Consider the following 115343-nt stretch of genomic DNA (forward strand, 5'->3'; position numbering starts at 1 on the left):
GAAAAACGCTTGGCAGCACTGAAAACTGGCCCAGAAAAACAGATTAATGAAGCGAAAAGTCAAATAGTTGACAAAGAAAATCAGCTCACTCAACAAGAAAATCAATTAATCGCTCAAAAGAATCAAATTGGGGAAAATGCATCCGCTCAAGCGATTGAGCAAATCAATGCAGGGCAAAATCAAATTAATACTGGAAAAGAAAAGATTGCTAAAGCTAAAGCAGAGCTTGCTAAACAGGAAACAGACCTAAACCAGCTTGAAAAACCGACTTATCAAATTAATAATCGTAAAGAAGGAAATCCGGGCTACAAGACATTTTTAGATGACTCAACAAGAATTGACAGCCTTTCAAATATTTTTCCAGTGGTCCTTTTTGCGATTGCTTTATTAGTGAGTTTGACAACAATGACTCGTTTTGTGGAAGAAGAGCGAGGAAATCTTGGATTACTGAAGGCATTGGGATATTCAAACCGTGACATTCGTAAGAAATTTATGGTTTATGGATTAGTTTCTAGCGGTTTAGGAGCTTTAGTAGGAACAATTATTGGACATACCTTTTTGCCGATAGCGGTATTTAATGCTTACACAGCTTCATCTACCTTTAGCAATTTACGGTTAACATTCTCTCCTTTATGGACAATAGTTGCTTTTGCGATAGCTATTGCTTGTAGTCTTTTTCCAGCATATTGGGTTGTCCGAATGGAACTAAAAGAAGTACCAGCCAGTCTCTTTTTAGCAAAAGTACCAAAAGCAGGCTCACGGATTCTTTTAGAGAAAATTAATTTTATTTGGAAAAGAATGAGTTTTACTTATAAGGTGACGGCTCGAAATCTATTTCGCTATAAAAAGAGAATGTTAATGACTATCTTTGGTGTCGCTGGCTGTACCGCTTTACTTGTCATGGGATTTGGAATTCGTGATTCCATTTCTGGTTTATCAAATAAACAATTTGGTCAAATTTTGCACTATGACATGATTACTATTGAAAAAAATAAAGTAAATGACAAAGAAAAAGAAGAGATAGATAAAGAATTAGCCTCATCAGAAATTGAGAATTATTTGCCGATTGCCTTTGAAAATTTGACAAAAGAAGCCAGTGGCAAATTAGAGAAACAAGAGGTTAACTTAATTGCGACAAATCGTTCTGATGATTTATCAAAATACATTAGCTTAAAATCTCGTAAAAATAGTCAAAAAATTGAATTAAATAACTCTGGAGCAGTCCTTTCAGAAAAATTTGCTGAACTTTTAGACCTTAAAGTTGGTGATTCTCTGACACTAAAAGATAGTGAAAATCAGCCTCATAAGATAAAAGTAGCAGCAATTACTGAAATGTATATGGGCCATTATATTTTCATGAATCAATCGGTTTACCAAAAGGTTTTTAAAAAAGATTTTGTGGCAAATGCCCAATTGATTAAGTTGAAAAATGCGTCTACAAATAATATTCAAAAAATGTCAGCTCAATTTATGCAAGAAGACGGAATTCAAGCTGTTTCACAAAATAGTGACCTCAAAAAGGTGATTGAATCCTTTATGTATGGCATTAATAGTGTCATGATTGTTTTGATTACTTGTGCCATTTTACTTGCGATTGTTGTCATCTATAATTTAACAAATATCAATGTTTCCGAGAGAATTCGCGAATTAGCCACAATCAAAGTTTTAGGATTCTATGACCGTGAAGTCACACTTTATATTTATCGGGAAACGATTTTATTAAGCCTTTTAGGAATTCTGGTTGGTTTTGGTTTGGGGGATTATTTCCATCAGGTTATTATGAACCAATTGTCAGCTGACCAAATTATGTTTGCACCAGGGCTACTTTGGACAAATCTTTTATTGTCAGCAGCAATTACTTTTGCAACCACTCTTTTACTGGCTATTGTCGTTCATTTCAAACTAAAAGCCGTAGATATGCTCGGGGCTTTGAAATCAGTAGATTAATCATTAAAAATTTTACTGACAGCTTTTTAAGAAATAAAAAAATTACTGACAGAAATTTCATCAGTAATTTTTTTATTATTTTTCAACTTTACGTTTGAGGTCCCCAATTTGTTGGCCTTTATCTTCGTCAGCTAAAATCTCTTCAAAAGCAGGGAGTTGAATTTCTTCTCCATATTTTTGGTAAAGAGCAGTAGTCACCAAACGATAAGCTAGTCGTGCATTTCTTGAAAGAATTGGCCCATGGAAATAAGTTCCAAAAGTATTTTTGTAAATTAAACCTTCTGTTTGATCATCTGGATTATTTCCACCACCGTAAACGACGGTTCCTAGTGGCTTTTCGTCATCAGACAGATAGGTAATTCCTGAATGGTTTTCAAAACCATAATATGTTTCACCAAATTCTTCATTGTGAGTTTCAATATCACCAATAAAACGGTCAGTTCGTAAATTTTCAGTATAATGTCCAAGAATTCCCGTTCCTTGAATTTTTTTCCCTTCGGAATTAACATAGTACTGACCGAGCATTTGATAACCACCGCAAATTGCAAGAAGTGGTTTTTCAGATTCAATGTAATCTTTTAAAGGTGCTGACAAGTCAAGCAATGATTGGTCAGCAATAATTTCTTGCTCATAATCTTGACCACCACCCCAGAAAACAAGGTCATAATCTTCTTTTGCAAAAGTATCACCTAAAGAAACGATATTGAAGGTCATCTCTGCCCCTAATTTTTCTCCGACATACTTGAGCATGAGAATATTTCCATTATCACCATAAGTATTCATTAAATCACCATAAAGATGAGCTATATTGAGGGAATACTTTGGATTTTCAAGATTTGATTTTAAAGAGATATAAGCCATTTAACGCATTTCCTTTCCAAGATAATGGCCCTCAGCCAATAATTCACGCATTTGTAACATGGCAGTGTAAGTTGCCAAAATATAAACATGCTCTTTTGGACTCTCTTTAATTGCCTCTAAGACTTCTGAAAGTTCCTTGCGTTCAGAAATATTTTCGGCATTAAATCCTGTCACACGCATTCTTCTAGCCATTTCAGATGAACGAACACCACCTGTGATAATTTGGTCAATTTCCATATCATTAATTAATTCAAAATTAGCATCCCAAATCCAACTTGTGTCAATTCCGTCAGCATAATTGGCATTCAACAGGCTCACTAAAGTGAAAGGATAATTGGCTAATTTCATCATTTCAAGAGCTTGATTAGCACCTACTGGATTTTTAATCAAAACAATGGTTACTTTTTTTCCGTCAATTTCAAGAGTTTCTTGACGACCAAAAACTGCTTTGGAAAGTTCAAAACCAGCCACAATTGTTTCCTTTGGCACATTGAAATATTCAGCAACAGATACAGCAGCAAGAGCATTATAAATATTATAAAGTCCGCCCACATTAATTTTATAATCTGTTCCATCAATGACAAATTTAGAAGAAGTATTTGTAATCTCGGATAATTCTGTCAGTTGATAATCTAATTCTGGACGACTAAAGCCACAATTTTCACAGATATAATTTCCTAAGTTAGCATAGGTATTCATCTTGTAAGCTAAAATATGATGACAAACCGGACAAACGATCCCCTCAGTATTGTAATGAGCATGAGTAGGTTCGTGGCTTTCATGGTTGAAACCATAGTATTTTACAGGATTAACTAATTTCTTTGAGTTGAAAAGTGGACTATCCCCATTTAACAAAACCGTACCTTTAGGACTATTTGCCGCACCCTTGACAATAAAGTCATAAGTCGTGTAAATCTCACCATAGCGATCCATTTGGTCACGGAAAATATTTGTAAACACAAATAACGAAGGTTTGATGTATTCAGTGATTTTTGGCAAACTCGCTTCATCAATCTCAAGAACAGCAAATTTCTTTTCGCCAGTTTTCGCTTTGGGAGCTTTGAGAAAAGTTGATACAATCCCCGTAATCATATTTGCCCCAGTTGGATTTGTTACAACTGGTCCAAAAGCCTTTTCTAGAATTCCCACGGTCAGTGCTGTGGTCAATGTTTTTCCATTGGTGCCAGTCACAACAATGATTTCATAATTTTTTGTTAGTGACTTAAGAATTTCAGGATCAAATTTTAAAGCAATTTTCCCTGGTAAAGTTGAACCGCGCTTGAAAAATTTTTCCAAGACAAAGCGCGATGAATTACCAGCAAACTTTGCAAATGAAGTTTTTATTGTCATAAGCAATATTATACCAAATACAGGGATTTTTTGCTCTATAAAATTTGAAAAAAATTTATAAAACATATTTGATACTACTAACAAAAAAAAGTGATAAAATAATATCATTATGAATAGCAGAATATTCCAACACAATACTTTTACGACACTTTCTAGTGGTTTTTACAAGGGAACAATTACCCTCAAAGAAGCACTAAAACACGGCTCAGTCGGTATCGGCACACTTGATACTGCAAATGGAGAAGTGACCATTATCAATGGAATCGCTTATCACGGGGACTCAGAAAATCATGTTCGATTAGTTGAAGAAGATGAGACAATGCCTTATGTGGCAATGGTAGAACATCAGCCAATCGTTAAATTTACTGACAACTCTGTCAGTAATTCAGAAGATTTTCTGTCAGCACTGATCAAGCGATTTCCAACAGGCAACACTGCTTATACTATTGTTATGACTGGTCAATTCAAAGAAGTGACCATAAGTAGCAAACCAGCCAATAACACCCGTCCTTATGATGAAATTATGGCTGACCAACCCTATTTTACGAAAGAAAATATTTCTGGAACTATGGTTGGAGTTTGGGCGCCAAAACACTTGACTGACCTTTTTGGTAGTGGCTTTCACTTACATTTTGTCAGTGATGATAAAACTTTTACCGCTCATGTCCAAAATTTCATTACAGAAAATCTTGAGATTGAAATTGGTAAAATCACCAAAATTGACCAAGAATTTCCTGAAGATGATGAAAACTTTGACCAGCACTTATTTCAATAATTTTGTCTGATATAGAAGACAGGCTTCTCAAATTTTATTACTATTCAATTGAGAAGCCAGTAATTTGATTAAAATGTAATTTATAGAATATTTTGCTATAAAATAAAGTAATTATAGCTCTCACAGAACCGCTCTCTACATAATAAGAGCGGTTTTTTATTGCAAAATATGCTATAATTATTCTAACTGATTTTTAGTTATAAAAAAGCAAAATGGAAGTTCAGTGGCCAAAAAACAAATTTCAAACCAGTTTAGGTCTACAAGAACTCTTATAAAGGAATCAAAATGAATCTACAAGAAATGAACGCGCGTAAGGAAAAAATTCGTAATTTTTCGATTATCGCCCATATTGACCACGGGAAATCAACACTTGCTGACCGTATTCTCGAACAAACTGAAACTGTTTCAAAACGAGAAATGCAAGCCCAACTTCTTGACTCAATGGACCTTGAACGTGAACGCGGAATTACCATTAAATTAAATGCTATCGAGTTAAATTATAAAGCCAAAGATGGTGAAACTTATATTTTCCACCTCATTGACACGCCAGGTCACGTCGATTTTACTTATGAAGTTTCACGAAGCCTTGCTGCCTGTGAAGGAGCAATATTAGTTGTTGATGCAGCACAAGGAATCGAAGCCCAAACCCTTGCAAATGTTTATCTTGCTTTGGATAATGACCTTGAAATTTTACCAGTCATCAATAAAATTGACCTACCAGCTGCTGATCCTGAAATGGTTCGTCAAGAAATCGAAGATGTGATTGGTTTAGATGCCTCAGAAGCCGTTCTTGCTTCAGCCAAAGCTGGGATTGGGATTGAAGAAATTCTTGAACAAATCGTTGAGAAAGTTCCTGCTCCTCAAGGTGAAGTTGACGCTCCGCTCAAGGCTTTGATTTTTGATTCAGTTTATGACGCATATCGTGGCGTTATTCTTCAAATTCGGGTCATTGATGGCTCGCTTAAAGTTGGGGACCGTATTCAATTGATGAGTAACGGTAAAGAATTTGATGTCACAGAAGTTGGGATTTTCACCCCAAAAGCAGTTGCTCGTGATTTCCTAATGGCTGGAGATGTTGGTTATGTAGCAGCATCTATTAAAACCGTTGCTGACACACGTGTCGGAGACACAGTAACTCTCGCATCCAATCCAGCAACTGAGGCACTAGAGGGTTATAAAGAAATGAACCCAATGGTATTTGCGGGGATTTACCCAATTGAATCAAATAAATTCAATGACTTGCGTGAAGCCCTAGAAAAACTTCAATTAAACGATGCTAGTCTTCGTTTTGAACCTGAAACATCGCAAGCGCTTGGTTTCGGATTCCGTTGTGGTTTCCTCGGTCTCTTGCATATGGATGTCATTCAAGAGCGTTTAGAACGTGAATTTGGTATTGATTTGATCATGACCGCGCCATCCGTTGTTTATCATATCAATACAACGGACGGTGAAACCCTTGAAGTAGCCAACCCATCAGAATTCCCAGATCCTACACGCATTGAAAACATCGAAGAACCATTTGTTAAAGCTCAAATCATGGTACCAAATGATTTCGTTGGTCCGGTTATGGAATTAGCTCAACGGAAACGTGGAATTTTCCTAACAATGGATTATTTAGACGCAAATCGGGTCAATATCATATATAATATTCCATTGAGTGAAATTGTCTTTGATTTCTTTGATAAACTTAAATCATCAACTAAAGGTTATGCCAGCTTTGATTATGAGATTTCTGATTATCGTCCATCAAATCTTGTGAAAATGGATATTCTCTTAAATGCCGAAAAAGTCGATGCCTTAAGTTTCATTGTCCACAAAGACTTTGCCTTTGAACGCGGAAAAGTCATTGTTGAAAAACTTAAAAAACTTATTCCACGTCAACAATTTGAAGTGCCAATTCAAGCGACTATCGGAAATAAAATCGTTGCTCGTTCAGATATTAAAGCTCTTCGTAAAAACGTATTGGCCAAATGTTATGGTGGAGATATTTCCCGCAAACGAAAACTCCTTGAAAAACAAAAAGCCGGTAAAAAACGAATGAAAGCCATTGGTTCAGTAGAAGTACCTCAAGAAGCCTTCTTATCTGTACTCTCAATGGATGAAGAATAAAACATCTTAAAATCACCATCAAGGTGGTTTTTTGTTACAATAAAAGAAGTAGAAAAGAGGTAGAAAATGAAAATATTTATCGTTGGAAGTACCGGACGTGTAGGTAAAAGTTTGCTTAAATCTCTCTCAACAACGGACCATCAAATCTATGCTGGAGCAAGAAAAGTTGAGCAAGTTCCTCAATATAATAATGTAAAAGCAGTTCATTTTGATGTTGATTGGACAACAGAGGAAATGGCCAAGCAATTACATGGAATGGATGCTATTATAAATGTTTCAGGCTCAGGTGGAAAAAGTTTATTGAAAGTTGACTTATATGGGGCTGTAAAACTCATGCAAGCAGCTGAGAAAGCAGAAGTGAAACGATTTATCTTACTAAGCACGATTTTTTCTCTTCAACCAGAAAAATGGATTGGTTCCGACTTTGATGCATTAAAAGATTATTATATTGCCAAACATTTCGCTGATTTATATCTTACTAAAGAAACCAATTTAGATTATACAATCATTCAACCTGGAGCATTAACAGAGGAAGAGGCAACAGGATTGATTGATATTAATGACGGAGTTTCTGCAAGTAACACGATAGGAGATGTAGCAGATACTATCAAAGAATTAGTGATGACCAATCATTCAATTGGAAAAGTCATTTCAATGCACAATGGAAAAACGCCGATTAAAGAAGCGCTTGAAAGTCTTTAAACTTTTCTTAATATTTAAAAGATACTTAAAAATTTAAGTATCTTTTTTGATTACAGTAAAAAATTGACAGGAGAGTCTGTAATATTTTATAATTTTAATGACGCTTAAAAGAAAGCGCTAAACAATAAATTGTCAATGTCCGCGATTTATTCAAAAAAATTTAAGGAGTTTTATGGACACAAAAAAAATTAGATGGTTTACCGTCGCATTCATTGCCTTTAACATGGTTTGGGGGATGGGGAATGTTGTTAATAACTTTGCCCAACAAGGAATTACTGTAGTTACCTCATGGCTGTTAATTTTGGCTTTGTACTTTATTCCCTATGCACTTATTGTTGGTCAACTGGGTTCAACTTTTAAAGATAGTAAAGGTGGGGTCAGTTCATGGGTTGAAAATACCAGTACGAAACGCTTGGCTTATTATGCCGCATGGACTTATTGGGTAGTTCACATTCCTTATTTGGCTCAAAAACCACAAGCGATTTTGATTGCTTTTGGTTGGGTGGGTCAAGGAAACGGAAATCTGGTCAGTCAAATGTCGATGACCGCTGTTGCTCTTATTTCATTAGCGATTTTTTTAGCTTTCTTATGGTTGTCAACAAAAGGGTTAAATACTCTGAAAGTGATTGGTGGACTTGCGGGAACAGCAATGTTTGTTATGAGTTTACTTTTCATTGTCATGGCGATTGGAGCACCTTTTATCGCAAAAGATTTCCACATTGCAACGCCTGACATGGGAAATATTAAAACTTATATCCCTAAATTTGACTTCAGTTATTTCACAACTATCTCAATGCTGGTTTTTGCTGTCGGTGGTGCTGAAAAAATTTCTCCTTATGTTAATCAAACGAAAAACCCAGCAAAAGAATTTCCAAGAGGGATGTTTTTACTTGCTGGAATGGTTGGTATCTGTGCCGTCTTAGGTTCGATTGCCATGGGAATGATTTTCTCAAGCGGTAATTTACCAAATGACTTGATGGCTAATGGTGCTTATGCAGCATTCCAAATTTTAGGTCAACACTTTGGTGTCGGAAACTTTTTAATGATTGTTTATGCTTTAACTAACGGTGTAGGACAAATTGCTGCCTTAGCTTTCTCTATTGATGCGCCATTACGCATTTTACTTGCTGATGCTGATCCAGAATTCGTTCCAGCTTGGTTGCGTAAAAAAACAAACAAAGGTACCCTTAAAAACGGCTATACATTAACAGGGATTCTTGTTAGTATCATTATTCTTTTGCCATTACTTGGAATCGGAGATATGAATGAATTAGTCAAATGGTTGACTAATTTAAATTCAGTTGTGATGCCAATGCGTTATCTTTGGGTTTTCTTTGCCTTTATGATGTTGAATCGGGCAGTAAAACACTTCCAATCTGAATATAAATTTATCAAACAAAAACGTCTAGCCATGATTGCTGGTGCTTGGTGTTTCCTCTTTACACTCATCGCCTGCGTGTTAGGGATGGTTCCAAAATTGGACTATGCTGCTAATCCATCTGCATGGTGGTTCCAACTTGCGTCAAATGTTTTGACACCAATTGTCTTAATTTTACTTGGTATGCTTTTGCCTTTTATTGCTCGTCGTGAACAACGCAAAACAAGTAGCCTTGATTTGAATTCACTCAATGTAGAATAAAGCCAAAATATCCCTGATTTTTCAGGGATTTTTTGATGTATATTTTAGATTAAAATAAAAGGATGAGTATTCTAAAAAATATCTAAGGAATTATTGTAAAAACTACTCTATATCTATGAGAAAAGCTGACTTTTCGTGTGAAATTTGGTATAATATAGTTAATCTGTTTGTCAATTGGGGCAAACTCTTCCGAAAGCAAGAAAGGAAAGTAAAATTTCATTTTCATGAGATTTTACAAGGCAAACATGCAAGACAAAAATGTTATCAATGTCAATTTAGTTGAGGAGATGAAGACGTCATTTCGTGACTATGCAATGTCAGTTATCGTTGCACGGGCACTTCCTGATGTACGTGATGGTTTAAAACCCGTTCACCGTCGTATTCTCTACGGAATGAATGAACTTGGAAATACTCCAGATAAACCACATAAAAAATCGGCACGTATTGTCGGTGAAGTTATGGGTAAATATCACCCACACGGAGATAGTTCAATCTATGAAGCAATGGTACGTATGGCTCAATGGTGGTCTTATCGTCATATGCTTGCTGACGGACACGGTAACTTTGGTTCAATGGACGGAGACGGTGCCGCAGCGATGCGTTATACCGAAGCTCGTTTAAGTAAAATTGCCATGGAAATGTTGCGTGATATCAACAAAAATACCGTTGATTTCATGGACAATTTCGACGGTACTGAACGTGAACCACTCGTTTTACCTGCTCGTTTCCCAAACCTTTTAGTTAATGGAACCACAGGGATTGCCGTTGGGATGGCAACAAACATCCCACCACATAATCTCGGTGAAACAATTGATGCGGTAGATATGCTTATGGAAAATCCAGAAGCATCAGTTACTGATTTGATGTCTGTGATTCCTGGTCCTGACTTCCCAACAGGGGCTTTGGTTATGGGTAAATCCGGTATTCGTCGTGCTTATGAAACTGGTAAAGGTTCGATTACATTACGTGCAAAAACCCACATTGAAGAAATGGCTGGTGGAAAAGAACGTATTGTTGTGACTGAATTACCATACATGGTCAATAAAGCACGTTTGGTTGAGCATATTGTTCGTTTGAACCATGAAAAACGAATTGAAGGATTGACTGCGGTTCGTGATGAGTCCAATCGTGAAGGAATTCGCGTGGTTATCGAAGTTCGTCGTGACTTATCAGCTCATGTGATCTTAAATAATCTGTTCAAACTAACAAGTTTGCAAACTTCATTTGGTTTCAACATGTTGGCTATCGAAAAAGGAATTCCTAAAATTCTTTCTTTGAAAGAAATTTTAGTTGATTATATCGAACATCAAATAGAAGTTGTTGAACGCCGTACAGCCTTTGATAAAGCACGTGCAGAAGCGCGCGCACATATCTTGGAAGGTTTACGTATCGCTCTTGATAATATTGACCGTATCATCACAATTATCCGTGAGTCACAAACGGATGCCATTGCACAAAAAACAATGATGGATGAATTCCTCCTCTCTGAAAAACAATCGCAAGCTATTCTTGATATGCGTTTGCGTCGTTTGACCGGATTGGAACGTGATAAAATTGAGGCAGAATATCAAGATTTAGTCGCTTTGATTGCTGACTTAGCCGATATTTTGGCAAAACCTGAACGTGTTAAGAAAATTATTCGTGAAGAATTAGAAGAAGTTAAACGTAAATTTGCTGACAAACGTCGAACAGAATTGTTAGTTGGTGAAGTTCTTACTCTTGAAGATGAAGATTTGATTGAGGAAGAAGATGTATTGATTACTTTATCAAATAAAGGATATATCAAACGTCTAGCTAATGACGAATTCCGTGCCCAAAATCGTGGGGGACGTGGTGTTCAAGGAATGGGAATGTCTGATGATGACTTTGTTCAACATTTGGTATCTACATCAACACATGATCATTTACTCTTCTTTACAAATCTTGGACGTGTTTACCGAATGAAAGGATATGAAATTCCTGAATACGGTCGGACAGCGAAAGGATTGCCAATTGTCAATCTCCTCAAACTTGATGATGGTGAAAAAATTGCAACAATCATCAATGTTGACCGTGACCAAGCGGCGAAATATCTCTTCTTCACAACACGCAACGGGATTGTTAAACGAACTTCAACGAGTCAATTTAGCAATATTCGAACAAATGGTTTGAAGGCTTTGAAACTGCGTGATGGTGATGAGTTGATTAATGTGCTTAGAACTTCGGGTGAAGATGAGGTGATTATCGGAACTCATTTGGGATACTCAGTTCGCTTTAAAGGCGCAGTAGTTCGTGATATGGGACGTGCGGCAGCTGGTGTTAAAGGGGTTAACCTCCGAGAAGGTGACTATGTTGTCGGAACTTCACGAATTGATGACAGTCAAGAAGTCCTTGTTATCTCAGAAAATGGTCTTGGTAAACGAACTCAGGCTTCGGAATATCCAACAAAAGGCCGTGGTGGTAAAGGGATGAAAGTCATGAATGTCACAGAAAGAACTGGTAAATTAGCTGGTTTAACTGCTGTCAATGGTGATGAAGACTTGATGGTTATTACAGATACAGGGGTTATTATCCGTACAAATGTGGCTAACATTTCTCAAACTGGTCGAGCTGCCCAAGGGGTTAAAGTAATGCGACTTGATGATGAAGCACAAATTGTAACTTTTGCACTTGTTGATCCAGTCATTGAAGATGAAGAAGTTGATGCGCCAGAACTTACTGACGAAACAATTTCTACTGACAAAAACGAAGAATAATTGAAAAGAAAGTCTGCCAGTTACTGACAGACTTTCTGACTGAATAAGATGGTGCTGACAGCTCTGTCAGTAAAAATTAGAGAATGAAAAAAATAATAATTTGGGTTCTAGCAGCACTTAGTTTAATCAGCTTAAGTGCTTGTGCTAATGGAAAATCAGGTCAAAAAGATAATCGTAATTTATTAACGTCACCAATTAATAAAGATGTGACGACAATGGGAACTTACATTAAAGTCACTGTTTATGACAAAGGAAAAGAAGCTGCAGTTGAAAAGGCGCTAAAACTTCCTGTTGAATATAATAATTTAACAACCGTTAATCAATCAGGTTCACAAATTGATGAGATTAACCAAAATGCAGGAATTAAACCTATCAAGGTGAATTCAAATGTATATGAATTAGTTAAAGCTGGTTATAACTATTCAGCTAAAGATTTAGGTTATGATATTACAATTGGTTCACTGACAAGTCTTTGGAACATTGGAATGGATAACGCTAGAAAGCCTGCTCAATCAGAAATTGATCAAGTTTTGCCTTTAATTAATTATCATGAAATAAAATTTAATGATAAAAATGAAACAATTTATCTGACAAAAAAAGGTGCTCGTTTGGACTTGGGTTCCATTGTAAAAGGCTTTGTTGCCATGAAAATGGTTGATTCACTCAAAAAAGATGGTGTCACCACAGGGATTGTCAACTTGGGTTCTAGTTCAATTTATGTTATTGGTCATTCACCAAGAGGTGCTGAGAGTCCATGGACAATTGGAATTAAGAATCCAAATGATCCAACTGGGACTCAAATGGGGATTATCAAAGCTTCTAATGAACACGTCAATACTTCAGGAATTTACGAGCGATATTTAGAAGTTGATGGTCATAAATACAGTCATATTTTAAACCCTAAGACAGGATATCCTTTTGAGAATGATATTGCAAGCATTACCTTATTAATTTCAGGAAAAGATAAGACCAATGGTGATGGTTTGTCAACGATGATATATGCTATGGGAACCAAAAAAGGTTACGAATACGTTGAAAAATTGAAAAATGTTGAGGCTGTATTTGTTGATAAAAATAATAAGGTTTATGTTACTCCTGGACTGAAAGACAAATTTCAACTTTCAGATAAAAAAACATTTGAAATTGGGGATGTTACAGATTTAAAATAAATGTTTGGATCTTGCTATATGCAAGATTTTTTTGTAAAAAAACTAAAACTTTTGACTCGGAACTTAAAGCATGGTACAATAAATAAAAAGAGTACACAAAAAGACGAGGTGGGCAAAAATGGCAGAGCGTAAGAAAACTAAAAAAGGAAAATATAATTGGCTGTTAAATACATTTATTGTTCTTCTATTTATAGTAGGATTAGTCTTAATTTTTAATAAGCCAATTCGTAACATGTTGATTGCAACAAATAGTAATAAATATCAACTTCATAATGTTTCACAAGAAAAGATAGAAAAAAATAAAAAAGCTAATGTAAGTTTTGACTTTGCTGCTGTAAAATCAGTAGATTTTCAATCAGTTCTTACCAATCAATTTGAGAGCCAACCTTTACCTGTAATAGGGGGAATTGCAATACCCGAACTAAATATTAATCTTCCTATATTTAGAGGAGTTGGTAATACTTCACTCCTTTATGGAGCAGGTACAATGAAAGCCGACCAAGTCATGGGTGAAGGAAATTATAGTTTGGCGGGTCATAATATGACTGGATTTACTTCAAATTTATCAATATTATTTACTCCATTAGAAAAAGCGCAAACAGGAATGACAATTTATGTGACTGATAAGGAAAATATTTATCAGTATAAAATTGATAAGATTGACGTAGTGACACCAGACCATGTTGAAGTAATCAATGATAGTCCAGGTAAAAAAGAAATCACTCTAGTAACTTGTGCTGATGCAGAAGCGACTCATAGAATCATTGTGCATGGAACTTTTGTAGATAAGATATCTTATGATAAGGCAACTGATAGCATGAAAAATGCCTTTGAAACCAAATATAATCAAATTAAAAATTTTTGATTTAAGACTTCGTTATTATACGAAGTTTTTTTATTTAAGATAGCGATTGCAAAAGAAGAAAGATGATAGTATAATAACATTAGTAAATAAAGTAAACAAAAAGAAATTTATGAAATTTAATTGTGAATTAAAGATTACTTATTCATTGATAGGGTTATTATTTTTATGTTCGTTTATGCTTATAGCTCTGTTTTCTCAAGGGAGCAGTGTTAGTGTTGATAGCGTTCCAGCACTAGTTACTAAGATCATAGCTGTATATGCTGTTAGCGGTGACTTTTATAATCACGCTAAAGAGGCGGTTGTAACTGCCATAGACTCTAAGGGGAACCCAGTAGAGGGAGTAGATTATTATAATGGGCCGATAAAGTATAGTATATCAACTGATGCTTATGGTAATTGGGTTACAGATAAACCGGGTATATATTCTTTTGTTAATCCTTATACCAAAGCTAAAATTAGTCAGAAAGTTAACGTGCAAGCCAATGCAACAGTCATCATAAATTAAACAAAAAGGGAAAAACAAAATGAATGAAGAATTATATAATTTTTTACTAGGAAAAATATTTTATTTTTGTCAGTTGCCAAGCTATACAAAGTGGGGAATCTGGACTTTTGAACCTGACGGCAAGATAAAAGGAATGCATAGTGACTTTGAACAAACATGGAAAATTGAAAATGAGCAGCTTTTAATTTTAGATAGTCAAGGGCATGTCACTTGTATTTTTGAAGGTCAGATAGAAAAAATGCAAAAAAGTCATTTGCTTCGTCCAGGGATGGAAAATTTTCAAGTTGCTTTGATTGCCACAGATTTAATTAGTTATGATTATTTTGATACTTTTTGCCCGATTGAGAATGATTTAATTGCAGCATGTATGGAAACAGGGTCAGTGGCAAATGAAAAATTACGTCAGCTTATTTTTGAAGATAAAACCATTGATGGTTATTATGCCAGCCGGGCTTATGCTGTTAAGAGAAAAGATTTAGAAATTGGATTAAAGCAATATAAAGGAGTTTTTTATGATTTAGAAGTTCCGCAAAACCAGCCTGATTTTTTTACTAAAAAACTTTTGGTCTGGTTTCCAGGACTATTAAGTTACAATCACGGGAATGCTCGGGAGAACTTTTTTCCAAATCCTTTTGAAGGAATTACAGACTCTATTGCTAAAAATACAGTGGTATTAAGAATTGCCGATAGTAATTTAATTAATGGCTCTTATTATCTTAATACCCCAAATTTTGGAGATTATGAGCAGAATATCCAAGAACTCATTGAAAAAACAGCCAAAGAAGAAGGAATCCTTAGGGAGAATATACTATGTGCCGGTTCTTCCCGTGGTGGCATGGGTGCACTTTACCATGGATTGCTTGGAAATTATGCACTTGTATCAATGGACCCTGTCGTAGACCGTAGTCCCTGGTTGCAAACCGACGATGTTCAATTAATGTTTGACTGCATTCCCGTTTCTTTCGTAGATAAACTCAATCAATTATTGGAAAAAACAAAATTATCAGCTGAAAAGATACAAGTAATAACTAGCCCTCAAGTTCCGATTACTTACCCATTTATTATTCAATTAAAAACTTGGAAGTTAGTACTTAACACTTATCATATGAGGTTGTCAGATGAACAATTTGATTATCAGCCCTATGGTGGGAAAATGCATGGAGATTTTGTAAATCGTAATATCCCCCTGCTCTTGATGAAAATTAATGAATTTCTTTATGGATGTGACTTAATAGAAGATGTGATTGATTAAAACTTTGTTTATTTACAAAGTTTTTTATTTATACCTGAGTACTTTACTTATTAATCTCCAAATATAAGAAAGGATGAAAAATCATTGAAAAAATGATATGATAACGACATATATTAATTATTTTTGGATAAAAGTTATTTGATAGAAGGAAGTTATGAAAAATAAAAAATCAGCTAAAGTTAAGCAAGACAAGGTAAAACAAAGATTAAAACGAGTAAAACCATGGCAGGATAAGTCTGCAAAATTTCTTGGGCATTTATTACAATTTGCCTCAATTTACGCTCTAATAGTTGGGATTGTTGGCTGGTTGATGCCTCCTGTTCAAAAACTGTTATCTGGTTTTCTCTATCTTTTTGCCCTTCCTACAGATTTTAGTATTTTTAATGCAATTGTTCTATTTATTTTAGCAAGTTCAATTCGACACCGGAGAAGATTGGCCCTTTGGATAGAAATTATCTATTTCCAATTAGCTTTTGTTGCATTTGGTCTTATTTTCTTATTGGCCTATTTCTTTGGACTTGTGACCCAAGAAGCACTTGACACGTCACAATTTTCTATCTTCTCACTTTTATTTGTTATTCTCGGGGTAGTTGTTTCTCTTGCGACAGCTGTATTAATGATTTTATCTCGAAACGCCTTTCCAACAAAAATTGTGAATGGCACTTGGTGGAAAGGTATAATCATTGCGGCTGTAGGATTTGTCTGCTCTATCATTGGTGGAGTAATCGTTTCATTTTTGACTTTCCATGTTTCTGTATCCTTAGCTCAAAGAATTGCTTACGTTTTTAGAGAATCTGTCAGTGATTTCCGTTACCTTCTTCCTTTTGGTCAGGAAATTTTTCCATATAGTTCAGGGAATAATATTTGGGTAAGTAGTACAATTTCAGTCATTATGCTTCTTGGTTTTATTAGTGCATTTCTCAGTTTTACGCGTTCCACTCAAAAAGAACTTTCGGCAAATGCAAAGCAAGAATTAGCCATCCGTAAGTTAATCTTAGATTATGGAGAGAACGACTCTCTAGCTTACTTTGCGACTCGCAGAGATAAGAAAGCTATCTTTTCTAAAAATAAAAAAGCCGCTATTACTTATCATCTTTTTGGAGATGTTTTGTTGGCCAGTGGAGATCCAATCGGAGATGAAAAATCGTGGAAAAGTGCAGGAGAGGCTTTTCTAAACCTTGCAAGAGCACAAGGTTGGACGCCAGGCGTTATTGGATCCTCTGAAGCGGGAACAAAAATGTACGCTCAATTAGGTCTAAATGCAACTGTATTCGGGGATGAAGCTGTCGTTATTGTTCGTGATTTTTCTATTGAAAATCCAGCTATGCATGATGTAGCACAAGTTATGCGACGTGCAAAAAGAGAAAATTATCAAGTCAAGATTCGCCGCCAGGCTGAAATCTCTGCTACCGAACTTAGAAATTTAACCAAATTAACTGAAAAATGGCGAAATGGGGATGAACGTGGTTATTCAATGGCTTCAAGCCGATTTGGTGATCCAACAGACCAACAAATAATGATCGTAACAGCATCCGATGCTGAGGGAAAAGTTCAGGGAATTTTATCCTTTGTTCCAGTAGGTTCTGATAAACTTTCGCTTGATACGATGAGACGCTCTCCTGATGCAATGAATGGAGCTGTTACTTTCATGATTTGCAGTTTAATCGAAGCGGCTAAAGAAAAGGGAGTAACTGAAATCAGTTTGAACTTCGCAGCTGCCCGCCAATTCTTCATTAATGGTGAAACATTGCAAGCCAATGCTTTAGATAAAGCAGCAAGAACTGTAATGAAATTCTTTTCTCGTTGGTATCAACTTGAATCACTATACCGCTCAAATGATATTTATCTACCAGAGTGGCGAAGTCGTTATATATGTTACGATAACGGTGGCTCACTGACTTCTGTTCTCTTGGCAATTGGTCAGGCCGAAGGATTTGTTCCAACTAATATCTTTTCTAAAATCAGAACTTTCTTTTCACGAGATTATGATCCTAGAATAGAGAACGGCTGGTGGGGAAAATCTGATTTCATCAAAAAAGTTCATCAGCTTGAAGAAAACAAGAGATTAGAATTGCTAAAAGAAGACGATCATAATGACACTTATCTTAGAAAACTAAATGATCTTAGAGAAAATGGTATTTCACCATTTAGTCTGCCTGATACCGAAACAGAATCAGTTGAGTTTATTAGGAATAATTATGAATCAGTTCTTGAATTTGATGAAGAAGAACATACAATTCATGGTAAACTTATTAGTTTACGCGGACGAGGTGCAATGCAATTTGCAGATTTATCGGATAATCAGTCAAAAATTCAATTAGTTATAAAACGTGATACCATAAACCATTGTGCTGAAGTAGAAAATCGTTTAGAAAATTTTGCAATATGGAAAAAAGATGTAACACTTGGTGATAGAGTCTTAGTCAAGGGAGTGCTGATGCGGACACAAACAGGGGAATTGAGTTTACGAGTAAATTCTTGGAAAATGCTTTCTAAAACACTTAGAGAGCTGACTGATGTCGAAAAAACAGATCAAACAAAATTTATTGAACGGACAGAACATTTGTCAAGAATTAGAAGAGATTTACTCTCAAACGGATTCGTTGAGGTAGATAAGCAGGATTACTTGGCTTTAGCTGCGGGATATGATAAGGTATTTTCTATTCAGAATTCAAAAGTAACGGTTTTATGGGCTTATCAATCAATTGAAGGCTTAAATAGCTTTCTTAGTAATTTACTTGAAGACGAAGTTCTAATAGATTTATCAGAAGTTTTTCCAGACCCTGAAGCTAATGAGGATGCCTTGCCAGAACTAAAAAGAGCGCTCAGTTATGGTTTGCCTGCTTTTTCAATGGCAGAGTTCTATTTACCAACTGAAGCAGCTGATTTAGGAGTGGATTCAGAAAATGAAAAAAAGTAATTACTTAATCATTATTGCTATTTGTGCTGCCTTATTGTACAATGCTTGGATTCTTGCATTTTGGCTGAATCCAACAGTAGTTAACTCAAGTCTTTTGAGTGGACTTTCTGCACTTAATCAACCTTATCATCAACTATTCACATTAACAGATATTCTTTTTGCTTGTTTTTCTTTGATACTTGCGTGGGGACTTTTCAGACAAAATAATAGAGAAGACAAACGTCTTCTCATAATTTTTCTTTCGATTGCGGGATTTGGCGCAGCAACAGGTTTAGCTACGCTTTTTCCTTATGCTGATATTGCTCACAGTGAGGGAATTCCCAATCCCCTTCAAGCACCTGAACTCTTTTTACATGACGGGTTGAGCGTTTTAGCCTTATTATTTATTCTTACAGGAGTGATTTTTTCACTTTTAGTTTATCGAAATAAATTTGTTTTCCTTTTGGCCATTGCTTTTGTAATTACAACTTTACTTTCTTTCATTGCGGGTGCAATTCCTCAGTTAGTAGGCCCTCTTGGTCAGCAAATTAATGGGGGGCTTGCTGGTGTATGGTTAGTCTTTATTTGTTGGAGAGTTCTGAACGGCACTTCAAAAGAAGTTCGTAGGGAGAACTGACCGTACGCGCAGGTGACAATTTAAGGAGTAATCGAGCAGACATAAAACCAAAAAGAGCCGCAAATAAATGACCCATATCCCAAATACTATGCTCAACGAATAATGGAAGTAAAATAAATAGTCCTAAAATTATAAGTCCAATATAAAACATTCGTTTTCTCATTATTAGGATGGCAGCAGCGCAACCAGCAACTAAAATATATGAAACACCAACGTCAGTTGCCATTGCTAAAGAAGCGGGAGCACGTCCACTATTGATAGCCCAGAGTTCGAGAAAAATGGTTGTCAGACTGGCTAAAATATGACCAGACAATGTGATGACAATAATTCTTGGAGAGCCATATTTTCGTTCTGCCCAAGCAATAATGGTCCAAAAAAGAACAACATAAATCAGAAGTCCTGCTCCGTTATCCGCAACCCAAAAAGCACTATCAAAAAAAGTAGAGATTGGCTTATCAGAGACTCTAGCAATACTTGTTGAAGAATGGTTAGTTAGAATGTTAATCAAGTGTTGCGGTGCAGTTCTTTGAACTAGCGTAAAAGAGCAAAAAATAGCGGTATAGGTAAATGTTGCAGGGGCTGACTGAAGCCATTTTGAAAGAAAATGAGTATAGACAGATAATTTGCGAACCTCATCGTGAATTTTACGAGAAAAGTGAGCTAAAAATTTAAAAAAATACCAAGTACAACATAAAACTAATACAGTTGATAAAAAAATCATATATTTTTCCTTCTCCTTTTATTATATCATTAAAGTTTAAAGAGGGGTTAGCATATTTATTAGGATTATGCCATAAAAATAGAGGATAATTAGTGGTTAGCAATAAGTGATTTACTTATGATATAATTAATAGTGATTTGCAGCTAGGAGAATAAAATGAATCCATTATTACAAGGAATGAACGAAAAGCAAGCAGAAGCGGTCCAAACTACAGAAGGACCATTATTAATTATGGCTGGGGCAGGTTCAGGTAAGACCCGTGTTTTAACACATCGAATTGCTTATTTAATTGATGAAAAAATGGTAAATCCTTGGAATATTTTAGCGATTACCTTTACAAATAAAGCGGCAAAAGAAATGCGAGAGCGTGCATTATCACTTACTCCAAGAGCACAAGATACATTAATTGCCACTTTTCACTCAATGTGTGTACGAATTTTAAGACGCGACGCTGACCATATTGGTTATAATCGTAATTTTACAATTATTGACCCTGGTGACCAAAAATCATTGATGAAACGAATCTTGAAAGAAGCCAATTTAGATCCTAAAAAATGGGAACCCAAAGGGATTTTGAATGCGATTTCAAATGCTAAAAATGATTTGTTAGATGAATCAGCTTATGAAGCTCAAACAAGTGCTAGGAATCCATATGAAATGGTTGTGGCCCGTGTTTATAAGATTTACCAAAAGGAACTACGAAAAGCAGAATCAATGGATTTTGATGATTTAATCATGCAGACATTACGTCTTTTTGATGAAAATCCAGACGTTCTTTCTTACTATCAAGGAAAATTTCAATATATTCATGTTGATGAGTATCAAGATACTAACCATGCTCAATATCAGTTGGTCAAACTTTTAGCCAGTCGTTTTCAAAATATCTGTGTCGTTGGGGATGCTGATCAATCAATCTATGGTTGGCGTGGAGCAGATATGCAAAATATATTAGATTTTGAAAAAGACTATCCCAAAGCTAAAGTTGTTTTGCTTGAAGAAAATTACCGCTCAACAAAAACAATTCTTGACGCGGCAAACAATGTTATAAAAAATAATTTAAAACGTCGACCAAAAGAACTCTGGACACAAAATGATACTGGAGATAAGATTGTTTATTTCCGCGCTGGAAATGAACAAGAAGAAGCAAATAAGGTTTCTGAAATTATCACATCAGGCGTTCGTTCGGGGCGTTCTTATGCTGACTATGCTGTACTTTATCGGACTAATGCTCAGTCTCGGACAATTGAAGATTCTTTTGTTAAATCTAATATTCCCTATACAATGGTTGCGGGAACAAAATTCTACTCACGTAAGGAAATTCGTGATGTCATTGCCTATTTGAACGTAGTAGCAAATCCAGCGGATAATATGAGTTTTGAACGAATTGTTAACGAACCTAAACGAGGAGTTGGTCCGGGGGCATTAGAAAAATTACGTCGTTTTGCTGATAGTCGTGGCCTTTCTTTAGCAGATTCAAGTTTTGATATTATGTTGTCCGATATTCGTGGAAAAGCGGCAGGTGAGATTTATAATTTGGCAATGTCATTTGATTTGTTGAGAACGCATAGTGAAAGTTCAACAATCACAGAATTAGTTGAAGAAATGTTAGAGCGGACCGGCTATGTCAAAGCTTTACAAATGGTGCCAAGCATCGAAAATCAAGCACGAATTGAAAATATTGAAGAATTCTTGTCAGTAACTAAAGGATTTGATGAAAAATCAGAAATTCCTCTAGATGAAGAAACCGGAGAGCCAATTAATGAAACTGGTTTAGATAAGTTGAGCCGTTTCCTTAACGAAGTTAGTTTGCTTTCTGAAACTGATGCTTATGAGGAAGAATCTGAAAAAGTAACAATGATGACTTTGCATGCAGCAAAAGGGTTGGAATTTCCAATTGTTTTCTTAATTGGGATGGAAGAAAATATTTTTCCTTTATCTCGGGTAAATGAAGATATTGATGAGCTGGAAGAAGAACGTCGTTTGGCTTATGTAGGAATTACACGGGCAGAAGAAACGCTTTACTTAATGAATGCCAATCAACGTGTGCTTTATGGGAAAACGAATTATAATCGCCCTAGCCGCTTTATTTCGGAAATTGATGATGAATTACTAGATTATACTGGTATTGCTCGTAAAGCAAATTCAAGCTTCAATGCTTCCTATAAATCTGGTGGTTTTGCCAGTGGAATTTCGATGTCTGATGCCCTACATCAAAGAAAAGCAGTCATCAATCCAACTGTAGCTCAAGCGACAATTAATAATTCTGAAACAGAAGATTGGCAAATTGGAGATACAGCTATTCACCGTAAATGGGGAGAAGGTATGGTATTAGGAATTTCTGGTTCTGGTAAAAATATGGAACTTAAAATAAATTTCCCAGAAGTCGGAATGAAACGACTATTAGCAGCAATGGCTCCAATTGAGAAAAAATAGAAAAAGTAGTGAAAAAACAATGACTTATCATGAGTTAGAACAAGTCGAATTGACAAATATGTGTGCCATTATTGACGAAAAAAAACATAAGGTTCTTGTTCAAGAGCGAAAAAAATCATGGACAGGGATTGCTTTTCCCGGAGGACATCTGGAAAAAGGAGAAGCTCTTGTTCCGTCAACAATAAGAGAAGTTAAGGAAGAAACTGGGCTTGATATCAAAAACTTAAAGCTTTGTGGAGTTAAGGATTGGTTTGAACCTGAGAAGAATAGAAGATATATGGTTTTTCTTTATTCAACAACAGAATTCTCTGGTCAATTGATTAATGAAACAGATGAAGGCAAAGTTTTCTGGCAAGATATTGATCAATTAGCGGAGTTAAATCTAGCAAGTAGTTTTCTTGAAATGGCAGACATGATACTTCACTCAACTTACTCAGAGTTTGTTTATGAGATTGATGGAGAGCATTGGGAAAAGAAATTTTATTGACTTTGCATAATAACTATTATGTAAAGTCTCTGGTTTGAGGTAGAAATGACTGAATTAAGAAGATGTAATTGGTGTTTGTCAACTGATAAAATGATTCATTATCATGATACTTATTGGGGAGTCCCTTTACATAATGATCAGGAACTTTTTGCAAAATTGGTCCTTGATTTAAATCAAGCAGGGCTTTCTTGGGCAACAATATTAAATAAACAAGAAAATTTTTATGAAGCTTTTGATAATTTTGAAATTGAAAAAGTAGCAGTATATGACGAGAATAAAGAACAAGAACTTTTACAAAATGCGGGAATTATCAGAAATAAATTAAAGGTTAAAGCGGCGATTGTTAATGCTCAAAAAGTTTTAGAATTTCAAAAAGAATTTGGCTCCTTTAATAAGTACATCTGGTCATTTACTGACGGAAAAGTTTTACAGCATCAAGTTAATGATGAGTCAGAAATTCCAGCAACAAATGAACTTTCTGACAAAATGAGTAAAGATATGAAGAAACGCGGTTTTAAATTTACAGGTTCAACGGTTATCTATGCTTTCTTGCAAGCTGTAGGAGTGATTAATGACCACGCAGATTATTGTTATAGACAAGCAGAATTAATGGATTGAAGCGCTTTCTTGTAGTAAACTGGTTATAGTATTAAAGTTGTAATTACTATAAAATTTTATCAGAAAAGGAGCTTACTATGGCTAATATTCACCCTTATCTTACTTTTAATAACACAAAGGAAGCATTAGATTATTATAAAGATATTCTTGGAGCGACAAATATTTCACGAATGCCTCTGGCTGAAGAACAAGCTGAACAATTTGGAGTTCCGATAGAGAAGGCTTCTGATTTAACTATGCATTCTCAATTTGATATTCTAGGATCAACCGTGATGGCTGCGGATAACTTTATGAAAGTTGAACCTCTCGTTTATGATTCAATTTCAATTTTAATTGATTTAGATTCGGAAGACGAACGAGCGCTCTCACAAGCAGATGCTTTTTGGAATAAGGCTGTTGAATCAGGGACAGTCACTGTTAATTTACCTTTTGAAAATCAATTCTGGGGTGGAAAAATGGGTGATTTTACTGACAAGTACGGAGTGCGTTGGATGCTACATGCTCAGCCTTATTCTAAGTTACAATCGAACTCATAAATCTTTATAAGTAAAAATGGAAAGTACTGATGATTCTGTCAGTACTTTTTGTGATCTATTCTGAAAATATTTTTAATGACAGCTAAAAATTTTATAGATATTTGGAAAGTTGCTAAAAATTTGTTATAATAACTATGTGAATTTTAACACAAAAGGAGTAATTTATGAAAATTTGGACTAAACTAGGCTTGCTAACGCTTGTGGGCCTCTCTTTGACTTCTTGTGGGAGTAATACAAAGAATACAAAAGGACAATCAAGTTCGTCTCAGAAAGTTGAAACCTCGGCTGGTGCAAGTAAATCAAACATCTATGCTGACCCTTCTACTTTAAGTGATAAATACGATGTGATTATTGTTGGTTCTGGTGGAGCTGGAATGACTGCAGCAATTGAAGCAAAAGATGCTGGAATGAATCCAGTCATTTTAGAAAAAATGCCGATCGCTGGTGGGAATACTTCAAAAGCCTCAGCTGGTTTGAACGCATCAGAAACATCAGTCGAAAAAGCACAAGGTGTCGCTGATTCAAATGATAAATTTTATGAAGAAACGCTCAAAGGTGGTGGCGGTACGAATGACAAGGCACTCCTTCGTTATTTTGTTGACCACTCGGCTGGTGCTGTTGATTGGTTAAATACAAATGGAATTGTTTTAGATAATTTAACTACGACAGGCGGGATGTCAGTTTCAAGAACTCACCGACCACATGATGGTTCAGCAGTTGGTGGTTATTTGGTAAAAGGTCTTGAAGAAAATATTACCAAACGAAATATTCCCTTATTTGTAAATAGTGATGTTACCAAAATTACTGAAAAAGATGGTAAAGTATCTGGAGTTAAAGTTAAGATTGAGGGAGAAACTAAAGATATTTCTTCTAAAGCAGTCGTTGTTACAACAGGTGGATTCGGTGCAAATAAGAAAATGATTGCAAAATATCGTCCTGACCTTAAAGATTATGTGACAACAAATGCCGCTGGTTCAACTGGTGACGGAATTACTATGATTTCTGAACTTGGTGGGCAATTAGTTGACATGGATAAAATTCAAATTCATCCAACTGTATTCCAAAAAACAGGTTATCTTGTTTCAGAATCAATTCGTGGTGAAGGGGCAATTCTTGTAAATCAAAAAGGAAAACGTTTCTTTAATGAAATGGATACTCGTGATAAAGTTTCTGCTGCTGAACTTAAACAACCAGGAAAATATTCTTATGTTATTTTTGGAGAAGGAACCAAAGATAAAGTAAAAGCGGTTGAACAGTATATTTCTAAAGATATGGTCGTTGAAGCTGATAGTATCAAGGGACTTGCTGACAAGCTCGATATTAATGAAAAAACACTGACTTCAACAATTGATGGTTGGAATAAGGCTGTATCAACTAAAAAAGATGAAGACTTTGGTCGTACAACAGGAATGACTACTGAAATATCAGGTAAGTATTATGCCATTAAAGTGGCTCCAGGAATTCACCATACAATGGCTGGGGTAAAAATTAATACAAATACTCAAGTCTTGAAAAAAGATGGTAGTCCAATTCAAGGATTATATGCTGCCGGAGAAGTTACAGGTGGTCTCCATGGTGGTAACCGCATTGGTGGTAACGCTGTTGCTGATATTGTTATCTTTGGACGACAAGCTGGAACTCAATCTGCGGCCTATGCTAAAACAAGCAATTAATATTTACTTATAAGTAGTTATTAAGAATAAAAGTTACTGACGGAGTATTTGTCAGTAACTTTTTGTATTATTAAGATTGATTAAAGGTAAATTCTTTGAAATAGATAAGAAAATTAAGTATAATTTAATTATGAAAAAGTATTTTTCAAGCTTTATTAAGGAGGCTTTTTATGGCAAAACATTCAAAAGCGAGTTCAAAAAACAGCAAAAAAGTAATTGCAATTGCTAGTTTGGCAGTCATTTTAGTAGTTGCTCTCGGAATCATTGCTTATCAAGTTTTTTATCCTCATAAAACTCCTGATAAGTCAGCCTCTTTTGCACAAACAAGCTCAACAAAAGTAAGTAAGAGCACAAGTAGTAAATCACAAAGCTCTAGTACAACGAGTGATTCAACTCAAGAATCAACTTCCGCTTCAAGTAGTTCAAAGACTTCAGTGTCTTCAAGTAATGACTCTCCAAAAAGTTGGTCAGCTCTAACTGGAAAGCAACAAGATGCAGTTTATGCCCAATGGGTTAATAATGCTCAAGGTAAATTTGATGTTTATACTGGTGAATCTTACTTAACTTATCTTGTTAATGTAGGTTCAAATGGCGTATCGACATATTCTGACCCTGTAAATGTTATCCAAAATACAGCACGTATTCAACAAAATGCTGATGGAACCTATTATTTACAAGTTCCTGATCCAACGCAGACAGGTTTAAGAATGGCACAGGATCCATGGCCAATGGTTCAATGGCAAACTAAAGAAACACTGACAGGTGCGCAACTTGTAGCTAAATATGGTTCAGATGCTTCGCTCAATAGTGGTAGTTCACAAATCAAATCAATAAACGCCACAAAAGTTCCAACAGGAAATTAAGTATAATAAAAGATTGACTTTGGTCAATCTTTTTTAGTCAGAGAAATTATTGACATTCTGTCAGTAATTTTTTTATGGAAAGAACCAATCATAAAGACTGTAAGTGATTTTTTAGTCAAAAAATGCTATAATTTTCAGGATGAATGAAAATTTAAACGGCATTTTAAATGTCTATAAAGAAGCGGGCTGGACATCTTTTGATGTTGTTGCCAAACTTCGTGGTATTTTAAAAACGAAAAAAATTGGACATGGTGGAACTTTAGACCCTTCTGTGACGGGCGTTTTGCCAGTGGCCGTTGGAAAATCGACGCGATTATTAGAATACATGGAAGCGGCGGGTAAAATTTACGAAGGTGAAGTTACGATTGGTTTTTCAACGGAAACCGAAGATGCTGACGGAGAAATTGTCAGTAAAACACCAGTGGAACGAGAGCTGACAGAGTCTGAAATTGACTCAGTAATGAAAAATTTTATTGGGAAAATAAAGCAAATTCCACCAATGTATTCAGCCGTAAAAATTAACGGAAAAAAATTGTATGAATATGCCAGAGCTGGTCAGACAGTTGACCGTCCGGCAAGAGAGATTACAATCAAATCATTTGTCAGAACAAGCCCAGTGATGACTGATGAAGCGGCATGTTTGGTAAGATTTTCTTTCAAAGTTGAGTGCAGTAAAGGAACCTATGTAAGAACATTAGCAGTAGATTTAGCAGAGCAACTTGGTTATGCAGGACATATGTCAAAATTGCAAAGAACAGCAAGTAATGGACTGATGATTAAAGATGCCGTCAAACTCTCAGAAATTGAAGCAGCAAAAGAGGCAGGAGAGCTGTCTAGCTTAATGTATCCAGCAGAATATGCTGTCAGTGATTTACCAAGAGTAGATTTGACTGCTGACCAGTTTGAAATGGCACGAGTTGGAAAAAAATTTGCTCAAGTTGATTGGGTTACAGAAGAAACTACTGACAGCCCTGTCAGTAAGTTTAATAAAAATGAATTTTTACTGACAGACTTGTCAAAACTGACAAAAGATAAATTTGCAGCTTTTTATGATGATAAATTAGTTGCCGTTTACATGAAACATCCAGAAAAAGCAGGAATTTGGAAACCAAATAAAGTATTGGTTTAATTCTTAGCAATATGAACCAAAGTGAGAAAAATGGAAATATTAGAATTTAATGATGAACTAAAATTTGATGAAGAACTTATCCTTGTCCTCGGTTATTTTGATGGATTACACCGAGGACATCAAAGTCTTTTTACAGAAGCTAAAAAAATTGCGGCGGTATTGAATTTAAAAATAGCTGTTTTTACCTTTCCGGAAAAACCAACATTAACCTTCAACAAATTTGAGCCTGAAATGCTTTTGAAATTAACTTCAGATGAAAAACGAGCAGAGCTCTTTGCTGAAAATGGGGTAGATTACCTTGTATTCAAAGATTTCACTTCTAATTTTGCTCATCAAACTTCAACTGAATTCGCAGAAAGTGTCGTAAAAAGATTTAATCCTAAAGTGGTGATTACAGGATTTGATTATACGACGGGTTCTGATATGAAAAATCTCGAATCAACGGAAGACTACCGCGTGGTCATCATGCCGGAAAAAGCGGATGAACATGGAAAAATTTCATCGACACGGATTAGAAAAGCTGTTGAAGAAGGTGATATTGCACAAGCAAATGAACTTTTAGGTTATTCTTATGAAACAAGAGGGCTTGTTGTTCATGGCTTTGCTCGCGGAAGACAGTTGGGCTATCCAACAGCGAATCTAGTAATTAAAGATTACGTTCATTTACCAGCTGTTGGAGTTTATACCTGTGATGTCATTTTTGCTGGAGAACGTCATCGTGGCTTTGCTTCAATTGGATATAACGATACTTTTAACGGGACTGAAAAAACAGTTGAAGTTCATATTTTTGATTTTAATGGAGAAATTTATGGTGAAAAATTGACTGTTTTATGGCTAGATAAAATTCGCGATATGATTAAATTTGATGGGATAGATCAATTAATTAAACAAATGAAAGAAGATGAGCAAATTGCTCGTGATTTCAAAGCGTAAATAGACTGTAAGTAAATTGGGAAAAGAGATTTGGAAGGGGAGTAGAAAAACAACGTGAGTCAAAATGACATCCGCTGTTTTTTTATGATGAAAAGAGATGAAAATTAATAACAAAAAAGTTGTAATTGTTGGAGCTGGAGCCGTCGGGAGTACTTATGCTCATAACTTAGTTGTTGATGATTTAGCAGATGAAATTGCAATTATCAATACCAACAAAAGTAAAGCTTCAGCGAACAGTTTGGACTTGCTTCATGCACTTCCCTATTTAAATGCAGCACCCAAAAATATTTATGCTGCTGATTATTCAGATGTTTCCGATGCCGATATTGTTGTTTTGTCTGCCAATGCTCCGTCAGCAACTTTCGGAAAAAATCCAGATCGCCTACAGTTATTAGAAAATAATGTCGAAATGATTCGTGATATAACCCGTAAAACAATGGATGCAGGTTTTGACGGTATTTTCTTGGTCGCATCAAATCCAGTTGATGTCCTTGCCCAAGTTGTTGCAGAAGTATCTGGCTTGCCTAAGCATCGTGTGATAGGAACAGGCACTCTTTTGGAAACTAGTCGGATGCGCCAAATTGTTGCTGAAAAACTTCAAATTAATCCTAAAAGTATTCATGGTTATGTTCTAGCTGAGCATGGGAAATCAAGTTTTGCCGCTTGGTCAAATGTGACAGTTGGTGCGATTCCATTAACAACGTGGCTCAAAAAATATCCTAATCCAGAGTTTCCGACTTTTGATGAAATTGATCAAGAAATCCGTGAAGTAGGTTTGGATATCTTTATGCAAAAGGGAAATACTTCTTACGGAATCGCTGCTTCATTAGCTCGTTTGACAAGAGCAATTTTTAGAAATGAAAGCGTGATTCTGCCAGTTTCTGCCTATTTGACAGGAGAGTATGGCCAGGCTGATTTATATACAGGTAGTCCTGCAATTATAGATAGAACAGGTGTTCGAGCAGTATTAGAGTTAGAATTAACTCAAGAAGAACAAGAAAAGTTTAAAGCTTCAACGGCTCTTCTTAAAGAAAATTTTGATTCAATCAAAGAAAAATGTACCTTGTAAATATAATAAAAAGAATAAAGAAATTTATTCTTTTTTTATACAAAATAATGAAATAATATTTCGAAATAAAAAAAGTTTAAATTAATACTTGAAATAATAATTCTTTTAAGTTATAATGAATACGTTATCAAGAAATAATATTTCGGAAGGATAAAAAATGTACGGTTTTTCAATTTTTATGAATAGGGACTTGAATGAAAAGGACTATTTATATATTGACAAGATGACTAATCATGGTTTTAAAGGAATTTTCACGTCGATGCATATTCCCGAGGATGAAGCAAATTTATATAAAAAAAGGCTAATAGACTTAGGAAAAGCTGCAAAAAAGAATCATTTGAAACTTATGGTAGATATTTCAGGTCAAGCTTTAGAAAAAGCAGGATTTTCTATTGATAGAGTAGAGGAGCTTCAAGAACTTGGAGTAACTGGTCTCAGAATGGATTATCATATCAGTAATAAGACAATTGCGAAAGTTAGTCAAAAAATGACGGTCAGTCTAAATGCCAGCACGATTAGGCAAGAAGATATTGACGAGTTAAAAGAATGTAAGGCAAACTTTAATCAGCTTGAAGCTTGGCACAACTATTACCCCAGACCAGAAACAGGTCTTTCTCGGGAGAGTTTTCTTAGAAAAAATGAATTTTTGAAAAGAAATTCATTTAAAGTAATGGCCTTTATTCCGGGAGATGATTCTCTACGTCACCCTTTATATGAAGGATTACCCACCCTTGAATCGCACCGCTATCAACATCCACTCTCTTCCTTAATTGATATGGAATCTATAAATATAGATCATATTTATGTTGGGGATGGAGGATTAAAAGCAATAACTGCTTGGCAGATTAATCAATATCTTCAAGAGAGGAAACTTGTATTGCGAGCAACCCAAGAAACAAGTGATTTTCCTAAAGTTCTTGGTGAGCATGAAAATAGACAAGATGATGCTAGAGATGTGGTCCGCAGTGCTCAGGCCCGCTTTAATGAAATTTCTGAAATAAGTCCAGAAAATACAATTGAGAGAAAAAAAGGCTCAATTACTATTGATAATTGTGAATATGGTCGTTATATGGGCGAAATTCAAATTACTAAAAGAAATTTGCCAGCAGATAAGAAAGTAAATGTTGTGGGAAATATTATTAAAGAAGATTTAGAACTTATTTCTTTTATCGGCCCAGGACAAAAATTTAAAATAGAAAAAGAGAAAAATAATGATTGATTTATCAACACTAACAACAGAACGACGAAATAACGAAACTTTTAACCTTGACCAAATGACTGTCGCAGAAGCGCTTGTTAAAATGAATAATGAAGATAAAAAAGTTGCTTTTGCAGTTGAAGAAGCACTTCCAAGTATTGAACCAGTTATTTCATCAGCGATTGAAGCTTTTAACAAAGGTGGCCGTTTGATTTATATGGGTGCTGGAACAAGTGGTCGTTTAGGTGTGCTTGATGCCGCTGAATGTGTCCCAACCTTTGGAGTACCAGCTACACAAGTGATTGGCTTAATTGCCGGTGGTGAAAAAGCAATGACGGTTGCTGTCGAAGGAGCCGAAGATAGTCTTGAACTTGGAAGACAAGATTTGATTGATTTGAATTTGAATGAGAAAGATCTTGTGTTAGGAATCGCTGCTAGCGGTCGGACTCCTTATGTAATTGGGGCTTTAGATTACGCTAAAGAAATTGGTGCGAAAACGGCAAGCCTTTCTTGTAATCTTAATGCTGAAATTTCAAAACATGCCGAATTTCCAATTGAAGTTGATTGTGGACCGGAATTTTTAACAGGTTCAACCAGATTAAAATCGGGAACAGCTCAAAAATTAATTTTGAATATGATTTCAACAATTTCAATGATTGGGATTGGTAAAGTTTATAACAACTTGATGGTGGATGTTAAACCAACAAATGAAAAATTAGTTGAGCGTAGTAAACGCATCATTATGCAAGCGACAGATTGTACTTATGAAGAAGCCGAAGAAAAATTCATTGAAGCCAATCAAGATGTTAAACTTGCAATTGTCATGTTACTAACTGATTGTGCAGCAGAAGAAGGAAAAACCAAGCTTGTTAGAGCAAATGGTTTTGTGAAAAATACTCTGAATTAAGAATTTATCTTATAAGGTAGGAGAAGGAGCAAAAATGGCAGAAGAAAAAATAGCTCGTATTGCACGAGAGATTTATGAAAATGTTGGTGGAACACAAAATGTAAAAAAATTGATTCATTGCATGACTCGTGTTCGGATGACCATTATTGATGATTCAAAAGTTAATTTAGCTGGTTTAAAGGCAATTGATGGGGTGATGGGTGTCGTCGAAGATGAAACATTGCAAGTTGTCATCGGACCTGGAACTGTAAATAAAGTTGCTCAAGCAATGGTTGAGACAGTTGGGGTAAGGTTAGGAGAACCTTTCCCAAGTGCTGAAGGTCAATCAATTGATGATTTAATGGCAAAAACAAAATCAGAAGCTAAAGAAAAATATAATAAGCCTTCCAAATTTAAAGCGGTTCTTAATACGATTTCTAAAATATTCGTTCCATTGATTCCTGCTTTTGTTGGTGCTGGTTTGATTGGTGGGTTAGCCTCTGTTTTAGGGAACTTAGTCACTGCTGGTACTTTAGATGCAGCAACATGGACCCAGTTTATTACCGTCTTAAAAATTATTCAATCTGGAATTTTTTCTTACTTGGCCATCTATGTCGGAATTAATTCAGCTCAAGAATTTGGAGCAACACCTTCGCTTGGTGGAGTTATCGGTGCGGTTTCCTTGCTTACAGGAATGAATCCAGAAGCACCACTAAAAAACATCTTTAATGGAAGTGCACTTTCGGCTGGACAAGGTGGGATTATTGGCGTAATTTTTGCTGTTTGGTTACTATCGATTTTAGAAAAACAACTACGTAAATTTATTCCTGACTCAATTGATATTATTGTGACACCAACCATTGGTTTATTGGTCATTGGTTTTGCGGAGATTTTTGCCATTATGCCGGTAGCGGGAGTTATTTCTTCAAGTTTAGTCGGGGCAATTAACTTTATTCTTCAAGTTGGTGGTGGTTTCTCTGGCTTTGTTTTGGGTGTACTTTTCTTACCAATGGTTATGTTTGGTTTACACCAAATCTTAACCCCTATTCATTTAGAAATGATTGCTAAAACGGGCTCAACACAATTATTGCCAATTCTTGCAATGGCTGGAGCTGGTCAAGTTGGTGCTGCGATTGCGCTTTGGCTTCGTTTGAGAAAAGATAAAGAATTTGTCGAACTTGTAAAAGGGGCTCTCCCAGTAGGAATTTTAGGAATTGGCGAACCTTTAATTTATGGGATTACCCTACCACTTGGTCGTCCATTCATCACGGCTTGTATCGGTGGCGGGATCGGTGGTGCAATCATCGGTTCATTAGGTCAAGCTGGAGCCATTGCAATTGGCCCTTCAGGACTTGCCCTCCTTCCACTTATTGCCAATGGAAAATGGTGGGTTTATCTTCTTGGATTATTGGGAGCCTATATTGGCGGATTTATTGCTACTTATCTTTTCGGTATTCCTAAAGATGCAAAAGAAAAAGCAGATAATTATGGGAAATCAGTCCAAATGGAAACCATTCAACCTACTTTACGTGTTGTGACAACTCCAGAATTTTCTAGTTCAACAATCGCATCTCCACTTGAGGGTAATGTGAAAGGACTTTCTACAATTGAGGATGAAGTTTTCTCAAGCGGAATGTTGGGTAAAGGAGTAGCCATTGAACCGGACAATGGTGATGTCGTTTCTCCCGTCAATGGGCTTGTTACTACAGTTTTTCCAACTAAGCACGCAATTGGTTTGACTAGTGATGATGGTGTTGAAATTCTAATTCATATTGGAATGGATACCGTTGGTTTAAATGGTGAAGCTTTTGAAAGTTTCGTTAAGCAAAATGACCGTGTCAAAAAAGGAGATTTACTGGTAAGAGCAGATCTTTCAAAAATAAAAGCGGCAGGTTTATCTATAATTACACCTGTGGTTATAACAAATTCTGATACTTATCGAGAAATCATTATCAGTCATGGTGGAAAAATAAGTAAAGGTCAAGAGATTATTACAGTTAAAGCATAAAAGTTAGAGGTTGGTTTATACCAACCTCTTTGTTATAATTAAAGAAGAATGGAGAGGATGAATGGATACTTTACTTATCATTAGGCAAAATTATTCTAGCTTTACGACAGTGGAGAAAAAAATAGCTGACTATATTTTTGAAGTCGGAGAGAAAATGCTAGAAAAAAGTGCGCAGGAAGTGGCTGGAGAAATTGGTAGCTCCTCTGCGGCTTTAGTAAGATTTTCCAGAAAGTTAGGGTATGATGGATTCTCTCAGTTTAAACAAAAATTGAGTGCCTCATATGCTGCTCATGTAGATGACGAAGAATACTACAAGGAAGTAAATGATTCTGAAACGCCTACTTCAATCAAGAATAAGCTCAAAGTCCGAGTGAATCACATGGTAGAGACGACAAATTCTGCTCTATTGGATGATGAAATTATGGAAGCTGTGGCTTCAATTGATGATGCCGAGAATATCTTTGTTTTTGGAATTGGAGCATCTTCTATGGTTGCTCAGGATATTTTTCAAAAGTTTAGTCGGATTGGCAAACAAGTTATATTTATTCAAGATGCTCATTTATTTGTTTCCTCTCTTTCTGTTTCTAATAAAAAAACAATCTTCATTGGAATTTCAATGAAGGGGGAAACAAAAGAAGTTTTGGAACTTGCAAGGGTTGTGAAAAATATGGGAATCCCCATTATTGCAATTACTTCTCGAGAAAATTCAAGCTTAGGACAAATAGCCGATTGTATTCTTCATTCTGTTTCTGGTGAAGATTATCAAATGCGGACTGCTGCAACAATGAGCTTGATGGCTCAGCTTTATGTTGTTGACATTCTTTTTTATATGTATGTATCAGAACATTTTACAGAAAGTTTTGATAAGTTGGAAAAAACACGCGATGCTATAAAATTATTGGAAAAAAAGTGACAGGATTGAATTTTATTAATGATGAGTTGATTTCTGCAATTTTTTTCACAATGTGATAAAATAGACCATGTAAAAGATGGACTGAAGTCCAAAATTTAAGAGGCTTAAACGCCCTATAAGGAGAATTAGAATGTCACGTAAACCAATTATCGCTGGTAACTGGAAAATGAACAAAACTTTGTCAGAAGCGCAAGCTTTTGTTGAAGCTGTAAAAAATAACTTGCCTTCATCTGATAAAGTTGAATCAGTTATCGGTGCACCTGCACTTTTCCTCGCTCCTATGGCTTACCTTCGTCAAGGTTCAGAATTGAAACTTGCTGCTGAAAATAGCTACTTTGAAAATGCTGGAGCGTTCACTGGTGAAAATAGTCCAGCTGCTATCGTTGATTTAGGTGTTGAATACATCATCATCGGTCACAGCGAACGTCGTGAATATTTCCACGAAACTGACGAAGACATCAACAAAAAAGCAAAAGCAATCTTCGCTGCTGGAGCAACTCCAATCCTTTGTTGTGGTGAAACTTTAGAAACTTTTGAAGCTGGAAAAACAGCTGAATGGGTTTCAGGTCAAATCGAAGCTGGTCTTGCTGGCTTGAGTGCTGAACAAGTTTCAAACTTGGTTATTGCTTATGAACCAATCTGGGCAATCGGAACTGGTAAAACTGCAACAAACGAAATTGCTGATGAAACTTGTGGTGTTGTTCGTTCAACAGTTGAAAAACTTTACGGAAAAGAAGTTTCAGAAGCTGTACGTATCCAATACGGTGGTTCAGTTAAACCTGAAACAATCGAAGGATTGATGGCTAAAGAAAACATCGATGGTGCCCTCGTTGGTGGAGCTTCACTTGAAGCTGATAGCTTCCTTGCATTGCTTAAAATGTACAAATAATTTTATAATTATGGGTTGAATGAAAGTACTGATTCTGTCAGTACTTTTTTCGTACATTTTTTAGTTTTTGTTATAGAATTGAAGTTTATAGTTCTGCTAGTATCTCTATCAGTAAAACTTTTGATAAAATAAAGAGATGACAAATTAATTAAGGGGAGAAAAATGTGTACCAGTTTTCAACTAAAGTCAAGTGACGGTGGATTGGTTTTTGCTAGAACAATGGATTGGCATACTTTTAATGCCGCTGCCCTTGTTCTACCAAGAAATTATGAATGGACAAGCGTTTATAACAATCAAAAAATGATTAATCCATATGCCATCCTTGGCGTCGGAAATAGCGAAATGAGATTACATGCTGATATTTCAGATGGTGTAAATGAATATGGCTTGGCGGCACAAAAACTAACTTTTTCAAATCAGTCAGATTACGCTAAAGAAGCAGAGAAGGGAAAAGTTCAACTTGCTGCTTTTGAATTTTTGCTTTGGTTGCTGGGGAATTGCCGTTCAATTGAGGAAGTTCGTCAGAATATTGATAATGTACAGTTGATGACTGATGAAAATGCAATCTATAAATTCGGACGTAATGATTTACATTTTTCTGCGACAGATCCAAGTGGTCAAATGATTAATATTGAACCGCATGGTGGACGATTGGTCATTTCAGATAATCCAATTGGTGTGGTTACAAATGCTCCTAAATTTGAGAAAGAAGTTGAGAAATTAAGGACTTATATGGATATCAATTTACTGACGGAAAGTGAAAATAGTTCTGTCAGTAAAAATGAGGTTAGTAATTCATCATCAGAAAATCTGTCAGTAAAAAATAATAATCCTAACCAAATTTCGACAGGAAGTTTCAATGGGAAACCGGTTTTTCCTGGAGGATTCACACCAACAGCTCGATTTATTCGAGCAGCTATTTACAAAGAAAGAGCGGTTTATCCGGAAAATGAACAGCAAAATATTGTTGAGGCATGGCATATTTTAAATGGTGTCACAGTTCCAAAGTCTGAAGGTCGCTCAGGGACTTATACTGTTTATCGCAGTGCTGTTGAGGTGAATAGTCGCAGACTTTACTTACAAACTTATGATGATTTAAGTATACAAGTCTATCGTTTCCCAGATGAATTATAATCTTAAGATTTTGTTATAATGAAAACAAAATTATTTTAGGAGAATTTAATGCATCTTATCGTTATTTTAGGCGCACTTATTTCAATATCTTTTACAACTACTTATCTTGTTGCTAGTTTGCGTGGTCGAGTTAAACCGAATAGAATTACTTGGTTGATTTGGGGAATTGCTCCATTAATTAGTACGGCAGCATCCTTATCAACCGGTGTTTCCTGGGCAATTTTACCTGTCTTTATGGCTGGCTTTGGTCCAATTTTAGTTTTTATAGTCTCAACATTTAACAAAGCAGCTTATTGGAGAATTGAAAGATTTGATTATATTTGTGGATGTGTTTCTATTTTGGCCTTGGTGGCTTGGTATTTGACTAAAGACCCTAATGTTGCGATATTACTTGCAATATTATCAGATGCTCTAGCTGCATTACCTACCATGTTAAAAGGTTGGAAGTATCCCGAAACAGAAAATGGTTTCTTGTTTTTAGGTAGTCTTTTTTCTGCATCAACAAGTTTTACAGAGATTCATCATTGGAATTTCGCAGAAGTTGCTTTTCCAATTTATCTCATCTTGCTTAGTTTAACAATGTTATTCCTTATTGAAGGAAGAAGAAAATACTTGAAATATAAAAAAGTACTTTGATAAGTACTTTTTTTTCAAATTTAAACCTTAATAAAAAGTGAGATTTTAACGTAGAATTGCAAAATAAAGAAATTTATAATAAAATTAAGATATAAACGTATTTTATATTTAATTTTTGTAGTTTAAAATAATAAATATGGTTTCAGTTGAAAGACCTAATTTTAATAGGATTTAAATGTTTTAAGCTCAATGAGTGAAATGTTGAAAAAGTTATGCGAAAGGTAACGATTGTGAGAAAATATCAAAAGGAAAATGTTTACGAAGCTTTCAATAAACGGTTAGACTATATTTGTAACTATTTCGATCACTTGATTATTTCATTCTCTGGTGGAAAAGACTCTGGGGTTATGTTAGAACTTGTTCATCGCTATTATGAAGAAAATCAACTCGCTGACAAAGGAATTGCTGTTTCTGTTTATTATCTTGATTATGAAGGAAATTATCAAGAAACAAAAGACTTTATTGAACGCTCAATGGGAAAATATTCTGATTTTGATTATTATCATATTTGTATGCCGGTATCTGCATCTTGTGGAATATCAATGTCGCAATCAACTTGGCTTCCTTGGGATCCCGAGCACCAAGAGCTTTGGCTAAGCACCATTCCGGAAGGGGCGATCCATTTTGAAAATCATCATTTCCCTTTTTTTAGTGTTGGAATGTCTGATTATGATTTCCAAAGTAAATTCTGTCAGTGGCTTCATCAAGAAAAGAAGGCAGAAAGAACAGCTGTTCTTGTCGGAATCAGAGCTCAAGAAAGTTTAAATCGCTTTAATGCTGTGACACGTGATGAAACTTTTTCAAGATTTGGAACTACAAATTATAGTCATCGAATTTTTCATAATGTTTTCAATTTTTATCCGATGTATGATTGGTTGTTTGAGGATATCTGGGTAGCAAATGCTAAATTTGGTTTTGATTATAATCATTTATATGATTTATATTTTCAAGCAGGAGTCCCCTTTAAAAGTATGAGGGTTGCCAATCCATTTCATCAATGTGGCGTCTCATCTTTGAAATTGTATCAAGCATTGGAGCCAGAGACATGGGGAAAATTGATTGGTCGTGTCAATGGAGCAAATTTTGCTGCTATTTATGGTGGAACAATTGCTCTTGGTTATCGAGGAGTCAGTCTTCCTAAGGGGCATAGTTGGGAGACCTATGTTGACTTTTTACTCAAGACATTACCAGAGGATATTCGAGAAGTTTATCTGAAAAAGTTCCAGAGTTCTTTGACTTACTGGACAAAAAATGGGGGAGCTTTGCCTCAGAAAGTTGTCAGTGAATTAGAAGAAACCAATTTGCAATTTGAAAATTTAGGTGCTCCAAAAAATAATCGAAATTACAAACAGGAATATGAATTGGTTCGTTTCAAAAAATATCCTGATGATGTCCCAATTAAAAATTTCAGATTAGTTCCCTCTTATAAAAGAATGTGTATTACCATTTTAAAAAATGATACTTCATGTCAATATATGGGTTTTGGTCAAACAAAGGATGAATTGCAAAAGAAAAAGGAGGCAATGAAAAAATGGGAGAGCTTTTTGTAAGTCCAGCTTATCAAGTGAGACGGGTTCCAATTGAAAAAATAAGAGCGAATTCTTACAATCCTAATAAAACTGCCCCACCTGAATTTAAACTTTTAGAACGGTCAATATTAGAAGATGGTTATACCATGCCAATTGTCTGTTATTATGACAAAGAAAATGATACTTATGAAATTGTAGATGGATTCCACCGCTATCTTGTAATGAAAAACTCTGAAACGATTGCTCAAAGAGAAGGAAACTGTTTACCTGTTTCCGTGATTGATCGTCCTTTAGAAGATAGAATTGCCAGTACCATTCGTCATAATCGTGCGAGAGGCACTCATTCAGTAGAATTAATGACCGAAATCGTTCAACAATTAGTTGAAGCTGGTTTGAGTGATCGGTGGATTATGACAAATATTGGAATGGATAAAGAAGAATTACTAAGGCTCAAACAATTAAGTGGTCTTGCCTCTTTGTTTAAAGGAGGAGATTTTTCACGGTCTTGGGAATGGGATAAAGAAGAGTAGAGCGTAGCTAAAGCTACCCTCTTTTTTTATCTATATTTTCCGTTTTGTAAAGTCAATTGCTATCCATAGGTGTGTTATAATAGGTCAAGTATTTGTGATTTTTATTGGTAAGATTAATTTTAGGGTTAATCCTCTCACTATCTTTCATTGAATAGGAAAAAATTTTGAAGGGATTTATAAATGTTGCAAAAACCTAATTCGGCTTATTTTCACATTCCTTTTTGTTCTCATATTTGTTATTATTGCGATTTTGCTAAAGTACTGATGACGGGACAGCCGATTGATGCTTATATTGAATCACTAATAGAAGAATATCAAAGTTTTGAGATAGAAAAATTAAGAACAATCTATATCGGTGGTGGAACGCCCAGCGTTTTGTCAGCCCAACAACTTGAACGTTTACTGACAGCGATTGCTGAAAAGTTAGATTTAGAAGTTTTGGAAGAATTTACTGTTGAAGCAAATCCAGGTGATTTATCAGATGAGGTTATTAAAGTTTTGGCTGATTCAGCAGTCAATCGAATTTCATTAGGCGTCCAAACTTTTAATGATGTTTTACTCAAAAAAATCGGGCGGACACATACAGAAGCTCAGGTCTATGATTCAGTTGAAAGACTGAAAAAAGCTGGATTTGAAAATATTACGATTGATTTAATCTATGCTTTACCTGGGCAAACGATGGAGATGGTTAAGTCAGATGTTGAAAAATTTTTAGAATTAAAACTACCACATGTGGCTTTATACAGCCTTATTTTAGAGGATCATACGGTTTTTATGAATCGACAACGGCGTGGGCTTTTACGCCTGCCAAGTGAAGATAAAAATGCGGACATGTATGAATATATCATGGATATTTTAGCTAAAAATGGTTATAATCACTATGAAGTTTCAAATTTTGGCTTACCAGGATTTGAGAGCAAACATAATATAACTTATTGGGATAATGAGGAATATTATGGAATTGGGGCTGGAGCATCAGGATATTTAGCAGGAATTCGTTATAAAAATCTTGGCCCGGTTCATCATTACCTTAAAGCTGCTCCAACTGAAAAAAGGGTAAATGAAGAAGTTTTAAGTAAGAAATCTCAAATAGAAGAAGAAATGTTCTTAGGACTTCGGAAAAAATCGGGAGTTTTGGTTGAGAAGTTTGAAAATAAATTCAACTGTTCATTTGAAAAATTATACGGTGAACAAATCACAGAACTTATTAATCAAAAATTATTATATGATGATAGGCAAAGAATTCATATGACAGACAAAGGTTTTGAGTTGGGGAATAATGTCTTTGAGAAATTTTTACTCGATGATATTAATTTTTAATGCTATAGTGATGAATTTTTGTGAAAGTTATGTTACAATATAATTAATGAAGCCTAAAATGAGACGTAAACTTAAAAAAATGGGAGCTTTTATCTTTACAGCATCCATGATTGCAATGATCGCCTTACTTGGTTTAGTACGAATTCGACCGGTAGAACCTCCTAAAAAAGCAGCAAATGAAAAAATTGTTGTAAATCATATTTTGGATCAGAAGGTTTTGGATTTGAACAAACCAGTTGTTGACCTTTCGGGTTGGCAACGTCCAGAAGATATTGATTACAACACCTTGAGCCAGCACGTGATTGGTGCGGTGATTCGTGTCAATGGTTCTTATGGTCACGCTGATAATTCAGCAAGCAAGGATGGAGAAGATACTGCCTATAAACAGCACATTAAAGCTTTCCAAGAGCGGGGAATCCCGACAGCGGTTTATGCTTTTGTGACTGGAGAAAACACTTCTGAAATGAAGAAGCAAGCAAGAGACTTTTATCGTCGAGCAAGTCCTTATAAGCCGACCTATTATTGGCTTGATGTCGAGGTAACTAATATGAAAAATATGAACCAAGGGATTGAGGCCTTTCGTTCTGAGTTGGAGAAACAAGGGGCAAAAAACATTGGTATTTACGCCCAAGATTGGTTTTTGCGAGATAATCAAATAAAAGTTGATAAATTTAAAGCGATTTGGATTGCTGCCTATGGACGAAATACAGGTTCTTGGGACGCTTCACCAGAAACAACTTTAAGCTATAAAATGCAACAATTTACTGACCAAGGAACTTTACCAGGTTACTCGGGGAATGTTGATTTGAATATGGTTAACAATCAAACCAACTATAATGAATTGTTTAACAATCAAAAGTAAAATTTTTCTTCCAAGTTAGCTTATGATTAGCTTGGAAGTTTTTTTATTAAGCCTGAAATAAATAAATTTGCTATAATAGGTCAAAAAGCAATTAAGGAGTGCATGATGTCAGAGAAATTTACAAGACCAAGTAAAGATGAATATTTTAAAGAAATTGTCCAAGTGGTTGCAAAACGATCAACTTGTAACCATGCTCAAGTAGGAGCTTTATTGGTCAGTCCAAATGGTCAACTTCTTTCTACTGGCTATAATGGGGCGGTTTCAGGGATGCCTCATTGTACTGATATAGGTTGTACCGAAGATAAATATGGGCACTGTGTAGCAACGGTTCATGCAGAACAAAATGCGATTGCTCAAGCTGCTAAACATGGCGTTTCACCTGAAGGAGCGATTTTATATACAACTTTATTTCCTTGCCTTGCTTGCCTGAAATTAGTTGTTGCTGCTGGTGTGAAAGAAATTAAATACATTGATGAATATCATGCTAAAGATCCTTATGAAGAATTATTGATTGATACTTTAGAAATCGCCTGTGAAAAAATTTAATTAGCTCTGAGAACTATAAAAACTCTAGCTATAGATGAGCAATTTATGAAAATTGCTCTTTTTTTTGCTAAAATAGAAGGCGAGGTTATCATAAAATGGGTATAAAATATCAACAAAATTATCAAGTTCCTTTCTATGAAAGTGATGCTTTTAAAAAAATGCGAATTTCAAGCCTTTTAGCTGTGGCTTTACAGATTTCTGGAGAGCAATCAACAGCACTTGGACGTTCAGATGTCTGGGTTTTCGAGAGATATGGCCTCTTTTGGGCAGTTATTGAATATGAATTAACGATTCATCGTTTACCAGAATTTAATGAAAAAATAACAATTGAAACTGAAGCAACTAGTTATAATAAATTCTTTTGTTATCGTAATTTCTCATTTTTAGATGAAAATGGAGAAGTTTTAGTTGAAATTCATTCAACTTGGGTTTTGATGGATAAAGTAACGAGAAAAATTGACCGTGTATTGGATGAAATTGTTGATCCTTATGAATCTGAAAAAGTATCAAAAATTTCACGTCCTCATAAATTCCGTAAAATAGATGAATTTATTGATGCTCAAAAAATTGTTTATCCTGTCCGTTTTTCAGCATTGGATATGAATGGACATGTTAATAATGCGAAATATTATGATTGGGCAGCTGATATGGTGGATTTTGAATTCCGTAAAAGTCATCAACCCAAACATGTATTTATAAAATATAATCATGAAGTCCTTTATGGTGAAGAAATTAATGCTTTAATGTCTTGGGAAGACGAAGTGAGTCATCACAATTTTAATGACGGAAGTACTCAAATTGAAATTCACTGGGGAAAAATTTAATGACAGCTCTGTCAGTAAATTTTAGTGATAAAAAGTAGAAGAGAATAAAATGACAAATAAAAAATATGGTGGTTACTTAATTGACCTTGACGGGACAATTTACTTGGGAAATAAACGTATTCCTGCAGGCGAGAATTTCATTCATCGGCTACAAGAGGCTAAAATACCTTATCTTTTGGTCACAAATAACACGACAAAAACACCGCGCGTGGTACAACGCCGTTTGAGTCAACAATTTAATATTGACACTCCATTGGAAACGATTTATACTGCAAGTCTTGCTACTGTTGATTATATGAATGATTTAGGCTTAGAAAAAACAGTTTATATCATTGGAGAAGATGGTCTTAAAGAAGCGATTTATGAGGCGGGTTACAAAAAAGATCGTGAGAATCCAGCTTACGTTGTGGTCGCTTTAGATACTGATTTAACTTATGAAATGCTTGTCTTGGCTACTCTTGCAATTCATAATGGAGCTAAATTTATCGGAACAAATCCTGATTTGAATTTACCAAACGAACGTGGTTTGACTCCTGGAGCTGGAGCGCTGATAAAAATGCTTGAAGCAGCAACACGAGTTGAAGCAACAATTATTGGTAAGCCAGAAGCTATTATTGCCAATAAAGCGGTCGAAAAATTAGGGCTTCCTAAATCTGATTTATTAATGGTTGGCGATAATTATCTGACAGATATCCATACGGGCATTAATAACGGAATTGATAGCTTGCTTGTCACAACTGGATTTACAAGAGCTGAAGAAGTACCAAATCTTCCAGTTCCTCCGACTTATGTTGTAGCTAGTTTAGATGAGTGGGAAGTATGAAAATATTACTGACAGGTCTGTCAGTAATTGATAGCTTTTAAAAATTTACTGACGGAAAAATTAATTTCTGTCAGTAAATTTTAGAATACTTTGGGAGCGCTTATGAGAGATAAAGTCATTTTTGGATTTAGTATTTTATGGATTATTGCCTTGTCAATAACTTTAACTATTTTTTTGGCGATTCCCTTATTTTTTGGTGAAATTTTTTGGTATCAATTGACCGATTTAGTTCAAATGACTGCTGGTAAAATATGGCAAAATTTTTTGATTCTGATGAATTATTTAATTAATCCTTTGGAAACGAAACTGTCTATGCCTGATTTTCCTTCGTCAGCAAGTGGTCTCCATCATTTCGCAGAAGTGAAAAATTTGTTTATGTATGTTTTCTTTCTGACAGTCATTCTAATTCCTTTCATTATTCGATTTATGAAAGAAAATCTTTCGCTTGTTTTCCATAATGCGCTCAGAGTTGTCATGCTCTTTCCTTTAGCAATTGGAATTATTGCTTGGTTAATTGGTTTTGACCAGTTTTTTGTAGCTTTTCATGAAGTGCTTTTTCGGGATAATAGTTGGCTTTTTGACCCAGCGACTGACCCGATTATTAGCGTTTTACCTGAGCAATTTTTCATGCATAGCTTTTTAATCTTTTTACTCATCTATGAATTAATCTTTTTTGTCATTTATAGACGTGGAACTTTATTTTTAAAGAAAAAATACTGACAGAATGGTCGGTGTTTTTTTATTGTTTGTTATTTCCGAATGATATAATGTGTTTTTTGAAGAAATAGAAGTAAATAACTAAAAAAACCGTTTAATTGAGATAAAATGAATAAGGAAGGTTGAGCAGACAGAGATTTTATAATCGTTCAACTAGTGAAACCCGAAGGGTTTGGTCGGTCTTTTCTGTAAATCAAATCATAAATGAGTTCACAGGCTAGAAATTCATAAAAGCCTACTCATTCTCAAGGAGAAATTGCAATGAATAATCTAAACTCAGTATTTGACTACGAAGACATCCAACTTATCCCAAATAAATGTGTCATTAACAGCCGTTCAGAAGCAGACACAAGCGTAAAACTGGGAAATTTTACGTTCAAGCTCCCTGTTGTTCCAGCGAATATGCAAACCATTATTGATGATAAAATTGCTGAAATGCTTGCAAAAGAAGGTTATTTCTATATCATGCACCGTTTTGAAGCAGAAAATAGAGCGGCATTTATTAAAAAAATGCACCAACAAGGCCTGATTGCCTCAATTTCTGTTGGTGTAAAAGCAGATGAACATGCTTTTATTCGTGAAATTTCAGCAGATGCCCTCATTCCTGAATTTATTACAATTGATATTGCTCATGGACATGCAGATTCTGTCATTAAAACGATTCAATTAATTAAACGTTTGATGCCACAAACTTTTGTTATTGCTGGAAATGTTGGAACGCCAGAAGCTGTCCGTGAATTGGAAAACGCTGGAGCAGATGCGACTAAAGTCGGCATTGGTCCAGGGAAAGTATGTATCACAAAAGTTAAAACTGGATTTGGTACAGGCGGTTGGCAACTTGCAGCGGTAAAATGGTGTGCTAAAGCAGCAAGTAAACCAGTTATTGCTGACGGTGGAATTCGTACCCATGGCGATATTGCGAAATCAATCCGTATGGGAGCAACTATGGTGATGGTCGGTTCACTTTTTGCTGCACACGAAGAATCACCAGGGCAAACTGTTGAACGTGACGGACAACTTTTCAAAGAATATTTTGGATCGGCTTCAGAATATCAAAAAGGTGAACATAAAAATGTCGAAGGAAAAAAAATTCTCCTTCCTCACAAAGGCTCACTTAAAGATACATTGAAAGAAATGGAAGAAGATCTCCAAAGTTCAATTTCTTATGCTGGCGGTCGTGATTTGTCTGCGCTGACAAAAGTTGATTATGTTGTTGTTAAAAACTCAATTTGGAATGGTGATGCGATTTAGTAAGCATTTTCTTTCCCATTGTTCGGGAATACCAAAACTTATGCTTGAAAAACTTTAGCATTTAGTCTATAATAGAACAATCTTATTTATACCTAGAATATGGCTGGGCGTTTCTACCTCGTACCGTAAATGCGAGACAATAAGGAAATTCGATTTTTCAGTAAATTTAATTTCTTTTTTGCGTATTTGAAACGTCTTGTTATTTTTTATAACGAGACGTTTTTCTCACCTGTGGGCACAGATGAGAAAAAATTTTTTTAAGGAGAGAATAATGAAGTTATTAGAAGACCGCATTCATACAGACGGTCAAGTATTAGGACAAGACATTCTTAAAGTTGACCGCTTTTTGACACACCAAGTGGATTATCAATTGATGAAGGAAATCGGGAAACGTTTTGCACAAGTTTATGCAAATGCAGGAGTTACAAAAGTCGTAACCATTGAAGCAAGTGGAATTGCCCCTGCCTTATATGCTGCTGAATCACTCAACGTTCCAATGATTTTTGCTAAAAAAGCAAAAAATGTAACCATGAATGATGATTTATTGATTACAGAAGTTTATTCTTTCACTAAAAAATTAACTTCAACTGTCCAAATTTCAAGCAAACTCATTGAAGAAGGCGATAAAGTCTTGATTATTGATGACTTTTTAGCTAATGGTCAAGCAGCACTTGGTTTGGTTCATTTAATGGAACAAGCTAAAGCAGAAGTTGTTGGTTTAGGAATGGTGATTGAAAAATCTTTCCAAGATGGTCGTCAAAAACTTCTCGACCAAGGAATGAAACTTACCAGTCTTGCCCGGATTGAAAAGTTTGAAGATGGTAAAGTCATCTTCGCCCCAGCCGATGATAAAGATTTCGACTAAGCTTAAGCAATAAGAAAATAAAAAAAGAAAAATTTAAGGAAAATCAAAATGTCTCAAAAAAATGAACAAAGCCAGGAGCAAAGTAACTCAAAATCTGCTGTTTTAGGATTGCAACATCTGCTGGCCATGTATTCAGGTTCAATTCTTGTTCCAATCATGATTGCTGGAGCTTTAAATTACTCAGCAACTCAGTTAACCTATTTAATTTCAGCAGATATTTTCATGTGTGGTTTAGCCACTTTCTTGCAACTTCAACTACGTAAACACTTCGGGATTGGTTTACCAGTTGTCCTTGGAGTTGCTTTTCAATCTGTTGCTCCATTAATTATTATTGGTCAAAGACATGGCTCTGGAGCAATGTTTGGTTCATTGATGGTTGCTGGGGTTTTCGTTATTTTGGTTTCAGGAGTTTTCTCTAAAATCCGAAAACTATTCCCACCAATCGTTACTGGTTCAGTAATTACAACAATTGGTTTAAGTCTTATTCCTGTTGCTATCGGTAATATGGGGAATAATGTTGACAAACCAACAATCCAAAGTTTAATTTTAGCCGTTTCAACTATAGTGATTATTCTTTTAATTAATATCTTTACCACTGGATTTATTCGTTCTATTGCTATTTTAATTGGACTTATTGCTGGAACAATTTTGGCTGCTAGCATGGGCTTAGTTGATTTTTCAGTTGTTTCTCAAGCACCGTGGGCACACTTGCCACAACCTTTTTATTTCTCAGCACCTAAATTTTATCTGGCTGATTCATTAATGATGATTATTATTGCTATCGTGTCATTGGTCGAATCAACAGGAGTTTATTTGGCTCTTGCTGATATTACTGGTGAAAATCTTGATGAAAAACGTTTGCGTAATGGTTATCGTGCGGAAGGGTTTGCTGTATTTCTTGGTGGTGTTTTCAACACTTTCCCTTACACAGGTTTTTCACAAAACGTTGGTTTAGTCCAATTATCTGGAATTAAAACACGTAAACCTATTTATTTCACAGCTGGATTTTTAATTGTATTAGGACTTATTCCAAAATTTGCCGCTGTTGCACAACTTATTCCGACTCCCGTACTTGGTGGAGCAATGTTGATTATGTTTGGTATGGTTGCCACACAAGGAATTAGAATGCTGGCAAAAGTTGAATTTGAAGGAAATCAAAATCTTCTGATTGCTGCGGTTGCTATTGCGATGGGGGTTGGTTTTAACTCAACAAACTTATTTATAGCACTTCCAAGCTTTATTCAACCTTTTGTCTCTAATGGGATTGTGATGAGTACTGTTTCAGCAATTATCCTGAATTTGGTATTTAATCATGGAAAAAAAGATGAATTAGTTACTGACGAAACAAAATAAAATAAAATAAAAACTACCTTTAAGGTGGTTTTTTTATTGAAGTTTTTCTAAATCTCGCTGAAATTTCTTTTCAGAGTTAATTTCAAGAGAAACATCAGGAGCTACTAGAAAGTACTCTCCAAGTCGTCCAAAGGCTGGGATACGTACTTGATTGACTACAAGATAAATTTTATCCGGATAAGCATTACTCAGCTTATTTGGCGAAATATACAGTCCCAGCCAGTCCAAATGTTTTATTTCTTTAGAAAGGGGATCAAGCTCAGCTGGATTTTTTGTAGACATTCCGTCAGCAAGTAATTTTTCTTTGGTCTCTTTATTCATTGCAAATTGACCGGACCATGAGAGCTGCCCTTTCTTAAAAGCCTCTAAGACCCATGATTCATTTGCTAGTTTAGTTAGGCTGATTTGCCAATATTCAACAATTTCGTTGCCTAATTTAGTCTCCATAAAATACTTCATTGCTAAATAAAAGAACAATAAAAAACGCCTGTCAGTAACAGGACGTTTGTCTATTTATAAATACAATTATTTTAACTTATCTTTTTCATAAGTATGCACGAGTTCTAGTCCACGGAAATCTTGTTGTTTTAAAGCTTCATAGACAATCATACAAGCACAATTTGATAAATTTAATGACCGAACATGTTCGTCATTCATTGGAATACGAATACATTCATCACGATGTTCATGCATAAATTTTTCAGGTAAACCAGTATCTTCACGGCCGAACAAGAAGTAGTGATCTTTTTCATCATCGGAGTAATCAACGTCAGAATAAACGTGTTCAGCAAATTTACTGACCAAATAGAGTTGTCCTCCGTCATTAATTGAATTCATAAAATCATCTAAATTTTTATGATAGACAATATTTACCTTGTCCCAATAGTCTAAACCAGCACGTTTAAGGTGCTTATCAGAAATTTCAAAACCAAAGGGTTCAATTAAATGTAAAACGGTATTAGTAGCCGCACAAGTACGGGCGATATTTCCTGTATTGAAATGAATACGAGGTTCAAAAAGAGCAATATGATTCATGAAATACACTTTCTTAATAACAAAAATTTTACTGACAACTCTGTCAAAAGTCAACCATAGATACTCATCAGTAAAATGAGATTTACAATGACTATTTAGTTGATGACAAAAGGAGCTGTCAGTAAATTAATTAAAGTAAAAAACAAAAAAACTAGACCCCTCGGAGTCAATCTCAGCAAGAAGTCTAGTTGGGGGACTAATTTGCTTTAATCATAACAGGAAAGATTGAAACAAATTAATATAATTGATATCATACCACTTCTTTTGCCTTTTGTAAAGGAAAAACTGAATATTTTTATAAAAAAAATGAAATTTTTTTAAAACTGAGTGACCATTATCGAACTTGTCAAAGCGAAAACAGTAAAAATTTGCTATAATAGTAAAAGTAAAAATCAATGAGAGGGGTTGCTATGATAATTGGAATCTGGGCAGAAGATGAAGCGGGGCTTATCGGTGAAGCTGATAAAATGCCATGGTCTTTACCTGCTGAACAAAAACATTTTAAAGAAACAACCATGAATCAAGTGATTTTGATGGGACGAAAAACGTTTGAAGGAATGAACAAACGTGTATTGCCAGGGAGAATAAGTATTATTTTGACTCGCGATGAAACTTATCAATCAGATAATGAAAAAGTGCTCATCATGCATAACCCTAAGGAAGTTCTAGATTGGTACCATAAGCAAAATAAAGACTTATTTATAACAGGAGGAGCTGAAATTTTAGCCCTTTTTGAATCTGAACTTGAATTGCTCTATCGAACAGTTGTTCATGAAAAATTTAAAGGAGATACTTATTTTCCAAGTACATTTGACTTTGGAAATTTTAAACTAGTCTCTGAAAAATTTCACGATAAAGACGAGCGAAACTCTTATACTTTTACAATTAAAAAATATGAAAAAGTGAAACAACCATGACAAAATCAATTTTTGGGCTTTTCACAGCTCTCCTTTGTTGGATTAGCATTGTCATCGCTATTCAATGCTTTAGAAAAAGACGTTGGGGTCTGGGAGTATTGTTTTTACTCAATGCTTTTACAAACCTCGTAAACACAATTCACGCTTTTTCTGGAACTTTATTTTAAAAAATAGAAAAAGTGCTTTTTAAGTAATATAATAATACTTACTTTTTATGTTAGTGAAATCAGGAATAAAATAACTATGTCAAATACACAAAATCCAAATATACATTGTTCTTTCTGCGGAAAGAGTCAAGATGATGTAAAAAAAATGATTGCCGGTTCAGACGTTTATATTTGTAATGAATGTATTGAACTTTCAACTCGAATCTTGGAGGAAGAATTAAGAGAAGAACAAGATTCAGAAATGCTTGAAGTTAAAACACCTAAAGAAATGTTTGACCATTTAAATGAATACGTGATAGGTCAAGAAAAAGCAAAACGTGCACTTGCAGTTGCCGTTTATAATCATTATAAACGAATTAATTTCACAGCAAGTAAAATTGCTGAAGATATTGAACTACAAAAATCAAATATTTTATTAATCGGCCCTACAGGTTCTGGTAAGACTTTTCTCGCTCAAACTTTAGCGAAATCACTCAACGTTCCCTTTGCGATTGCAGATGCAACAAGTTTGACTGAAGCTGGTTATGTTGGAGAAGACGTTGAAAATATTCTCTTAAAACTTTTACAAGCGAGTGATTTCAATATTGAACGTGCCGAACGCGGAATTATCTATATCGATGAAATTGATAAAATTGCTAAAAAATCTGAAAATGTATCAATTACTCGAGACGTTTCCGGAGAAGGCGTTCAACAAGCCCTTTTGAAAATTATTGAAGGAACAGTTGCTAGCGTTCCACCACAAGGCGGACGTAAACATCCTAATCAAGAAATGATTCAAATCGATACCAAAAATATCTTATTTATTGTTGGTGGAGCTTTTGACGGAATTGAAGAAATTGTCAAACAACGTTTAGGCGAAAAAATTATTGGTTTTGGTGCCAATAATAAAAAATTAAATGACGATGATTCTTATATGCAAGAGATTATTGCCGAGGACATTCAAAAATTTGGCTTAATCCCTGAATTTATTGGTCGCCTACCAATTGTTGCTGCTTTGGAACGTTTGACCGAAGAAGATTTGATTCAAATTTTGACAGAACCTAAAAATGCTTTGATTAAACAATATAAACAGCTCCTTTTATTTGATAATGTTGAACTTGAATTTGAAGATGATGCTCTCATGGCAATTGCTAGAAAAGCAATTGAGCGCAAAACAGGAGCGCGTGGACTTCGTTCAATTATTGAAGAAGTAATGATGGATATCATGTTTGAAGTTCCAAGCCATAAAGAAATTACAAAAGTTATCATTAATGAAGCAGTTGTTGACGGAAAAGCTGAGCCACAAATGATTCGAGAGACCAAGAAAAAATGACCATAAATACAAATAATCTGACAATAACAATTTCAGCAGCATCAAAAAAACAGTACCCAGAAAATGATTGGCCCGAAATTGCCTTAGCCGGGCGTTCAAATGTTGGAAAATCAAGTTTTATTAATACTTTACTTAATCGTAAAAACTTTGCTAGAACTTCTGGTCAACCTGGTAAAACACAGTTGCTCAATTTTTATAATATTGATGATCAACTTCATTTCGTTGACGTACCCGGTTACGGCTACGCTCGTGTTTCTAAAAAGGAACGCGAAAAATGGGGTAAAATGATTGAGGAATATTTGACAACAAGAGAAAATTTAAAAGCAGTTGTAAGCTTAGTTGATATTCGTCATGAACCCTCAGAAGATGATTTGATGATGTACGAGTTTTTAAAATACTACCATATTCCAGTGATTTTAGTTGCGACCAAAGCAGATAAAGTTCCACGTGGTAAGTGGAATAAACATGAATCTATTATCAAAAAAGCAATGAAATTTGATAGTACAGACGATTTTATCATCTTTTCTTCTACTGATAAGACGGGATTTGAAGAAGCCTGGGCAGCGATTTTAAGATATCTCTGAAAATAGTGCTATGAAGAGATTCATAGCCTTTTCTGCACTTAAAAAGAGGAAATATGTACAAAATAAAACTTAATAATATAAAATTTAGGGCACATATTGGTGTTCTGCCAGAAGAAAAAGTTCTCGGACAAAATCTCGAAATTGATTTAATTGTGGAAACAAATTTTGATTTTTCAGGAAAAGATGAATTAGATGAAACTTTGTCTTATGTTGATTTCTATGAGGCAACAAAAGCTGTTGTAGAATCTTCAAAAGCTGATTTAATTGAACATGTTGCCTTTGAAATTATTCAAGCAGTAAAAGCTACTTCGGAGCGTATATCAACTGTTGAAGTCCATCTTAGAAAATTAGCTGTACCGATTGAAGGAATTTTTGATTCAGCTGAAATTGAGATGAGAGGCTAAAGCCAGCTTTTAAGATAAATATTTTAGAGAGATAGAATAGAAACAAAATCATAAAAGATTATGTCTAAATGGAGGACTTATGCAAACAACTTATTTAAGCATGGGAAGTAATATTGGTGACCGTCAGTATTATTTACATGAAGCCATTCGTTTATTGGGAAAACACCCTAAAATTATGATTGAAAAAGTATCAAATTTTTATGAAAGTACTCCAGTCGGCGGCGTCAAACAAGATGATTTTACCAATTTGGCATTAAAGGTGGCAACGCTACTTGAACCTTTGGAATTATTATCTTTTATTCATGAAGTTGAGTTATCTTTGAACCGTGAGCGAAAAATTCATTGGGGGCCAAGAACAATTGATATTGATATTATTTTTTATGACGACTTAGAAATGCAAGAAGAAAACTTGGTTATTCCACATAAAGAAGCTTTCAATCGTCTTTTTGTCTTGAAGCCTATTTTTGAACTTATTGATAAAGACTTTAAGTATTATGCGTTAATGGAAAAAGCAATAGCTGAACTTTCAGTAAGTGAACAAGAACTCCATGTGATAGAAGAAGAACAAACACCAAGAAATCGTATTGAAGATGCCGTTAAAGAGATTCTTTTTGCAGTAGGGGAAAATCCAAATCGAGAAGGATTACTTGAAACTCCAGCAAGAGTAGCTAAAATGTATGAAGAAATTCTTTCATCACAACGTCTAAGTAATTTTAATGAGTATAAACTTTTTGAAATTGATTCTTCTAAAACTGATTCAATAGTGTTGATTAAAGATATTCCTTTTTATTCAATGTGTGAGCATCATATGTTACCATTTTTTGGGAAAGCTCATGTTGCCTATATTCCAGCTAATGGAAAAATTATTGGATTGTCAAAAATTCCTCGTTTAGTTGATTATGTTTCTCGCAAACTCTCAGTTCAAGAAAATATTACTCACGATATTGGAGATATTCTGACTGATATTTTGAATCCTAAAGGAGTGGCAGTTCTTGTTGAAGGACGTCACATGTGCGTTGAAATGCGTGGAGTAAAAAAAGTAAATTCTGTTACTAAAACTTCTTATTTTTTAGGTGAATTTAAAGAAAATAATGAAAAAAGAATGGAATTTTTAGAAAGTCTTTTATGAAAATCTTAGAGCTTAATCAAGAATCTTTTTCTCTTAAAAATATTATCCTAAAATTTGATGAATTAAATCAAAATGAATTGATTTCTCTTCAAAAAAAACTTTATCGAAATGGTAGTTTGACGAGACTGACTCCAGACTCCTTGTTAGTGGTTTTAACAATTGATGACTTAGCAAAATTGATTAATCTTTTTGAAAATGATGAAGATAAAAAAATGCTTGAAGTGATTTATAAGCGTCATCAAATCATTTGGTCAGGTAAAAATTTCAATTTTGATTTAACTAGAAAGTCAATTGTCTATTCAATCGTCAATGTTACACCAGACTCTTTTTATGATGGAAATCCAGATAATTTAAGCCTCTCTCATATTTTAAAAAGAGTAGAAGCTGATTTAGAAAATGGAGCTTCTGTTCTTGAGCTGGGAGGAAAATCATCGAAACCAGGATATGATGATATTAGCCCAGAAGAAGAATGGAACAGACTCAAAGAACCTGTTCTTGAGTTGAAAAAACAGTTTCCTAAAGCGATTTTGGCTGTCGATACGGACGAAGCTTATGTCATGGAACGAGTATTAGACGCTGGGGTTGATATTATTAACGATATTGATGGTTTTGATACAAGCGATAAATTAAAAGTGGTAGAAAAGTATCAACCGGCTGTAGTTGCTATGAATAATGGGCGAGCTGGTTTTAGTTATGCTGATAATGTTTATGAAGAGCTTCCATTATTTTTTGAAAATAAAAAAGAAGAATTACTTCAACTTGGTTTAAAAGCTGAACAAATCGTTATTGATCCTGGAGTTGGTTTTTTTAATGGAGATTCAGGTTCAGATAGTCTTGAGCGGGTTAAAACAACTGAACTTTTAAGTAGAATAGGTTTACCTCTTATGATTGCAATCTCTCGTAAGTCATTTATGGGAAAACTATTCAATGCCCAAGGAGAAGAGCGACTTTTTTCAAGCCTTGTCCTAGAAGCGCAAATGGTTGCTGACGGAGGACGGATTTTGCGTGTTCATGATGTTAAGGAGACTAAACGTTTACTTGATGCAATTGAAATTTATAAGGAATTTTAAAAATGAATGAAGACCTAATTGCTGAAATTCAACTTTTATCTGCTATTGGAAGTGACGAAAAATTTGACGAGATAATTCGGTTATTGAAAAATTCGACTTTAGAGCTTCGAGGAAAAAAGAATCCAGATTTACAATTGTCAGCCAGTGCATTAGTTTTTAAAAACCATAAATTATTTTTTATTGAACACCCTTATCAAAAGGAAATTTTACTTCCAGCAGGTCATGTTGAACTAGGGGAAAGACCATTAGAAACCGCAATTCGTGAGTTTCATGAAGAAACTGGTTTTTCCGCGTTAGAATCAGGCAAGTTGGTAGATGTTAACTTGATTAATATTCCTTACAACAAAATTAAGAATGAGAAAGAACATCAACACATTGATTTGCGTTTTCTATTGGAATTAAAAGAAAAAGAAGCAGACCTTGCTGAATTGCCTTTTTTCCTTCTTGATAGGACTGAAGCTCCTGATGAATTTAAAAAATATTATCAATACAAAAGATAAAGTAGAAAAGGTCACAAAATGTCTATAGAAGAAGCATTGGAATGGATACATTCACGTTTAAAATTTAATATTCGCCCAGGCCTAAGTCGTGTTTCGGCCCTTTTAGAATTGCTTGGTCATCCAGAAGAGTCTTTGTCAATGATTCACGTTGCTGGAACAAATGGAAAAGGCTCAACAGTCGCTTTCACACGCTCAATCTTTATGCAGGCAGGTCTGAAGGTTGCTTCTTTCACAAGTCCTTTCATCACCACTTTTGGTGAGCGGATGTCGATTAATGCACTCCCGATTGCTGATGATAAATTAATTTATTATGTAGAAATGATCCAGCCTCTTGTTGCTGAACTTGATAAAGATGCTGAACTGACTGGAATTACCGAATTTGAAATTATCACGGCAATGGCTTTTAAATATTTCGCTGATGAGCAAGTTGATTTAGCGGTTATTGAAGTTGGTTTAGGTGGACTTCTTGATTCAACAAATGTGATTAAACCTGTTGTTTCTGGAATCACAACAATCGGTTTAGATCATATTGATATTCTTGGTTCGACGATTGAAGAAATTGCAGCTCAAAAGGCTGGAATTATTAAACCAGGAATTCCAGTAGTTGTTGGAAATATTGAGTTAAAAGCGCTTCGGGTTATATGGGAAGTGGCTAGAAAAAATACAGCGCGTGTTTATCAATTTCCATATGATTATCGTACGGAAGTGGAAGAACACGAACATTTCAATTTCTTTTCTGGTCAAGAAGCAATATTGGATATTGAAAAATCTTTAGTTGGCTTACATCAAATAGAAAATGCTGGTATGGCTATTGAACTTTCTCTGGTTTATGCAAGTAAGGTTGGGATTGTATTGACTGAGGATGTGATTCGCTCTGGAATTCGTGAGGCTTTTTGGCCAGCTCGTATGGAAAAATTGGGTGAAAAGCCACTCATTTTACTGGATGGTGCTCATAATGTTCATGCGATGAATCGTTTGCTTGAAAACCTTAGCTCTGAGTTTCCAGATAAAAAGATTACAATCATTTTTTCAGCCATTACTACAAAAGATATTAGTCAAATGATAAAAATGCTTCAAACTGTGAAAAATTCGCATCTGATTTTGACAACTTTTGATTATCCGAAAGCTTTGAATTTGGGGGATTTTCAAAAATTGGAAGAAGAAGGGGTTGAATTGGCCCCAAGTTGGGAATTAGCTTTAGTTCGTGCGCAAAAAAATTTAGCTGAAGATGATTTGTTACTAGTTACTGGCTCTCTCTATTTCTCATCTCAAGTTCGTGAGTTTTTGAAAAAAGAGAAGTAATAAATAAAATAATTTTTTAGTTTTTAAAATTAATAAATAGTTGTAAATTTAAAAAATTCGGCTATAATAAAATAGATTTATAAATTCATTTCTTTATTTTGAAGAAATGACGAGGAGGAAAAGACAATTTTGATCGTATTAGCAGGTACAATTGGTGCAGGGAAGTCGAGTCTAGCAAAGGCTTTAGGAGAACATTTGAAAACGGATGTTTTTTATGAAGCGGTGGACAATAATCCTGTTCTTGATCTTTATTATCAAGATCCTCAAAAGTATGCTTTCTTGCTACAAATCTATTTTTTGAATAAACGTTTTGAATCAATTAAAATGGCTTATCGTCAGGATAATAATGTGCTTGACCGTTCGATTTTTGAGGATGAACTTTTCCTAACTTTGAACTATAAAAATGGAAATGTAACAAAAACTGAATTGGAAATTTATCAAGATTTATTAGCAAATATGTTGGAAGAACTTGATGGAATGCCTAAAAAACGTCCCGATTTATTGGTTTATATTGATGTCTCATTTGAAACAATGCTCAAAAGAATTGCACAACGCGGTCGTTCATTTGAACAAATTGAAAATCAAGAAGGGCTAAAAGATTATTATGCTCAAGTTCATGATGAATATCCTGATTGGTATAAAAATTATAATATCTCGCCAAAATTGAGAATTGATGGTGATTCTATCGATTTTGTCAACAATCCTGAACATCTTGATGAAGTTTTGGGACAAATAGATAATGAGTTGAAAAAACTAGATTTGCTTTAAAAATAGTGAAATTATTATTACTGACAAGGATTACTGACATGGCTGTCAGTAATTTTTATTCTTTTAAATTTACTGAGCTTTCTGTCAGTAAATTTTTTTCGATAAAAATGGTATAATATTAAGAAATTGAACGAAAGTTATTTTTTGAATTATCTTGAAATTTAATTTTTTGCTTGAAAAGGAGAAGTGATGACAGTAAATATAGCAATATTGGGGTTTGGCACAGTTGGAACTGGACTTCCAACTTTAATTTCTGAGAATAAACAAAAATTATCAAAAATTTTAGATGAAGAAATCGTCATTTCAAAAGTTTTGATGAGAGATGAAAAAGCAATTGAAAAAGCTAGAGCACAGGGTTATCAATATGATTTTGTTCTAACTTTAGAAGAAATTTTGGCTGATTCTGAGATTTCAATTGTTGTTGAGTTGATGGGACGGATTGAACCAGCTAAGACCTACATTACGAAAGTGATTAAAGCGGGTAAAAATGTTGTCACAGCCAATAAGGATTTACTGGCTGTTCATGGAACTGAATTGCGTGCTTTGGCAGAGAAACATCATGTTGCTCTTTATTATGAAGCGGCTGTTGCTGGTGGGATTCCAATCTTAAGAACTTTAGCCAATTCATTTTCATCAGACAAAATCACACATCTTTTAGGAATTCTTAATGGAACAAGTAATTTTATGATGACGAAAATGTCAGAGGAGGCATGGACTTACGACCAATCTTTGGCCAAAGCTCAAGAACTTGGTTATGCTGAATCTGACCCAACAAATGATGTTGACGGAATTGATGCCAGTTATAAATTAGCGATTTTAAGTGAATTTGCTTTCGGAATGACTCTAAGTCCTGATCAAATTTCTAAATCTGGTCTCAGAACGATTCAAAAAACTGATGTTGAGATTGCTCAACAATTTGGCTATATTTTAAAATTGACTGGTGAAATCAATGAGGTTGAATCAGGAATTTTCGCTGAGGTTAGTCCAACTTTTCTTCCAAAAAGTCATCCATTGGCCAGTGTCAATGGTGTTATGAATGCTGTTTTTATTGAATCAGAGGGAATTGGGGATTCAATGTTCTATGGGGCGGGAGCAGGTCAAAAGCCAACCGCTACGAGTGTTTTAGCTGATATTGTTCGAATTGTTAAACGGGAAAAAGATGGAACAATTGGGAAGTCATTTAATGAATACGCACGTCCAACGAGCTTAGCTAATCCTCACGATATTGTAAATAAATATTATTTTTCCGTTGAAACACCAGATTCAACTGGGCAACTATTGCGCTTGGTGGAGTTATTTACAAGTGAAGACGTTTCTTTTGAGCAGGTTTTGCAACAAAAAGGTGATGGACATCGCGCAGTTGTTGTGATTATCAGTCATCAGATTAACCGCGTTCAACTTTTGGCCATTCAGGATAAATTAAAAGAAGAAGTAGATTTTAAATTACTTAATTATTTTAAAGTTTTGGGGGACTAGGAAAATGAAAATTATTGTACCAGCGACATCAGCAAATTTAGGTGCAGGTTTTGATTCAATTGGTATTGCAGTCAACTTGTATTTGACAGTTGAAATACTTGAGGAAAGTAAGAATTGGAAAATTGATCACGATTTAGGAAATAATATTCCTACTGACGAAAAAAATTTATTACTGACCACGCTGTCAGCAGTTTTGAAAGCTAAAAATTCCAATCTGTCAGCAAAATATCATTTGAAAATGACTTCGGAAGTTCCTTTAGCAAGAGGTTTGGGTTCATCAAGTTCAGTCATTATTGCTGGGATTGAATTAGCTAATCAACTAGCAAAGCTAAATTTGACAACAGAAGAAAAACTTGAACTTGCTTGTGAAATTGAAGGACACCCTGATAATGTTGCACCAGCACTTTTGGGAAATTTAGTTATAGCAAGTACTGTTGCTGACAAAACGAATTATGTTAGCTCAGACTTTCCTTCATGTAAACTTCTAGCTTTTGTTCCAGACTATGAGTTAAAAACTGTTGAAAGTCGAAAAGTTTTACCCAAGGAATTGGCTTACAAAGAGGCCGTTGCTGCCAGCTCTATTGCAAATGTACTGACGGCCAGTCTTTTGACAAAAAATTTAAAAGTTGCTGGGCAAATGATAGAGTCTGACCGTTTTCATGAAAATTATCGCGCTTCTTTAGTTCCTGAACTGAAAATTTTGCGAGAAATTGGTCATGAATTTGGTGCTTATGGAACTTATTTATCTGGGGCGGGGCCAACAGTAATGCTCCTTTTACCCGATGATAAGCTGAATTTACTGACAGAAAAAATTAATGAGCAAAATCTATCTGGTCAACTTTATTCCTTGGAAGTTGACAGTAATGGATTACAAGTAAAAGAATCTGTATTATAAATACAGATTTTTTTCTTGATTATTTTACATATAAAATGATATAATCATTAAAGCAAAAAAGAATGTAAAGTAGTTCACTAACTTTCATTCTCTTTGTCAGAACAAGGTTTTTGATTGATCATTTTTTGAAGTTAGAAGGAATGAATCATTAAATTTCTTTTATTGACAGGAATGTGATTTAAATGAAAAACCATTATTGCCCTACTGTCCGCTTTTTTAAAGCAAGAGTTTAAAAAGAAAAGGAAACTCAAATGGCTCAAACAAAAAAGGCAAAAGTCAGAAATCTGATTATTGCTGCGATGCTAACTGCACTTGGAATTTTAATTCCAATGATTATGCCGGCTAAAATTATTATTGGTCCTGCATCATTCACGCTTGCCTCACATGTTCCCGTAATGGCTGCCATGTTTTTCAGTCCATTAATGACCGCTTTTGTTGCTCTAGGAACTACCCTAGGATTTATGATTAGTATTCCGGTACCAACTATTTGGTTGCGTGCCCTTATGCATCTCCCTGTAATGACAGTGGGTGCTTATGTCCTAAAGAAACATCCAGAACTTGTTCATCAAAAAGTTAAAATCCAAATTTTTAATTTTATTCTCGGTATTTTTCATGCTGGTTTGGAAACTTTAGTAGTTTATGTTTTTTATTCTTTAGGATTTGCAAATATTGATCAAGCTGCTCTACTTAATCTTCTATTATTGATTGGTTTTGGTGGTCTTGTTCACAGTATGATTGATTTCAATTTAGCGCTTGGTTTGTGCAATGTTTTGAGCAAAGCCTTCCCAATTGATATCTTCGATAAAGCTAAAGGTTTCTTGAATAAAAAGAAAGTTAAAGCCGAAATTTAAGACAAAATTGTCATCTTTAATAGAAAATGATAAAATAAGGATATGATAAAAGAAACTGACCTTGAAAATATCCCAGATTTGCTGGTTAAATTTAATGAACCATTATCAAAATATACTTATACAAAAGTAGGTGGACCAGCAGATATCTTAGCTTTTCCAGCTACAATTGAAGCACTGACAGAATTATTAGTTAAAGCAAAATCAACTGACACAGCAGTTACTGTGCTTGGAAATGCTTCAAATTTGATTGTGCGTGATGGTGGAATTCGTGGCCTTGTGATTTTACTTGAAAAATTAGAGTCAGTAAAAGTGGCTGGCTATACGATTGAAGCTCAAGCTGGTGCAAAATTAAAAGAAGTAACACAAGTGGCACAAGCAAATTCACTGACAGGTTTTGAATTTGCCTGCGGAATTCCAGGTTCAATTGGCGGTGCTGTTTTCATGAATGCTGGAGCTTATGGTGGCGAAATTTCTCAAGTTTTGGTAAGTTGCAAAGTTATGGATACTGACGGAAACATTTCGGTTCTGACTGCAAGTGAAATGCAATTTGGCTACCGTCATTCTGTCATTCGTGACAAAAATTTGGTTGTTTTGTCAGCAAAATTTGAACTCCAAGCAGGTGATCCGACTCAAATTCAAAATGAAATGAATCGACTCAATTTCCTGCGTGAAAGTAAACAACCCTTGGAATATCCAAGTTGCGGTTCAGTTTTCAAACGCCCAGTCGGTCATTTTGCGGGACAATTAATCCAAGAAGCTAATCTACAAGGCGTACGCATTGGCGGTGTTGAAGTTAGCAAAAAACATGCAGGTTTCATGGTTAATGTTGCAAATGGAAATGCGACAGATTATGAAAAACTTATCGCACATGTTATTGATAAAGTGAAAGAAAACTCAGGGGTCACTCTTGAACCTGAAGTTAGAATAATCGGTGAAAAATAAGACAGGATTTTCCTGTCTTTTTCAAATTTCAACTTGATAAATCATCTAATTTAAGCTATAATTAATGATGTTCTGTGCATATACAGAAGATTTGACCGCTCAATTTTACTGATGAATAAACCGTCAGCAAATTAGACCTTTCTATCTGCCAATTTAATGGTTGAATTCTGGATTTAATTTACTGACAGAAATTTCAACAAAGTCGAAATTTCCTTTATCTACCGCTTCAATGGCTTCCTCTGGTCGCATTGAACTGATAGAAATTTCAGCAAAGCTGAAACTTCCCTTATCCACCGATTCAATGACTTCCTTTGGTCGCATTGAACTGACGAAACTAAAAATTTCTCAAAAGTACTTTTCGTCAGTAAAAATAACATCTCGTCAGTAAAATATTGACGATTTGTCAGTAAAAATTGAGCCAAGGCCAGACGGACAGCCGGGTCAAAAGCCGAAATTGGCGACTTTCGTTGCCTTATTGATTAACTCTTTTTAGGAGTTATGGGGAATATAAAAGCCCCACCCAAGAAAAACACGCTTTGGCGCATCAATAAGAGTATTAAAAGTTCTTCTGCTGTATAGACTCTGCACTAGATTTTTCTGTTTTTCCTTTTGGAATCAGAAAACTTAAATTGATGATGAAACCAAGCGTTGGCTTGGTTTTTTATATTACTTACAAGCAATTTTACGGCTTATCACATCTTTATATTCAAAGGAATTAAAAAAATGTCAAAAACAATTATCGAATTTAAAAATGTCAGTAAAACTTATGCTGACACTGATACAACCGTTCTTAAAGATATTTCATTTGAACTAGAAGAGGGAAAATTTTATACTCTTTTAGGCGCGTCAGGTTCAGGAAAATCAACAATTTTAAATATTATTGCTGGGCTTCTTGATGCAACCGATGGTGATGTTATTCTTGATAATAAAAGAATTAATGACTTACCCGCAAATAAACGAAATGTTCATACTATTTTTCAATCCTATGCTCTTTTTCCAAATATGAACGTTTTTGATAACGTCGCTTTCGCTCTTAAAATTAAAGGGGTAGATAAAAAGGAAATTGCCAAGCGTGTCTCTGAGAGTTTAAAACTCGTGCGTTTAGACGGCTTTGAAAAGCGTTCAATTACTAAATTATCAGGAGGGCAAAAACAAAGGGTAGCTATTGCCCGTGCCATAATTGATCGCCCTAAAGTTCTCTTACTTGATGAATCTCTTTCAGCACTTGATATGAAACTCAGAAAAGATATGCAATATGAATTAAGAGAGTTACAACAAAGTCTTGGAATTACATTTATCTTTGTTACGCATGACCAAGAAGAAGCGCTAGCGATGTCTGATTGGGTCTTCATCATGAATGAAGGCGAAATTGTGCAATCAGGGACTCCAACTGATATTTATGATGAACCAATTAATCATTTTGTTGCTGATTTCATTGGTGAATCAAACATTCTAAACGGAAGAATGATTGAAGACTACCTCGTTGAATTTAATGGTCAGAAATTTGAAGCTGTCGATGGTGGGATGCGTAAAAATGAACCAATTGAGGTTGTTATTCGCCCTGAAGATATCTGGTTTACACTTCCTGACGAAGGCAAATTCAATGTAAAAGTAGATACTCAACTCTTTCGTGGCGTCCATTATGAAATTGTAGCCTACGATGAATTTAATAACGAATGGCTCATTCATTCAACGCATAAAGCCATTGTTGGAGAAACAGTTGGACTCGATTTTGACCCAGAAGCCATTCACATCATGCGTCTTAATGAAACCGAAGAAGAATTTGACGCACGTATTGAAGAATATGTTGAAGAAGAAGAAACGGTCGGTTTAGCTAATGCTGTCGAAGAAGAAAATGCCGAAGAAGAAGCTGCCATTCAAGAAGCCGTTAAAGAAGCGCTTGAAAACACGATGGAATTAACAGAACTTGCTGAAACAGTGAATGAAATTTTACAAAAGCAAGAGAATGAACTTGAGGCAGAAACTAAAGAAAGTGGGGCCAATAAGTGACCAAAAGAATTTATTCTGTTCCCTATTTTCTCTGGATTCTTTTCTTTGTTATCGTCCCTTTGGCCATGCTTTTATGGCAATCATTTTTTGATTTAAATGGTCACTTTACCCTTAACAATTATATCCTCTATTTTTCTAGCGGAACTTACCTCTTAATGACATGGAACTCTATTCTCTACGCACTGATTATTACTGTAGCAACCCTCGCCATCTCCTACCCTGTAGCTTACATTTTGACCAAACTAAAAATGAAACAATTTTGGCTCATGCTTATTATTTTACCTACTTGGGTTAATCTTTTACTCAAAGCTTATGCCTTTATTGGAATTTTTGGTAAATATGGTTCAGTTAATAACTTTTTGCAGTTTTTAGGAATTGGACGGACACAGATTTTATTTACTGACCTAAGTTTTATTTTGGTCGCATCATATATCTCCATTCCCTTTATGGTTTTACCAATTTTTAATGCTTTAAATGATTTAGATGATAATTTGGTAAATGCGAGTGCCGATTTAGGCGCCTCACGTTTCCAAACTTTTACTCAAGTGATTTGGCCACTTTCACTAAACGGTGTCAGAGCAGGAGTGCAAGCTGTCTTTATCCCTAGTTTGTCACTCTTCATGTTGACACGTTTAATCGGTGGGAATAAAGTCATCACACTCGGTACGGCCGTTGAAGAACACTTCCTAACGACACAAAACTGGGGAATGGGTTCAACCATTGCTGTTGTCTTAGTTGTAGCCATGTTGATTGTCATGAGAATGACAAAAGAAAGGAGAGATTGATTTGCAAAAGAAAAATTCGCTTGGTAAAGTTTACCTCACCTTTGTCCTCATCCTTTTATATGCACCTATTTTTTACCTTATTTTTTACTCATTCAACTCCGGAAGTGATATGAGCAAATTTACAGGTTTCACATTAGATAATTTCAAAACATTGTTTGCTGACAGTCGTTTAATTCTGATTGTTGTTCAAACCTTCTTTCTCGCCTTTTTAAGCTCACTGATTGCCACAGTTATTGGAACAATTGGTGCTTTGAACCTTGTTAAATTCAAGAGAAGACGTCGTGAAACTTTACTGGGCTTAAATAATGTCTTAATGGTTTCCCCAGACGTTGTCATCGGTGCTTCCTTCCTGATTTTATTTACAATTGTTGGAATGAAACTTGGTTTTATGTCTGTTTTACTCAGTCATATTGCCTTCTCTATCCCTATTGTTGTTCTGATGGTAATGCCGCTTTATCAAGAAATGGATAGTTCACTCATTGATGCCGCAAATGATTTAGGGGCAAATTCAAGCCAAATAATGCGTGAAATTACCCTGCCCTATTTAACACCAGGAATTATTGCTGGTTTCTTTATGGCATTTACTTATTCTTTAGATGATTTTGCCGTCACTTTCTTTGTCACAGGAAATGATTTCACAACCCTATCAGTTGAAATCTATTCCAGAGCTCGCGCCGGAATTTCTTTAGAAATTAATGCCCTCTCTACCCTTGTATTTCTCTTTTCAATTCTATTAGTTATAGGCTATTATTATATTATGAGAGATTCAGAAACTGTCGGAAAATCTTCAAATCTGACTTAAAACTATTTTACTGATACTTTGTAGCTCAAAGTATAGAAAGGAGAAACTTGAAAAAATTATTATACTTCTTTGTAGGAATTTTGATTATTACTGCCTCGTTAGGTCTGATTACGAATAGAATGAAAGCTGCTGATGGAGTCAAAACTCAAAATAATAGCCTGACCATTTTTAACTGGGGAGAGTATATCGACCCAGACTTGATTAGTAAATTTCAAAAAGAAACAGGTTATAAAGTTAACTATATGACCTTTGATTCCAATGAAGCCATGTATTCAAAAGTCAAACAAGGAGGAACAGCTTATGACCTGATTGTTCCTTCCGATTACATGATTGAAAAAATGGCCAAAGAAAATTTGCTCATTAAGCTCGACCATAGTAAAATTAAAGGCTTAAAAGATGATGACCCTAAACTCCTAAATCCGGCTTTTGACCAAGGAAATCAATATTCTGTTCCATACTTTTGGGGAACATTAGGGATTGTTTATAACTCAAAAACAGTAACAAGGCCACCAAAAACGTGGAATGATATCTGGTCACCAACTTACAAAAACTCAATTTTACTGACAGACAGTGTGCGTGACGTCATGGCAATGGTTCTTAGTAAACATGGTTATTCATTAAATACAACCAACCAAAAAGAGCTAGATATAGCCTATCAAGACCTTCTAAAACTTACGCCAAATGTAAAAGCAATTCTGGGTGATGAAATCATGAATTACATGATTAATAATGAAACACCATTAGCTGTCGTCTATAGTGGACAAGCAGCAGAGATGACTTCTGAAAATAAAAATTTGAAATACGTTATCCCTGAGCGAACAAATATTTGGTATGACAATTTAGCCATTCCTAAAACAGCTAAAAACATCAAAGCAGCTTACGCTTTTATTAATTTCATGCAAGAACCAAAAAACGCAGCCCAAAATGCTGAGTGGATTGGTTATGCAACCCCAAATTTGAAAGCTAAAGCTCTCCTGCCCAAAGAAATTCGTGATAATAAATCTTTTTATCCAGATGAATCAACCATAAAAGATGATGAAGCCTACAAAAACCTCAATCCATATTGGACTGGAATTTATAATGATTTATACCTAGAATTTAAGATGAATAAATAAAAAGAGCGATTAACCCTAGCGGTTACGCTCTTTTTTCATTTGCTATGACAAATTTTATTTTATACCTTATTGATTTTATTATAATTCTTTTAACTTTATTATTTTCAATTTTTTAAAGGTGAGTATTATGTACTGAGACATTTGAATGCATTCGTATATTTCAATCTAACTCGAACTACTAGAAAATAAATAGTTACCCTTATGAAAGGGTCTGTGCGATATGAATACCAAGAATAGTAAAGTGACAAAATGAAACAAAAGCAAAAACAACACAACTAAAGATATTTAAAATAATTCCAAAGTTGTTATTTTGTATTATATTTAAGCAAAAGAAATATTTAATTGAAATTTTAATATATTAATTTCTTAAATAAGAACGAATAATTAATATAATAATATATTATATTAACTATTGACATGTTTTTATAAAATGTCATAATAAAGCACGTGATGTAGTAAATATAATACACAGGAGTTTATGAAAATGAAAATTTTAAAAAAGATATTAGCCATTACTACGCTAGGGTTAGTAATGACAGGGGCTAATATAATGGCAGACGATATTAATACTCATATCGGTGCTACAGGAACTTTAACTAATATTAATGACCAGTATCAAATACAAAATTCTATACCATCAGGAATATCATTTAAAGATTCAGACTGGACTGCCTTAAAAGAAGGAAGTTACGATATCAACTTTGAATTACAAAGAGACATAGAGTTTTCTTTAAATTGGAAAGGCCCTAATTTTACCTTAACCATAAATGATAGTGCTGCCATGCTTCCTACGGAAAATTGGAAGTTAATTTTCTTTGTAGATAATAGTCAATTAGAAGAACATACAATTGCTCCAGGAGTAAATGTCCAACAGTTTACATTTAATACAATTAACCTCAATGCTAAATCATTAAAGGCAGAAATACAGCTTAATGGGAAAACAGTTGCCATTAAAGATTTAGTAATAAATGATGATTATGGGTTCAATCCAGATAGTTTAAAGGTGTCATTAGACGATAAAAAATCATATCATTTTAATGTTGCTGATGAGGTCCTTGTAGAGTATGTTGATACATCAGGAAATAAACTTTCTACAGATGATATTATGGTGGGAGATTATTCTAATAACTATTCTACAAGCCCAAGAGTTATTTCCGGTTACAGCTTAGTAAAAGTAGAGGGCAATGAACAAGGAGTTTATGATTTTTCGAAGCATCTTGTAAAATATGTATATAAGAAAAATGAACTTGCTCCGGGACTTGTTAATATACATTATCAAGATGTAGATGGAAACAAACTTGCATCAGACGAACAGAAAACAGGTACAGTTGGTAGTGCATATTCTACTGATAATAAAATAATAAAGGGTTATACTTTAAAAGAAATAAAGGGTGAAGCTTCGGGAAACTTTAGTTCCATCCCAAAAGATATTTACTATATTTATGAAAAAATAGTAGAGGAAACTACAACTGATAATCACGATAAAGGGAGCACTTCTCCCGGAACTTTGAATGATGGAGCTGTAGAGAGAAAAATGGTACAGCCAATCTCGAAACAGAAAAATGATGAACAAGTAGTTAAACCTAAGAAAGAAGTATTGCCAGAAACTGGTTCTTCTGATTCTTCCTTATTCATAGGACTAGGTGGAACACTTATTGCTACTGCCTTAGCAGTCTCATTGTTAAAGAACTTGAAAGAAAAATATTGATTTTGTACAAGGACTATTAACTTATGTTAATAGTCCTTTATTTATTTCTACTGGTTTTTATAAAATAATTTTTCGAATACTTTCAAAAATGTAAGAAAAAAAGGTAAAATTTTAGATATAATAATTAAAGAAATTAGTTTAGGAGGAAAAACAGATATTGAATAATGTAAACATGACCGAAGGATTGTCAAATGCAGAAGTCGAAGAACAAAAAAGACTTGGAAATTTGAATATCATGACAGTTAAAGTTGGGAAGTCAAATAAAGATATTATCATTAAAAACTCAATGACCTTATTTAATTTACTCAATCTAGTACTTGCGGTTGTATTATTTGTCATTGGTTCTTATAAAAATATGCTGTTCATTTTCTCTATTATTTCTAATACCTCAATTGGAATCTATCAAGAAATTAAAGCTAAAAGAATTATTGAAAAGCTCTCTTTTCTAAAACAAGATAAAGTAGAAGTGATAAGAGCAGGTGAACAAGTGAGTATTGAAAAAGAAGAACTTGTTTTAAATGATATCATCTGTCTGAAAAAAGGGGTCCAGGTTCCCGTGGATGCGATTTGTTTGGAAGAAGGACTAGATGTTGATGAATCCATGATTACGGGAGAATCTGATTTTATTGAAAAACATGTTGGTGATTTCATCTATTCAGGTAGTCTTGTCATGCAAGGTGCTTCAAAAGCACAAGTTCAGGCAGTCGGGAATCAAACATTTATCAGTAAACTCACAAAAGAAGCTTCAGTTTTAAAAAAATCAAAATCAAAAATTCAACAACAGATTGATAAAATATTAAAAATTATAGCAATAGGAATTATTCCTATTTCAATTCTTGTTTTGCTAAATCAGTTCATATTTTCATCGTTAGATTTATCAGTGATTCCTCAAAGAAAGATAGCGATTGTTGGAACAGCAACAACCATTACAAGTTTAATTCCCGAAGGATTGGTCTTGCTTACATCAGTTGCTTTGGCTTTAGGTGTTATTAAACTCTCCCAAATGGATGTTTTGACACAAGAATTATCAGCGATCGAAACATTAGCAAGGGTTGACGTTCTGTGTCTAGATAAGACAGGAACAATTACCGAAGGACAAATGAATGTCGAAAATGTTCTATATTATAATGATAAAGTGGAAATAAATGATATTATTTCATATATTACCTCTTTAGACAAAGAACAAAATTCTTCAATGGAGGCTTTGACAAAATATTTTACTAATGGTCGGCAAAACACCTTTGAATTAGTTTCTTATCAACCTTTTAGTTCAGAAACTAAATATCAATCTGTAGAAATAAAAAATAAAGGAAACTATATTTTAGGAGCTTTTGATTTAGTAGCCAAAGATGTTACTCCTAAACAACAAGCTGATATTGAAGAAGCCCTAGAAAGAGGTTATAGAATTCTCGCGCTCTCTCATAATGTTTTGGGAGAAAAAAACCAACTCCTCTGTCTTATTTTCTTAAAAGATAGACCTAAAAAAGAGGCTAAAAAAATATTAGAATACTTTGAAAAACAAGGGACTCAAATTAAAATTATTTCGGGTGACCATCCAAAAACGGTCTCACTTATTGCAAAAGAGGTCGGTTTAGAAGCGGATTATATTGGCCTGTCAGAACTTCCTGAAAGTGAAAAAGAACTACAAGAAGTTGTAGAAGAAAAGACAATATTTGGTCGCATAACTCCAGAAAGAAAACGTGATATCATTGCTGCTTTACAGGCAAATGGTCATACTGTGGGAATGATTGGAGATGGAATTAATGATATTCTTGCCCTTAAAAAATCGGACTGTCCGATTGCATTAGGAAGTGGTAATGAAGCAACAAAGTCAGTTGCTCAATTTATTCTATTGAAAAATGATTTCTCCGTTCTTCCAAATATTCTCAAAGAGGGAAGAAAAGTAATTAATAATATTACACGTGTCGCTAGTATGAATCTTCTAAGAGTGATATACATCTTTACCTTAACAGTTCTATTATTAATTACACGTCATCTCTTCCCATTAGAATCAATAAATTTAATGATGATGGGTATCTTTACCGTCGGAATTCCTAGCGCTTTACTTGTGCTAGAAAAAGATGAAAAAAGAAATGAGGATGATATCCTCCAAAAAATTAGAGACAACGCTCTACCTACGGGAATCATTATTGGGCTTGCTATATTTGTAATGTTCAGCTTGGCCTATAAATTCCCAATCTATACGACATTTACTGATGGACACTTTGTGACTCATTATAAGGAGTTTATTAGTGATGTAACTTTGGTTATTGGTAGTGTTCAACTCTTTTCACTCTATCTCTTATGCCGGCCGTTAAGTCGTTTTAGAGCTATTGTCATTGTCGGAATGACAGCACTCTTTTATGGAACTTACTTTATTTCACCAGTAACTAAATTTTTAGGAATTGCACCTTTTAAAAGTTTCAGATTTGTTATACCAACAATTATCTGTATCTTAATGATTCTTATGGTTAGAGCTTTATTCTCTAAAAATATAAAAAGAAAAACAAAGAAAATTGCTATACTTCTTGTAGGCCTAGTTTTAATCAGTGGATTTTCATTTACCAAATTAAGACAGTATAATGCTAAAGCAGCGATTGAAAGGCCTCAATATAAGAAAATATTAGTCGATAATTGGGAAAGATCTCAGGTTAATAAAGAAAATGTAAACGAGAGATAAGCTTAAAAAAAGACACCATCCTTTTTGGAGGTGTTTTTTTATTCCGATGAATGGGCTGCTATTTTTCACTAATTGCTTTTATAAATCGTGTGGCAATCTCAAAAGGTCTGGTTATTGCTCCCCCGATAACCATGGCATCAACACCAATATCATAAACGCGTTTGGCTTGTTCTGGGCTATGAATTCTTCCTTCAGCAATGACTGGAATTTTCTCCTCAACTAGTTTTTCAAGTAAGTCAAAATCAGGTTCATCTTGTTTTGGACTTTCATCTGTATAACCACTAAGCGTTGTACCAACAAAATCTACCCCAGCTTCATATGCATTTTTGCATTCTTCAAAGGTTGAACAATCTGCCATCAAAAGTTGGTTTGGATATTTTTCTTTGATTGATTTGATAAACTCATTAATAGTTAAGCCATCATAACGTTCTCTAGAGGTACAATCCAAGGCGATGACTTCACAAGAAGTGGCTACTAACTCATCTATTTCTTTCATGGTAGCAGTAATAAAAGGTTTTTGTGGTGGATAATCTCTTTTAATAATACCAATTATTGGTAAATCAACTATTTCTTGAATTTCTTTGATATCTCTTACAGAATTTGCCCTAATTCCAACGGCTCCAGCTTGCTCAGCTGCTTTAGCCATCAAAGGCATGATCCCACCTTTTTCAGAATATAAAGCTTCACCGGGCAAGGCCTGACAGGATACAATAATACCATTTTTCACTTTTTTTAAAAATACTTCTTTATTCATTCTCCAATTCGCCTCCAAAAAAAAAGAATACGGAGATAATCTCCAACGATAAATATATCATACGCTTACATTTTTGTCAATTACCATAATTTTTAAGTCTTTATTTTTAAAAAATAGAAAAAAATAGTAAAATAAAGAGCAAATGACTATCTATCTCAAAGGACTTTTATGAAAATTGAACAAATTATCAAAGAAAAATTTAATTCTCTTACTAAATCAGAGAAAAAAATAGCTAATTATATATTAGAATCTCCGAATCATATTATTTATGGAACAATGAATGAAATTAAAGGTGCTATTCAAGTGGGTGATGCGACAATTGTTCGATTTTGTCAAAAATTAGGTTATTCGGGATTTTCGGATTTCAAAATAGAAATGGCCAAAGAAGATTATTCGCAAAAGGAATCTCTAGCTAACGATAACCAACTTTTTTTTGATCAAGCAGAAAATAAGATTATTGATTGCATTCAAAGAACAAAAAGAAAAATGGATATTAAATCTTTAAAAGAGAGTTCTGAATTACTTTCTAATGCCACAGCGATTTATATTTTCGGGGTTGGTTTGAGTGGAAATACAGCACAGGATTTAGAGGCAATGTTCTTGCGTATTGGGATTCAAAGTAAAGCAATTAGTGATAATCATTTTCAGATGCAAACAGCGGCTCTACTAAAAGAAACTGATTTAGTGATTGGAATTTCATTGTCAGGAAAGACACAAGATTTATTTGAAGCGCTTGGGGTTGCTAAAGAGCATAATGCAAAAATCATTTCTATAACCAATACCTTAGTGTCACCTGTTGCTCAAATTTCAGATATTGTTTTACAAACAGTATCTGAAGAGTTTTTTAACGGAGCCTCTTTATCGGGGAAAGTTTCACAATTATATGTTTGTGACCTTTTGGTAAGATATCATGAGAAACTATTTGAAAAAGAAGCATTATCTAGTCGTGTGGAGATCATTAGAGCGGTCATGAATAAATCATTAGATTAGTTTAGTATAATTATTTAATGAATATATGAATTTGAATGGCAACTGTATATGATTATTTGCATTTAGTTGTACAAATTTCGGAAAATAGATAAAAATAGTAAGAAAATGATAAATATTTAAGTTTTTGAGAATCTTATGCTATGATATTTATTGAAATAAAATGAAAAAGGAGTATTGTTTCAATGGCAAAATCAAAAAAGGAAATTGAAAAATTAATTTTAGAACATACTAATTTTGTTCCACATAATGAAAAAGGACAAGAAATTTATATTTCATTGAAAGCTAAAAAAAATGGTAAAAAAAATTTAAAGCACAATGAAAAATTTGCTAAAAGTGCAGAATTTGGTAGATTAGTAAGACTTTTTGGAGAAAATAAAGTAAGACTCATTCATGCGAATGCTCAACGCAGAATAGAAATTTTGCGTTAATGTAAATCTATAATAAAGACTGCACTTCCTTATACCAACTAAATTAGAACTACTTACCTTGTGAGTGGCTTTTTTATTGTAGAGAAATAATCAATTACGTTTTGAACCACATTTTATGTACAAAAAACTGGAAATTATTGAGTATATTTTCAAAAAAATTTAAATACTCTTCATTTATAGAACCCTATTGATAATATATGTTATAATATGGACATGACAAATTTCAAGAAAAACGATATATTTGAAGCAGAAGTCCTTGACTTAACACATGAAGGACAAGGTGTTGTTAAAATCAACTCTTTCCCTTTCTTTGTGGATAATGCTTTACCTGGGGAACGTATCAAAATGCATGTGCTTAAGGTTGGGAAATCCTTTGGATTTGGGCGTGTCGATGAATTTATAAGTCAGAGTAAACATCGCGTTACTCAGCTTAACCTTGATTATTTGCGCACCGGAATCGCGGATTTTGGTCATTTATCTTATGATGAACAAGTAAAATTTAAACATAAGCAAGTAGTATATATTTTGAGAAAAACGGCTGGAAAAGCTGATTATCCTGTTTTACCAATGATTGAAGCAATTAAGACGTTTAATTATCGAAATAAGGCACAAATTCCTGTTCAAATGATTGATGGGGTTCTAACTACTGGATTTTATCGAAAAAATTCTCATACTTTGATTCCTGTAGAAGACTTTTATATTCAACATCCTGAGATTGACGCTGCTGTTCTTTTTTTGCGTGATGAGTTTCGAAAAATTAATTTACAAGCTTATGATGAGAAAATGAGAAAAGGCTGGTTACGAAATATTGTTGTCCGTCGAGCATTTCACACCGGTGAAATGATGATTACTCTAGTCGTTACAAGTAAAAAACTTCCAGAAAATGTTGAACTTGTGATTGATCACTTGGTTGAACGTTTTACCAATATAAAATCTGTCCAACTTAATATTAATTCTGGAACAGGTTCATTTATTCTAGGAAAAGAATTTGTTTTATTGTATGGTAAAGATTTCATCACGGATTTGATGTTAGATAAAACTTTTCAAATTTCGGCACCTGCTTTTTATCAAGTAAACACGCCTCAAGCTGAAAAACTTTATGAAACAGCTTATGACTTTGCGGGTCTAAAGCCAGGAGACGTAGTTATTGATGCTTACTCTGGTATTGGAACAATTGGAATTAGTATGGCTGACAGAGTTGCAAAAGTTTACGGTATGGAAATTATTCCAGCAGCAGTTGAAAATGCAAAGCGTAATGCTCAATTAAATGAACTTGAAAACACACATTATGAGGTTGGAACAGCCGAGAAAATTATGCCTAAATGGCTTGAAGAAGGAGTAAAACCCGACGTTATTTTTGTTGACCCACCAAGAAAAGGTTTGGATGAAGGATTTATTAAAGCAGCAACAGCAACAGGGCCTCGTCGTATTGTTTATATTTCTTGTAATCCAGCAACTTTTGCTCGTGATATTGTTCGCTTTGAAGCTGAGGGGTATTTGTTGGATAAAGTTCAACCAGTTGATTTATTCCCACAAACGCATCATATTGAGTTAGTTGCTAGTTTTAATAAAAATAAAAGAGGATAATAAATCCTATCATAGAAAGAAAATCATGATTCGCATAACACAAATCAAAATTTCAATTGATGAACCTGTCAGCAAGGTTAAAAGTCTTGTTTTGAAAAAACTAAGACTACAAGAATCTGACTTACTGGATTATCGAATTTACAAAGAATCAATTGATGCAAGACATAGAGGCGAAATTGATTTTATCTATACTGTTGATATTAAACTTAAAGACGAAACAAGAATTCTGTCTAAAAAAATAAAAAATGTTTCTTTGGCACCTGAATTGGATTATGTCAATCCAGTTATAGGAAACAAAAAAATGCTTCATCGTCCTGTAGTCATTGGATTTGGTCCCGCAGGAATGTTTGCGGCATTATTATTGGCTCAAAATGGATATCGGCCAATTGTTCTTGAAAGAGGCCAAGCTGTTGATGAGCGTGTAAAATCAATTGATAAATTTTGGCTTGAAGGAAAACTTAATCCAAAATCGAATGTTCAATTTGGTGAAGGTGGAGCAGGAACTTTTTCTGACGGGAAATTAACGAGTCGTGTTCGTGATTTGCGTGGTCGTAAAGTTTTGGAAGAATTTGTACAAGCTGGTGCCCCAGAAGATATTCTTTATAAGGCACATCCTCATGTCGGAACTGATTTACTTCGTGACATTGTTAAAAATATCCGAAAACAAATTATTGAGTTGGGCGGAGAAGTTCATTTTGATTCCCAAGTTAAAGAATTTTTAATTGAAGATGAACAGTTACAAGCTGTAAAACTTGCTGACGGAAATATTATTAAAACAAATCAGGCTATTTTAGCTATTGGTCATTCGGCACGTGATACTTTTTCAGAACTTTATGATAAAGGGGTAACGATTACAGCTAAACCCTTTGCTGTTGGAGTCAGAATTGAACATCCACAATCTTTAATCAATAAAGCACAATATAAAGAATTTGCTGACCATCCACGTCTTGGGGCAGCAGAATATCGATTAACTTATAAAGCATCATCAGGTCGGGGTGTTTATACTTTCTGTATGTGTCCAGGAGGATTGGTCGTCCCAGCTGCATCAGAAGAAGGTGGTCTTGTGACAAATGGCATGTCTGAACATGCCAGAAACCAAAAAAATGCAAATTCTGGACTTTTAGTCCAAGTTTTTCCAGAAGATTTTCCAACTGACCATCCCCTAGCTGGAGTAGAGTTCCAAAAGGAATTAGAACATAAAGCCTTTGAATTAGGAGGGGCTAATTATCAAGCGCCGGCTCAACTTGTTGGAGATTTTCTTGATGGAAAAGCTTCTAAAGCAATGGGAACAGTTGAACCTAGTTACGCTTTAGGAGTGAAACCAACAAATCTTGAATCATTATTCCCAGATTATGTTACACAATCTATGCGTGAAGCAATTGTTGGATTAGATAAAAAAATGCATGGCTTTGCACTTTTTGACGCTGTAATGACAGGGGTTGAATCTCGTTCATCTTCACCAGTCAGAATTAATCGTGATGAAGAAAATTATCAATCTGTTTCGACAAAAGGAATCTATCCTTCAGGAGAAGGGGCTGGTTTTGCTGGTGGAATTGTCTCAGCCGGTATTGACGGTTTAAAATGTGCTGAGAGCATGATTGCAGAATTCGCTAAACCTTTGATGGAGGACTAAAATGGTTCAAAAGACTCATGATTACGAAAGAGAATCTGAAGACTTTTATGACCATATTGCGAGTCGTTTTGATCATAGTTTTGATGGATTTTTGGCCAGTTTTTTCAAAAGATTTATTAAAAAACATTTAAAAGTTGAAAAAAATTCAAGAATCTTAGATGTTGGTTGTGCTAATGGAAATCTTTTGGCAATGTTAAATCAAAAAGAGAAAATTTTTGGAAGCGGCTTAGATATTTCGTCAGAAATGATAAAGATTGCTCAAGTTAGGTATCCTAATTTTACTTTTAAGCAAGGCTCTGCTCAAAAAATTCCCTTTGAGGATGCTAGTTTTGATTTGATTATTTGTTCAGCTAGCTTTCATCATTTTCCTCTGCCTGAGGTTTTTTTAGCGGAAGCTAAACGACTCCTTGCGCCAGAGGGAAAATTGGTCATCGCTGAGATTCATATTCCATTAATTACAAAAGCCTATAATTGGCGACTTAATAAATTTTCAACAGAAGGAGATGTAAAAGTCTATCAGCCAAAAGAACTGACAAGAATTTTTAATCACAATGGTTGGAAAATTACTGACAAAAAGATTTTTTTACAGATTCAATATTATGAACTAGAAAAAAGTTACTGACAGAAAACTAAAAGACTTTAAACAATATCTGTCAGTAATTCTAAAAAAGAATTAGGAAAAAATATGGAACAAGAACAACACCGAGGCTTCAAAGCCTCTTGGTTTTTCAAGTGGTTTATTAATAATAAAGTAGTTGCAGCTTTAGCAATCGTCCTTCTCTTATTACTAAATATTCTTTTACTCAATAAAGTTGGATTTATTTTTAAACCTGTAGGAGAATTTATAACGGTTATCTCGCTGCCCGTTATTTTGGCAGCTGTATTTTATTATCTTCTAAACCCAATTGTTGATTTTTTGGAAAAGAAAAGAGTCCCGCGAGTTGTCACGATTATCGTTCTTTTCTTAATAATTGCAGCTTTGATTGCTTGGGGCTTAATTGTTGCTATTCCTAATGTCATCAGTGGAGTAGATAATTTTGCTTCGTCAGTTCCTCAATATGTAAACACTGCCCAAAAAGAGATCAATGCTTTAGCAAAAAATCCACATTTTGAACAATTTCGACCACAAGTTGACCAGTTTGCTAAGTCAATTGGTAATCAATTGATTGATTGGTCAAAAACTTTCTCTGTTAATGCTGTAACGACCCTTTCGCATCTCATCAGTAAAACAACAAGTATCCTAATTTCATTAATTGTGTTTCCATTTGTTCTTTTCTACTTATTGAGAGACGGTCAAAGATTAAATGGTTTTGTCACTCATTTATTGCCAAATGATTGGCGTAAAGAAACTTCAAAAGTTTTGCACGAAATCAATAGTCAGCTTTCAAATTATGTCCGTGGCCAAGTTTTGGTCGCAATTGCGGTTGCTATCATGTTTATGATTGGTTTACCTATTATTGGTTTGCGTTATGCAGTTGCTTTAGCAATCACTGCAGGATTTTTGAATTTAGTTCCATTTTTAGGCTCATTTTTAGCTGCTATTCCAATGGTAATTGTTGGTTTAGCAATTGGTGGACCTTTGATGCTTGTAAAAGTAATCATCGTCCTTATTATTGAGCAAACACTTGAAGGAAGATTTATTTCTCCTTTAGTTCTTGGAAAACAAATGTCAATTCATCCAATTACAATCTTATTTGTTTTACTGACAGCAGGCCAAATTCTGGGTGTCTGGGGAGTATTACTTGCTATTCCATTCTATGCAACTTTGAAAGTTATTATTGTTCATGTTTACGAATGGTACCGTGAAATTTCAGTTCTTTATCGTGAAGAAACAGCTACAGAAGAAGCAAATGAGTAATTAATAGAATAAAAAATAAGGAGAAAAATGTCTTATTCAGAAGATACAATTGATTTCTTACATCAGGGAGACTTGATTGGAATGCAAAATTCACTTGCCCAAGCATTAAAAAATGATAATAGTGAAATGTTGGCTGACCTAGCCGAATATTTGCAAATGATGGGTTTCATTGATGAAAGTCAAAAAATTTATGACCAAATTATGGCTGAACATCCAGAATCAACAGATTATCTGATTAACTTAGCAGAAATTGCAGAAGATAATGGTAATTTAGATGAAGCATTAAATTATCTTTATCAAATCCCGATGGATGATGAAAATTATATTGCTGCTTTAGTCAAAATTGCTGACTTATATCAATTTGAAGGTGATTTTGAAACAGCAATTTCTAAGTTAGAAGAAGCAAGAGAATTATCGGATTCTCCTCTGATTACTTTTGCTTTGGCAGAGTCCTACTTTGAACAAGGTGATTATTCTGCTGCCATTACCGAATATGCAAAACTTTCAGAACGCAAAATTTTACATGAAACAAAAATTTCTATTTATCAAAGAATTGGTGACTCTTATGCCCAATTAGGTAATTTTGAGAATGCCATATCATTTCTTGAAAAGTCACTAGAATTTGATGAAAAACCAGAAACCTTGTATAAAATTGCTCTTCTTTATGGAGAAACTCATAATGAAACAAGAGCCATTGCTAATTTTAAACGATTAGAAAAAATGGATGTCGAATTTTTGAACTATGAATTAGCCTATGCACAAACCCTAGAAGCTAATCAAGAATTTGAAGCTGCACTAGAAATGGCAAAGAAAGGTATAAAAAAAAATCCCAATGCCGTTCCTCTCTTACACTTCGCTTCAAAAATTAGTTTCAAACTAAAGGACAAAGCTGCAGCGGAACGTTATCTCATGGATGCTTTAAATTTACCAGAATTACATGACGAAACAGTCTTTTTACTTGCTAATTTATACTTCAACGAAGAAGATTTTGAAGCTGTCATTAATCTCGAAAAGCTTTTAGAAGATGAACATTTATTAGCTAAATGGCTTTTTGCAGGGGCACATAAAGCTTTGGAAAATGATTCTGAAGCGGCTGCTTTGTATGAAGAACTCATTCAAACCAATTTGTCAGAGAATCCAGAGTTTTTAGAAGACTATATCGATTTTCTTAAAGAAATTGGTCAAATTTCTAAAACAGGACCAATTATTGAACAATATTTGGAGCTTGTTCCAGATGATGAAAATATGAGAAATTTACTGACAGACTTAAAAAATAATTACTGACAAAGCTGTCAGTAATTATTTTTATTGTAAGCTAGAAAATTCACAAACTTGCGTCAAAATAATTGTAAAAGCTCCTATTATCTGATAAAATGATTGTGAAGTAATCCAAGAGATTATGAAATATGAATTAGAACAAATAGAGGTAAAATAAAAAATGTCTGAGAAACAATTTGGGGCGAACTTGGTTGTCGATAGTTTGATTAACCATAAAGTGAAGTATGTATTTGGGATTCCAGGAGCAAAAATTGACCGGATTTTTGATTTATTAGAAAATGAAGAAGGACCTCAAATGGTCGTGACTCGTCATGAGCAAGGAGCTGCTTTCATGGCTCAAGCCGTTGGTCGTCTAACTGGCGAACCTGGTGTAGTAGTTGTGACAAGTGGGCCTGGTGTATCAAATCTTGCGACACCACTTTTGACTGCGACATCTGAAGGTGATGCTATTTTGGCTATCGGTGGACAAGTTAAACGAAGCGACCGTCTAAAACGTGCGCACCAATCAATGGATAATGCCGGAATGATGCAATCAGCAACAAAATATTCAGCAGAAGTTCTTGATCCTGATACACTTTCCGAATCAATTGCCAACGCTTATCGTATTGCAAAATCAGGACATCCAGGTGCAACTTTCTTGTCAATTCCTCAAGATGTGACAGATGCCGAAGTATCAATCAAAGCCATTCAACCACTTTCAGACCCTAAAATGGGGAATGCCTCGATTGATGATATCAATTACCTAGCACAAGCAATTAAAAATGCCGTTTTGCCAGTAATTTTGGTTGGAGCTGGTGCTTCAGATGCTAAAGTTGCTTCATCATTGCGTAATCTATTGACTCATGTTAATATTCCTGTCGTTGAAACATTCCAAGGTGCAGGGGTTATTTCACATGATTTAGAACATACTTTTTATGGACGTATTGGACTTTTCCGCAACCAACCAGGTGATATGCTTTTGAAACGTTCTGACCTTGTTATTGCTGTTGGTTACGACCCAATTGAATATGAAGCTCGTAACTGGAATGCAGAAATTGACAGTCGAATTATCGTTATTGATAATGCCATTGCTGAAATTGATACTTACTACCAACCAGAACGTGAATTAATTGGTGATATCGCGGCAACATTGGATAATCTTTTACCAGCAGTGCGTGGCTACAAAATTCCAAAAGGAACAAAAGAATATCTTGATGGACTTCATGAAGTTGCTGAACAGCACGAATTTGATACCGAAAATACCGAAGAAGGTAGAATGCATCCCCTTGATTTGGTCAGCACTTTCCAAGAAATCGTCAAAGATGATGAAACAGTAACCGTTGACGTGGGTTCCCTCTACATTTGGATGGCACGTCATTTCAAATCATACGAACCACGTCATCTCCTCTTCTCAAACGGAATGCAAACACTCGGAGTTGCTCTCCCTTGGGCAATTACAGCCGCATTGTTGCGCCCAGGTAAAAAAGTTTATTCACACTCTGGTGATGGAGGTTTCCTTTTCACAGGGCAAGAGTTGGAAACAGCAGTACGTTTAAATCTTCCAATTGTTCAAATTATCTGGAATGACGGCCATTATGATATGGTTAAATTCCAAGAAGAAATGAAATATGGTCGTTCAGCAGCCGTTGATTTTGGCTATGTTGATTACGTAAAATATGCTGAAGCAATGGGAGCAAAAGGCTACCGCGCACATAGCAAAGAAGAACTTGCTGAAATTCTTAAATCAATCCCAGATACTACTGGGCCAGTGGTAATCGACGTTCCTTTGGACTATTCTGATAACATTAAATTAGCAGAAAAATTATTGCCTGAAGAATTTTATTGATAAGAACCAAATAGTTTGTAAAAAAATAGAAACCTTGAACCTTTAAGAATTCAAGGTTTTTTATTACGTATATTAGATTTAATTATTTGAATAGTTTTAAGTTTGTATATTAAATTTAAAAAAATAGATAAATAACAAGTATCGTTGTACATTATTTGTATATTGCTATGTCATATTATTTCCTCTATCATATTATTATATAGAAAATGAATTCCTATTCAGTAAATAGGAGATCATATTTAAGGAGGTAATATTGTTTTTAACAAATTTATTATTGCAAATTATTATTATTTTTATTTTAATGCTAGTTGGTGTATTTTTAAAAAAAATTGGCTTTCTCAGAGATACAACTAATACTGATTTAACAAAAATTATTTTATATTTTATCTCTCCATGTGTAATCATTAAAGCTTTTGAGCAAAAATTTTCTGCGGATCGTATGATAACTTTTTTGATAACTAGTATCGGTGTTTTCGCTATATATATTGTTTCCATAATTATTTCAAAACTCATCTTTTCTAAAGTAAAGGATAAAAATTTACAACGAACTTTAAAATATGGAAGTGTATACCCAAATTCAGGATTCATGGGAATTCCATTAGCTCAGGCACTTTTTGGAAGCCAAGGTGTATTTTTTAGTGTTATCTCAGTTTTAGCTTTCAACATATTTTCTTGGAGCCATGGTGTAAGTCTATTTAACGAGCAAAAAGGTTGGAAAGAGTTATCACGTGATATTTTGATGAATCCTAATATTATAGCTATTTTTCTAGGAATTTTTGTATTTGTTTTCTCAATACCTATCCCTAACGTAGTTAACCAATTACTAGATTATATAGCTGCGATGTTTGCACCTCTGTCCATGATTATAATAGGTTGTAGTTTAGCAGATATTCAGTTAAAAGTTTTAAGTTTTAATCGATTATTAATTTTAGCCATCCTTTTGAAAAATTTTATATACCCAATTTTTTCTATATTTATTTTAATATCATTGGGAGTCACGGGTACCTCACTTTTAACAACAGTAATATTGACTTCTTGTCCAGTTGCTGGCTTAGTTGTTTTATTTACATTGGAATCGAAAGGTGATGCAGAACCAGCAATACTCTTGGTTAGTTTGTCTACGATTCTATCATTAATAACGATTCCATTCATCATTTTTTTCCTTAATTTTTTGCATCTAAATGCCTAATGTTGAACCTCTACAATTGTGATATAATATTATATTCTAAAGTAGTCTGCTAATGGTTTGAAAAAATAGTTCTTATAAAAAATATAAATAGAAATACTCCCTGATAACTCTCCGGGAGTATTATATTTTAGAAATATAGATTAAGTACTTAAAACTAGCTCCGTATTTGTAAATATATATAATAAATTATTTTCCATAAAACTGATCATAAACAGATTTAATGGCCAAAGAAGCAAATAACAAACTAATGAAAAAACATGATTTAACAGCAAATATTTGGAAAAAAAAGAGTGATAATATTGCTCCAATAAAGAAACACAAAATTAATTTTATAAAAAATTTGACCTTTTTTAAAGATTTGATTTCAGGGTTATTTATATAATTGATCAAGTTAAGACCTAATCCTTTTATATTACCACTAACATATAAATTGATATAAGAATGACCTTCTACAGTATTAAATAGAACCCATTGAATTGAAACAGTAAAAGCAATTAGTGCAATCACCATACTGGGATGGTTGTAAAATATTGGAAATCCAATTAAAGAAAATATAATTGCTTCGAAAAATAAAGTATATACTTCCCAACCGGGTAATTTCTGTAGCAAATTCTGCATTAGTCTTGCAAATAGAACCCCTAAAAAAAAGCATAATACGGCCAGTCCCTTTTTTATGGCTAAATCATAATGATGTGTATATATATTTGATAATGCAAGTATTAGATTCCCACTATGAGCTACTGGAAATGCATTATACTTTAAGAAAGTATAAGTATCCATTGCTCCTCCTATAAATGTTAGATACATTGCAAAATGGATTTTTTCATAAAATGCTAAATTCATATAAACTTCCCTTTCGTTGATAACCAGACAAAACTTCTTTTAAAAATTTAAATCTAATACTATTTTTGGCTAATTAATTCTTCCATTAAGGTTTAACAGAAGAAATCTATAAAAAAAATATAAAACTAATTATTTCTTAATTTCTCTCTATATTTGATTCTAATCAATTCGTTCAACTCATTTAGAATTAACTCATCCTCAATTGAATCCAGATAAAATATTTCTTTACCACTTGATTTATTAAATCTTTCATACGTGTCAGTTATAACAATATCAGCTTCGTCATAGCTATCAGTGATATAGATATTTTGTTTGTTATAGAAACTAGTTAATCTATTTCTAATAAAAATTTCTGTTGTAAATGATTTAATGACTTGAATATATATACTCAAATGGCCTTTTTTCTCAGAAATAGATAATGAACATATTAGATTACTTAGAAGATTAGTATGTTTTCTATCGTTTACTACCGATAATATTTCTTCTTTAATTTTAGAAAACAACAACGTATTTTGGGGCAATTCAAAATGTGTAAAAGGAATATAAAAACTAAGTACATCCTTGTTCTCACCATTGAGCAGACACCAAGCATTAAAAATTACAATGTAATAAAGGTATAAGTACTTTCGTTCATCATTTTCTAACCCATTAACATTAATTAAAGAAGCTATTTTAGTAAATATCTTTTTAGCAAGTATACAAAATGGATGTTCAGAAGTAGAAAAATATTTTCCTAATTTCTTTTTTTGTTCCATCGAAAAAATATAAGGAAGGAATATTCTAGACAAAAAACTAAAGTATAACATTTCTATTTTTTTACTTTTTCCAAGTTTAATAATTGAAAAAAAGTTTGGATTAATTAGAGAGGAAATATCAAAGTCTTGATAAATAATTTCAAAGAAGGACATCATATCTTTGGAAAATGGCGCTATTAAAAATTTATTATCAGCTACTCTAATTGATAAGACAGTATATAGTAAATACAAAGCCCTCTTTTTAGTACTGGCCCATTTGTCAGAATTTTGTAATATTTGCTGAGGTTTTGGAATGTCTTCAAATGGCCAATCCACTTCCTGAAATGCGTCTTGTAAAAAAAGGTATGAAAAAAGTCGAATAGACAGTTCATTGCCCTCCAAACAATAAATTCCTTGATTATTTAAGATCGTTATTCCAAAGTCTTCAAAAAATATATTAAGTTTATGTATTAGTTTAGGTAGATAGTATTCTGATATAAAAAGAGAACGAATCAAATGTTCTCTACTTATTTTAGAGTGAGTAACCAGCTTAACGCAGCAATTAAATAAGACATTACTCTTTAAAAGATATAGTCGTAAATTATAAGCATATTCTAATGAGCAGCACTTATAATTTGAATTTACGCAAATACTTCCAAAATTATTTGAAACAATAAAGCCAATTACTGAAAAATAATCTTCCATAGAAGTATTAATCTTTATTATATTTTCTTTTACAATTCTCTTCGAAACCCCTAAGCTAGCAGAAACATCGTTCAGAGTTGTTGATTTCTTTTTAATTATATAGAATAAAACCTCTATTTCAATATTTAAATAACATGGAATAATATTTTTTAACATGGATAAATTTTTATACTGGTGAATGTACTTTCCTTTCTTATTTATTAGGTAAATATATGATTAATAACACATATAAGTATCTTATTTTTTATACGACTAATTATATATTTATCTTCAATTAATTACAACGAAAGGTAAAAGTTAATGTACTGATATTCTTACAAAAAAAAGAGAAAAGGTTGATAGAAAGCTATACTTGTACCTTTATACACAAACGATGTATAATGATATACAGCATTTGTGTATTGTTTATGATGCGCAATATATTATAAAATATAAATATAATAAATATAGTTCTATTTGATAAAGGAGGTATTATTTTTCGAGATACCAAAAAATTTTTAAATGATATATGAGGTATGAAACCTAAAACTCTTTTCAATACTTTCAACAAGCTTAATGTAAAAATCTTAAATATCATACCAAAAATTATATGGTTACTGAGGAGAAATTTTAATGAAAAAAATAGTTAATTCCTTTTTACTAGGTATTTTGCTTGTTATGGGGATAGCACTAATAAATGTAAAAACATGTGAAGCATATGAACCTGGAGGCGTTAAAGTAAAACTTTTACCAACACCTAAGCCAACTATTAATGCAGACGTTTCAAATATATATTCAAGTTCTAGTCAAGTTATCCCTGTCTTTCTACAGGGAACTTGTGATAATTCAGATACTAGCATTACCGACTTCCCTCTTATTGCACAAACTGGCCTTTCTTTTATATGTGACGTTAACTTTTCAAGCTTATCCAGTGAGGAAGATATAACACCGGAAACGTTGAAAGCAGCAGTGGACAAAGGCTTTGCCTTATCTCCTTCTTCATTTAAATTAACACTAGATAATTATCCTGGACATGATACAACCATAGTCAATACGAATGGATTTAATGTAGTTAATGCTCCATCAGGAGAAAAAGTGCTTCGTATAACTATGAGGGGTGATTCAGAAACCGGGGTAGCTAGTATGTTATGGAACTATATATTTGACAGTGGTCTACCAAAAGATAATGTTCCAAACCATATATCAATGGCCTTTGACAAGCATGTGTTGTTGTCTGCGGAAGGATTACCTTTTGATGAAAGTCCAAATAAAGTTAATACCAAAGGATGGATATTTCCCTCACAAGACAATAAAATTGTTGGAAAAGCAACTTTTTACGATTGGGATCAGTGCCAAACTGAATTTTTGCATAGGTCTAAGATTTCTTTAATAGATGGAGCTAAACCATCTAATACCATGGAAATAGATATTCCTACATGGTCAACCTATATTTCTCCGTGGGACAGTAAAAATGAATATAATATAGAGCATGCATCCTTTGATGAAGTCAAAGGAGTTAATACTCAACTTCCAGGCGGATATCTCACTCCAACAATACAATGGAATTTAAGGAAAGATGGGTTCCCAACAGCAGAGATGGTGGCTAAAAGATTCGGTAGAGTTGTTAATATCTTTAATAAAACAGTTGACACTCAGCCTAAAGTACAAGCAACTGCACAAAAGACATCCCAAGGGGAAAATTTTATTTTAAGTTCTAGCGAACAAAATGTGCTCCAACGCCCGATAACGCTCCAAACACTATTTAAGGCTGAAAAGCCACAATTACTAATGGCTACAATGGGGAGTAAAAGTTACGGAAGTCAACAACCAATTGATCTTAAGTTTTCTTTTGATGCGCCAACAAGCCAAAAGGTAACACTATGGGAATCTGTCGATCAAGGCGATTTTAAGCAAGTTCAAACCTATGACTTAAGCGATTCAAACGAATCCGGGGCAACAAAAGAAGCTTCTTTACCTCCTATTAATCAAACGGGAAAACATACCTTACGTTTTAAATTAACGGATTCAAACGACCTCGAATCTAACTCTATTGATTCAATAGTTACTATTGACCAGCGTGAACTAAAGACTCAGAACAGTGTAATTTATCAATACAATCCATGGGATAAAAGCTCAAATATTTTAACTGTAACAGATCGAGATGGAAACCCTGTTAAGGATGATCAAGTAATAGTTAATGGAGAAGTTGATACAAAAAAAGTAGGTGTATATCCGCTAACCTTCACATACGATGGCATGGTAACGCATAATGAAGTAAAAGTTTTAGAAACTAAAAGTAGCCTTGATGTTCAGGATATTGTTTTAACCGTAGGTGATTCATTAGATATTAGTAAAGGATTTTTGTCAGCAACGGACAATGCCGGGAATCCATTAAAGTTTGATAAGGTGTCAGTATTGGGGGCAGATAAAGTGGATACTCATAAAGTAGGTGATTATTCATTAACATACTCTTTAAAACCTATTTCTCCTATAGAAAAAGTAGTACAGGTTCATGTTAAATCTGGAGCATTGACACTATCAAGTTTACCTAGTATTGATTTTAATAACATTATTTTAAATGGAAGTAGTCAAACTTCAAAGCCTAAAATAGAAGATATATCATTGAACTTGCGGGATCGTCGAGGGTTATCTGATGGGTGGGATTTACAGGCAAGCTATCTAAAGGGAGCCTCTTTGGGAGGAGGGATGACTTTAAGCCTTGCTCCTACTTCTGATCAAGGGAAGGTTGCGGCAGTTTCATTGAATGGAAGCGCCCAAAATATTGATGTTCTAGATAAAGCAGATGCAACTAAACCAGATACAAAAATTACTTTGAGTCCAAGTATTGAGGTTCCAGCCAAAACTACTCCTAACCAATATACCGCAACCATTGTTTGGAATGTGGTTGATGGAGCTCCTAGCGAATGACACTTCAGCTGTTTCTAAAAAAGAAAAGAGACCACTCTCTTAAAAGAATGGCTTTTTTAACTAAGGAATCTCAAATGAAAAAATATTTTATGCTCTTTTTCTCTCTCCTACTTTTCATAAGCTTTGGGAGTCAGGGTTTTGTGAATGCTCAAGAGATCTCATCTTCTGAAAAGGCAGGAAATTATACGGTTAATCCTAACTTTGGTATCTCTCAAAAGAAAGAGACTTCTAATTTTTATGATATGAAATTAGCCCCTAAGGCAAGTGATAATTTTGAATTAACGCTTAATAATGAATCTAACCAGCCTCAAACATTTCAAATTGAAATTAATAACGCGACAACCAATCGCAATGGGATTGTCGACTATACTCAATCAAAATTTAAGAAAGATCCTTCTATGAAGTTAGATCTAAAGGACTTGATTAAGAATGACAGCCCACAACTTACAGTAGGTGGACACCAATCGCATACAGTTCGTTTTCATTTAACAATGCCCGATCAAGCTTTTAATGGGATTTTATTAGGAGGAATCGTTGTTCGTCCAGTCCAAGAAAAAAAAGAAGATAAAGGCATACAAAACGTCTTTATCCATACAATTGCGCTTCGGATTGCCGAAAATGATACACCTGTTCACTCCGAACTGATTGGGGGCGATGTCAAAATCGGACAGGAAAATTTACACAACCAAGTCAGTATGACCATTCGCAATCCTCAAGCTAAATTAATGTCTCAGCTGAATGGGGATTTTATCATCACTAAAAAAGGAGAAACAAAACCATTAGTTAATATCCAAAAGCAGAACCTGAGTATTGCGCCTAATAGTGCTTTTGAACTCCCTGTATCACTTAATGATCACTTTAAACCAGGAACCTATACTTATAAGATCGTCTTGAAGAATGATCATGAAGACTGGCAATTTTTAAAAGACTTTACTATTAAAGAGAGCGAAGCTAACATGTACAATCAGACGTCTGTAGATTACACAAAAAAAACAGACTTAAATTGGATACATTATATGTTGGTAGGAATAACTTTGTTTTTATTGCTAATATTATTCTATTTTTTGGGAAAGCGAAGTAAGTAAAACAAAACATATACATACATAACATATACATTCATATTCAGCTTTTTTATTTCGAACTTAAAAAAGCTAGTTAATTAAACTAGGAATATTAAAATGTATAAATTAAATAGAAAAAGGTTTAAATAATTATTAATAAAGTTTTGCCAAAGAATAATCGGTATTAAAAATATCGGACAATGTACTGAGGATATTATTTTGGAGCAAAAATAATTAATGATATAATGAAAACGAATACAACAATGTGATTATAGTAATAAATTAAATACAAACTCGAAAGCAGGTGAAGAATGAATCCAAGCAAAAAAGAACTGTAATAGTCTCTCTCTAATTGGTCTAATATTTATTAGCCTACTGACATTGCTATCAGTTCAAACTAAACAGACTAATGCTGAGGAGGTAGTTACTGTACATTCAAGTGATGTTGATACGGGAGCAACGACACTTACTAGGAGTGATTTCAATGATAATTTTACTTTATCAGGCACTGTTGGCATGCGTTATCAGGTCGGTGGAGCTTTTTAACTCTTTTGGTCCTGCTCTAACTGATGACGAAATGAAAGCCAGATATGATGAAGAAACAGGAATTATCACCTTAACCCCCAATCGAAATGACTGGTCAGGTAATTTTACACTTAATAATCGAATTTCAACAGAACAATCTTTTAAACTTAAAGGCGCTATTTACCTTGGAGATAGGACAGATGAGGATTGGAGAGATGAAAATACTGTGGAAAATGGAGGAACTCCAAGTGGAGGTGCCGATGGGATCGGTTTTGCTTTTCATCCCGAAGAAATAGGAAAGGTTGGTTTTACAGGAGCTAATATGGGGGTTGGTGGTCTTAAAGGAGCAATTGGTTATAAATTTGACACTTACTGGAATACTGCACAGCAGAGTAATGAAGATGATAACCATTGCTTAGGCTGGGAATATGATCCTGGAGATAAAACACCACATCAAGGCAATCCTTTCGGAGCTTTTATCCAAACGACAACTGAACCCACTCCGGCTAACACTCCCCTTTTGGATACAGGACGGGTAGTACCTTTTGCAACTAATGCAGGATTTGGAGTAGCTGATTGGAATCAAGTTGCTTGGCTAGACACAACTAAGATATTACAAAATTCGGGTACAAGTCGTCGTACTGAAATTGGTGATGATAGCGATGGTAATCCTGTGCAAGGAGCAATTAGAAGACAAACTTCTGATTATGGATATGATGCTAATGATAATTTATCAAGTGGTTCGACTAAAGACAATACCACAGGTTTTCAAAATGTCATCTATGATTATAAACCTGGAAATTCAGGAAAAAGAACGCTTCGAATATATCTGCTCCATGGTATAACAACTAATCCAATCGTATCGGGCGCTTTGACAGAAGACAACAATATTTATGATCTAATTGGTCAAAAAGAAATTGATTCATCTGACTCGCTAGCTTTAGCTGTATCTGGATCAACAGGTACCTTTCGTAATCTTCAACAATTTAGATTTGATTCTTTTAAATACTCAGCTGTAAAAAGATTAACAATTGATAAAACTTGGGATGATGATAGTAATATAAACGGTCTAAGACCCGATACCATTGAAGTTCAAATTTGGGCAAATCTTAAAGCAACGAATAATAAAGAAGAAGTTCGACTTCCTTATAAGCCCCCAATAGAGATAAGAGCTACAGATAATTGAAGCTATGTTTATGATAATCTACCAAAATATAACAACGAAGGGCGTGAAATTTTCTATGACGTGACAGAAATCCCTGTAGCTGGGTATGAGTCAACAACTCAAAGATTGAATGACGAAAATGATTCAGAAATTCAATTTGAAATTTCAAATAAGATTCAAAATCCACTCACAATTTCAGGTGAAAAAATATGGCTAGATAATGGAGATATCGCTTCACGACCAGAGTATATTACAGTTCAACTATGGCGAAGGGATGGCGAGCAAGAACGTCGGGTTCAATTCAATGAATTAGCCGCGGGCTATCAAGATTTTTTATGGACAAGTAAATTCTAATGATTTTGTAACACAAGAAACAAATTCGAATAAGAGCTGGGAATATACTTTCTCTCACTTATATGGAACGGAGGAGATAGATGGAGTTAAACAAGGAATTCAGTATTTCTTAAAAGAAGAGTTGTCAATTGACGATAAATATCGTTATGAATCACAAGTTATAGGACGTGATATTGTTAATACAGTCATCGAAGTAGAAAAAATGAGCCTGATTGTTAATAAAGAATGGGATGACAATGGCTATGAATCTATCAGACCAGAAACAATTACAATTCAGCTATTGGCAAATAATAAGTTGCAAGGAAATCCAGTCACTATTGGGCGTAATGAAAATTGGAGCTGGGAATTTACCGATCTAACTATAAGAGATGAGCTGGGAAATAATGTTATATATTCAATCAAAGAAATTGATATACCTAAGCAATACCAAGTTGAACAAATCCAAGAGAATAATAAAATTACTTTGATTAATAAGTTTGAGAAAAAAGACACTAGTCCTGACGAAGATGATGACAACAATAACAATAATAGTGATGAAAACAATACTAATAATAGTAAAGGAGGCCCAAATCAATCAAAAGAAGCACCTATTGGTGAAAAAAAGGAAAATACAGAAACCCTTCCTGTGGTGGGGCAATATACAGAATTTTGGTTGATACTTGTTGGTGCTACTTTATTATTTGGAGTTTTATCATTATTGAAGCATAAACAAAAAAGATAAAAAATCGTAAACTAAAATTTTTTATAAATTTTAATCCAGTTCTGGTAAAAGAAATATTCTCTATTGTCATAGTATCTCCAGATTCCATGACAATAGAGTTTTTCTATTCAAAAAATTTAAATATACTTATTTGTTAGTTCAATTCTTTGTGCTTTAATCACATTGAAATTAAAAATTGAATTTTTATACGATAGTAAAATTTGGAAGGAGCGAAAGTTTATGTATTTAATGGACTATGTTTTTTTATGCTATAATATGGACAAGAAAATTTAGAGGCAACCAATGAAAAAGGGAAAACTAAAGATATATTTTGGCTATGCTGCTGGGGTTGGAAAAACATTTGCTATGCTCGAAGGGGCGCGTGAGGTTCAAGAATCTGGAATTGATGTTATTTCAGGTTACATTGAACCTCATAATCGACCAGAGACCTCAAAATTAATTGAAGGACTTGAAACCTTACCTTTAAAAAAAATAAATTATAAAGGAATTCAATTAAAAGAGTTTAATTTAGAAGAAGCGTTGATTCGTAGACCTCAGATTATCCTAGTTGATGAATTAGCCCACACAAATTGCCATGGTTCAAGAAATAAGAAGAGATTTCAAGACATTGAAGAACTTTTGAAAGAAGGAATAGATGTTTTTACAACAATAAATATTCAGCATCTCGAAAGTTTAAATGATGTAATTGAAAAAATAACTGGGATTGTTGTAAATGAAAAAATTCCTGATTACATATTCGAAGAGGCTGATCAAATTGAGCTAATTGATATTGAACCTGTCGATTTATTAGAACGACTAGACAAAGGAAAAATTTATCAGTTAAACAAAGTAAATCAAGCAAAAGAAAATTTTTTTACATTAGAAAAACTTATCGCCCTTCGGGAAATTGCTTTACGAAAAACTGCTGACCAAGTCAATAAGAGTGCTATTCGTAAAGCTCAAAATAAAAAAAGTATTTATGCAAAAGAACATGTTTTAGTCTGTGTTTCAGCTTCACCCTCAGCCTCTCATGTTATTCATGCAGCTGCGAGACTTGCAGTTGCATTTAAAGCAGAATTTACGGCATTATATATTGGCGATTTAGAAAATTCTTCCAAAGAAGAAAAAGATAGACTGAGACAGAATTTACGTTTGGCTGAACAGTTAGGTGCGAAAATATCCGTCCTTTATGGAGATAATGTTTCTAAGCAAATTGTCGAATATGCTAAAATTAGTCAAATATCAAAGCTAGTAATTGGTAAAAGTGTACAAAGTTCATTTTGGAGTAGGGAAAATATTGTAGATCTTATAAGTCAGGAAGCACCAGAACTTGATATTTATGTCATACCAAATGCAAGGGGACAACAAAAAAATACTTCTAGAACTTTGTATAATTTTAAAAAAATCCAGTTTTCATTAAGTGATTTATTGAAAACAATACTGATGCTAGTTCTTGTCACCTCATGCGGGTTAGCTTTCAAATACTGGAACTTTAATGTTGCTAATATAATTATGCTTTATATTTTAGGAGTTCAGATTAATGCTATTTTTACAAAAGGAAGAATTTTTAGTCTCATTTCCTCAGTCTTATCTGTACTTTGCTTTAATTATTTTTTCACAGAACCTTATTACACTTTTGTAGCCTTTAGCTCTAATTATCCAATTACTTTCTTAATTATGTTGGCTGCTGGATTAATTACGTCAACATTAATCAAAAGAATTCAAGAACAAGTTCGAGTCTCTGCGGAAAAATCATATCGAACAGAAGTACTTTTACAAACGAATAAAGATTTAGCACAGGTTGATTCGGTAGCAGAAATTCTAGAAGCAACAGTTCAACAGCTAAAAAAATTACTTGATCGAGATATTGTGATTTATCCAATCAAAGAAAAAGTTTTAGGAAATGAATCATATTTTTCAACTGAGTCTTCTAAGTATAATTTAGATAAATACCAGAATTTTAATGAGAGAGGTGTAGCTGAGTGGGTAATGCACAATAATAAACGTGCGGGAGCAACGACCAATACATTATCAGCTGCTAATTACTTATATTTGTCAATTCGTGGGAAAAATCAATCTTTTGCGGTGATTGGGATTTTAATGAAGGACAAAAATGAGTTGGAAACATTTGAAAAGTCTATAATTCTGGCCATATTAGGTGAAGCAGGATTAGCTTTAGAAAAAGAAATTCTTCGAGAAGTTCAACAAAAAAATGAAATTCAAATTGAGCAAGAACAGTTACGTGTAAATTTATTACGTGCCATTTCACATGATTTAAGAACTCCACTAACTAGTATTTCTGGACATGCAAAATTACTGATGAAAAATGATAGTACAATAAACAAACTTCAAATTCAAGAATTATCAGCTTATATCTATGATGATTCAATGTGGTTGATTAATTTAGTTGAAAATCTTTTGTCTATCACAAGATTGGATGAAAAAATAGAATTAAAGCTGGAAGCTAACATTATTGATGAAGTAGTTGAAGAAGCACTTAAACATGTAGATAGGCATTTAGAACAGCATGAATTTAGTTTAAATTTAGCCGATGAACTCTTAATGGCGAAAATGGATGTGGCTCTTATGATACAAGTGATTGTTAACTTGATTAATAATGCGGTGAAGTATACACCAATCAATTCTAAAATTGAACTACAAACCAAAAAAGTTAATGATGAGTTAGTTCTTGAAGTTTCTGATAATGGCCCTGGGATTACTGATGAAGCCAAAGAAAAAATATTTGATTTATTTTATACTGATGAAAATCGGCAAGTTGATTCTAAGCGTGGTTTAGGTTTAGGACTTTCTTTGTGTAAAAGTATTATTTTAGCACATGGTGGTAAAATATATGTTAAAGATAATCAGCCAAATGGAGCAATTATAGGTTTCAAATTACCTTTAGAGGAGGTTTTAATTTCTAATGAACAATGATGATATAAAAATATTGATTTGTGAAGATGATTTGTCAATTAATAAACTGTTATCTTTGACAATGGAGGTTGAAGATTATAGTTATGTATCCGTTCAAAATGGAAAGGAAGCGTTGAGAGAGATTATCTCTCAGCGCCCAGATTTACTAATTTTAGATTTAGGATTACCAGATATGGACGGGAAAGAGATTATTTCTAAAGTTCGTGGATTCTCTCAACTTCCAATTATCGTAGTCAGCGCCAGAGGAGAAGATGCTGATAAAATAGCAGCTTTAGATGCTGGTGCTGATGATTATTTGACGAAACCATTTAGTACTGATGAACTTTTGGCTCGACTTAGGGTAAGTTTGAGAAGAGCTAAGTTTTCTGGAAATAATAACAATTTACTGACAGAAGTAACAACGTTTACTAATGGCTGGTTGAAAATAAATTATTTATCAAAGTGTGTTTTTGTAAATGAAAAAGAGATACATCTCACACCTATTGAATACAAACTTCTTTGTTTATTAGCAGAAAATTTGGACCGTGTAATGACCTATAACTATCTTGTCAAAGAAATTTGGGGTTATTATGAGGAAGATTTTTCAGCACTCAGAGTATTTGCAAATACTCTACGTAAGAAGATTGAACTTGATTCCAACTATCCAAAGATGATACAGACACATATCGGTGTTGGTTATCGAATGATAAAAATTGACTAAAAAGTACTGACAGATTTGTCAGTACTTTTTTTATAAAAATCTTTAGATTATCTTTATAGGAACAACCAAATCTTTACACTCTTTTTATTTTTCAAGTGTTAAAATAATTTCAACATCAAGGAGGAGGAAAATATTTTGATGGATTTATTGATGCTTGGAGGACTAGTAGTAAGTTTTCTACTAGTTCTGGCTCTAATAGCTTGGTGTGACAAGCAAATTAAAGAAAATTAGAAAGAAGTTTTTGAAATGTTTATTATTTTAGGGATTATTATCATGTTATTGGCGATTTATCTCTTTTATGCTCTGATTTATCCAGAGAAGTTTTAGGGGGAACAGATGTTACAAGTTATTTTCGTATTGGCAGTAGCCATATTATTAATGATACCTACAGGTAAATACCTTTATCACATAGCAACAGATCAAAAGACCTTTGCAGATCCAGTCATGGATAAATTTGATGGTTTTATATATAAATTGATTGCTATGAAAAAACAGTCCATGACTTGGAAAAAATATGCGCTATCTCTGGTATTAACAAATGCTGTAATGGTTTTTATTGGTTATTTAATTTTGAGAATTCAAGAAATTCCATTTCTAAATCCTAACCACATTGGAGCAATGGAACAAAGTCTAAGTTTTAATACTGTAATTTCATTTATCACTAATACTAACTTACAAAACTATTCTGGAGAGTCTGCCCTTTCCTATATGAGTCAAATGATTGTCATTACCTTTATGATGTTTACATCAGCAGCTTCTGGTTTTGCAGCCTCAATGGCTTTCATTCGAGGACTATCCGGAAAATATAAAGATATGGGAAATTTCTATTATGATTTTGTACGAGTAATTACTCGTGTATTACTTCCATTTTCTATTATTGGTGCTTTATTATTGATATCACAAGGCGTTCCTCAAACCTTAGTACATAATTTGACAATTACAACACTTGAAGAAAAAATGCAAGATATTGCTCTAGGACCGGTAGCAGCTCTTGAAATCATAAAACATTTGGGAACAAATGGCGGCGGTTTTTTTGTAGCAAATTCAGCAATGCCTTTTGAAAATCCAAATATTATTACAAATATAATTGAAATGCTATCAATGATGATATTACCTGGTTCGATATTATTTGCGTTTGGATATATGGTTTCAGAGAGTCATCAAGAAAATAAATTATTAAATTCACAATTAAAAAGTAAAAGAAGATTTTTCTTAGGAAAAGAGGCTCGACCATTATTTATCGTAATGAGTGTTTTATTTTTAATCGGGCTTACAATAATTATTTGGGCTGAGTCCAAAGGTAATCCTATTTTACAGCACCTAGGCTTAAGTCAAGCTATGGGTAACATGGAAGGAAAAGAAACTAGATTTGGCACAAATATGTCAGCTTTATTTACCGAAATTACTACTGCATTCACAACAGGTTCTGTAAATAATATGCATGATAGTTTGACACCATTAGGTGGTGGTATTGCCATGATTAATATGATGCTTAATCTTGTTTTTGGAGGAAAAGGCGTTGGATTAATGAATATGATTCTCTACGTTCTTTTGACAGTATTCATCTGTGGTTTAATGATTGGCCGAACTCCTGTTTACTTAGGGAAAAAAATTGAAGGAAAAGAAATGAAATTGACTGCTCTAGCAATTATCATACACCCTTTAATTATTTTAAGTTTTACGGCACTAGCCGTTTCTGTTTCCGCGGGTATAGCTGGAGTATCCAATCCTGTATTTCACGGTTTATCGCAAATTGTTTATCAGTATACATCTTCGGCGGCGAACAACGGTTCGGGTTTTGAGGGGTTAAAAGATAATACCGCTTTTTGGAATATTACGACTGGAATTGCTATATTTTTAGGGCGATATCTCACTTTAATTATTCAACTTGCGATTGCTTCATCATTAATGATGAAAAAGTCAGTAAATAATTCTGTAGGTTCACTTAAAACAGATAGTGGAACTTTCACCATCGTTCTATTTGTAATAGTGATTGTAATATCAGCATTAACATTTTTACCAGTTTTGGTTCTTGGACCAATCGCTGAATCTTTAACATTATGAGGCTTATGATGATTTCTAAAAATAAAAAACTATTGAATCAAGAGATTCTAAAAAGTTCTATCAAAGGAGCTTTTATAAAACTTAATCCGGCATATATGATGAAAAATCCAGTCATGTTTGTCGTTGAGGTTGGATTTACTATTACATTAATTCTATCTATTTTTCCTAACTTATTTGGGACAGTTCAATCGTCAAGTCAAATTTATAATATAATTGTGACTTTAATCTTATTCTTAACAATTCTTTTTGCTAATTTTGCAGAATCTGTCGCTGAAGGCAGAGGAAAAGCTCAGGCGGAGAGCTTGAAAAAAACGCAAAAAAATATGAAAGCAAGAATTATCAATAAAGATAAAGCGACTAATCAGATTAAGGAAACTATTATTGATGCAATTGAGTTAAAAAAAGATGATATAGTTCTAGTTAAAGCGGGAGAATTGATACCAAGTGATGGGGAAGTGATTGAAGGAATTGCTTCCGTCGATGAATCTGCAATAACAGGAGAATCTGCTCCTGTTGTAAAAGAATCTGGAGGTGACTTTGCCTCAGTAACAGGAGGAACAACAGTTTCAAGCGACTGGCTCAAGATAAAAATCACTTCTAGTTCAGGAGAATCTTTTCTTGATAAAATGATTTCTCTAGTTGAAGGAGCCTCACGAAAAAAAACGCCGAATGAAATAGCATTAAATACTCTACTTGTGAGTTTAACTATTATTTTCCTAATAGTTATTGTGACACTCTATCCCATTGCTTCTTTTGTTCATGTGAAGTTAAGTGTAACAACGCTCGTTGCCTTAACGGTCTGCTTAATTCCAACAACAATTGGTGGTTTACTATCGGCAATTGGGATTGCTGGAATGGATAGAGTAACACGTTTTAATGTGATTGCAATGTCTGGGAAAGCAGTTGAAGCCAGTGGTGATGTGGATACTATGATTTTAGATAAAACGGGAACAATTACATTTGGTAATAGAATGGCCGCAAAATTCCTTCCAGTAAACGGTGTATCTTTAGAAGAGTTGACAGAAAATGCCGTTTTAACTTCATTGAAAGATGAAACACCAGAAGGCAAGTCTATTATTAGATTGGCCGAAGAACAAGAAGATAAGGATTTTATGACCCCAGCTGAAATGACTTTTGTAGAATTCACAGCTCAAACACGAATGAGTGGAGTTGATTTTCCAACAGGAAAAACAATTCGCAAAGGAGCAACAGATGCTGTTATTGATTATATTCAACAACAAGGAGGGGCAGTTCCTAATGATTTGAAGAGAATTACCGATGAAATATCTTCGGTAGGCGGCACACCATTGGTAGTTTCAGAAGATTCAAAGATTCTGGGAGTTATCTATTTGAAAGATACAATAAAGCCAGGATTGGTAGAACGGTTTGCTCGTTTACGAGAAATGGGAATTAAAACAATTATGTGTACTGGTGATAATCCTTTAACAGCCGCAACGATTGCTCAAGAAGCTGGGGTTGATAGTTATATCGCTGAATGTAAACCAGAGGATAAAATCAAAGCAATAAAAGTTGAACAAAACGATGGAAAAGTTGTTGCAATGACAGGTGATGGAACTAATGATGCACCAGCACTAGCACAAGCTGACGTTGGCATTGCAATGAATTCAGGGACAAGTGCGGCCAAAGAAGCAGCAAATATGGTAGATTTAGACAGTGATCCGACAAAAATTCTTGATATTGTAGAGATTGGTAAACAACTTTTAATTACAAGAGGAGCACTAACAACATTTTCTATTGCCAATGATATCGCCAAATATTTTGCGATTATTCCCGCAATGTTTATGCTTGCTATTCCACAAATTCATGTTTTAAATATCATGAATCTTGCAACGCCTTCCAGTGCAATATTATCAGCATTAATTTTTAATGCAATAATCATTCCACTTTTAATCCCTCTAGCGATGAAGGGCGTAAAATATAAACCACAGCATTCGGATAAAATGCTGACACATAATATGTTAGTTTATGGTTTAGGGGGAATTATTGCCCCATTCATTGGAATAAAAATTATTGACTTAATCATTGCTCCGTTACTGCATATGATTGGTCTTTAATGCTAAAAGGAGAAGTGATGAGAAAAATATTTAAAGAATTAAAAACACCTTTTCTAGTTACAGTGGTTTTTACAGTGATTTGTGGTCTTTTCTATCCATTGCTCATAACAGGTCTGGGACAAAGTATTTTTCCATATCAGGCTAATGGTAGTCTTATCGTTAATAAGGGCAAAGTGATAGGATCTGAATTAATTGGTCAACAATTTTCTGATGAAGGATTCATGAAGGGACGTCCCTCAGCTGTTAATTATAATACTTATACTGCAAAAGAAAAATCTGAGGGTAAATATTTGGGAGTGGCTTCAGGTTCTCAAAATTTATCACCTAGTAATCCCTTACTAAAAAAACGAGTAGAGAGTGATTTAAAAAACTTTCTAAATAATAATCCGAGCATAAATAAAAAAGATATTCCTACAGATTTATTGACATCATCAGGTTCAGGCCTTGATCCTAGCATTAGCCAACAGAGTGCCCTGATTCAAATTCCTCAAATTTCGAAGTCTACAGGTATAAGCGTGAGCAATTTGAAAAAAATGGTGGGTAAAAATACTCAAAATAAGACTTTAGGATTTTTAGGCGAAAAAACAGTCAATGTATTAAAAATTAATCTTGAAATTTACAATCAATTAGGTGAAAAAAGTGATTAATAATGGTAAAAAAACCAAAAACTATAAATCATAATAATTTATAGTTTTTTTGTAAATAATTTTCATTATCAAAACTCTATTGAAAGATTTTTAAAATACTTTTTCGGTTGTAAACTTTTAAAAATAAGCATATACTGACAGTAAGATAAAGAAAAGAAAGGGGTATTAAATGAGTTATAAATTAAACCAAAGTGACTTGGAATATATGCTTTTAAATGGTACTTATTTAGTTTTAGGACTTCTTAACTTGGATAAAGAGGTATAAACTATTCCGATGATGTAGGTTTGGGATAAGGAAAAAAACGTTATATATATCAATACTTTCAGTAAAAAGAATGTTGTTAAATATCTCCAAAAGAATGTGAAAGTATCATTAAATATTGTTGATGCAGTAAAATTGGATAAGGATAATTTTACTTTGCATTATAAATCGATTATCATTCATGGAAAACCTAAGGAAATAATAGATGAAGTCACTAAAAGAAAATCAATGGCCTTGGTTTGTGAGAAATATATTGGTGAGGATTATCCTATAGAGCACTTTCAAAGAACCTACAAAAACACTAGTGAAGTATTGACGGTTTTTGAAATTTCTCTCGAATAAATTAGTGGATTGGGACATGAAACGGAATAAAGGTGCTTTGACGGAATTAATGTATATAAAAAACATGTTGGCAAAAATAATAAAAAAATGTATAATAAAGAGTACATGTAACTAATGTAATATTTTTATAATTAAAAAAGAAAGTCTGATAAAGTAGGTATTTAAACAGTCCGTTGTTTAAATACCATGATGCTTTGTAAAATACTATAAAAAGACTCCGAAAAATTAAGATTTTTCGGAGTCTTTTTATGCCGACAAACACTTAATAAGCCACTTATAATTCTTTAATGTTCTTATATCATGACTTTTGTTTACTAAAGTATGTTATTTTAAATGCTGTATTTTATATACTGTTTTAGTAAATGTTAGTATTAGTGAATTTTCCATAAGTGATTATAACAGAATAATCACAGTACTTTCAGAAAAATCTTAATTTTTCTGAAAATTAGATTTTGATATTTTGAAAGGAAAAGTGATGGAAGAAAGTATATTTTATAAAAGAATTAAAAAACTAGCAAATGAGTTAGGAAAGTCATTCAATCAAATTGAAAAAGAATTAGGGTATTCTCGCAATGCCTTGAGCAATTATAAAACACAAACGATTCCTTCAGCCATTCGTTTATTAGAATTAGCAGAGTATTTTGATGTCACACCAAGATATTTATTGGGGATGGATAGTATTTACTCAAATAAACAGGAAAAAGCAAATTTTGCTGAGTTTCTTTTTAAAAATCTTGATAAAAATCAAAAACTTGAAATATGTAAGTTTTCGCAAATTTGGATGTTGCAAGAGTTAAAAGAGGAGCAATCTCAAAATTAAGAGAAGCATTACTTTTAGTGAAAAAATATTTTACAGATTCTATGGAGTTTATTTATTATGATTAAAAAAGCCAAAATGGAGAAGATGATGACAAAAAAATTAATCAGAAACTTATTTATATCATTGTTATTTACATCAATAATAGCAGTGTTTGGAGTTGGAAAAGTATACGCTCAAGGTTCAGTTTCGAGTAAGAGTCTGCAGGTTTCTGCAGATGGATCAGACTATTATACTTTGGGTTCTGACTTTTATAATCACTTTGTTAGACCTACAACTGTTGATTTAACGAAGAATAAGGTTGTATATAATAAACAGACACTGATAGTATTTAATGGCAGAATTGATAAATGGAAAATGTCCTTTATAAATCAGGATTCATCAGGAAAATCTTGGTTTAAATTTTTATCATACCCAGAAGCAACTAAAGGGGATATAAAAATTACTTATACGATAGATGGAATTAACTATTCTGATAATAAACCAAGTCTAGAGCAACTCAAAGGCTATATGGTCGAACTTCTCAAACCAATTGTATATCCAGATGATGCAAATAACCAAGAGAATGATATAGAGGTCTCTTTTCAACTTTCTCCAGATACAGATTACATATTGAGTAATTTCAACTTAAATAAACAGTTTGTTCCCTTTAGTGGAGAGTCATGGTTACAAAATTATAGTCCTGATCCCTTCTTTACTGATCGAAATCAACTCCAATTCATTTATCCTAATTATTCTAAAGGAGTGACAGTAGAGTACATTGATGAGGAAGGAAACAAGATTCATAACTCACAAACTATTAGTGGTTCAAAAGGAGATGTTTATGACGCCAGTACAGAACAGTACAAGTTGGTATTGGATGGTTACACATTAGACACAACTAAACTACCACAAAATAGTACAGGAAATTTTGAAGAAGAGCTTCAAACGGTCACTTACGTATATTCTAAAAATCCAGTGGTTGCAGCTGATGTAACAGTAAGGTATGTAGATATAGAGAATAATCCTATTTCAGAAGACATCATTTTACAAGGAAATATTGGTGAAAACTATTATACTAATAAAAAAGATATTAAAGATTATACTTTAAAGGAAGTTCAAGGAAATTCATCAGGTCAGTTTTCAGAAAAGGCACAAACAGTTACTTATGTATACACAAAAAATGAGTTACCTATTGCTACAGGAAAAGTTGTTGTAAAATATATAGATACAGATGGAAAATCAATTTCAAAAGATGTTGTTAGAACTGGAACTGTTGGCGAAGATTATATAACTGAAGAAAAAAATATTTCTGGTTATACCCTTCAAGAAATTAAAGGAAACTCAAAAGGTAAATATACTGCTAAAGTTCAGACTGTAACTTATGTTTATGCTAAAAATGAGATAATAAAAGCCAAAGATGAGTTAATAAGTTCTGAGACCAAATCCAAAAATAAAACAAATCAAAAAGTAAAAAATTCTAGTCCTGCAAATCCAAAAAGACTACCTGAAACTGCTGAGAATAAAAAAATGAGTATAATAATTTTCCTTAGTGGCTTTACTCTTATAGTCATAGGATTAGCTATTATAACATTTCGTCAAAAAAAAACAAGTAATTAAAAAATAAAAGGTCTGATAAAGGCTTTTTTTTATTATTAATAGTCGAATATTGCTTACTGATTATGTTATGATAGAGAGATACAATTGGAGGAAGAAATAAATATATATGGTTCAGCTATCAGAATTAGCATCAGCACTTAATCAAACAGAAAGTAAAGGAGTATTTTCTAAACATCCTAAAGGTTTCGGATTTGTTCATCCAGAAGACGCAACAGATAAAACAAATGATATCTATATCGGTAAAAATGATACTAAATTTGCGATGGATGGGGATAAAGTTACCGTTAAAGTTACCTATCCTAAAACTGAAAAGCGCGGTGCAAGTGGACAAATTACTAAAATAAATGAACGAGCCGTAGTTGATACGGTCGGGACTTACCGTTCTTTGTCTAATCGTCAAGTCAAAGCATTAGGATACAAAGGAAGAATAGAACTCTATAATGATCGAATTTCCGATACTTTATATATCAAACAACCTTTATCAGGGGTTCGAGAAGAAGATGTGGTGAGTCTTAAAATTACACAATATCCAACGGATACAAAGGCATTTGAAGGAAAAATTACAGGTATCATTGGACATAAAGGAGAAGTAGGACTAGATATTTTAGAAGTGCTTTGTGCTATGAAAATTCCACAAGAATTCTCTTCTGAAACTTTAGCTGAGGCTGAGGCATTTTCCGAAAAATTAACTGATTCAGATTTGCAAGATCGTGAAGATTATCGGAATGAAATTACCTATACCATTGATGGAGAAGATTCTAAGGATTTAGATGATGCCATCCACGTTAAAAAATTATCAAATGGACATTTTGAATTAGGAGTTCATATCGCTGATGTCAGTCATTATGTGACTGAGGGTTCTTCTTTAGATGAAGAAGCCTACTCACGCGCCACATCAGTCTATGTAACTGACCGAGTTGTTCCGATGTTGCCTGTTAAGTTATCAAATAATTTGTGTTCACTTAATGAAGCTCAAGAACGGCTGACAATGTCTTGTCTAATGGAAATTGATGACAAAGGTAAGATTGTCAGTTATAAAATATCACCTTCAGTCATAAAAACAACTTATCGAATGACTTATAATAATGTCAATAAAATGATTCATCAAGGACAAGAAGGTCACAGAGAAGCCCTTGAAAACTTCTCTAAAATTACCGATTCAATTAAAGTGGCCGTTGAACTTCATGAAATTCTTGAAACAATGCGAAAAGACAGAGGAATGATTGAATTTGACGAGAGTGAAGCAAAAATTATTTTAGATGAAAAAGGTCATCCAATCGAAATTGTAAAACGTGATCGCGATACTGCAGAACGAATGATTGAATCCTTTATGTTGATGGCAAATGAAACTGTTGCCCTTGATTTTCAAAAGAAAAAACTACCTTCCTTATATCGAGTTCACGATAACCCTAAAGAGAAAGCTTTTGCTAAATTGATGGAAGCTGCTGCTAATGCTGGCTTTTCCTTAAATTCGGATTCTCATCAAGCCATTAATTTCTTTGCTGATGAGATTAAAGGAACAAGTTCTGAAAAGGCATTGACTTATCAACTTCGACATACGATGTCAACAGCGGTTTACTCTGAAAAAAATACAAAACATTTTGGGCTCGCAGCGACTAACTATACGCATTTCACAAGCCCAATTAGGCGTTATCCTGATTTAATTATCCATCGTTTATTGCATTTATATCCTTCTGACCATTCTAACCGTACCAAAGAACAGTGGAAGGAACGCTTGCCTGAAATTGCTAGCCATTCTTCTGATATGGAACACCGTGCGGTCGTCACTGAACGAATTATTGATGCAATGAAAAAAGCAGAATATATGTTAGAGCGGATCGGAGAAGTTTATACTGGTACAATTACAGGTGTGCAAAAATTTGGTATTTTTGTAGCATTAGATAATACCGTTGAAGGTTTAATTCGAGTACCAAATTTACACACTGGAATTACAGAAGACCTTGAATTTGATGAAGAAGCAAGTATTTTTAAAGGAAAAAAATCAGAAACAATTTATCAAATAGGACAAGAAATAAAAATTCGTGTTATTGCTGCTAATAAACGAAAAGGAACAGTTGATTTTGAACAAATTGCTCCTGAATAAATCTAGTAAATAGCTAGATTTTTCTTTTGGTAAAAGCAGAAAGTACTTGTATGTGATTATATAGCTATAATAACTGCGGATAGTGATTATAAAATTAAACTTAGGTTAGCATCAATAACTCTAAAAGTTAACAGATAAAAAGAAGTCCTAGGGCTTCTTTTTATCTTGTTAATGCTTAATTCAGTTTTCTATTAATACTATTATCAAAGAAATGAGGTAGGTTTAGAAATTACTCTACAATAATTTGCTTCCCACTACCAGTACTACCTGAAAAATCAATAATTAAACTTTGAGTGGCTTCATCAATGTTAACTCCTTCACTTTTCACTTTGAACAGTAATGTCAGAATATGTTGGGAAATAATAACCAATTGAAGTACTTTGATGATCAGATTGTAACAGAATCCAATATTAACGACTGTTTCGATTGAGGCAGTAGTATCACCACTAATTCCAGCACCTAAGGCTACTGTCTCATCTTTTTCGCACACTATAAAGAGTTACGGAATGCTTTTATTTAGGATGAGTAAGAAGTAGAATTGTGTTAAATAAGTAGTTTATTATATACAATAATCTTTTATAAGCTATAAGGTGCTAAAAATTGGACACTTTATAGATACCAAATTTATAAAATAAAGGGCTACTATGAAATCATGAAAAGTTCAGTTTTGTTAGTTAGCAAATGAAAGTAAGTGTAAATAATAATAATTGATGAATGCTTATCCTATTGTAGACTTTTAGCTAAATTTGATTTATTATAAAAAACCGATATAACATATATATTACTAACTGGATAAAGATGTTGTTTTACAAGCAAAAGACTCCGAAAAATAATAATTTTTCGGAGTCTTTTGCTCTTCTCTGTGTAGTGCTAAACTAATTATAACTTAACTTACGGATAAATTCAACTATATTTCTAAAAATTACAAATAGAAGAAAATTTAGTTATGACATTCATGAATTTAGAGTAGTCAATAACCTACAAAAATCATTTATCAGAAAAATTATTATTTTTCTTATAGATGATTGTTATATAGTAATTTATGACACAGAATCGGAGAGTAAATGCCATAAATGTATTGTGTATCTGCTGTGTTTTTTGTATTTATTGAGAGTTTAAGGAAGAGGTCAAATGGATAAAACAAATTTATTTTATGAACGCTTACTAAAGGCAGTAGAACAAAGTGGTAAATCAGTGAATTGTATTGAGCGAGAACTAGGTTATTCACGTAATGCACTTCACAATTATAAAAATGGAACGGCTCCCTCAGGAAGTCGCTTAATTGAGTTAGCGCAATACTTTCACCTTTCACCAGATTATCTAATAGGAAAGGATGATGCTACAGATTATATCTGCCCAGAAAGTTTTTTTCAAAAACTAAATAAAGAACAAAAAATAAAAATGTTAAAAATTGCCCAAAAATGGGCGACTAGGCAAATTATAAAACCTGATTTTGAAATAAAGCAAATGAAAAAGAAGAATTAGATAGAAATGAACAAAAATTAACAACTACAATGTTAGAAATTATAAAAAAAGATGAATAAAAAATTTAGTAAATATATTTTATTGAATACAATTATATTTGGTACAATGAATGTTCTAAACAATTCATGATCCATGAAAAAAGTGAGCAGTGAAGAATTGTCAGTACATAATAGTGTACAAACCCAAAAGGGAGTAACAATAGATAAAAGTAATTTTGATAGATACTTTACTATTAATGGCTCTGCAAGTTATGATAAACAATATGGAGAGTTAATTTTGACTCCGGATTTGCAAGGTCAGGCTGGTTCTGCAACTTCAAAAACAAAGGTTGATATTACCAGAGATTTTTCAATATCAATGTCAGTAAATTTAGGAAGTAAAACTCAGCCTGAAGGAGGTGGGGATGGAATAGCTATAGGTCTGTACAATGATACTCCAGGGAAAATAGGTACTGGTGGAAATTCTTTTGGATTTTGGGGGGGTACGGGAAGCTTTTGGATTCAAGATGGATACGGCATTTAATGATAGTGATGCTGCAGATTTCCGTGCTGATCCTAAAGAATTTCAGGACATGATGACAAAAAACTACGCATTTGGTGCCTTTGTTAGTAACGAAGCTGGTTATATAACTACACTTGATAAGACAGGAAAATCGGTTAATAGACCCAATGATAGCTATAAAGATTTTATGTTATCATATAATGCTACTTCTAAAGATATTAGTGTAAATTATGATGGAAAAGTATGGAGCTATAATGTTTCTGGAAAATTTTCAAATAATCATCTATCATTGATAATTAGTGCAGGTACGGGGCTAGCAAGTAATAAACAGTCTGTTATCGTTCATAGTTTGGATGCAGTACTGGATAGTGCACCGGTCACGGTTAAGTATATTGATGAAAATCAAGCTTCTATTGCCCCAGATAAGATATTAATTGATACGCTAAATGCTCCCTACGATGTCACAGGCAATCAATATAAGATTCCAATAACTGGATATGTACTGGATGATAATAAGCTTCCAAGTAATGCTGTCGGAACATTTTCAAACAGTGAACAAATAGTTACTTACATCTACAAAGTTGACCAGTTGACACTCAATGTAAAAAATTCTACTATCTATACAGGGGATGTATGGAGCCCCCAAGATAATTTTGTTTCCGCTACAGATGTTGATGGAAATAAGGTTGACTTCAACCAACTTACAGTTGATGCTTCAAAAGTAGATACAAATAAAGCTGGGATTTATGATGTCACTTACACATATGATGGAGTAACAAGTACTGCTAGAGTAACGGTTAAGGACAAAACATCAAATGTATTGCTTTCAGAAGAAAATAAGGACATTGAGGCTGTTTCTGAAAAAATTAGCGAAAAGAACGATAATAAAAATGATAAATCTGATGATTCTGTATCAAAAAAAATATTACCAGAAACGGGAGAGGCACAGTTATTAGTTACCACTACAATGATATCCGGTTTTGTGATTCTTTTGATGTCAATCCTATTGGCTAGAAAACAATTGAAAAAATAAAAAAGAACTAATTAAATAGTTCTTTTTTTTGTTTGTAAATTTATAGGTTAAAATAATCATTTTTTAAATTATACGGAAAACTCACTTTATATTAAATAAGCTAAAAATCTTGATATAAAATCAGAGAGTTTGATATTCACTCAACCAGACACAGGAGAAGGAGCTTTTTATATGATTAATGAGTTTGTAGAAACAAGAGCTTTTGATTTAATAGTCATTGATTCGGTTGCTGCTCTGATAACTACTTCACAAATAGATTCGTATATATTAGATTTATTATGCTTGACAATATAATTTGAGCATTATTCAGTATAATATGAAGTGATGCCGTAGAATGTTGCAAAGCAACGTCAAAGCAGAAATAGTATAATCACTTAATTGATGGTGACAGGTAATTTAGTCTATAACAACCAATATAGATTAAATTTTGATATGATAGTAGGAAAAGTAAGCTTTTAATAAGTGTGAAGTATAAAAAACGGGAGATAAAAAGTTTAATTTATGAGAAAAAGAAGTGGAATGATTAATGAAAAGGAGTGGAAGAAGTCTTTTAAAAATATCAATGGACGACTTCCAAATGAGAATGAGTATAGAGAGGCTATTTCAAATGGTTTATTGAGGGAACCTAATCAACCAAATTCGGATAAAAAAACAATAATTATTGTAGGAGCTATTCTTGGAGGCCTATTAGTAGTTATTATTGCTATTTTATTGACTATTTTTTTCTATCCAAAACCAGCTGAACCACAATCAAGTTTTAATAGTAATTCTACTCAGTCAAGTATTTCTAGCATCGAAACTGATAGTAAAAAAGATTCTTTATTTACTTGGAGTAATCTTAATTTAAATGAGCAAATTGCTTTGATTGCTCAAGCTTATGCTGGCCTAAATCCCCAGACAACAATTTTATCAGCTGACAAAATTTCGATGACTGCAAATGGTAATAAAGGAGTTAATGATGGTTTTATCCAATGGTATGATCAAAATCATAAATTGCATAAATTGAATGTTCTTATAAGTGATGAGAATGTTAATTATGATTATCTTAGTAGTGCAGGTCAAGCGGAGAAAAAAAGTACAAAAATTAGTAAAATGATTTCTAATTATTATGAAACAGATAGTATGAAAGAAGAAACAGAAACGGTTACTTCAAAAATGGTGACTCCAGCGGACTTATTAACTTCCGACCCAATTGGTTTTGTACAAAACAATATCGTGGGAAAAGGTTTCATCAGGCAAATTAAAAGTTACGACGGAATGAATCCCGATAGGGCTATGAAAAATGGTGGCCCCCAAAATCTCATTCATGATGGAGTTGAATATTATTATTTTACTGACAATAATTCTGTCAAACTTACAGGACTAGGCACCTACGTGTCATCAGCTAAACATTCTTATAGAATTACTGACAGAAGTATTACAATTGATGGTGTAGGATATCAAAAAACTACCTTAGCAGAAATTCCATATAAAATTGAAAATGGAGAAGTTTTCTTCGAAGACGAGTCAATTAATTATGAAGCTCATACATATATTTATTCCTTCAGAGAAGATTCAAAAGCAAAAGATTATATAGATTCCAAAAAGGAAAGTAACTGATTGTTATAATGTAATTTCTATTTTATATCTGGATAAACAAAAAGAATTAATATTTTCGAATAAAATACCAGCAATTGTTGGTATTTTTCTTGTTTTAAAAACAAAATAGATATTTTTTTAAAATAAATGTTGACTTTTAAAAATATAAGTATTATAATTCAGATAATTAAGAATTAACAAACAAGAGATGAAAGAGTAGTCTTAGGTATCAGTTGAGAGAGCCTTGTTGCTGAGAAAAGGTCTGATAATGGGATGAACCACACTCATCGCTATCTTACTCATATTATTATGTGAGCGTTAGCTGCGTTAATGCTAAGTTGTTATAACTTACCGAGGTCACTTTTGTGAAAAAGTGATAAATTAAGGTGGAACCACGATTAAACCGTCCTTTAAGCCAAGTGCTTTTAGGCGTTTTTTTATATTATCTTTCTATTCTCGAAAGGAGAAATCTATGAGTTGGCAAAATAACCTTCGGTCAGTAAGTCCCTATATTGCAGGTGAACAACCAGAACTTACTGACATGATCAAACTAAACACTAACGAAAATCCCTATCCACCCACTAGTCTAGCTCAATTATTAAATGAGCGTGTTAAGACAAAAAATTTGCGTCTTTACCCAAGCACTGATGCGAAAAGTTTAAGAAAAAAATTGGCGGAATATCATCATTTAGAAGTTGAACAGGTTTTTATTGGAAATGGATCTGACGAAGTTTTGTCCCTTAGTTTTCTGACTTTTTTTAATAGTCAAAGCCCTTTATTAATGCCTGACATTACTTACTCTTTTTATCCAATTTATTGCGAACTCTATCGGATTCCCTTTCAAAAAATCCCTGTAGATGATGATTTCAAAGTTTCAATAAAAGATTATTATATTGAAAATGGCGGAATTGTGATTGCAAATCCTAATGCTCCAACGGCTTTGGCACTAAATCTTAAAGATATAGAAGAAATTCTGAAAAAGAATCAAAACTCCATTGTCTTGATTGACGAGGCCTATATTGATTTTGGCGGGGAAACATGTCTTCCCCTGCTAAAAAAATACGATAATTTAGTAGTGGTTCAAACTTTTTCTAAATCACGGAGTTTGGCAGGAATTCGTTTGGGTGTAGCTTATGGCTCTGCTGAAGCAATTTCTCATTTGTATGATGTGAAAAATTCATTTAATTCCTATCCAATTGATAGTTTGGCACAAATTATTGGAGAAGCAAGTTTAATGGATGAAAATTATTTTCAAAAAAACATCCAGAAAATTATTAAGACAAGAGAAGTTTTTAAAGAAAGTCTGGTTAATTTAGGATTTGAAGTGACTGATTCAAAGGCTAACTTTGTTTTTGTTCATCATCCAAAAGTAAGAGCAGAAGAACTTTTTAAGGCGCTTTATGAGGCAAAAATTATTGTCAGGCATTGGAATCAACCACGGATTGATGATTGGTTACGGATAACTATTGGGACTAATAAAGAAATGAACAAAGTGATTGAATTTTTAAAAGGCTATTTAAAAAAGAATGAGGAAATTGACGAATGGAAAAAATAAATTATCTGCTTCCTGAAGAATCGGCAGAAATGACCTTGAATCAAGTTAAAAGTCTACGGCAGATAGAAGGTCGTTTAAGGAAATTATTTGGCCTGAAGAATTATCAGGAAGTCATGCCCCCAAGCTTTGAATATACACAACTCTATACGGCACTTGAAAGTAATGGAAAAACTTTTAATCAAGAAAAAATGTTTCAGTTTATCAATCATGAGGGACAATCAATTACACTCCGTTATGATTTTACACTTCCTTTAGTTAGACTTTATTCGCAAATCAAGGATTCTACTAGTGCTCGTTATTCATATTTTGGAAAAATATTTAGAAAAGAAAAACGGCATAAAGGTCGTTCAACGGAAAATTATCAGATTGGTATTGAACTTTTTGGTGAATCAGCCGATAAGTCAGAATTAGAAATTCTTAGTTTAGCCCTTCAAGTGATTGAACAGTTAGGTTTGAATAAAACGGTCTTTGAAATAGGCTCAGCAAAATTTTTTCAACGTTTATGTCATTTAGCTGACGGTTCAACAGAGTTACTTACAGAACTTTTACTCAAGAAAGATTTGAGTGGTCTTAATGCTTTTATCGAAAAAAATAATTTTTCTAAGGAATTAAGAGAACTTTTGAAAGAAATATTTATTACTAATGAGTTATCAAGGTTGGAAAATTTAGTGACAAATACAAAAGATGATGTGCTCATTTCTTCCTTTAAACAGCTTAAAGAATTTTCAGAGAAACTTTCAATGATTAAACCGATTATCATTGATTTGGGAATGGTTCCTAAAATGGATTATTATACTGATTTAATGTTTAAAGCTTACAGTTCAGCAGCTAATCAACCTATTTTATCAGGAGGAAGATATGACCAACTATTAAGTAATTTTCAAGAAGAGGCGGTTGCCATTGGTTTTTGTTGTCATATGGACACCATTCTAAAGGCTCTGGAAAGACAAGAATTGGAGGAAGACAATGATTAAAATTGCCATAACTAAAGGACGAATCCAAAAACAAGTCACCAATTTATTGGAAAATGCGAACTATGATGTTGAACCAATTCTAAATCTAGGACGTGAATTACAAATTAAAACGAAAGATGATTTACAAATCATTTTTGGAAAAGCTAATGATGTCATTACTTTTTTAGAACATGGAATTGTTGATATTGGCTTTGTTGGTAAAGATACGCTTGATGAAAATGATTTTGATGACTATTATGAGTTATTGGATTTAAAAATTGGGCAGTGTATTTTTGCCCTTGCTTCCTATCCTGACTTTGCAAATAAAAATTTTCAAAGACGGAAACGAATTGCTTCTAAATATCCAAGAGTGACAAAAAAATATTTTGCTCAAAAGCAAGAAGATATTGAAATTATCAAGTTGGAAGGTTCTGTTGAGCTTGGACCAGTTGTTGGTTTAGCCGATGCAATTGTTGATATTGTCGAAACAGGAAATACTTTATCTGCAAATGGTTTAGAGGTCATTGAAAAAATCAGTGATATTTCAACACGAATGATTGTCAATAAATCTAGTTTCAAATTTAAAAAAGATAAAATTATAGAAATGGTGGAGAGGTTAGAAGATGCTCAAACAAATTGATTATCAAGGAAAGCTGGAAGAAATTGCCGAAAAATTTCAAGGTCGAAAAACAGAAGTATCGAAAGAAGTTAATAAAACTGTTCAACAGATTGTAGAAGATATTCAAAAAAATGGAGATACTGCCTTATTTAACTATGCTAAAAAGTTCGACGGTTATGAGGTGAATACTAGTAATTTACTCGTCACGCGCATGGAACGTGAAAAAGGATTAGAACAAATTGAGGAGGATTATTTTAGAATTCTTAGGCGTACAAAATCACAAATTGAAGAATTTCATAAGCACCAACTAGGAAATTCATGGAATATTTTTAAGGAAAATGGCGTTATCATGGGACAAATTGCACGTCCTCTGGAACGTGTTGCTCTCTATGTCCCCGGAGGAACGGCTGCATACCCTTCAACAGTCATTATGAATGCTGTTCCAGCACTTTTAGCAGGCGTCAAAGAAATTATTATGGTTACTCCAGTTAAAGCTGATGGAAAAGTAAATCCCAATATTTTAGCAGCTGCTGAAGTTTGTGGAATAGAAACAATCTATAAAGTGGGTGGAGCACAAGGTGTTGCCGCCGTTGCGTATGGGACAGAATCTATTCCTAAAGTTGATAAGATTGTCGGACCCGGAAATATTTTTGTGGCTACGGCTAAGAAAATCTGCTATGGGGTGGTAGATATTGATATGATTGCCGGTCCATCAGAAGTTTTAGTTATTGCTGACGAAACTGCAAATCCAAAATATATCGCTGCTGATCTAATGGCGCAAGCAGAACATGATAAACTTGCGTCAGCGATTTTAGTGACGACTTCTGAAAAACTTGTTCAACAAGTAGATAAGGAATTAAATAGACAAGTTCAAAATTTGGAACGTCGTGAAATCATTGAAAGTTCCATCAGTAATTACGGTGGAGCCATTGTTGTAAAAAATATTGGTGAAGCCTTTGATGTTTCCAATCAGCTGGCTCCAGAACATTTAGAAGTTTTGACTAGTGAACCTTTAACCCAACTTCCAAAAATCAAAAATGCTGGCTCAATTTTTCTTGGAGAATATACGCCAGAACCGCTAGGCGACTATATGTCAGGAAGCAATCATGTCTTACCAACTGGAGGAACAGCCAAATTTTACTCTGGTTTGGGTGTCTATAATTTCATAAAATATTCAACTTATAGCTATTATCCTAAAGAAGTTTTGGCTGACTTTAAAGAGGATGTTGAGGCATTTGCTAAATCAGAAGGATTGACGGCTCATGCTAACTCAATTTCTGTGAGATTTGATGAAATGTAATACTTGAGACAAGATTTTAAAAATTTATTGGTAAAGATGTGAGGAGCCACATGGATCTTAAAATATTGAACAAGAAAAATAGTAGGTAAAAAAACATGACAAAACAAGAAACTTATTACGCAGAAGTTTTCGAAAAACCATGGGGTCGGATGTTCTACGATTTACTTTTTCCCCAGCTCCTATCAAATTTTACAAAAGATTCAAAAATTCTCAGTTTTGGTTCTGGATTTGGACGGACGGAAACTTTTTTGGTGGAACAGGGATTTGAAGTCACGGGCTATGAGCCTGACGTAGAAAAACTCGAGATGATGTCTGACCAAACTTTTCGTCAGTTGACAGGAACTTTTGACGACTTTGCAGAAACTGTTAAAAATGAGCGTTACGACGTGATTCTCATTCACAATGTTTTAGAATACGTCCCCGACCGAAAAGTCGTGTTGGAATTACTCTTGCCACTTTTGGCAGATGACGGAACGCTTTCTATTGTCAAGCACAGCAAGTACGGTAGCATGATAGAAATGGCAGCAGGACGTGATAATCCGCAGGCAGCGCTTAATGTATATGAAAATGAAGCTGTCGCTTCGCACAACCACGGCGATATCCTAGTTTATGACGATGATTGGCTGACAGATTTTGTGGTAAATTACAAACTGAAACTCAAAGAAGAATTTGGAATTCGCCATTTTTACGGTATTTCACAAAACACAGAAATCAAAGAAACAGACAACTGGTACCAGCCCATGCTTAAGTTAGAGCAAAAAGTAGCGAAAGACCCTACGCTGTATCCAGTCGCACGATTGCATCATTTGATATTTAAAAAAACTAAGGAGAACCTGTTATGACACGCATATCACACATCACGCGTAATACCAAAGAAACACAAATCGAACTTTCCATCAATCTTGACGGCACAGGTCAAGCGGACATTAGTACAGGTATTGGTTTTCTAGACCACATGCTGACACTTCTCACCTTTCACAGCGATTTTGACTTAAAAATCATAGGACATGGGGATCATGAAACAGTAGGGATGGACCCGCACCATCTCATTGAAGATGTTGCGATTGCTCTTGGCAAATGTATCAGCGAAGCGTTAGGTAATAAGCTCGGTATTCGACGTTATGGAAGTTTTACCATTCCAATGGATGAAGCTTTGGTGACTTGTGATTTAGATATTAGCGGACGACCTTATTTGGTATTTCATGCTGATTTATCAGGAAATCAAAAACTTGGTGGCTATGATACAGAAATGACTGAGGAATTTTTTCGTGCCCTTGCTTTTAATGCTGGCATTACTTTACATCTGAACGAACATTATGGGCAAAATACGCATCATATTATTGAAGGCATGTTTAAATCTACAGCGAGAGCGCTAAAACAAGCTGTAAGTATTGATGAATCGAAAGCTAATTTAATTCCATCATCGAAAGGATTACTATAAATGATTGTTATCATCGACTACAATCTCGGAAATCTTCAAAGTGTACAGGCCGCATTTTTACGATTGGGACAAGAAACAGTAATTTCAAGAGATCTAGAAGAAATTCGTAAAGCAGATGCAATTATTCTTCCAGGAGTTGGGGCCTTTCCTACAGC

The 115343-nt window shown here is 34.0% G+C and carries 102 protein-coding genes, 2 pseudogenes and 1 riboswitch (2 of these 105 cut by a window edge); of the genes and pseudogenes, 94 read left to right on the plus strand and 10 right to left on the minus strand.

Going from position 1 to position 115343, the window contains the following annotated elements; genetic code table 11:
• Positions 1–1947, plus strand: the 3' portion of a protein-coding gene (locus QJV49_RS00335) for an FtsX-like permease family protein (RefSeq protein WP_225511293.1). 735 nt of this gene lie to the left of the window's left edge; only the last 1947 of its 2682 coding nucleotides appear in the window; its start codon lies beyond the left edge, outside the window; it ends in the stop codon at positions 1945–1947.
• A 75-nt stretch (positions 1948–2022) separates the two neighbouring features.
• Here the strand turns inward: QJV49_RS00335 and gatD are convergent, their stop codons facing one another.
• Entirely contained in the window at positions 2023–2808 is a 786-nt protein-coding gene (gene gatD, locus QJV49_RS00340) for a lipid II isoglutaminyl synthase subunit GatD (protein WP_225511294.1), read from the minus strand.
• The gene (gene murT / locus QJV49_RS00345) at positions 2809–4158 is read right to left on the minus strand and encodes a lipid II isoglutaminyl synthase subunit MurT (RefSeq protein ID WP_054247063.1); all 1350 of its coding nucleotides are present in this window, start codon (positions 4156–4158) and stop codon (positions 2809–2811) included.
• Between the two features lie 109 nt (positions 4159–4267).
• On the opposite strand from murT, the gene QJV49_RS00350 reads away from it, so the two are divergent.
• From QJV49_RS00350 to QJV49_RS00400, 11 genes are all read left to right on the plus strand, one after another.
• Entirely contained in the window at positions 4268–4933 is a 666-nt protein-coding gene (locus QJV49_RS00350; RefSeq protein WP_225511295.1) for an acetolactate decarboxylase, read from the plus strand.
• Between the two features lie 285 nt (positions 4934–5218).
• The gene (gene lepA, locus QJV49_RS00355) at positions 5219–7042 is read left to right on the plus strand and encodes a translation elongation factor 4 (RefSeq protein WP_225511296.1); all 1824 of its coding nucleotides are present in this window, start codon (positions 5219–5221) and stop codon (positions 7040–7042) included.
• Between the two features lie 66 nt (positions 7043–7108).
• Positions 7109–7744, plus strand: a complete 636-nt coding sequence (locus QJV49_RS00360) for an SDR family oxidoreductase (RefSeq protein ID WP_225511297.1) — start codon at positions 7109–7111, stop codon at positions 7742–7744.
• Between the two features lie 172 nt (positions 7745–7916).
• Complete coding sequence (locus QJV49_RS00365) at positions 7917–9383, plus strand: APC family permease (RefSeq protein ID WP_225511298.1); 1467 nt, start codon at positions 7917–7919, stop codon at positions 9381–9383.
• Positions 9384–9628: 245 nt separating this feature from the next.
• On the plus strand, positions 9629–12118 hold the full coding sequence (gene gyrA, locus QJV49_RS00370) for a DNA gyrase subunit A (RefSeq protein WP_225511299.1): 2490 nt from the start codon (positions 9629–9631) through the stop codon (positions 12116–12118).
• A gap of 83 nt (positions 12119–12201) precedes the next feature.
• Positions 12202–13287, plus strand: coding sequence for an FAD:protein FMN transferase (locus QJV49_RS00375; protein ID WP_225511300.1), 1086 nt, complete (start codon positions 12202–12204; stop codon positions 13285–13287).
• A 118-nt stretch (positions 13288–13405) separates the two neighbouring features.
• On the plus strand, positions 13406–14152 hold the full coding sequence (locus QJV49_RS00380; protein WP_225511301.1) for a class A sortase: 747 nt from the start codon (positions 13406–13408) through the stop codon (positions 14150–14152).
• 46 nt (positions 14153–14198) lie between these two features.
• The gene (locus QJV49_RS00385; protein ID WP_225511302.1) at positions 14199–14657 is read left to right on the plus strand and encodes a hypothetical protein; all 459 of its coding nucleotides are present in this window, start codon (positions 14199–14201) and stop codon (positions 14655–14657) included.
• Positions 14658–14676: 19 nt separating this feature from the next.
• Positions 14677–15909: an XcbB/CpsF family capsular polysaccharide biosynthesis protein gene (locus tag QJV49_RS00390; RefSeq protein ID WP_225511303.1), complete on the plus strand. Its 1233-nt coding sequence runs from the start codon at positions 14677–14679 to the stop codon at positions 15907–15909.
• 154 nt (positions 15910–16063) lie between these two features.
• On the plus strand, positions 16064–18829 hold the full coding sequence (locus QJV49_RS00395) for a phosphatidylglycerol lysyltransferase domain-containing protein (RefSeq protein WP_225511304.1): 2766 nt from the start codon (positions 16064–16066) through the stop codon (positions 18827–18829).
• Entirely contained in the window at positions 18816–19445 is a 630-nt protein-coding gene (locus tag QJV49_RS00400; RefSeq protein ID WP_225511305.1) for a DUF998 domain-containing protein, read from the plus strand. The genes QJV49_RS00395 and QJV49_RS00400 overlap by 14 nt, the downstream gene beginning before the upstream one ends.
• Here the strand turns inward: QJV49_RS00400 and QJV49_RS00405 are convergent.
• The gene (locus tag QJV49_RS00405) at positions 19390–20166 is read right to left on the minus strand and encodes a rhomboid-like protein (RefSeq protein WP_225511306.1); all 777 of its coding nucleotides are present in this window, start codon (positions 20164–20166) and stop codon (positions 19390–19392) included. The two genes, QJV49_RS00400 and QJV49_RS00405, sit on opposite strands and share 56 nt — an antisense overlap.
• 156 nt (positions 20167–20322) lie before the next feature.
• On the opposite strand from QJV49_RS00405, the gene pcrA reads away from it, so the two are divergent.
• The 27 genes from pcrA to QJV49_RS00540 all read left to right on the plus strand — a co-directional run bounded on the left by pcrA (position 20323) and on the right by QJV49_RS00540 (position 48191).
• Positions 20323–22599 (plus strand): DNA helicase PcrA, encoded by a 2277-nt coding sequence (gene pcrA, locus QJV49_RS00410; RefSeq protein WP_225511307.1) that lies wholly within the window; start codon positions 20323–20325, stop codon positions 22597–22599.
• A 19-nt stretch (positions 22600–22618) separates the two neighbouring features.
• Positions 22619–23086 (plus strand): 8-oxo-dGTP diphosphatase, encoded by a 468-nt coding sequence (locus QJV49_RS00415; protein ID WP_225511308.1) that lies wholly within the window; start codon positions 22619–22621, stop codon positions 23084–23086.
• A 45-nt stretch (positions 23087–23131) separates the two neighbouring features.
• A complete protein-coding gene (locus tag QJV49_RS00420; protein WP_225511309.1) occupies positions 23132–23704 on the plus strand; it encodes a DNA-3-methyladenine glycosylase I in 573 nt (190 codons plus the stop codon).
• Between the two features lie 77 nt (positions 23705–23781).
• The gene (locus QJV49_RS00425; protein WP_225511310.1) at positions 23782–24240 is read left to right on the plus strand and encodes a VOC family protein; all 459 of its coding nucleotides are present in this window, start codon (positions 23782–23784) and stop codon (positions 24238–24240) included.
• A 164-nt stretch (positions 24241–24404) separates the two neighbouring features.
• A complete protein-coding gene (locus tag QJV49_RS00430) occupies positions 24405–25913 on the plus strand; it encodes a flavocytochrome c (RefSeq protein ID WP_225511311.1) in 1509 nt (502 codons plus the stop codon).
• Between the two features lie 170 nt (positions 25914–26083).
• The gene (locus tag QJV49_RS00435; RefSeq protein ID WP_225511312.1) at positions 26084–26776 is read left to right on the plus strand and encodes a hypothetical protein; all 693 of its coding nucleotides are present in this window, start codon (positions 26084–26086) and stop codon (positions 26774–26776) included.
• A 139-nt stretch (positions 26777–26915) separates the two neighbouring features.
• Positions 26916–27905, plus strand: a complete 990-nt coding sequence (gene truB, locus QJV49_RS00440) for a tRNA pseudouridine(55) synthase TruB (protein ID WP_225511313.1) — start codon at positions 26916–26918, stop codon at positions 27903–27905.
• A 30-nt stretch (positions 27906–27935) separates the two neighbouring features.
• A complete protein-coding gene (locus QJV49_RS00445) occupies positions 27936–28838 on the plus strand; it encodes a bifunctional riboflavin kinase/FAD synthetase (protein ID WP_029343857.1) in 903 nt (300 codons plus the stop codon).
• Between the two features lie 97 nt (positions 28839–28935).
• Positions 28936–29907, plus strand: a complete 972-nt coding sequence (locus tag QJV49_RS00450) for an L-lactate dehydrogenase (protein WP_225511314.1) — start codon at positions 28936–28938, stop codon at positions 29905–29907.
• A gap of 157 nt (positions 29908–30064) precedes the next feature.
• Positions 30065–31126 (plus strand): DUF871 domain-containing protein, encoded by a 1062-nt coding sequence (locus QJV49_RS00455; protein ID WP_225511315.1) that lies wholly within the window; start codon positions 30065–30067, stop codon positions 31124–31126.
• Positions 31119–32012, plus strand: coding sequence for an N-acetylmuramic acid 6-phosphate etherase (gene murQ / locus QJV49_RS00460; protein ID WP_225511316.1), 894 nt, complete (start codon positions 31119–31121; stop codon positions 32010–32012). Before QJV49_RS00455 ends, murQ begins: the two co-directional genes overlap by 8 nt.
• 34 nt (positions 32013–32046) lie before the next feature.
• Entirely contained in the window at positions 32047–33999 is a 1953-nt protein-coding gene (locus QJV49_RS00465; RefSeq protein WP_225511317.1) for a glucose PTS transporter subunit IIA, read from the plus strand.
• A gap of 61 nt (positions 34000–34060) precedes the next feature.
• A complete protein-coding gene (locus QJV49_RS00470) occupies positions 34061–34912 on the plus strand; it encodes a MurR/RpiR family transcriptional regulator (protein ID WP_225511318.1) in 852 nt (283 codons plus the stop codon).
• A 130-nt stretch (positions 34913–35042) separates the two neighbouring features.
• Positions 35043–35801, plus strand: a complete 759-nt coding sequence (gene tpiA / locus QJV49_RS00475) for a triose-phosphate isomerase (protein ID WP_225511319.1) — start codon at positions 35043–35045, stop codon at positions 35799–35801.
• A 162-nt stretch (positions 35802–35963) separates the two neighbouring features.
• Positions 35964–36935, plus strand: a complete 972-nt coding sequence (locus QJV49_RS00480) for a choloylglycine hydrolase family protein (RefSeq protein ID WP_225511320.1) — start codon at positions 35964–35966, stop codon at positions 36933–36935.
• Between the two features lie 48 nt (positions 36936–36983).
• Positions 36984–37571, plus strand: a complete 588-nt coding sequence (locus QJV49_RS00485) for a hypothetical protein (protein WP_225511321.1) — start codon at positions 36984–36986, stop codon at positions 37569–37571.
• Between the two features lie 230 nt (positions 37572–37801).
• Positions 37802–39121: a DUF3440 domain-containing protein gene (locus QJV49_RS00490; protein WP_281449144.1), complete on the plus strand. Its 1320-nt coding sequence runs from the start codon at positions 37802–37804 to the stop codon at positions 39119–39121.
• The gene (locus QJV49_RS00495; RefSeq protein ID WP_225511323.1) at positions 39103–39630 is read left to right on the plus strand and encodes a ParB/RepB/Spo0J family partition protein; all 528 of its coding nucleotides are present in this window, start codon (positions 39103–39105) and stop codon (positions 39628–39630) included. The genes QJV49_RS00490 and QJV49_RS00495 overlap by 19 nt, the downstream gene beginning before the upstream one ends.
• 180 nt (positions 39631–39810) lie before the next feature.
• Positions 39811–40950, plus strand: a complete 1140-nt coding sequence (hemW, locus tag QJV49_RS00500; RefSeq protein WP_225511324.1) for a radical SAM family heme chaperone HemW — start codon at positions 39811–39813, stop codon at positions 40948–40950.
• Between the two features lie 58 nt (positions 40951–41008).
• Entirely contained in the window at positions 41009–41812 is an 804-nt protein-coding gene (locus tag QJV49_RS00505; RefSeq protein ID WP_225511325.1) for a glycoside hydrolase family 25 protein, read from the plus strand.
• Positions 41813–41917: 105 nt separating this feature from the next.
• Positions 41918–42358 carry a cytidine/deoxycytidylate deaminase family protein gene (locus QJV49_RS00510; protein WP_021721810.1) on the plus strand — a complete coding sequence of 147 codons (441 nt, stop codon included), beginning with the start codon at positions 41918–41920 and terminating at the stop codon, positions 42356–42358.
• A 95-nt stretch (positions 42359–42453) separates the two neighbouring features.
• Entirely contained in the window at positions 42454–43182 is a 729-nt protein-coding gene (locus QJV49_RS00515; protein WP_225511326.1) for an acyl-[acyl-carrier-protein] thioesterase, read from the plus strand.
• 49 nt (positions 43183–43231) lie between these two features.
• Positions 43232–44005, plus strand: a complete 774-nt coding sequence (locus tag QJV49_RS00520; RefSeq protein WP_023189313.1) for a TIGR01457 family HAD-type hydrolase — start codon at positions 43232–43234, stop codon at positions 44003–44005.
• A gap of 102 nt (positions 44006–44107) precedes the next feature.
• Positions 44108–44725, plus strand: coding sequence for a TIGR01906 family membrane protein (locus QJV49_RS00525; RefSeq protein WP_225511327.1), 618 nt, complete (start codon positions 44108–44110; stop codon positions 44723–44725).
• 258 nt (positions 44726–44983) lie between these two features.
• Positions 44984–45973: a GMP reductase gene (guaC, locus tag QJV49_RS00530; protein ID WP_012897747.1), complete on the plus strand. Its 990-nt coding sequence runs from the start codon at positions 44984–44986 to the stop codon at positions 45971–45973.
• 62 nt (positions 45974–46035) lie between these two features.
• A riboswitch (purine riboswitch) is annotated at positions 46036–46133 on the plus strand.
• 111 nt (positions 46134–46244) lie between these two features.
• A complete protein-coding gene (locus tag QJV49_RS00535; RefSeq protein ID WP_003132093.1) occupies positions 46245–46838 on the plus strand; it encodes a xanthine phosphoribosyltransferase in 594 nt (197 codons plus the stop codon).
• Positions 46839–46886: 48 nt separating this feature from the next.
• Positions 46887–48191, plus strand: a complete 1305-nt coding sequence (locus tag QJV49_RS00540; RefSeq protein ID WP_225511328.1) for a nucleobase:cation symporter-2 family protein — start codon at positions 46887–46889, stop codon at positions 48189–48191.
• A gap of 33 nt (positions 48192–48224) precedes the next feature.
• Here QJV49_RS00540 and QJV49_RS00545 read toward each other — a convergent pair whose 3' ends face one another.
• Positions 48225–48638, minus strand: a complete 414-nt coding sequence (locus tag QJV49_RS00545) for a hypothetical protein (protein ID WP_225511329.1) — start codon at positions 48636–48638, stop codon at positions 48225–48227.
• Positions 48639–48716: 78 nt separating this feature from the next.
• A complete protein-coding gene (locus QJV49_RS00550) occupies positions 48717–49226 on the minus strand; it encodes a tRNA (cytidine(34)-2'-O)-methyltransferase (RefSeq protein ID WP_225511330.1) in 510 nt (169 codons plus the stop codon).
• 410 nt (positions 49227–49636) lie between these two features.
• Here QJV49_RS00550 and QJV49_RS00555 point away from each other — a divergent pair, with 410 nt between their 5' ends.
• The 13 genes from QJV49_RS00555 (at position 49637) to murB (ending at position 61543) form a co-directional block, all read left to right on the plus strand.
• Positions 49637–50143 carry a dihydrofolate reductase gene (locus QJV49_RS00555; RefSeq protein ID WP_225511331.1) on the plus strand — a complete coding sequence of 169 codons (507 nt, stop codon included), beginning with the start codon at positions 49637–49639 and terminating at the stop codon, positions 50141–50143.
• Between the two features lie 243 nt (positions 50144–50386).
• Entirely contained in the window at positions 50387–51622 is a 1236-nt protein-coding gene (gene clpX, locus QJV49_RS00560) for an ATP-dependent Clp protease ATP-binding subunit ClpX (protein ID WP_225511332.1), read from the plus strand.
• Positions 51619–52206, plus strand: coding sequence for a ribosome biogenesis GTP-binding protein YihA/YsxC (gene yihA, locus QJV49_RS00565; RefSeq protein ID WP_225511333.1), 588 nt, complete (start codon positions 51619–51621; stop codon positions 52204–52206). Before clpX ends, yihA begins: the two co-directional genes overlap by 4 nt.
• Positions 52207–52259: 53 nt before the next feature.
• Positions 52260–52610, plus strand: a complete 351-nt coding sequence (folB, locus tag QJV49_RS00570; protein WP_003132106.1) for a dihydroneopterin aldolase — start codon at positions 52260–52262, stop codon at positions 52608–52610.
• 79 nt (positions 52611–52689) lie between these two features.
• Positions 52690–53739 carry a GTP cyclohydrolase I FolE gene (folE, locus tag QJV49_RS00575; protein WP_225511334.1) on the plus strand — a complete coding sequence of 350 codons (1050 nt, stop codon included), beginning with the start codon at positions 52690–52692 and terminating at the stop codon, positions 53737–53739.
• On the plus strand, positions 53736–54809 hold the full coding sequence (folP, locus tag QJV49_RS00580; RefSeq protein ID WP_225511335.1) for a dihydropteroate synthase: 1074 nt from the start codon (positions 53736–53738) through the stop codon (positions 54807–54809). Before folE ends, folP begins: the two co-directional genes overlap by 4 nt.
• 2 nt (positions 54810–54811) lie before the next feature.
• The gene (locus QJV49_RS00585) at positions 54812–55309 is read left to right on the plus strand and encodes an NUDIX domain-containing protein (RefSeq protein WP_225511336.1); all 498 of its coding nucleotides are present in this window, start codon (positions 54812–54814) and stop codon (positions 55307–55309) included.
• Between the two features lie 18 nt (positions 55310–55327).
• Positions 55328–56611 carry a folylpolyglutamate synthase/dihydrofolate synthase family protein gene (locus QJV49_RS00590; RefSeq protein WP_225511337.1) on the plus strand — a complete coding sequence of 428 codons (1284 nt, stop codon included), beginning with the start codon at positions 55328–55330 and terminating at the stop codon, positions 56609–56611.
• 126 nt (positions 56612–56737) lie between these two features.
• Complete coding sequence (locus tag QJV49_RS00595) at positions 56738–57379, plus strand: deoxynucleoside kinase (protein ID WP_281449172.1); 642 nt, start codon at positions 56738–56740, stop codon at positions 57377–57379.
• A gap of 189 nt (positions 57380–57568) precedes the next feature.
• Complete coding sequence (locus QJV49_RS00600; protein ID WP_225511339.1) at positions 57569–58855, plus strand: homoserine dehydrogenase; 1287 nt, start codon at positions 57569–57571, stop codon at positions 58853–58855.
• Positions 58856–58859: 4 nt separating this feature from the next.
• Positions 58860–59750 (plus strand): homoserine kinase, encoded by an 891-nt coding sequence (thrB, locus tag QJV49_RS00605; protein WP_225511340.1) that lies wholly within the window; start codon positions 58860–58862, stop codon positions 59748–59750.
• Between the two features lie 251 nt (positions 59751–60001).
• Positions 60002–60601: a niacin ECF transporter S component NiaX gene (gene niaX, locus QJV49_RS00610; RefSeq protein ID WP_003132120.1), complete on the plus strand. Its 600-nt coding sequence runs from the start codon at positions 60002–60004 to the stop codon at positions 60599–60601.
• A gap of 42 nt (positions 60602–60643) precedes the next feature.
• Complete coding sequence (murB, locus tag QJV49_RS00615) at positions 60644–61543, plus strand: UDP-N-acetylmuramate dehydrogenase (RefSeq protein WP_010905790.1); 900 nt, start codon at positions 60644–60646, stop codon at positions 61541–61543.
• 153 nt (positions 61544–61696) lie between these two features.
• Here the strand turns inward: murB and QJV49_RS00620 are convergent, their stop codons facing one another.
• A complete protein-coding gene (locus tag QJV49_RS00620; RefSeq protein ID WP_023189302.1) occupies positions 61697–61837 on the minus strand; it encodes a hypothetical protein in 141 nt (46 codons plus the stop codon).
• A 429-nt stretch (positions 61838–62266) separates the two neighbouring features.
• Between QJV49_RS00620 and QJV49_RS00625 the strand changes: the two genes are divergently transcribed.
• The 6 genes from QJV49_RS00625 to QJV49_RS00650 all read left to right on the plus strand — a co-directional run bounded on the left by QJV49_RS00625 (position 62267) and on the right by QJV49_RS00650 (position 70643).
• Entirely contained in the window at positions 62267–63553 is a 1287-nt protein-coding gene (locus QJV49_RS00625) for an ABC transporter ATP-binding protein (protein ID WP_225511341.1), read from the plus strand.
• Positions 63550–64338 (plus strand): ABC transporter permease, encoded by a 789-nt coding sequence (locus QJV49_RS00630; RefSeq protein ID WP_225511342.1) that lies wholly within the window; start codon positions 63550–63552, stop codon positions 64336–64338. The genes QJV49_RS00625 and QJV49_RS00630 overlap by 4 nt, the downstream gene beginning before the upstream one ends.
• Position 64339: 1 nt before the next feature.
• Positions 64340–65140, plus strand: a complete 801-nt coding sequence (locus QJV49_RS00635) for an ABC transporter permease (protein WP_029343880.1) — start codon at positions 64340–64342, stop codon at positions 65138–65140.
• 47 nt (positions 65141–65187) lie between these two features.
• Positions 65188–66255 carry an ABC transporter substrate-binding protein gene (locus QJV49_RS00640; RefSeq protein WP_225511343.1) on the plus strand — a complete coding sequence of 356 codons (1068 nt, stop codon included), beginning with the start codon at positions 65188–65190 and terminating at the stop codon, positions 66253–66255.
• Positions 66256–66739: 484 nt separating this feature from the next.
• Positions 66740–67963 carry a MucBP domain-containing protein gene (locus QJV49_RS00645; protein WP_281449145.1) on the plus strand — a complete coding sequence of 408 codons (1224 nt, stop codon included), beginning with the start codon at positions 66740–66742 and terminating at the stop codon, positions 67961–67963.
• Positions 67964–68135: 172 nt separating this feature from the next.
• Complete coding sequence (locus QJV49_RS00650) at positions 68136–70643, plus strand: HAD-IC family P-type ATPase (protein ID WP_309568395.1); 2508 nt, start codon at positions 68136–68138, stop codon at positions 70641–70643.
• A gap of 58 nt (positions 70644–70701) precedes the next feature.
• Here QJV49_RS00650 and QJV49_RS00655 read toward each other — a convergent pair whose 3' ends face one another.
• Positions 70702–71397, minus strand: coding sequence for an N-acetylmannosamine-6-phosphate 2-epimerase (locus QJV49_RS00655; protein ID WP_225511346.1), 696 nt, complete (start codon positions 71395–71397; stop codon positions 70702–70704).
• A gap of 168 nt (positions 71398–71565) precedes the next feature.
• On the opposite strand from QJV49_RS00655, the gene QJV49_RS00660 reads away from it, so the two are divergent.
• The 9 genes from QJV49_RS00660 to QJV49_RS00700 all read left to right on the plus strand — a co-directional run bounded on the left by QJV49_RS00660 (position 71566) and on the right by QJV49_RS00700 (position 82185).
• Entirely contained in the window at positions 71566–72387 is an 822-nt protein-coding gene (locus tag QJV49_RS00660; RefSeq protein ID WP_225511347.1) for a MurR/RpiR family transcriptional regulator, read from the plus strand.
• Positions 72388–72569: 182 nt separating this feature from the next.
• Positions 72570–72815, plus strand: coding sequence for a hypothetical protein (locus QJV49_RS00665; protein ID WP_225511348.1), 246 nt, complete (start codon positions 72570–72572; stop codon positions 72813–72815).
• Between the two features lie 207 nt (positions 72816–73022).
• On the plus strand, positions 73023–74402 hold the full coding sequence (gene rlmD, locus QJV49_RS00670) for a 23S rRNA (uracil(1939)-C(5))-methyltransferase RlmD (protein WP_225511349.1): 1380 nt from the start codon (positions 73023–73025) through the stop codon (positions 74400–74402).
• 25 nt (positions 74403–74427) lie between these two features.
• Positions 74428–76035 carry an NAD(P)/FAD-dependent oxidoreductase gene (locus QJV49_RS00675; RefSeq protein WP_225511350.1) on the plus strand — a complete coding sequence of 536 codons (1608 nt, stop codon included), beginning with the start codon at positions 74428–74430 and terminating at the stop codon, positions 76033–76035.
• Position 76036: 1 nt separating this feature from the next.
• Positions 76037–76657, plus strand: coding sequence for a class I SAM-dependent methyltransferase (locus QJV49_RS00680; protein WP_225511351.1), 621 nt, complete (start codon positions 76037–76039; stop codon positions 76655–76657).
• Between the two features lie 63 nt (positions 76658–76720).
• Positions 76721–77893, plus strand: a complete 1173-nt coding sequence (locus QJV49_RS00685) for an AI-2E family transporter (RefSeq protein ID WP_225511352.1) — start codon at positions 76721–76723, stop codon at positions 77891–77893.
• Positions 77894–77920: 27 nt separating this feature from the next.
• Positions 77921–79177, plus strand: a complete 1257-nt coding sequence (locus QJV49_RS00690) for a tetratricopeptide repeat protein (RefSeq protein ID WP_225511353.1) — start codon at positions 77921–77923, stop codon at positions 79175–79177.
• A gap of 154 nt (positions 79178–79331) precedes the next feature.
• Positions 79332–80996 (plus strand): acetolactate synthase AlsS, encoded by a 1665-nt coding sequence (gene alsS / locus QJV49_RS00695; protein WP_225511354.1) that lies wholly within the window; start codon positions 79332–79334, stop codon positions 80994–80996.
• A gap of 253 nt (positions 80997–81249) precedes the next feature.
• Complete coding sequence (locus tag QJV49_RS00700) at positions 81250–82185, plus strand: AEC family transporter (protein ID WP_225511355.1); 936 nt, start codon at positions 81250–81252, stop codon at positions 82183–82185.
• Positions 82186–82371: 186 nt separating this feature from the next.
• On the opposite strand, the gene QJV49_RS00705 is transcribed toward QJV49_RS00700, so the two are convergent.
• Both QJV49_RS00705 and QJV49_RS00710 read right to left on the minus strand, forming a co-directional pair.
• Positions 82372–83028, minus strand: coding sequence for a YoaK family protein (locus tag QJV49_RS00705; RefSeq protein WP_225511356.1), 657 nt, complete (start codon positions 83026–83028; stop codon positions 82372–82374).
• A 125-nt stretch (positions 83029–83153) separates the two neighbouring features.
• Positions 83154–84623: a helix-turn-helix domain-containing protein gene (locus tag QJV49_RS00710; protein ID WP_225511357.1), complete on the minus strand. Its 1470-nt coding sequence runs from the start codon at positions 84621–84623 to the stop codon at positions 83154–83156.
• Between the two features lie 456 nt (positions 84624–85079).
• Between QJV49_RS00710 and QJV49_RS00715 the strand changes: the two genes are divergently transcribed.
• The 15 genes and pseudogenes from QJV49_RS00715 to rnr all read left to right on the plus strand — a co-directional run bounded on the left by QJV49_RS00715 (position 85080) and on the right by rnr (position 104723).
• Complete coding sequence (locus QJV49_RS00715) at positions 85080–87374, plus strand: bacterial Ig-like domain-containing protein (protein WP_225511358.1); 2295 nt, start codon at positions 85080–85082, stop codon at positions 87372–87374.
• Positions 87371–88459, plus strand: a complete 1089-nt coding sequence (locus QJV49_RS00720; RefSeq protein ID WP_225511359.1) for a DUF916 and DUF3324 domain-containing protein — start codon at positions 87371–87373, stop codon at positions 88457–88459. Before QJV49_RS00715 ends, QJV49_RS00720 begins: the two co-directional genes overlap by 4 nt.
• A gap of 553 nt (positions 88460–89012) precedes the next feature.
• Positions 89013–90197, plus strand: a pseudogene (locus QJV49_RS00725) (Cna B-type domain-containing protein); the annotation flags it as partial.
• Positions 90198–90206: 9 nt separating this feature from the next.
• Positions 90207–90479 (plus strand): Cna B-type domain-containing protein, encoded by a 273-nt coding sequence (locus QJV49_RS00730; RefSeq protein ID WP_281449173.1) that lies wholly within the window; start codon positions 90207–90209, stop codon positions 90477–90479.
• Between the two features lie 121 nt (positions 90480–90600).
• On the plus strand, positions 90601–91200 hold the full coding sequence (locus QJV49_RS00735; protein ID WP_225511360.1) for a Cna B-type domain-containing protein: 600 nt from the start codon (positions 90601–90603) through the stop codon (positions 91198–91200).
• Between the two features lie 282 nt (positions 91201–91482).
• A complete protein-coding gene (locus QJV49_RS00740; RefSeq protein ID WP_225511361.1) occupies positions 91483–94113 on the plus strand; it encodes a sensor histidine kinase KdpD in 2631 nt (876 codons plus the stop codon).
• Complete coding sequence (locus QJV49_RS00745) at positions 94103–94813, plus strand: response regulator transcription factor (protein ID WP_225511362.1); 711 nt, start codon at positions 94103–94105, stop codon at positions 94811–94813. The genes QJV49_RS00740 and QJV49_RS00745 overlap by 11 nt, the downstream gene beginning before the upstream one ends.
• A 246-nt stretch (positions 94814–95059) precedes the next feature.
• On the plus strand, positions 95060–95140 hold the full coding sequence (gene kdpF, locus QJV49_RS13220) for a K(+)-transporting ATPase subunit F (protein WP_080513128.1): 81 nt from the start codon (positions 95060–95062) through the stop codon (positions 95138–95140).
• A gap of 9 nt (positions 95141–95149) precedes the next feature.
• On the plus strand, positions 95150–96877 hold the full coding sequence (locus QJV49_RS00750) for a potassium-transporting ATPase subunit KdpA (RefSeq protein WP_225511363.1): 1728 nt from the start codon (positions 95150–95152) through the stop codon (positions 96875–96877).
• 8 nt (positions 96878–96885) lie between these two features.
• Positions 96886–98952, plus strand: a complete 2067-nt coding sequence (gene kdpB / locus QJV49_RS00755; RefSeq protein WP_225511528.1) for a potassium-transporting ATPase subunit KdpB — start codon at positions 96886–96888, stop codon at positions 98950–98952.
• Between the two features lie 17 nt (positions 98953–98969).
• Positions 98970–99599 (plus strand): potassium-transporting ATPase subunit KdpC, encoded by a 630-nt coding sequence (kdpC, locus tag QJV49_RS00760; RefSeq protein ID WP_225511364.1) that lies wholly within the window; start codon positions 98970–98972, stop codon positions 99597–99599.
• Positions 99600–99960: 361 nt separating this feature from the next.
• Positions 99961–100203, plus strand: coding sequence for a hypothetical protein (locus QJV49_RS00765; protein ID WP_241892339.1), 243 nt, complete (start codon positions 99961–99963; stop codon positions 100201–100203).
• A 475-nt stretch (positions 100204–100678) separates the two neighbouring features.
• Entirely contained in the window at positions 100679–101023 is a 345-nt protein-coding gene (locus QJV49_RS00770) for a helix-turn-helix transcriptional regulator (protein ID WP_225511365.1), read from the plus strand.
• Positions 101024–101080: 57 nt separating this feature from the next.
• Entirely contained in the window at positions 101081–102619 is a 1539-nt protein-coding gene (locus tag QJV49_RS00775) for a MucBP domain-containing protein (RefSeq protein ID WP_225511366.1), read from the plus strand.
• A gap of 106 nt (positions 102620–102725) precedes the next feature.
• Positions 102726–104723 (plus strand): ribonuclease R, encoded by a 1998-nt coding sequence (gene rnr, locus QJV49_RS00780; RefSeq protein ID WP_225511367.1) that lies wholly within the window; start codon positions 102726–102728, stop codon positions 104721–104723.
• A 229-nt stretch (positions 104724–104952) separates the two neighbouring features.
• Here the strand turns inward: rnr and QJV49_RS00785 are convergent, their stop codons facing one another.
• Entirely contained in the window at positions 104953–105213 is a 261-nt protein-coding gene (locus QJV49_RS00785; protein WP_225511368.1) for a hypothetical protein, read from the minus strand.
• A gap of 641 nt (positions 105214–105854) precedes the next feature.
• Here QJV49_RS00785 and QJV49_RS00790 point away from each other — a divergent pair.
• The 12 genes and pseudogenes from QJV49_RS00790 to hisH all read left to right on the plus strand — a co-directional run.
• Positions 105855–106208, plus strand: coding sequence for a helix-turn-helix transcriptional regulator (locus QJV49_RS00790; RefSeq protein WP_225511369.1), 354 nt, complete (start codon positions 105855–105857; stop codon positions 106206–106208).
• Between the two features lie 132 nt (positions 106209–106340).
• Positions 106341–107229: pseudogene (locus QJV49_RS00795) on the plus strand (MucBP domain-containing protein); the annotation flags it as partial.
• Positions 107230–107298: 69 nt separating this feature from the next.
• Complete coding sequence (locus QJV49_RS00800; RefSeq protein ID WP_225511530.1) at positions 107299–107742, plus strand: bacterial Ig-like domain-containing protein; 444 nt, start codon at positions 107299–107301, stop codon at positions 107740–107742.
• Positions 107743–107871: 129 nt separating this feature from the next.
• A complete protein-coding gene (locus tag QJV49_RS00805) occupies positions 107872–108036 on the plus strand; it encodes a DNA recombination/repair protein RecA (RefSeq protein WP_241892324.1) in 165 nt (54 codons plus the stop codon).
• A 207-nt stretch (positions 108037–108243) separates the two neighbouring features.
• The gene (locus QJV49_RS00810; protein WP_281449146.1) at positions 108244–109341 is read left to right on the plus strand and encodes a hypothetical protein; all 1098 of its coding nucleotides are present in this window, start codon (positions 108244–108246) and stop codon (positions 109339–109341) included.
• A 451-nt stretch (positions 109342–109792) separates the two neighbouring features.
• Entirely contained in the window at positions 109793–110875 is a 1083-nt protein-coding gene (hisC, locus tag QJV49_RS00815) for a histidinol-phosphate transaminase (RefSeq protein ID WP_225511371.1), read from the plus strand.
• Positions 110863–111849 carry an ATP phosphoribosyltransferase regulatory subunit gene (locus QJV49_RS00820; RefSeq protein ID WP_032946489.1) on the plus strand — a complete coding sequence of 329 codons (987 nt, stop codon included), beginning with the start codon at positions 110863–110865 and terminating at the stop codon, positions 111847–111849. The genes hisC and QJV49_RS00820 overlap by 13 nt, the downstream gene beginning before the upstream one ends.
• Positions 111842–112468 (plus strand): ATP phosphoribosyltransferase, encoded by a 627-nt coding sequence (gene hisG / locus QJV49_RS00825; protein WP_225511372.1) that lies wholly within the window; start codon positions 111842–111844, stop codon positions 112466–112468. Before QJV49_RS00820 ends, hisG begins: the two co-directional genes overlap by 8 nt.
• On the plus strand, positions 112452–113747 hold the full coding sequence (hisD, locus tag QJV49_RS00830) for a histidinol dehydrogenase (protein ID WP_225511373.1): 1296 nt from the start codon (positions 112452–112454) through the stop codon (positions 113745–113747). Before hisG ends, hisD begins: the two co-directional genes overlap by 17 nt.
• 95 nt (positions 113748–113842) lie before the next feature.
• Positions 113843–114589: a bifunctional 2-polyprenyl-6-hydroxyphenol methylase/3-demethylubiquinol 3-O-methyltransferase UbiG gene (locus QJV49_RS00835; RefSeq protein WP_225511374.1), complete on the plus strand. Its 747-nt coding sequence runs from the start codon at positions 113843–113845 to the stop codon at positions 114587–114589.
• Positions 114586–115188, plus strand: coding sequence for an imidazoleglycerol-phosphate dehydratase HisB (hisB, locus tag QJV49_RS00840; RefSeq protein WP_225511375.1), 603 nt, complete (start codon positions 114586–114588; stop codon positions 115186–115188). Before QJV49_RS00835 ends, hisB begins: the two co-directional genes overlap by 4 nt.
• Positions 115189–115343: the 5' portion of an imidazole glycerol phosphate synthase subunit HisH gene (hisH, locus tag QJV49_RS00845; protein WP_225511376.1), read on the plus strand. It continues 451 nt past the right edge of the window; 155 of the gene's 606 nt are visible here — the first part of the coding sequence; it begins with the start codon at positions 115189–115191; its stop codon lies off the right edge, out of view.

Source organism: Lactococcus sp. NH2-7C (assembly GCF_029953655.1).
In the GTDB taxonomy this organism is placed as follows: domain Bacteria; phylum Bacillota; class Bacilli; order Lactobacillales; family Streptococcaceae; genus Lactococcus; species Lactococcus lactis.

Bases quoted from the DNA above. Each gene is read 5' to 3' on its own strand.
- gatD (WP_225511294.1), bottom strand. From the start codon at position 2,808: ATGGCTTATATCTCTTTAAAATCAAATCTTGAAAATCCAAAGTATTCC.
- murT (WP_054247063.1), bottom strand. From the start codon at position 4,158: ATGACAATAAAAACTTCATTTGCAAAGTTTGCTGGTAATTCATCGCGC.
- QJV49_RS00350 (WP_225511295.1), top strand. From the start codon at position 4,268: ATGAATAGCAGAATATTCCAACACAATACTTTTACGACACTTTCTAGT.
- lepA (WP_225511296.1), top strand. From the start codon at position 5,219: ATGAATCTACAAGAAATGAACGCGCGTAAGGAAAAAATTCGTAATTTT.
- QJV49_RS00360 (WP_225511297.1), top strand. From the start codon at position 7,109: ATGAAAATATTTATCGTTGGAAGTACCGGACGTGTAGGTAAAAGTTTG.
- QJV49_RS00365 (WP_225511298.1), top strand. From the start codon at position 7,917: ATGGACACAAAAAAAATTAGATGGTTTACCGTCGCATTCATTGCCTTT.
- gyrA (WP_225511299.1), top strand. From the start codon at position 9,629: ATGCAAGACAAAAATGTTATCAATGTCAATTTAGTTGAGGAGATGAAG.
- QJV49_RS00375 (WP_225511300.1), top strand. From the start codon at position 12,202: ATGAAAAAAATAATAATTTGGGTTCTAGCAGCACTTAGTTTAATCAGC.
- QJV49_RS00380 (WP_225511301.1), top strand. From the start codon at position 13,406: ATGGCAGAGCGTAAGAAAACTAAAAAAGGAAAATATAATTGGCTGTTA.
- QJV49_RS00390 (WP_225511303.1), top strand. From the start codon at position 14,677: ATGAATGAAGAATTATATAATTTTTTACTAGGAAAAATATTTTATTTT.
- QJV49_RS00395 (WP_225511304.1), top strand. From the start codon at position 16,064: ATGAAAAATAAAAAATCAGCTAAAGTTAAGCAAGACAAGGTAAAACAA.
- QJV49_RS00400 (WP_225511305.1), top strand. From the start codon at position 18,816: ATGAAAAAAAGTAATTACTTAATCATTATTGCTATTTGTGCTGCCTTA.
- QJV49_RS00405 (WP_225511306.1), bottom strand. From the start codon at position 20,166: ATGATTTTTTTATCAACTGTATTAGTTTTATGTTGTACTTGGTATTTT.
- pcrA (WP_225511307.1), top strand. From the start codon at position 20,323: ATGAATCCATTATTACAAGGAATGAACGAAAAGCAAGCAGAAGCGGTC.
- QJV49_RS00415 (WP_225511308.1), top strand. From the start codon at position 22,619: ATGACTTATCATGAGTTAGAACAAGTCGAATTGACAAATATGTGTGCC.
- QJV49_RS00420 (WP_225511309.1), top strand. From the start codon at position 23,132: ATGACTGAATTAAGAAGATGTAATTGGTGTTTGTCAACTGATAAAATG.
- QJV49_RS00425 (WP_225511310.1), top strand. From the start codon at position 23,782: ATGGCTAATATTCACCCTTATCTTACTTTTAATAACACAAAGGAAGCA.
- QJV49_RS00430 (WP_225511311.1), top strand. From the start codon at position 24,405: ATGAAAATTTGGACTAAACTAGGCTTGCTAACGCTTGTGGGCCTCTCT.
- QJV49_RS00435 (WP_225511312.1), top strand. From the start codon at position 26,084: ATGGCAAAACATTCAAAAGCGAGTTCAAAAAACAGCAAAAAAGTAATT.
- truB (WP_225511313.1), top strand. From the start codon at position 26,916: ATGAATGAAAATTTAAACGGCATTTTAAATGTCTATAAAGAAGCGGGC.
- QJV49_RS00445 (WP_029343857.1), top strand. From the start codon at position 27,936: ATGGAAATATTAGAATTTAATGATGAACTAAAATTTGATGAAGAACTT.
- QJV49_RS00450 (WP_225511314.1), top strand. From the start codon at position 28,936: ATGAAAATTAATAACAAAAAAGTTGTAATTGTTGGAGCTGGAGCCGTC.
- QJV49_RS00455 (WP_225511315.1), top strand. From the start codon at position 30,065: ATGTACGGTTTTTCAATTTTTATGAATAGGGACTTGAATGAAAAGGAC.
- murQ (WP_225511316.1), top strand. From the start codon at position 31,119: ATGATTGATTTATCAACACTAACAACAGAACGACGAAATAACGAAACT.
- QJV49_RS00465 (WP_225511317.1), top strand. From the start codon at position 32,047: ATGGCAGAAGAAAAAATAGCTCGTATTGCACGAGAGATTTATGAAAAT.
- QJV49_RS00470 (WP_225511318.1), top strand. From the start codon at position 34,061: ATGGATACTTTACTTATCATTAGGCAAAATTATTCTAGCTTTACGACA.
- tpiA (WP_225511319.1), top strand. From the start codon at position 35,043: ATGTCACGTAAACCAATTATCGCTGGTAACTGGAAAATGAACAAAACT.
- QJV49_RS00480 (WP_225511320.1), top strand. From the start codon at position 35,964: ATGTGTACCAGTTTTCAACTAAAGTCAAGTGACGGTGGATTGGTTTTT.
- QJV49_RS00485 (WP_225511321.1), top strand. From the start codon at position 36,984: ATGCATCTTATCGTTATTTTAGGCGCACTTATTTCAATATCTTTTACA.
- QJV49_RS00495 (WP_225511323.1), top strand. From the start codon at position 39,103: ATGGGAGAGCTTTTTGTAAGTCCAGCTTATCAAGTGAGACGGGTTCCA.
- hemW (WP_225511324.1), top strand. From the start codon at position 39,811: ATGTTGCAAAAACCTAATTCGGCTTATTTTCACATTCCTTTTTGTTCT.
- QJV49_RS00505 (WP_225511325.1), top strand. From the start codon at position 41,009: ATGAGACGTAAACTTAAAAAAATGGGAGCTTTTATCTTTACAGCATCC.
- QJV49_RS00510 (WP_021721810.1), top strand. From the start codon at position 41,918: ATGTCAGAGAAATTTACAAGACCAAGTAAAGATGAATATTTTAAAGAA.
- QJV49_RS00515 (WP_225511326.1), top strand. From the start codon at position 42,454: ATGGGTATAAAATATCAACAAAATTATCAAGTTCCTTTCTATGAAAGT.
- QJV49_RS00520 (WP_023189313.1), top strand. From the start codon at position 43,232: ATGACAAATAAAAAATATGGTGGTTACTTAATTGACCTTGACGGGACA.
- QJV49_RS00525 (WP_225511327.1), top strand. From the start codon at position 44,108: ATGAGAGATAAAGTCATTTTTGGATTTAGTATTTTATGGATTATTGCC.
- guaC (WP_012897747.1), top strand. From the start codon at position 44,984: ATGAATAATCTAAACTCAGTATTTGACTACGAAGACATCCAACTTATC.
- QJV49_RS00535 (WP_003132093.1), top strand. From the start codon at position 46,245: ATGAAGTTATTAGAAGACCGCATTCATACAGACGGTCAAGTATTAGGA.
- QJV49_RS00540 (WP_225511328.1), top strand. From the start codon at position 46,887: ATGTCTCAAAAAAATGAACAAAGCCAGGAGCAAAGTAACTCAAAATCT.
- QJV49_RS00545 (WP_225511329.1), bottom strand. From the start codon at position 48,638: ATGGAGACTAAATTAGGCAACGAAATTGTTGAATATTGGCAAATCAGC.
- QJV49_RS00550 (WP_225511330.1), bottom strand. From the start codon at position 49,226: ATGAATCATATTGCTCTTTTTGAACCTCGTATTCATTTCAATACAGGA.
- QJV49_RS00555 (WP_225511331.1), top strand. From the start codon at position 49,637: ATGATAATTGGAATCTGGGCAGAAGATGAAGCGGGGCTTATCGGTGAA.
- clpX (WP_225511332.1), top strand. From the start codon at position 50,387: ATGTCAAATACACAAAATCCAAATATACATTGTTCTTTCTGCGGAAAG.
- yihA (WP_225511333.1), top strand. From the start codon at position 51,619: ATGACCATAAATACAAATAATCTGACAATAACAATTTCAGCAGCATCA.
- folB (WP_003132106.1), top strand. From the start codon at position 52,260: ATGTACAAAATAAAACTTAATAATATAAAATTTAGGGCACATATTGGT.
- folE (WP_225511334.1), top strand. From the start codon at position 52,690: ATGCAAACAACTTATTTAAGCATGGGAAGTAATATTGGTGACCGTCAG.
- folP (WP_225511335.1), top strand. From the start codon at position 53,736: ATGAAAATCTTAGAGCTTAATCAAGAATCTTTTTCTCTTAAAAATATT.
- QJV49_RS00585 (WP_225511336.1), top strand. From the start codon at position 54,812: ATGAATGAAGACCTAATTGCTGAAATTCAACTTTTATCTGCTATTGGA.
- QJV49_RS00590 (WP_225511337.1), top strand. From the start codon at position 55,328: ATGTCTATAGAAGAAGCATTGGAATGGATACATTCACGTTTAAAATTT.
- QJV49_RS00600 (WP_225511339.1), top strand. From the start codon at position 57,569: ATGACAGTAAATATAGCAATATTGGGGTTTGGCACAGTTGGAACTGGA.
- thrB (WP_225511340.1), top strand. From the start codon at position 58,860: ATGAAAATTATTGTACCAGCGACATCAGCAAATTTAGGTGCAGGTTTT.
- niaX (WP_003132120.1), top strand. From the start codon at position 60,002: ATGGCTCAAACAAAAAAGGCAAAAGTCAGAAATCTGATTATTGCTGCG.
- murB (WP_010905790.1), top strand. From the start codon at position 60,644: ATGATAAAAGAAACTGACCTTGAAAATATCCCAGATTTGCTGGTTAAA.
- QJV49_RS00625 (WP_225511341.1), top strand. From the start codon at position 62,267: ATGTCAAAAACAATTATCGAATTTAAAAATGTCAGTAAAACTTATGCT.
- QJV49_RS00645 (WP_281449145.1), top strand. From the start codon at position 66,740: ATGAAAATTTTAAAAAAGATATTAGCCATTACTACGCTAGGGTTAGTA.
- QJV49_RS00650 (WP_309568395.1), top strand. From the start codon at position 68,136: ATGACCGAAGGATTGTCAAATGCAGAAGTCGAAGAACAAAAAAGACTT.
- QJV49_RS00655 (WP_225511346.1), bottom strand. From the start codon at position 71,397: ATGAATAAAGAAGTATTTTTAAAAAAAGTGAAAAATGGTATTATTGTA.
- QJV49_RS00660 (WP_225511347.1), top strand. From the start codon at position 71,566: ATGAAAATTGAACAAATTATCAAAGAAAAATTTAATTCTCTTACTAAA.
- QJV49_RS00665 (WP_225511348.1), top strand. From the start codon at position 72,570: ATGGCAAAATCAAAAAAGGAAATTGAAAAATTAATTTTAGAACATACT.
- rlmD (WP_225511349.1), top strand. From the start codon at position 73,023: ATGGACATGACAAATTTCAAGAAAAACGATATATTTGAAGCAGAAGTC.
- QJV49_RS00675 (WP_225511350.1), top strand. From the start codon at position 74,428: ATGATTCGCATAACACAAATCAAAATTTCAATTGATGAACCTGTCAGC.
- QJV49_RS00680 (WP_225511351.1), top strand. From the start codon at position 76,037: ATGGTTCAAAAGACTCATGATTACGAAAGAGAATCTGAAGACTTTTAT.
- QJV49_RS00685 (WP_225511352.1), top strand. From the start codon at position 76,721: ATGGAACAAGAACAACACCGAGGCTTCAAAGCCTCTTGGTTTTTCAAG.
- QJV49_RS00690 (WP_225511353.1), top strand. From the start codon at position 77,921: ATGTCTTATTCAGAAGATACAATTGATTTCTTACATCAGGGAGACTTG.
- alsS (WP_225511354.1), top strand. From the start codon at position 79,332: ATGTCTGAGAAACAATTTGGGGCGAACTTGGTTGTCGATAGTTTGATT.
- QJV49_RS00705 (WP_225511356.1), bottom strand. From the start codon at position 83,028: ATGAATTTAGCATTTTATGAAAAAATCCATTTTGCAATGTATCTAACA.
- QJV49_RS00710 (WP_225511357.1), bottom strand. From the start codon at position 84,623: ATGTTAAAAAATATTATTCCATGTTATTTAAATATTGAAATAGAGGTT.
- QJV49_RS00715 (WP_225511358.1), top strand. From the start codon at position 85,080: ATGAAAAAAATAGTTAATTCCTTTTTACTAGGTATTTTGCTTGTTATG.
- QJV49_RS00720 (WP_225511359.1), top strand. From the start codon at position 87,371: ATGACACTTCAGCTGTTTCTAAAAAAGAAAAGAGACCACTCTCTTAAA.
- QJV49_RS00740 (WP_225511361.1), top strand. From the start codon at position 91,483: ATGAAAAAGGGAAAACTAAAGATATATTTTGGCTATGCTGCTGGGGTT.
- QJV49_RS00745 (WP_225511362.1), top strand. From the start codon at position 94,103: ATGAACAATGATGATATAAAAATATTGATTTGTGAAGATGATTTGTCA.
- kdpF (WP_080513128.1), top strand. From the start codon at position 95,060: ATGTTTATTATTTTAGGGATTATTATCATGTTATTGGCGATTTATCTC.
- QJV49_RS00750 (WP_225511363.1), top strand. From the start codon at position 95,150: ATGTTACAAGTTATTTTCGTATTGGCAGTAGCCATATTATTAATGATA.
- kdpB (WP_225511528.1), top strand. From the start codon at position 96,886: ATGATTTCTAAAAATAAAAAACTATTGAATCAAGAGATTCTAAAAAGT.
- kdpC (WP_225511364.1), top strand. From the start codon at position 98,970: ATGAGAAAAATATTTAAAGAATTAAAAACACCTTTTCTAGTTACAGTG.
- QJV49_RS00770 (WP_225511365.1), top strand. From the start codon at position 100,679: ATGGAAGAAAGTATATTTTATAAAAGAATTAAAAAACTAGCAAATGAG.
- QJV49_RS00775 (WP_225511366.1), top strand. From the start codon at position 101,081: ATGATTAAAAAAGCCAAAATGGAGAAGATGATGACAAAAAAATTAATC.
- rnr (WP_225511367.1), top strand. From the start codon at position 102,726: ATGGTTCAGCTATCAGAATTAGCATCAGCACTTAATCAAACAGAAAGT.
- QJV49_RS00790 (WP_225511369.1), top strand. From the start codon at position 105,855: ATGGATAAAACAAATTTATTTTATGAACGCTTACTAAAGGCAGTAGAA.
- QJV49_RS00810 (WP_281449146.1), top strand. From the start codon at position 108,244: ATGAGAAAAAGAAGTGGAATGATTAATGAAAAGGAGTGGAAGAAGTCT.
- hisC (WP_225511371.1), top strand. From the start codon at position 109,793: ATGAGTTGGCAAAATAACCTTCGGTCAGTAAGTCCCTATATTGCAGGT.
- QJV49_RS00820 (WP_032946489.1), top strand. From the start codon at position 110,863: ATGGAAAAAATAAATTATCTGCTTCCTGAAGAATCGGCAGAAATGACC.
- hisG (WP_225511372.1), top strand. From the start codon at position 111,842: ATGATTAAAATTGCCATAACTAAAGGACGAATCCAAAAACAAGTCACC.
- hisD (WP_225511373.1), top strand. From the start codon at position 112,452: ATGCTCAAACAAATTGATTATCAAGGAAAGCTGGAAGAAATTGCCGAA.
- QJV49_RS00835 (WP_225511374.1), top strand. From the start codon at position 113,843: ATGACAAAACAAGAAACTTATTACGCAGAAGTTTTCGAAAAACCATGG.
- hisB (WP_225511375.1), top strand. From the start codon at position 114,586: ATGACACGCATATCACACATCACGCGTAATACCAAAGAAACACAAATC.